Origin of the sequence: Serratia sp. M24T3, assembly GCF_000257645.1 — a bacterium.
Taxonomy (GTDB): domain Bacteria; phylum Pseudomonadota; class Gammaproteobacteria; order Enterobacterales; family Enterobacteriaceae; genus Rouxiella.
This window is the reverse complement of the sequence record NZ_AJHJ01000002.1, coordinates 229,715-344,740: the sequence shown is the minus strand read 5'-3', so window position 1 is coordinate 344,740 and position 115,026 is coordinate 229,715. Positions and strand designations below refer to the sequence as shown.

Here is a 115,026-nt window from a genome sequence, read left to right as displayed (position 1 = left end):
TTTCGAAAAAGGCGATAAGCTTTTTGCCGCGATAGTCATCCTCCAGCGCAATAACTACGGCTTCAATCATGCCCGGCAGAGACTTCAGTGCGGATTCAATTTCTGACAGATAAATATTATTGCCGCCGCTCACGATCATATCGCCACTGCGCCCAATGACCACCAGACACCCTAGCTCATTAATATATCCAATATCTCTTACGCTTGATCCAAACAATTGGCTAGTAAAGGCTTTACCATCGTCGCCCCACAGATAGCCGGAACATATTTGTTCGCTGTTGAGATAAATAGTACCTGGAGTGTTTGGCGGTAGCGCCTGGCCCTGCTCATCACGAATTGACCAACTGACCTCGGGAAAAGGCAGCCCTACGGTGGCTAATTGGTCGTCAACGTTTTCATCGTCCAGCGTCGAGACGGCAATAAAGCCCAACTCGGAAGCGCCATAATATTCCTGCACCCGAGCATTAGGGAAAATAGACCGCGCATGGCGGTAATGATTCATCTCCAGCTTGGCACCTGCTGAAAGCAAATGAGTCAGCTGATTTAAAGGTGCAAGGTCTGCAGATTGCAGCCGCGAGAAAGCAGTCAGCATGGTCGGGACTAATACCAGCCGCTGGACTTGATGCTGCGCCAGAATAGTCAAAGCCTCGGCGGCATCCCATTTTTCCATACAGAAAAAAGGAGTTCCGGCGTCAAGTGCTTCATTTAAACAGTATAGGCCGATACCGTGAAATAACGGTCCGGGGAACAGGGTCGAATTAGCATGGGCCAAATCGAAAATCTGGTAGCCGTTTTTAAAACTAACTCGCCATGAATGACGCGAGCGCATAAAAGCTTTTGGCGTACTGGTGGTACCCGAGGTGAAGTTGATCAGAAACGGCGTTGGCGCATCGACGCCTCGCTTCACGGCTTGAACATCATGATTGGCTATTTTGCTGCAAGTGTCTTCAACCAAAAGAGTGCTGAGTTTTAGCTCGTGTGCCAAATCCTGCAACTGGTTCTGCGACTGTTTAAGCAACAGTAAATCAGGCTGCAAACGCGTCAAAACGTCGCGCAACTGCTCCAGCGGCAACATGGGGTCGATCACCGCACAAATATTCTGATTTGCAGTAGCAGCAAGCCAGGCAGGAGGAAACTGTAAATCATTGCCCAGAGCTACCGCAATAACCGGCCCTGAGGCGATTGACGAATTGTGGCGTTGATTGCCCACTTTTTCGGCTATCACGCTATATAGCGACAATGTCCGTTGCCAAAGTTGCCGCCAGCTCAGGGATTTACCGGCAATATTAATTGCCGTTTCTTCACCTTTAGCGGCGGCATGGGCGCAGACTTTATCGTGAACCGGCATAACTAATGATTACCTTGCGCAATAGTAGTTTCAATAAACGAAAAATGGCTGAGGAGCAGATCGCGCGTTTCTTGTGGAATAGGACGAGGTTTATTGTCTTCAATATTTACACAAACCCATACTAATTTTCCCTCGGCACAAATAACCGCTTTATCTTTAATTTCAAGTTTGATGTTAAAGATTAAACTGCTATTTCCCAGCTTTTCAATATAAACCGCAGGAGTGACGATGTCGTCTACGGTTAGGGGATGGAGGAATATTGCCTCGCATTTTTTCACATGATAGGATACGCCCGATGTAGCGGGGCGGAAATATTGTATCATCTCATTGGCGCGTAATTGGTTAACCACGGCATCTTCGAAGTAATCTAAATATACTGAATTATGCACGTGGCCGTTAAGATCTATATCGCGCATTGACACTCGAAACGAGTCGATCTCATTATGACTATTCATTTATACGACCCATTGCTATATTCATCCATTATACGTTTTTCTCTGAAGAAAATTTTACATGAAAAATAAAGCGCTCACCAGAGCAATAGTCAGAGAGTTCGGCCTGATTCAAGACGTGGTGCAGCTCGAAAATATGCCCTTGCCTGAGCTGGCAGAAGGTGATGCACGCGTCAAAATGGTGTATGCCACTATTAATCCTTCCGATATCATCACCATTTCAGGGGCTTATCGTTCGCGCATCTCGGTGCCTTTTGTGCCTGGTTTCGAAGGGGTTGGCGTGATTGAACAGGCTCCGGCGAACAGCCATCTGCCCGTGGGCCAGCGCGTTTTGCCGATTGGCAGCATGGGTAACTGGCAGACTTTTAAGGATACCAAGCCTGAATGGTGTTTCACCTTGCCTGATTTCGTCAGCGATCGGCAGGCGGTGAACAGTTATGTGAACCCGATGACTGCGCTGCTGATGCTTACCGAGGCGCTGGATGCTAAACCAGGTCAACGGATCTTGGTCAATGCAGCCAATTCTGCGATTGGCAAGATGCTGATCCGCATAGCGAATCAGTTAGGTATGACGCCAATAGCCGTGGTGCGCAAGCGTGAAAACATCGATATTTTCGAGGGCTACCAGCTTGAAACCGTATTGAATTCCAGCGACGCTGCTTACCTGCAAGAATTGCAAAGAATTAAACGTAGTGGCGGAGTGCATGCGATTTTCGACTGTATTGGTGGTGACGAATCGTTGACTTTCGCCGAAATTTTGATCCCCGGCGGCCAGTTTATTCACTATGGTTTGCTTTCCGGCAAGCCGGTGCCGCCGCAGTTTTGGCGCTCACGCCCGGATATTCGCTTTATGAATTTCCATCTACGTCAGTGGATCCACAGCCAGGAAAAGCCAGTGGTGCAAAAGCGTATTGATCAGGTAATGGAATTAATACGCGATGGCGTGGTGCATACTGAAATAGCCACGGCCTTTAGTCTGAATAATATTTCTGACGCCATTGAGGCAGCCGTTTTCGGTGAATTAAAAGGCAAGATCCTGATCGAGATATAATTAATATCATTTTTGTTCTTTAAAAATAAAAAGCTGCGAAAATTATTACGCAGCTTTTTATTTACATCGAAAGAGATTAACGACTTTCCAATGTGGGATAAGCTTTTCGCACTGGCCTGACGATCAGTACGGTTAAAATAACCTTGATAATATCGCCGGGAATAAATCCCATGGCGCCGATAAATGCCTGGCCCAGGCTTATTTTGGCAAAGGTTGAAATCCATGGAATGCCAGAAGAATAAATAATGACAATTCCACCCAGCGTGATAAAGATAGCTTCCTTCAGCACTGACAGCGAGCGGCTATTTTTCTCATACAGATAACCAATAACCAATGCGGCAATTGGCCACGCTAGAATAAAACCTCCGCTTGGCCCCATAAATATTCCCAGACCGCCACGTCCACCGGCTAATAGCGGTAATCCTACCATCACTAATAAGTCGAATAATACCATTGCCAACGCGCCGCGTTTGGCTCCGGCAATCGCACCTGCCAGCATTGGCCCCATAGATTGCGCGGTGATTGGCACGGCAATAATCGGTAGGGTGAATGCCGGAAATAATCCCATGGCGGCAGTAATTGCGGCAAACAGGGCAATATAAACAATATCTTTAGTCGACATCCGAGGTCTCTTTTTTAACTGCTTTATTTTTCCGATAAGGCGATTGCGGATCATAAGCTCGCGCCTCCAAGGCTGCTGCGATGTTATCCGCCATTTTTAGGGTACGAACAATAACTGGAATAGCGACGGCAATCACGCTGTTATTTAAACCTCGGGCTTTCTGCGCCTCGCGGACTTCCTGGGTTATCGACGCCAGCACTGGAATAAATCGCAACGCCAGTGAGAGCGCAAGGCTAATTTTTGCCGGATTAATGCCGACGAAATATAACCAAGTCAGCCTTTTTTCCAAAGCATCGATCATGTCCGAGCTGCGGGTGGTCAGGGTTACCAAGGAAGCGGTCAGCATCAGGGCACTTAAACGCAACACTACTAATAGGCCCGACTGCCAGTTAACCATCACCAGTTGCACGATAAACAGCAGTATCAGAATGGCGAAAATAGGTTTTATCTGCGCCAGCATAACTTTAGGCTTAATACCTGCCAGCGGGTAAAACACCCCCACCAAGGCAAGAGCTGCAGCGGCAAAAATCATATTGGGATATACGAACAGCAGCGTTCCCAACACGGCTAGCATTAAGATTTTTAGACCCGGCGGAGTGCGATGAATAAAAGAATTGCCGGGCATATACTCACTGATGGTCATGACATCATCCTGATATAAGCAGGGAGCGCCACGGAGGGAATATCATCCACGACGATTTTCCCTTGATCGAATACTAGAACGCGGTCAAATTCTTGCAAGAACTCCAGATCATGAGAAACCACGATCGTTTTCTGCTCCATCTCGTCAATTGCCTGAGCAATACGTTTCTTATTGCGCAGGTCTAACAAGGTAGTCGGTTCGTCGAAAACAATATAATCAGGCTGCATCACCAGCACGCCGGAAATAGCCATCAGCTGTTTTTGACCGCCGCTCAATAAATGCGAAGGATGCTGGCGGAACGATTCCATATCATAACGGGCGAGGGTGGCGTCAATTCGCTCGCGAATGACTTCTTTAGGCAGGCGTAGATTTTTCATGCCAAAGGCCAAATCCTCTTCCACAATAGGAAAGACAATCTGGTTGTCAGGATTTTGAAATACAAAACCGACTTTGCGACGTACCGCTTTGCCCTCATTGCGAGTATTAAGGCCATCAACAATGACATCACCCTGTTGCGGGATAAGCAAGCCATTGAGCAATCGGGCAAAAGTACTTTTTCCGCAGCCGTTGCTGCCTACCACGCCAACGCGTTTTTCATCGAGTTGCAGGTTGATATTATTCAGCACCTGAAGATCGCCAAAAGCGTGCGAAACCTGTTTTAATTCCAGCATTTACTGATTACTCATTCTTATTACCGCCTGAATTCAGTTCCCACGGGCGTGAGGGCGTTTAAAGCCTGCGAATTATATCGATATCACCGGCGTTATAGCTTGTGATTTTGCCGTTTTGATCTCTTAGGCAAATATGGCCTTCGCGAGTTACACCGGTACAAATTCCTGACGCCCATTCAGTGCGGTCGCGGTCGAGGGAAATTCGTAATGGCGCATTACGACCGTATAAATGAGCGTTATATTGCTCACAAATCGGAGTGAAACCGAATTCAAGCCATTGATTCAGGTGCATATTCCAGCATTGAGTCAGCGCCTGCGCCAGCTCTTCGAGACTAATTTTAACCTTATCGGCCAGTGAAAAAGTCTCATAGGGAACATTCTCTGGGCGACTTACCAGATTAACACCAATGCCAATGTAAAGAACCTTACCCACCAGTTCAATCAGCGTGCCCGAGACTTTATGCCCATTAACCAGCATATCGTTAGGCCACTTGATTTGCACTTTGGCACTGTCTTGCATAAGTGACTGCAGGATATCGTGCAACGCCAGACCGGTCATCAGTGCTAACGTCGGTAAATCAGCACGAGAAAGCGGGGCAGGGATGGCAAAAGTCAGCGCCAGATTGCCTGCGGGGGTCTGCCAAACGCGGTCAAATCGCCCACGACCGGCAGTTTGCCGCTCGGCAGCAATGGCAAAACCCGGTGCTTTGCCAGCATCGACCAGACGTTTTGCCTCGCTGTTAGTGCTGTCGATCTCTTTATAAAAGGTAATTTCCATTATTTTCTCATCCGACCAATAGTCAGTTGTTCAACCATTGCTGCGGGTGATAACGACATAATAAAGTCTATAGCCCGGCAAATATCGGCAGTTTCAAGCATTTCATGCGCCGCCAGACCGGATCCCTGCGCCATTTCGGTATCGACCACGTCCGGGCACAATACCGTGACTTTTATCCCTTGCGATGCCAATTCACGGCCCAATGACAGGCTGTAGCCCACTAATGCGTGCTTGCTGGCGGCGTAACCTGCGATACCGCCAAAGGCCTGAACGCCACTTACCGAGGAAAGATTGAAAATTCGCCCCTGTTTTGAGCGGGCAAGTGCAGGAATGCACAGCTGGCAAAGATGGTGGACAGCCGCGACGTTGGTGTCCAGCATGGCGCTAAAATCGCCTAACGTGGCCTGACTGGAGCCCGGTCGAAAAATACCGGCGGCATTGACCAGCACGTTGAGCTGCGGGAAGGCGGCCAGCGCGGTATTGACCTTTCGCTCAACCTCGTTCGCGGCGCAAAGGTCGGTGGCAATAATTTGCACTTGCTGTCCGGCCCCGACCGGCAGCGAAGCGGCGACGGCATTGAGCAGATTTTCGTCGCGAGCCAGAAGGATCAGGCTGTAGCCCTGTTCGGCAAAATATTGGGCGACCTGTCGCCCAATGCCCCGGCTGGCCCCGGTAATCAGCGCTACTTGTTGAGTCACGTAAGGCCTTATAATGCTAACTAATTGATAAGTAATGGATGATTTTTTTAATCGCGCTACATTATTCCGCTTTTAAACGTTAAATACAATTTAGCTTTGTGCGCTTTCTGCGAACAGCTGGTTCAGCGAAGTCGCCTCTATTTCGGCATAGAGAGAAAATTCGTCAATTACCTCGCGACCAAGAGCGGTTTCAAACGCCGACCGATTGGGATTGCCGCTGCTGACATGGCTTTTTTCGCTGCCAAGATTTGACTGGAAGATGCCCGCCGCGCTGACCGGTAAAAAGTCTTCATAGATGATGGGCGTCACCAGCACTAACCCCTGTTTAATCAGTGAGTCGAGATGTGCGGGGATGTTTTGATCGGCTGGCAGCTTAGCGCCGTTTTTTAACGTATAGCGGAAATAGCCGAGTTTTTGCTGCCTTAGAGACTCGATATCATCAGGAAACGCGGCAAAGGCGTGGGCGAAATGCTGCTGATGCTGGTCGTTATTGTTTGAGGTATCCGAGGCCGAGGCTCTCAACAACAGCTGATCGTAAAGCGCGCGCCCTTCGGGCGTTAGTGCCAGCCCGCGCTGTTCGATTTCGCCAAAGCGCGCGGTGTGTTTACCTTCTTCAGAGTCTGTAAAGGTAATACGCTCACTCAGCGCTTTGAAGCTGGTTTGACGCAACAGAATCGGTACGTGGCGCAACGGCGGCCCTTCAATCACCTCTTTCGGGGTGATGCCAAACTGCGGCATGATCCTTTGTACCTGATCAATATCCAGCGTTCTCGGCGTCAGGTGATTGATATGCGGACCTTTAAAACTCACAACATCGGCTATCAGACGGTGATGTTCCAGCAGCGCATTGTAGCTATCGAGGCTGACCAGTGCATCACTGTGCCAGCGGAAAGTTTTCAGAGCCTCACTGACAAATTCGTCGGCTTGCCCGTCAGTAAGCCCGTTTTGCTGCTCGCTCAATGCAATCAGTTCGCGAACGCGAGGAGAAAAAATATCCCGCGCCTCGAGTATTTTGCGTGCCTTTTCTCTCAGGTCTGAGTTATCAATCAATTCAAGCCGCAACAGCGAGGTAAATACTCGGAAGGGATTAATGAGCAAGGCTTGTTCAGTTATTGGACGAAAGGCAGTGGAATGGACCGGAACACCTGCGGCAGATAAATCGTAATAACCTACCGGCGACATACCCATGACTGCAAACAGGTCTTTCATGGTAGCGAGCTCACTGGCGGTGCCAAGACGGATCGCACCATGGCGTTCAACGTCGAGCCGATTTAATTCTGAGCCCTGCTGGTGTTCAGCAAAAGTATCAGGATGCTTGCTCAGATAATCTGTATTAGTTTCTTTAACGATTTGCAGCAGCGTGCCGTATTGCGGCACCTCTTGCTGATACATTTGTGACATGGCTTTAGAAAAACGGTCACGGATTACGTCCTGCGAAATAGTTTGTTTATCCATCTCTGTCACCTTATCTATTGCTCGGTATTGACTGTGCCAGATTCAAAGATACACTGAAATCACCCATCAATCAGAGACTAATAAGGAGGAACCCCCATGCTGTTATGTGATTTGATTGATTACTCACATTTCTTTGGTAATCACCCTTGCTCAAGCGTTTCCGGCCTCGTGCTGCGATAACCCCTGCTTGAGCGAAGACAATTAAAGCGTTAATGAAGAGTTAACCCCGCACTTCACTTCAGCTTTCCGGGTTGTCGTCAGCTTTTATTGACGACGGGCATGCCAATGCCTGCAATTCTGGAATAAGCAATGAGCACATTACTTTCTGCACAATCTGTCTCTTATGAGACGCCTAACGGTCCCTTGCTGTCCGAGGTTTCATTCAACCTTAAAAAAGGCGATCGCGTGGGTCTGATCGGCCACAACGGCAGTGGAAAAAGTACTTTTTTAAATATTCTCAATGGTAACCTCGCCCCGACTTCTGGCAGCGTGATACGTGCCGGACAATGCCTGATGGCGACCATAGAACAGCATTTGCCTGAGGCATTAAGTTCTGGCTCACTATTGGATGTGATTCTGGAAAAGCTACCTGAAAATCAACGTATTTCAGAGAGTTGGCGCGCCGAGCGGCTATTGGCAATCCTGGGTTTTGACTCAGCTAGCGGGTCACAGACTGTTGCCACCCTGAGCGGTGGTCAGCACACGCGTTTGATGCTGGCGCGAGCGCTGATACTGGAACCCAATTTGTTGCTGCTCGATGAGCCTGGCAACCATTTGGATCTGCCCACTTTGCTATGGCTCGATGAGTTTCTAAAGCATTGGAATGGCAGCTTTATTCTGGTATCGCACGACGAAGTGCTGCTCGACAGTGTTACCAACAGCACCTGGATACTGCGTGATAAAACGCTGCACTATTTCGGCTTACGCTGTAGCGAGGCTCGAGTAGCTTTAGCGCATCGGGATAAAACCGATGCCGAACGCCGCCATGCCGAGCAGCGTGAAATTGAGCGGGTTGAAAAGAGCGCGACTCGTCTGGCGCTGTGGGGCAAGGTTTACGATAACGAAGGTTTGGCCCGTAAAGCGAAACAGATGGAAAAGCACATCGATCGTCTTAAAGATGAGCAAACTCAGCTGGCCGCCGCCAATGTCTGGCGTTTAAATTTACAGGGCGAAAGGCTGGACGCCGATCGCGTGTTGGCATTTTCATTCGTGGATGTCAGTCCGGCGGCGGGTGCTGAGACTCTGTTTTCACTTGAAAATCTTCAGCTCAAAAGCGGCGACCGAGTGGCGTTGATGGGCCGCAACGGCTGCGGGAAATCGTCGCTGTTGCGCCTGCTTTGGCGTTCTATCGGGCAAAGTTCAGCGGGTATCGTTTGGCATCCGCGAGTTGCAGTCGGTTACTACGACCAGAGCCTGCAACAGCTGAATGACTGCGACAGTTTGAGTGATGCGCTAGGTCATTTTGTCGCTTTAACTGAAGAGCAGTGCAAGATGGCATTGATTGGCGCCGGTTTTCCCTATCTTCGCCATCAGCAAAAGGTTGCATCGTTAAGCGGAGGTGAACGATCGCGATTATTGTTTGTGGGATTATCCTTGGCACGCTATTCACTGCTGCTGCTTGATGAGCCAACCAACCATCTCGATATGGAAGGCAAAGAAGAGCTGGCTGAGACGCTGCGCACTTTTCCCGGCGCGGTGCTGCTGGTTAGTCACGATCGGGCGCTAATCGAAAACAGCTGTAACCGTTTCTGGCTGGTAAACGACAACCGACTGGAAGAATGGCATCAGCTTGAAACGGTTTATGAGCGTTTAGGCGGTAGAGTAAGTGCGACTTCTGCTAGTGATCTGCCCTCTGCGTTGCCAGTAACGCTCGAGAATCTAACGGATGAAGACAGCCTGCTGGAGCAGCTTTGTCAACTGGAACAAAGGCTTGAGGAAGAGCTTGTGCGCAAGGTCCGCCATCAAAAACCGCTGGTGCAACAGCAATTGCGTGCTGATATCGAAAAGGTCATGCAGAAACTAGGCATGGTTTAAAAGTGCGTTAATGGCTAAATGAAAGTCTAAGGTAGCGACCTCTGCTCAATTTATCAGGGCAGGGGTCATAACTTGATGTTTAATAATTAAAACCTTCTATTTCAACAGACATCGTTTCCCGCAAGTCTTTTTGAGAACGTTCATGTAAACACGGCCTGACCGGTTTTTTGAGCGAAATATTCTTGATATGAAAATAAAACTGATTATCATTTTCAATATTAATTGGGCGTAATTGGCATCAAGTATGTTGAAAAGCAGTCAAATAACGGCGCATGCCTCGTTTCAGTCCGCGAGTGAATCTATAGCGCCATACATTTCCCTATAAGAAGGGTACGCCGGTAAAAAACACTGTTACCGAGGAGCATAACGTTTTACTCGGTAGCAGGTTGAAGAGGCGGGCTGCCAAACTGATTTTTGTTCAGGCTTTACTTTGCCTTACGTCGACGGTAACCGTTTCTGTTAAAATAAATACCTTCATGAGGGCGTTAAAGCCCAGATCAGGCTGGAGACCTTGCTCCGCCAGATATTCTTTTATATTGATAAATTTTCTCATAATTGTTTTGTCTTGTTCAGATAAGCACGGTGTAAATTACAGAGAGGTAACGTGTCAGAAAACACTTTTCGCAGACCAAAAATCGTGGCTGCAGCTTTATCAGGGTTCTTTAATTCCCCCATTTCAGGCGGTATCGTTCTTATTATCGCGTCTATTGCGGCAATCATTGTGGCCAACTCTCCGCTTAGCGAAAGTTATGAATTACTGCTTCACTACACAGCTGCCGGATTGTCCACTGAACACTGGGTCAATGATGGCCTAATGGCGATTTTCTTTTTGCTGGTTGGTCTTGAGATCAAACGCGAACTGCTCGTTGGTGAACTTTCAACGTGGAGCCAGCGTGCGTTACCGGGTTTTGCAGCATTGGGGGGAATGGCTGTTCCTGCGCTTATTTATACTGGATTCAACGTAGGGGACAGCAAAACCCTGGCAGGATGGGCCATCCCGGCCGCTACCGATATTGCTTTTGCACTTGGCGTACTCGCCCTGATTGGCAGCCGCGTACCCGCTTCGCTGAAAATATTTCTGTCGGCGTTGGCAATTCTCGATGACATGGGTGCGGTGATCATTATTGCTCTTTTCTATACCAGCAGCATCTCCATGACCATGCTCATGGCTGCCGCAGGCGTGGTGGTGTTGCTGTTTATTATGAATCGCGCTGGCGTAACGCGCCTTCTGCCTTATTTATTGGCGGGCGGCGTGCTGTGGTTTTGCATGCTGCAGTCGGGCGTGCACGCAACTATTGCCGGGATCGTTTTGGCATTTTTCATTCCAATACGTGGAAAAACGGTTGATGAAATAGCTCCGCTTGAACGTCTGGAGCATGCGCTAGGTTCCTGGGTGACTTTTCTGGTATTGCCGATATTTGGATTTGCCAACGCTGGCGTGTCGCTGTCGGGCATGAGTTTGGGTAATTTGACGTCCCCGGTTCCCATCGGCGTGGCGCTGGGCCTATTTCTTGGCAAGCAGGTGGGTGTTTTCAGCCTGTCACTTTTGGCCATTAAACTTAGGTTGGCAAGAAGACCCTATAACAGCTCGTGGATGCAGTTATACGGCGTATCGGTGCTCTGTGGTATCGGTTTTACCATGAGCCTGTTTATCGGCAATCTGGCGTTTGCCCAATCACCTCTTCTGGTCGATGAGGTTAAGGTCGGGGTGCTGGCAGGCTCAATTATTGCCGCGCTGGCCGGCGTTCTGATACTGCGCTTCGCATCGCCGTCAAGGCCTGCAGTCTAAAATTTGTTAATGAATATCGTGCGGTGAAAGTTATTGCTCAGTCCGGTTGTGGTTTGAGAAATAGCGATTGGCAAAATCGCTAAACCGGACTGAGTTTCCTTCAAGTGACCTAATATTTGGTAAACTTGTTTTTTAGCTAAGAGTTATTGGCTAAAAGTTATTAGCCAAAAGTTATTAGCCAAATAGTACTGAACCGAAAGTTATTTAGCCGAAAGTTCTTTTCGAACAATGTGTGCGCCTAGACTTAAAGCATTTAGCTTGCCTCTTGCTACTCGGCGAGGTAAAGGGATCATGCCACAGTTGGTGCTAGGGTAAAGTTTGTCGGCATCTACAAACTGAAGTGCTTTTCGCAGCGTTTCGGCAACTTCCTCTGGTGTCTCAATGTTATTGGTTGCCACATCAATGGCACCAACCATGACTTTTTTCCCACGGATCAGTTCAATAAGATCCATTGGAACATGAGAGTTTTGACACTCCAGCGAGATTATATCAATGCTGGATTTTTGCAGCTTAGGGAAAATTTCTTCATATTGTCGCCACTCTGTGCCCAGAGTCTTTTTCCAATCCGTATTGGCTTTAATGCCGTAGCCATAGCAAATATGCACAGCAGTTTCGCATTTAAGTCCTTCAACGGCTCTTTCTAAAGCGGCAATGCCCCAATCATTTACCTCATCAAAAAACACGTTAAATGCAGGCTCGTCAAATTGGATAATATCGACACCCGCAGCCTCTAATTCCTTGGCTTCTTCATTGAGAATTTTAGCAAACTCCCAGGCGAGTTTTTCGCGGCTTTTATAGTGATTATCATAAAGCGTATCTATCATAGTCATTGGACCTGGCAGAGCCCATTTAATAGGCTGCTTGGTTTGCTGACGTAAAAACTTGGCATCTTCAACAAAAACGGACTTTTGACGGCTCACTGCACCCACAACTGTCGGCACACTTGCATCATAGCGATTACGAATTCTTACCGTCTCACGTTTCTCAAAATCAACACCGCTGAGGTGCTCAATAAACGTGGTGACAAAATGTTGGCGCGTTTGCTCGCCGTCACTGACAATATCAATTCCTGCCTGTAATTGATCTTGCAGGCACAGACGCAGCGCATCTTGTTTGCCGTCAATTAATTCTTGATCCTGCAATTTCCAAGGTGACCAAAGTGTCTCGGGTTGTGCAAGCCAGGAAGGTTTAGGCAAACTGCCCGCAGTCGAAGTGGGTAATAAAATTTTCATAATAGATGACCTTGTATTTTTGGTTAATCAAAGAACGGAATCAGCAGACCATTGCTCAAGAATAGTTTGGTAGGGCTTAATGAAGTGCTCCTCAGTAAACTTCCCTTGCTCAACGGCCAGTTGGCTACGTTCTTCTCGATCATAAACAATCAGAGTTAACGAATAATCCTGGTGATTCAAGCTTGGTTGGTAGCATTTTGCTGCTGCAGAATTAGCATTGTAAATTTCAGGTCGGTAAATTCGTTGGAATGTCTCCATCGTACTGATGGTGCTAATAAGTTCCAGATTAGTGTAATCGCTGAGCAAATCGCCAACAAAATAAAATGCCAAAGGCGCAACGCTATTTGCAGGCATGAAGTAGCGCGCACGCAATCCCATTTTTGCAAAATATTCATCAGTCAAGGAAAACTCGTCTTGCTGATATTCAATGCCTAATACAGGATGCTCATTGCCCGTCCGATAATAAGTGTTTTTACTTGAAACACTCAGGCAAATCACAGGCGTTTTATTGAAATTATCTTTGTAGGTATCAGAATTGATAAACCGTTTAAATATATTCCCATGTAAACTGCCAAAATTATCTGGAAGGCTAAATTCAGTTTTATTTTTATTATGTTCTGACAGTAATATACTAAAATCATAATCTCGCACGTATGAAGAAAAGTTATTCCCTAAAATACCTTCAATACGTGAGTCGGTTGTTTTATCAATAATATTTGTTTTCAATATTTCAATCACTGGGAAGGTATCACCCTTGCCCTCAATTCCAATATTCAACTCAACAGAAATGATTTCAAGTTCAACAGAATAGCGATCGCCCTTGGGATTATCCCAATGCGCCAAGGAATTGAAACGATTGTCAATCATTACCAAGGCGTTGCGCAAGTTATCTTGGCGTTTCTCACCGCGAGCCAAGTTCGCAAAGTTGGTGGTAATACGCGTACTTTCCGAGGGGTTATAATTCTCGTCGAAACGAATGCTCTTAATAGCAAATGTACATTCTTTATTCATTGCAAGCTGGTATCCTAATTTTTATATAAAACCTGAATTTATTTCTTGCTTTTTCAGAGTTTTTAAATTTATTTTCTGGTTTTGTTACCCAGTAATCATCGTAATGTATATAGCTAATAATAATGTGTATTTTATGCCAGACTCACTGATTGAGTAAAAGTGATTTAATTTCATTGAAGCATGAGTCATCTTCATGATCTGCAGCGGGGTTGGATTCGGCGATACTGCGAAGGTGGTTTTTTGCTGATATTCTACAATAAATTCATTGAGTTATGGTTTTAAAAAGAAAGAGATTCATGGCAGGCTGTACGTCAAAAACGGTCATTTCGGCGAGTTCCTTAGCGGGAATGGCGATTTGATTAAGGTTTTTTGCTCATAAAGACGGTTATTCCACCTTTGAACGGTTCACGACTGTCGATTTTGTATCCGAGAGCCTTTCAATCCAAAGATAATCAGCATGCGGCCATGTTTCAATTAGGCCAACAATCTCCGACCCATGAATCGCGAGATCAATGTTATGAGCACGGACAGACTTGTTAAAATCAGCCGTCATGGGAGTGGGTTCTCGACCAATCACCGAAATCCATTTGCAATAGGCTGCGCGCACTATCTCCCGCACTGATTCTGCTTCGTTTTCTTCGGCGCGGCGGATAATGATATTACAGCTCATTGACCTATCCACATTGCCATGCCAATAGATACGGGTGCGGTTTCTTTAAACCCATATTTTTTATAAAGGAAAGATGCATCGCCATCGGCGATAAGGCTAATATAAACCTCAGTGGTGGCAATTTCCTTTAATTCATCCATTAGCGTTGACATGATTTCTTTACCCAAACCTCGCCCTTGATGTTCGGGTAATACAGCAATATCAACTATCTGGTAGCAGAGACCGTCACCTATCACTCTTCCCATTGCGACGACATTTTCCCCATTTCTTATTAACGCGGATACCACCGTGTTCGGTAATCCTCGTTTGGCCGCCTCGTGGGATCGAGGAGTCAGGCCTGCTGCTTTACGAAGATGCAGATAGTCAGTAATAGAAGGAATCTCAACGAAAGTTTTATAACTGGCCGCCATGTTTAGGGTTCCTTTATTCTCGAACATTTTCGAGTTACGACTGTTGGCGTTTGTATTATGTCCGCTTACCATTATGGCCGTTCAGCGTTATTCCTGAAGACACTAAGTGCTGGAAGCGGACAATAAAAATACGATTTAACCTATCAGCGATTCGGGCAGAATACTCTCACCACTCAACCGCGGTTAAATCGCTATATTTGATGACTAACGCGGCGTGCTGCGAATAGAAGCAGGCCCGGCGGTTAATTCAACGGTATCCGGTAATTTGATAAGCTTCTTATCTTTAATTTGATAAACGACCAGCTGTTTTTCAACGTTGAACTGGGCAATGATATGCTGACTGTCTTTGGTAAATATTACGCCTTGGCCAGCCGTTGCTGCCGGAACTTCATTGACTTGTCGGGCTTTACCCTTATCAATTGCAAACAGGGTTAATTTTCCCTGCATGTGCTGACCCGTACTCCCTTTGGGCAGGTTTGAACCATCCATTGACAATACGGCTATCCATTTTCCATCTGGCGAAATAGCGACGCCTTCAGGTGTGGAAGGGACGGTAAGGTATTGTACAGTTTTAAACGGGTACACAGAGGTGTCAATCAAACTCACGCTGTCGCTGTCGGCGATTTTTTGCGTGTGATCGTCTGCCAAACCTGCGAGTCCAACATTGCTTACAACAGCCCAATGGCCATCACTTGAGATATCAATGGTATAGGGAGCCACACCGCTGCTGAGGCGCACTCGGCTATCAGACACTTTACCGTCGTTAATATTCACCACGGCAATGCCCTGTTGATCACGCATTGCGACCAGGGCGTGTTTGCCATCGTGGGTGAAACTGATACCGGCTAATCGTCCATTACTGAGCTGTATCGAATTGGATAATGTGACTGCGTTGCCTGCGATGTTTAAAACGTAAAGCTTACCGTCAACGCCAGCCGCCAGAGCCAGAGTGCCTTCAGGATTTACGGCAATGCCCTGTGGGCTGGTAGGTAAGGCCAGTTTTTCAATTTCCGGTTTGGCACCATCTAGCGCAATAACCTGCAGATATTTCTCGGCAATTAACGTATGGTTTTGATAATCATATCGCGTTGGAGCACTAACAAATGCAGTTTTGCCATCAGGAGTAATCGCGACAGCCTGAGGCGGCCCCTGGATACCAAAACTTACCGGCACGGTGTGCAATAATTTCATCGGAAATTTGCTGGCATCAAAAACGGTCAATGTATCCGGTGAAGCGGGGGCTGGAAAGGTATCATGCCCGTTTACGCGTTGATATTTGCCATCATTGGCTGAAACAATAAGGTCTGCCGACCATGCTACTCCTGTGGATAATGCCATGAGAAGAGCAGTGCATAATACTTTCCGCTTAAGGCCATGCGCTTTTAAAATCATAGTACCTTCTTTAAACCAGAAAATTGTGAATCACTTTGAAGAGATTCAGGGCGTTCACTTAAATATCATTAATCTGCTCAACTCGCAGACTGTCAATTCTGAAACATGTGAGCAGGTATGCTATGACCAAACCTTTAGGCTGTGCCTGGATGGCCTTGCCAAAAATGGTCATTCAACTCAATTAGTTGAATCGATTTTTTGATAAAGATAAAGCACATCTAATGCTAAATGGTGATCTTTGTGAACATAGTGTTTATTTTAGGTTAAAGTGCTAGGCGCGTTAGCCTTTGCTGAAACTTATCAATCTCAAACTATAAAATGTTCATCTGCGGCAACTAGGTACAGCCTAAAAAATTACGGGTATAATCTCTCCTATGATTCCACGACTTTAGAAACGAAAATGACCAAACTTACCTTACAAGAACAGATGCTAAAAGCTGGTTTAGTGACCAGCACGAAAATGGCCAAGGTCCAGAGAACGGCTAAAAAGTCACGAGCTCAGGTTCGTGAGGCCAGAGAGGCCGTTGAAGAGAGTAAAAAGGCACAGCTTGAGCGTGATAAACAGCTAAGCGAACAACAAAAACAGGCTGCACTGGCAAAAGAATATAAAGCTCAGGTGAAACAGCTTATAGAAATGAATAGAATTGATATTTCAAAAGGGGATATTAATTTTAACTTTACAGATAATAATTTAATTAAAAAAATTGTTGTCGATAAAACGACTCAAGCACAGCTGATTAATGGCCGTCTCGCCATCGCTCGTTTAGTTGTTAATAGTAATGGCGAGAGTCAATACGCCATTATTCCCGCCAGCGTCGCCGATAAAATTACGCAACGAGATGCCAGCAGCATTGTATTAAATAGTGTGCTTAGTCAGGAAGAACAGGATGAAGAAGATCCGTATGCTGATTTTAAAGTGCCCGATGATTTGATGTGGTAATTAATCTTTGCAGATGCCTGTATATAAAAAGTACTCCCAGGCTTTTTATTAAGATATAATGGCCAGCCAATCCTGATGAAAGCCCCGGGGGAGTCGCCAAGTTGGGCTGGCACTGCAATTTGTGCTCAAAATCTGTGCGCCTTATCAATACTGTCAGGTTCCAAACGGGCTGGCATTGCTGGCTTTGATCGATTCTCCGCTGACTGGATGGGTGAAATGCAATTCGCTGGCATGGAGCATGAGTCGCGGAGTATGTTCAGTGCCTGGTGATATCAGGCCGCCGTACAGGTCACAGCCCAGAATAGGGTGGCCCAACAGCTGGCAGTGAATGCGAAGTTGATGAGTGCGACCGGTTTGCGGGGTCAAGTGTACTCGCGTTAGTGGCAGTAACGACCCGTTTTCCAATTCGTGATAAAAGCGCTCAACGACACGATAGTCCGAGCGGGCAGGCTTGCCGTGGATTTCACAAATCGACATCAGCGGGAACAGCGCCGGGTCTTTGGCAATCGCCGCGTCTATCACTCCCTCATTGTCGTGCAAATGCCCGCATAGCAGGGCGCTGTAAACCTTGGTTACCGTGCGCTGGCTGAACTGTTGGCAGAGGGCGGCATTAATAGCCTTATTACGCGCAATCACCATCAACCCAGAGGTGCCAAAATCGAGTCGGTGGACCAGTGTGCAGCCGGGAAATATCTGTACCAGCCGATGATGCACCGAATCAATATTTTGTGGATTTTTCCCTGAAAGGCTGAGCAAACCTGTGGGTTTATTAATAAGTACCAGGTGCTCATCCTGATAAAGAATCTCTACCTTGTCATGGCACGGCGGGGCAATAAAAGTATCGATTATCTTGGACATCAGGCTACCGGGATGAAGAGTGGGGGCGGATGATAACGAATTTCAAGCCGACTGGCGAGTCTGGCTATTTGTCTCATGCAGCGGCGGCTGGCGAGTCGAATTTATATGTGAATTCATGCTTGTTGATACAAAGCCCGTTTAAGTTAATTTAAACGGGCTTTTCTATAAATTAATGTGCTTTTTTCATCATCAGGGCAGTGGCGGCAGAAAGCAGGCAACCAGCCAGCAGATAGACAGCTACGCTACGCCAGTCGCCGCCAGAAAACGTGACCAGCGAGGCAGCAATCAATGGCGTAAATCCACCGCCAACCACGCTAGCCACTTGATAACCTACACCCGCGCCACTGTAGCGATAACTCGCACCAAACATCTCTGTAAACATCGGTTGCTGCACGCAGACCACCATGTCATGAGCCACATTCGCCAGCATAATGGCGAAGAATATGATCCAGAATAGAGAGTGAGCTTCCAGCGCCATAAAGAACGGAAAGGCGCTGAGTGTGCCGACCAACGCACCGGTAATGTAAATGCGCCGCCGTCCAAAGCGGTCGGCCAGCCAGGCAAAGCTTGGAATGGTCAGGCAACTTAGGCCGCCAACCAACAAACCAATATTAAGAAACAGTTCGCGTGGTAAACCAAGGTTTTGGGTGGAGTAGCTGAGGGCAAAAGTGGTGACAATATACATTGTCAGCAGCTCGCACAGTCGCAGGGCAATAATTTTTAGAAACGCGCTGGGATGGCGTATCAACGCTTCCATAACCGGCAGGCGTCGTTTAGCCTGTACTTCAGGTTCATGCTGACTCTGCTGCTCAAATTCGGCAGACTCGACTATGCCATTGCGGACCCAAAGCGCCGCCAGTACCAATAGGGTGCTGAACAGGAATGGAATACGCCAGCCCCAGCTCAGGAACTGTTCATCGGTGGTAAAATGGCTGATAAGCGAGACCAGGCCGGTCGACAGCAGCAGCCCGACACCGTAGCCTATTTGCACGCCACTGCTGTAGAACGCTTTTTTCTTCTCAGGTGCGCTCTCCACTGAAAGCACCGCCGCGCCTCCCCATTCACCGCCAACCGCGAAACCTTGTATTGCTCGCAGTGACACCAGCAGCACCGGAGCCCACCAGCCAATCATGCTAAAGCTTGGCAATAGGCCGATTAGCGCGGTTGCCAAACCCATTATCCAGACGGTCATCATCAGCATGCGTTTACGGCCAAGACGATCGCCAAAATGGCCGAAGATTACCCCGCCTAATGGCCGGAACAGAAAGCCGACGCCAAAGGTCGCCAAAGCAGCAATGGTCCCCATGGCCGGACTTATCTGCGGGAAAAATTCGCGGTTAAACACCAAGGCCGCGGTGATGCCATAAAGTAGAAAGTCATACCAGTCTACTACTGCGCCAGCGAAGCTACCCCATGCAGCGCGACGGGCACGATTAAGTGAAAACGTCTCCTTGCCGGGGGAAGTCGAAATGAGGGTGGAGTCCATACTTGTCCTGTTTACACCGTTTTTTATGACTACGATTGGTCGAGGTTTACTCACATTACGGCCGACATTTTTTAGCGGCACATGAGACTACCCCGACAACAGGTGAGAGGAAACATAAATTTAAGAAAACAATGACAAGGGGACTTATGGACGTCTGAGGATGCAGGAGTCTGACACGCTGAGTTAAAGCAGAGAATAAGGGCCGGCAGTCACCCATTTTATTACTGCCTCCCCAGGACAAAAGCATTCAATTATAGTTGTTAAACGCCAAATACCGCTTCAATTTCAATGTTCAGTTCAGGCGAGAAAAGACGAGATACCTCTACCAAAGTACTGGCCGGTAAATTACCGTTGTAATGTTGAGTTAACACGTTACGCAGTTCTTTAGCCTGTGCGAAATCAGTGATGAAGGTGGTTACTTTGATCAAAGCACTCATATCAACGCCTTCAGCATCAGCTACTGCTTTGATTTGCTCAAAGATAGCGTGTGCCTGCTCTTCCATGCTCTTACCTTGAGCCGGAGTATTAAATGCAGTGAAGCCAGAAAGGTAAAGAGTATTGCCATTTTTAACAGCATGAGAATACGGACCAACCGCAGCAGGCAGGACTGCATAATTTTTACGTTCAACAGCGACTTTAGACATAATGTTTCTCTCTGTGATTGAAATGATTAGCCAGCGGATTTGTAAATGAATCTGATGAGGTTAATTATAGGGATAACTCACTTCAGTGAAAATTAACGTTCCTCTACGATTTGTGCCTAATTCTCTACAAACCAATGTTTAAACATGACTTAACCCATGAAATACAATGCATTAAATGAGAGGGATGGTCTGAAAATATCTTAATAAAAAAATATGCTTGATTTATATAAACCCTGTAGTGATTATATTAAGCCGAACTTACTGTGGGTTTGTATGAAAGAGACTGCGCGATTTTATTTTGAAAAAAATTTGCATTTACTACAACGGATGCTGGCGAAATATTTAACCGAGCCGGGTGATATAATTACGCCGGTAGAGGGATTGAAATTACATCGTTTTAACCATACCGATATGGCGAAGCCACACTTCTATAATCCGCTATTGATTATTGCAGTCCAGGGGAAAAAATGGGTACGTATCGGTACGCAGGATTATGCCTTTGGTGAACATAATTGCTTTATTTCCGGAGTGAATATGCCGGTCTCAAGCTGCCTGCTGGAAGCTACGGAAAACGAACCTTATCTTTCAATGTCATTAGAACTGGACAGCCGGTTGATTGCTACCCTGGCACAAAGTGTTCCCGCTCCTGTCAACCAGAGTACCGCCACCGCCACCGCGGTCGGGGCGATGGTGCAGCCGATCAGCCCAGATTTACTCGAAGCTTTTTTACGTATGATGGAGCTTATTGATAAACCTGAGGATGCAAAAATACTGGGGCCACTCATATATCAGGAGATCCACTTTCGGTTGATGGCAACTCCCTTTGGCAATCAGTTACGCCTTTTTAACACCGCCGGTTCAAAAAGCAATCTCATAAGGCAGTCTATAAATTGGCTTGTTGTACATTACAAAGAATCTCTTTCCATGGAAGATTTAGCCGCCAAAATTAATATGGCACCATCAACGTTCCACAAACATTTTAAGGAAGTTACTGCCCTTAGCCCGTTGCAATATCAGAAGCATTTGCGGCTGTCTGAGGCTCAGCGCTTAATGCTGGCCAATAACTACACAGCCAGTCAGGCCGCATTTGAGGTGGGCTATGAAAGTACCAACCAGTTCAGCCGAGAATACAAAAGGTTGTTTGGCGAATCCCCCAAAAAGAACATTACTGGTATGACGACAGGCTAACGGGTTCTGTCGCATTAAGGCCTCGCCAGGTAAAATGTTTTTTTTTATATTTTTCACCGATACTTCCGACCCCAAATTACTGTATTCTCTCTTCGTTATTAGCGAGAGAGTGCGCAATGCCGACAAGCCTAAAAAATATCAGATGAGCCTACTTATACAAAAAAATCAAGGATGATACGGTGCATCGCTTTCGTAACTGATATGACCATTTGGCCACATGATAATTTCATCCCCGTCAATGAGAACTTTAGTGGCGTTTGATGTTCCAACAATACAAGGTATATTATACTCTCTTGATATTATACAGGCATGCGACAATACACCGCCCTCATTGGTAATAATGCCTTTGCATTTTCTAAATAATGCCACCATATTAGGTTGTGTCATTTCAGTGACAACTATTTTCCCCATATAGCTTTGAATATCTATTTTTGTTTCATAGTTGATTATTTTAACCACCCCATGTACTTTCCGCTTAAGAGAAGGTATTCCGTGAAGGTTATTATTTGATGGCAATATTTTCGCCTCAACATCCTCATGAAAAAAATTGCCAAAAGAAATTCTTGGCGTTAATGCTTTGTCTTTATTTCTTTTCATTAAAATACCATGACACCTTTTCTCTTTCTCTTGAGTTGTTAGTTTGATATCGTTTTTTATTAAATTAACAATATCATCTGACATATAACTCTGATAAAGATCATTCTGAGATTCGTTATGGTTTTTAGAAATCCACTCCATCAAAATCATCATGTGAAAATAAACCCCGGCCCATCCGTTTTTTACATGCATCCGTTCCGTTGACAGTAACTTTAAATGCTTTAGATCCTCGCTCATATCTGATAATGATTGCATTTTTCTATTTTCTGTTGATTTATCGTCGCATTTTATTTCTTTTGCAAGGTGAAGTGATTTTATACCCTCAATCATGTCATTCCTATTCCTATAATTAATGGAAAGGTAGGGGTATTTCCTTACATGATTTGTTATGCTGTCATTACTACTAATATCTAAATTTGAAAAATCATTTTGCTCGCGAAACATCAAGTCATTATTACCAATCGATAATAAATCCGCAATCTCATCACGGGAATATTTTAACGATAGCTTTCTTTCAATGATATTGGTCACAATGGATGCTGAGCGCATATAATAACGTATGTATTTACAGTACAATGAAGATAAAGTTCTAAAATAATCAACAGCAGTGTCTTTTGAAACGAACTCTGGAGGTTCAATAAGTGGATAATAGTCGACGGGTTTGAATGGGCTGTTTAGTACTTTCATGGTATATGCCAATGCAGAAATGTGATCCTTCAACCCGATGTAACAATGAAAGGTTTTATCTAGATCTCTGCTATAGATGATCTCCTCATGCAGATAAATATCTTTTTTCTGATTCTCTCCATCATTACATCGTGTTTTGAAAGCCTGTTCCATTGCCCAAAGTGGTTCACGTGTTGACCAAGCATATCTAAAGCAATCTGACGGAATTACTGTAATAGGTCTGCATTGCAATATCCATACATTCCCGTCGTAGTCTATACACCATTCAATATCCACAGGTACATTAAAGATCATTTCAAGCTGAATGATAAACTCAAAGAGTTTTAACGGAATATTATCATTTTCATGATAAGTATGTTTTTTTAAAACTAAATGTCGTGGGATAATATTTCCAGAAACAATGTTTTCACACCGCCCTTCATAATATTCAATATAAATATCATTATCTCCATTTATTGGGTTAATTGAAAAAGCAACTCCAGACGTTTTAGCTTCAATCTGTTTTTGCACAATCACTGGGATCATTCTGCTTTTTTTAGAATGTCTCCTGACAGCTTGAAAAGCTAACTCTATCTCATCGGAAGAAACATCAAGTATTGTTTTATAAATACCAGCGGCAGATTTTTTATCGCCATCCTCTTTATCAGAACTAGATCTAACAGAAACTCTCCCATGAGAAATATATTTATTATATAATTTGATGCAATCTTTATTGGAGGGTGATTCCGCATTATTAATAACAAACCCAGGTGGAACAGGGATCCCCACTTCAGCTACTCTCATTAAATTAAATGCTTTGTTCCCTACGCGTTTTATGTTTGTTGCTTCATAAAGGTTAGTTGACATATTAAGCCTCGCTAATATTAGTTAAAGGAAGATTCATAAGTAAATCTTTATAAATCAACTTAAGCAGCTCGATGCTTTATATATAATGTAGCAGGTTTTGAAAGTTATTTACTTTAAATCGAAGTATTATGCTATTAATTGTTGCTTGGGATTAATCGTAAGATTTTCGCAAGTAATTAAAATTTTGTACTAAGCGTTTTGTCTTATCTCAGCGTACCTAGGAGTGAATAATCCAAATAAGACGCTTTTTCTGTCTCATTTTAACTATTTTGTGCCAGTTGTTCGCGGAAGCTTTGAAGGGTTTTTTGGATAGTTATAATGTAATGATTTTATGGATTTTAAGAGACATTTGGGGGTCACTCCGTCACCTAACCAGCATGACCCCCTTTCTGACCCCCAATTTATCCCGATTCAGAGGGGTAATTGAAGATAGGCCGAGAAGAGTGAATAACCGACGAAGGCGCGTGCAGCAAGGGTAAAAGCTCGAAAAGCAAAAAGCCCGCGCAAGTTTCCTTGTGCGGGCTTTTCTAAATATGGCTCCTCTGACTGGACTCGAACCAGTGACATACGGATTAACAGTCCGCCGTTCTACCGACTGAACTACAGAGGAATCGTGTGAACGGGGCGAATACTAACGGGGGTAGCTCGGCTTGTCAAAGGCCTTTCTTCATAAAGCTGTCTGAGTGTTGAAGAAATCGGCAAATGCCCCCGTTTTAACGGAATTTTGTGCAAAATTCTATCGTAAGCGCTTATCCCAGAATGCGTTTTGCCCAGGAAGAAATTTCATCGCCGCTGCCGATATCAGCCTGTACCAATCCATTAATCATAAAAGTCGGTGAAACATGGATGCCATTTTGGCGCGAGTATTTGCAGTGCCACTTAATGACATTTTGCAAGTCGGGACGAGCAAATGCTTCGCGCGCGTCAACGCCGCTGTACTGTTCCAGACGATTAATAATGTCGTTTGGTGTCGCGTCCATGTTGGGCCCGGAGCAATGGTCTTTAAACTCAAATTCTTCGCGGTGATCGGCCACTGCCTGCAATACCGCCCTGGCGGCTTTTTTCCCGTCGGGCAGGGTAGATGCCGCGAGGATATAACGTACAATCACGCCGGAATACATGTGCCACGGCTGTGATTGCAGGTGAATTTTCAGCGTGATGTTGTCTTCACCGACCTCCTCCAACAGCGCATCAAATTTGTTAAAAGCGCGCACCGAGAACGGGCAGGTAGGTTCGAGAAAGACTTCGAAGACGTTTTTTCCGTGGCCCCAAACCAGCGGGTCGGCGTGCAGCGGGGTGTTGGCAGTCATAATCAATTCCCTTCAGTGAAAATTATTAACTAAAACATCTTGGCAAAACCCAAAGCATAGGGCCAGTCAGGGCGGGTAAATTACCCGCTGTTTTAAGTTAACAAAGATTACCGTCTCCCGCTGCTCGTCAGATTTTTTGCAGTGCTCTCTGGGCTAACTCGGTGAAATAGGCCACCGCAGGTTCGATAATCTCTTCATTGGGTTCGAAAGAAGGATGATGTAAACCGAACTTGCTGGCGCTGCCAATGCTGACAAACGCGCCGGGAACGTGTTGCAGGTAGAAAGCAAAGTCTTCACCACCCATCTGTGGTGTAGCAATTTCAGTGTCATAGCCACGTTCTTTGGCGACTAAAAGCGCAAATTCTGCCCACTCTGGCGTATTAATCAACGCAGGTGGCCCCGGCTGCCAGTCGAGGGTAGCCGTTGCACCAAAGCCGCTGGCAATGCCGTTAATCAACGATCGGATACGGTCAGGGATTTCTTTGCGAATCAAATCGTTATGCGTGCGTACTGTGCCTTCCAGTTCCACTGTTTGCGGAAGAACATTCCAGGTATTGCCTGCGGTAAAGCGCGTCACGCTGACGACTACCGATTCCTGAGAGCTATAAATCCGGCTCGCCAGCGTTTGCAGCGTCGTGACGATTTGGCTCCCGATTACCACCGAGTCAATGCCTTCATGCGGGCGTGCAGCATGTGCCCCTTTGCCATTGATATTAATAGTAAAACGATCGACATTGGCATAAAACGCACCACCACGGGTGATCAATTTCCCCAGCGGCAGATTAGGCGCGTTATGCATGCCGAAAATAGCCTTAACTCCTTCCAGTGCTCCCGCGTCGATCAACTGCTGAGCGCCGTTAAAGGTCTCTTCTGCCGGCTGAAACAGAATGCGCACCCGACCTTTGAGCGTTTTCTCCTTTTCTTTCAAACGATAAGCTACGCCGAGCATTACGGAGGTGTGAACGTCGTGACCGCAGGCGTGCATCACACCGCTGTTTTTGGATGAAAACGCCACGGAGGTAGCCTCTTCAATCGGCAGCGCATCAATATCAGCTCGCAGCGCAATTAAAGGTTCACCATGACCCAGTTCGACCACGACACCGGTTTTTAGCCTAAGAGGAAGAATGCGGATATCAGCCTGTTTCAACCAGGCAGTGATGCGTTCGGTAGTGGCAAATTCGTGATTGGACAGTTCTGGGTGCTGATGAAGTTCGCGCCGCCAGGCCACCAACTGGTTGATTAATGTATCCGTCATGACATCCTCGTCTATTAGGGCTAAATACAGCATCATCCAAAGATGTCGATGGCGCGTGAACCAACGATTTGCGATAAGCTTTGCCATAAAATAGCTATGTCTATTGCCAGATTTATCATTCTCTTGCGCAAAATTGTTGTTTTACTCCCGCCCAATGTCCGTTCAATATCGCTAATCAAGAAATGGAGAACCTTGCTTCGTTCTATTGCCAGATTCTGGAGGAAACGCATGAGCAACAATTTTTCTGCGCAGCTAATTAACTGGCGCAGAACTCTGCACACCTGGCCTGAGCTGTCGAATCAGGAACAGGCCACTACCGCACGTATTCGCGGATGGCTTGAAAATGCCGGGATCCGCATTCTGGATTATCCTGTTCAAACCGGCGTGATTGCCGAAATCGGCCACGGCGAATCGCTGATTGCCCTGCGCGCTGATATCGATGCGCTGCCTATTCATGAACAAACCCGACTTCCTTTCGCCTCGCAACATGCCGGAGTCATGCACGCCTGCGGTCACGACGTTCACACCTCGGTAATCCTTGGTGCGGCAATGCAGCTTAAGGCGCGTGAAGACCGGTTACCGGGCAGAGTACGTTTATTCTTTCAGCCGGGTGAAGAAAACTGCACCGGCGCGAAACAGTTTATTAAAGCCGGGGCGCTGGAAGGCGTGCAGGCAATTTTTGGTATGCACAATGAACCCGGTTTGCCAGTAGGAACCTTTGCCACTCGCGGCGGCGCATTCTATGCCAATGCCGATCGTTTTATTATCAATATTCACGGTAAAGGGGCGCATGCGGCGCATCCCGAGCAAGGTATCGATACCATTGTACTGACCAGTCAGGTGATTCAGGCTTTGCAGGCCCTCACCAGCCGCAGCTTTAATACTCTCGACAGTCTTGTGCTGTCCGTGACCCGTATTGATGCAGGGAAAACCTGGAACGTATTGCCTGAAAACGTGATGTTTGGCGGAACCTTGCGCACTCATGATGTAAAAGTGCGTGAGCAAGTGCAGCAGCGCGTCAATCATCTGGTCAAGAGCCTGGTCGAGGCCAGTGGCGGCAGCGCTGACGTGAGCTGGACGGCGGGCCCACCAGTGTTAATCAATGATAAAAACTGGGCGCGTGTGGCATCTGAAGTGGCAAAAGACGCGGGATATGAGGTTCGCACCGCAGATTTGCACCTTGGTGGCGAAGATTTTGCCATTTATTTGCAAAATGTCCCCGGTGCCTTTGTCAGCATTGGCAGCGACAGTGAGTTTGGTTTGCACCATGAAGGTTTTAATCCAGATGAAACTCTGCTTGCTCCGGCAGCAGAATATTTTAGTCACCTCGCCGAGCAAGCCTTAACCCTGCTGAACGAAAAAACTCTTGAAATAAATCCTGCCTGATATTGTCTCCTTTAATAAAAACTCTCTGGCGAACGAGCCGGAGGGTTTGCACCTGTTTTGTGAGTGGTTGCTTATTTTACGTGCATATCGTTTAGCCCTATGACTCGCCAAATCCTCGAAATTTCTGAAAGTCCACGCCTTTAAGCTGATTAATTCCTGATTTTTTGCTGATTTAAAACAGATTTTCTCCCTATTTTTTGTGCGCCTATAAAATTGGCATAGCTGTTGCTTTGTTACCTCACTAACAAGAATTGTTAAGTTGATAACAAAGCAACAGGGGCTTATGGCAGATAATCTGGACGTGATCGCACAAATTCAAGGCTCGTTTGCCGGACAGACGCCGACGGGTAAACGAATTGCCGGTTATCTGCTGGCGAATCTCGCGCAGATCCCCTTTGAAACTGCTGACAGCATTGCTCGCAGCGCTGCCACCAGCGGAATTTCCGTTGGCCGCTATCTGCGCAGTCTGGGTTATCGCAACCTTGATGACTTCAAGCAAACCCTGCGCCAGCAAAGTAGTGGGGCGCTTTATCAGCCGTGGGTGGTGACCGATCGCCTCGGCGCTTATCGCCAACGCAGTAAACAGCCGCGGCAGGAAAAGCTCCAGCAAGGTCTGACGCTGGAACTGGAAGCTATCCAGCACGTATATCAGTTGGCGCAAAGTGACAGTTTTGCCAATGTCAGCCGAGGTCTGGCCGAGGCCGATGCGGTGTTTATCCTTGGTATTCAGTCGCTGCGCGGGATTGCCAACACGTTTTACAGCAATCTGGAATATTTGCGGCCTCAGGTTTATTTCGCTGACGGCCAGTCGGGCACCTACGTTGAGTCGCTGAACTCGGAGTTCGCCTCACCGTACCTTATCGTCAGCGATACCCGTGCCTATTCGGTGATCGCACAGAAATACTGCAAGGCCGCTTGCGATCGCGGTCTGCGGGTGGGGTTAATCACCGATATTTACTGCCCGTGGGCGCACGATTATCCGGTGGATTTGCTGCAAATAAAGACCGATACCGGCCAATTCTGGGATTCGATGGCCCCGCTGAGTTGCCTGTTTAACCTGCTGTGCTCGTCAGTGCTTGAGCTGCGCGGCGACGAGGTAGAGCAGAGGCTGGCGACCAATCGGGTACTGCAAAAAGAGTTCGGACAGTTTGAGTCCTGAAGGGTAAAAACCTCCCGGCAACAATATTATTTTTCAACAGGGGCAGTAGAAAATCATTATGAAAGAACAAGATATCACGCTAGTTGATGTGGTCACGCTTTTACCTGAAGCGGTTATTGATATGAAGTATGCCACCGACGATAACCTTACCGGCCACGTTGTTTACTGTGAAAACCGCTGCCTGCTGCATCCTGATGCCGCTAAAGCATTAGTGCGCTGTTTTGACGTTGCAAAATTGGCTGGTTTCAATCTCAAAATTTTCGATGCTTATCGACCGAAACAGGCGCAAAAGGTGTTTTGGGCCGTCTTGCCAAATCCTGATTATGTGGCCGATATCAGCATTGGTTCACACCACAGCCGTGGCGTTGCCATAGATTTGACATTAATTGACGAGCAGGGCCACGAGCTGGATATGGGCGCGGGTTTCGATGAAATGACCGAGCGATCGCATCCGTTTTATCCGCACCTGCCTGCCGAAATCCAGCGCAACCGTTTGCTACTTAACGCAGTGATGGCGGCAGGTGGCTTTATCGGGATGCCCACCGAATGGTGGCACTTCGAGCTGCCAGATTCTATTTCCTATCCGCTTTTGGAAGATATATTTGACTGCTATCCGTCAAAACACCTTGCCTGATCCTTGGCATTTTTCATCGTTGCTACCTTAGATACCAGGAGTTTGCAGATGTCGACTATTACAGCAAAGACCGCAGCAAAATCATTATTTAATAAAGCGTTAATCAAAAAAACAACGCTGGCAGGTGCCGTGATACTAGCACTATCGGGGATAAGTTTGCAGGCGCAGGCTGCCGTCCCGAAAGATATGCTGGTGATTGGTAAAGCGGCTGATCCGCAGACCTTGGACCCGGCCGTAACCATTGATAACAATGACTGGACGGTGACTTATCCGGCGTATCAGCGTCTGGTGGGGTATAAAACCGAAGGCGGTAAAGGATCGACTCAAGTCGAGGGCGATCTTGCCGCTAGCTGGACCGCTTCGCCGGATCAATTGGTATGGACCTTCAAACTCAAACCGGGCGCTAAATTTGATGACGGGTCCGAGGTGAATGCCGATGCGGTGAAATGGTCGTTCGATCGTCTGATGAAAATCGCTCAGGGACCTTCCGAGGCTTTCCCGAAAGACATGCAGGTCTCGGTGGTTGACCCGATGACTGTGCGTTTTACCCTGAAAACTCCATTCGCGCCGTTCCTTTACACATTGGCTAACGATGGTGCAGGAATTGTTAACCCGGCGATTGCCAGAGGGAATCCAGCCGATGGCGGTAAAGCCTGGATGTCGAACCACACGGCTGGCTCCGGCCCTTACAAGCTGGATCGCTGGGAGAAAGGTCAGCAGTTGGTTCTGGTGCCGAATCCTTATTACAACGGACCAAAGCCGGCTTTCAAACGTGTGACGGTGAAAATTATCGGTGAAAGCTCCAGCCGTCGTTTGCAGCTGTCTCGCGGCGACTTGGATATTGCCGATTCGCTGCCTATCGACCAGCTAGCAGCACTGAAGCAGGAAAATAAAGTCGCGGTAAATGAGTATCCGTCGTTGCGCGTGACTTACCTGTATCTCAACAATGCCAAAGGTGCGATGAGCAATGTCGACCTGCGCCGCGCGGTGTCTTACGCGGTGGATTATCAAGGCATGGTGAAGGGTATTCTCGGCGGCAACGCCAAACAGATGCGCGGCCCGATCCCCGATGGTATGTGGGGTTATGATCCGAAAGCCATGCAGTACAGCAACGATATGACCAAGGCCAAAGCCGATCTCGCCAAGGTGAAACCGCAGCCGGATACATTAGATTTTCTCTATTCCGACAGTGATCCGAACTGGGAACCGATCGCGCTTTCCGTTCAGGCTAGCCTGGCAACCGCCGGGGTGAAAGTGAAGCTCGAAAAACTGGCAAACGCCACCATGCGTGACCGCATCGGGCAAGGCGATTACGACATATCTATCGGTAACTGGAGTCCGGATTTTGCCGACCCGTACATGTTTATGAACTACTGGTTCGAGTCTGACAAGAAGGGGCTGCCGGGTAACCGCTCGTTCTATTCCAATCCGCAGGTTGATGATCTGTTGAAGAAAGCAGTATCAGTCACCGATCAGAAACAGCGTACTGATTATTACCAGCAGGCGCAGAAAATTGTTATCGACCAGGCGGCCTACGTTTACCTGTTCCAGAAAAACTATCAGGTAGCGATGAACAAAGACGTGAAAGGCTTTGTTTTCAATCCGATGCTGGAGCAGGTGTTCAACGTGGCGCAGATGAGCAAGCAGTAAGTTTGAATGAATTGCCGACACTGGCTGAAATTTGCCATGACACCGGGGCAGTAGCTCCGGTGCTTTGTTCAGGGGAACGTTATGACTTTTTGGACCATTATTCGCCAGCGCTGCTGGGGGCTGGTTTTAGTAATGGCCGGTGTGTGTGTCATTACTTTTATTATTTCACACATGATCCCCGGTGACCCGGCGAGATTGCTGGCCGGCGATCGTGCAAGTAATGAAATGGTGCTGCACATGCGTCAGCAGTTGGGGCTGGATCAGCCGCTGTACGTGCAGTTTTATCGCTACGTAATTGATCTGCTGCACGGCAATCTTGGCACCTCGATTCGTACCGGCAGGCCGGTGCTGGAAGACCTGCGGACCTTTTTCCCCGCGACGTTAGAACTGGCACTGAGCGCTCTGGTGCTGGCGATTATCCTTGGTATTCCACTCGGCGTGCTCTCGGCGGTCTATCGTAACAAACTGCCGGACCACCTGGTGCGCATGATGTCGGTAATCGGGATTTCGACGCCTGCGTTTTGGCTTGGCCTGGGGGTGATTATTTTGTTCTACGGCCATCTGAATATGCTGCCGGGCGGCGGACGCCTTGATGACTGGATGGACCCGCCGACCCACATCACCGGCTTTTATGTTATCGATTCCATCTTGACGGGCAATCGCGATGCGCTTCTTAACAGCCTGCAACATTTGCTGATGCCCGCGCTGACGCTGGCCTTTGTGCATATGGGGATCGTGGCGCGACAGATTCGCTCGGCAATGCTTGAGCAGATGGGCGAAGACTATATCCGCACCGCGCGGGCCAACGGGCTGTCGCATTGGCGGGTAATTATCTGCCATGCGTTGCCGAATGCGTTAATTCCGTCGGTGACCGTTCTCGGGCTGGCCATGGGCGATTTGTTGTACGGCGCAGTATTAACCGAGACGGTTTTTGCCTGGCCAGGCATGGGCGCTTATGTCGTCAGTTCGATTCAGGCGCTTGATTTCCCTGCGGTGATGGGCTTTGCAGTGGTGGTGTCTTTTGCCTATGTGCTGGTGAACCTGTTGGTAGATTTACTTTACGTGTGGATTGACCCGCGTATTGGCAGAGTGGGGTAGACGATGTCTTTGATTGAACCAGGTGTCGACAGCAGTCGCGCCGATATTGTACCGCCGGAGGTCAAGCCGCGCTTTGCCTCGTGGCGTAAGACTGCCCACCAGTTGGGGCGCAGTCCGCTGACGGTATTAGGTTTGGCGATCATGCTGATTGTGGTTTTTCTTATGATCTTTTCGCCGTGGCTGGTGCCGCACGACCCCAACGCGATAGACCTGACGGCGCGTTTGCAGGCTCCCTCGGCGGCGCACTGGTTTGGCACCGATGAAGTCGGGCGAGATTTGTTTAGCCGCGTATTAATCGGTAGTCAGCAGTCGGTCACTGCCGGGCTGGCAGTGGTTATCCTCGCGGGCAGCATTGGCTCGCTGCTTGGCTGTTTCTCCGGCGTGATGGGCGGTCTGGTGGATGCGCTTATCATGCGCTGCATGGACATTATGCTGTCTGTGCCCTCGCTGGTGCTGACGATGGCGTTGGCCGCCGCGCTGGGTCCGAGCCTGTTTAACGCCATGCTGGCGATAGCCATTGTGCGCATTCCGTTTTATGTCCGCCTGGCGCGGGGGCAAACGCTGATGCTGCGTCATCAGGCTTATATGCAGGCCACTCGCACCTTTGGCGCGTCGCGCTGGCATCTGATTACTTGGCACGTACTGCGTAATGTCCTGCCGCCGCTGGTGGTGCAGGCCTCTCTCGATATCGGCACGTCAATTCTGATGGCTGCGACTCTGGGATTCATTGGTCTTGGCGCGCAGCAGCCGACCGCGGAGTGGGGTGCGATGGTCTCCAACGGTCGCAACTATATTCTCGATCAATGGTGGTATTCCGCCTTCCCGGGCATGGCGATTTTGATCACCGCCACCGGTTTTAACTTGTTCGGCGACGGTCTGCGCGACCTGCTCGATCCGAAAAGCAGAGGGCGTTGATGATGGCAGAAATTCTAGCAGGATCTCCCCAGCAGCCGGTGCTGGAGATAAATAGTCTGAAACTGGTTTTTCCAGTGTACGGAGCAGAAATCAGCGCGCTGAATAATGTCTCTTTAAAAGTGAATGCTGGTGAAATTGTTGGCGTGGTGGGCGAATCCGGTTCTGGAAAGTCTGTGACTGCAATGATGTCGATGCGACTGTTGCCACAGGACAGCTTTAGCATTAAATCGGGCGAACTGAAGCTGCTGGGAACCGATGTGATTACCGCCAGCGATAAACAGATGCGCCAACTGCGCGGAGCTCGCGTGGCAATGATTTTTCAGGAGCCAATGAACGCCCTGAATCCGACGCGAAAAATCGGCAGGCAGATGTGTGAGGTTATCTGTCTGCATCAAAAAATCAGTCGTCAGGCCGCTTTCAAAAAGGCCATCGGACTGTTGCAGGAGATGCAAATTGGCGACGCCGAGCAGGTCATGGGGCGCTATCCGTTTGAGCTTTCCGGCGGTATGCGCCAACGCGTGTTGATTGCGATGGCGTTTTCCTGCGAGCCGGAATTGATCATTGCCGATGAGCCGACAACCGCACTGGACGTCACCGTGCAGCGTCAGGTTCTAAGGCTGTTGCGACGTAAAGCCAAATCTAGCGGCACGGCAGTGCTGTTTATTACTCACGATATGGCGGTGGTGTCCCAGCTTTGCGACCGGGTGTATGTAATGTACGCCGGTCACGTTATCGAAAGCGGTAATACGGCGGAGGTTATTGAAAGCCCGGCGCATCCTTATTCCATCGGGTTACTACAGGCTGCGCCTGAAAACGGCGAGCCTCGCAGCTTGCTGAAGGCTATCCCCGGCACGGTGCCGAATCTGGCGAAACTTCCCGGCGGCTGTGCCTTTCGCGGGCGCTGTAGTCACGGCGATAGCCAGTGCGCACAGTCACCCAAACTTGCCGCGCTGGACGGCCGCTCGCAGCAACAGGTCGCGTGTTGGCATCCGCAACGAATAGAATCGATTACCCTTCAGGAGCCAATCTGATGAATCAAGATGCATTGATTGAACTACAGGATATTCGCGTTCGTTTTGCCGCGAAATTTAACTGGCTCGGTAAGCCGAAGGGTTACGTGCATGCGCTGAACGGGTTGGATTTAAATATCATGCGTGGCGAAACGCTGGGCATCGTTGGCGAATCGGGCTGCGGCAAAAGCACGTTGGCACAGCTGTTGATGGGGCTGCAAAAACCCAGCAGCGGGCAGCTCTTGCGCGCTCGTTCCGACGGTTCCTGGTTTGGTTCCGGCATGCAAATGGTGTTTCAGGATCCGCAGTCATCGCTGGACCCGCGTTTGCCGGTGTGGCGCATTATCACCGAGCCGGTGTACGTGCAGAAACACAATCCAGCCAGCGAACGTCGTAAATTGGCTGAGGAACTGGCGGAGCAGGTGGGGATCCGGAAAGAGTATCTCGATCGTCTGCCGCATGAGTTTTCCGGTGGTCAGCGCCAGCGTATTTCTATCGCGCGTGCGCTGTCTTCCGAGCCGGATATTATTGTGCTGGATGAGCCGACCTCAGCGCTGGATATCTCGGTGCAGGCGCAAATTCTTAACCTTCTGGTGGAGTTACAGCGCCAGCGGAATCTCACTTTTGTGCTGATTTCGCACAATGTTTCCGTGGTGCGCCATATGAGCGACCGCGTGGCGGTGATGTATCTGGGGCAAATCGTCGAGCTGGGACCGGCGGAAAAAGTGCTGACTCGTCCGCAGCATCCGTACACCAAACTGCTGCTCGACTCTGTACCGCAGGCGGGGCGCTCGCTGGATGATGGGCAGGAAGACAGAAAAGGGGAATTACCCAGCAATCGCAACTTGCCGCAGGGCTGTTATTTCCGTGAGCGCTGCCCTTATGCTGGCAATGGATGCCAGATGCCGCAGGATTTACGCGTTAATCTTTCGGGCCTGGCAGTTCGGTGTCATCGGGTAACCTGAAACGATAACTCATCGAAGTGAAAATTATGTGAGGAGTCTTCATAAGAGAGGCTCTCCCTATAACAGAGAGAGCCAGAGGGTTGACTTATTTTAGAGTTATCGACGATTTTCGGTGGGCTCTTTCCCTTGCCACAGGCTGCCGGGGATGGCTACGCGGCCTTCAAACAGCAACCGCGCAGTGCGCAACAGGCCGCATCCGGCTAGCCTTTCGGCCCCTTTAGCCGCGATATTTACGTGCAACTCAACGCTGAATTCACCGCTTGGATGTTCGACGCTAATGCGTGGGCGATCGCCCGCTGGTGTGTTGGCCAATCCTTCAGTAACAGAACCGGGCAGCAGGCAGGCGCTAGCCACGCTAACGGCCCCGAGTACGCCAATTGACGCGTGGCAGCGGTGTGGAATAAAGGTGCGGCTGGAGATGGAACCGCCGTCACGAGCTTCCGCAACCAATGTCATTTTTGGCACTGTGCGCTGCGAGACATCACCGAGATTCATCTTCGGACCCGCCTGTAAACGTATTGATTCCAGTCTGGCCTTGAGTTCGGAATCATCGTCGAGCTGCTGTCGCGTTTCATACCCGCTGCGCCCCACATCGGCGGCGCGTAACAGCACCACCGGCATGCCGTTATCAATGCAGGTCACTTCAATGCCGTCAAACGTGTCGATCACTTTGCCCGTCGGCAGCAGCGAGCCACAGCTTGATCCGGCAATATCAGCGAACTCGATCATGATTTCGCTTGCGCTGCCCGGCACGCCGTCTATCTTCAGGCTGCCTTCATACTCAACCTGGCCCTGCGGCGTCGGCACGTGAGCAATGGCTATCTGCCCGGTATTTTCCATAAAAATTCGTACCGGAGTCAGGCCATCTGCCGCGCTAATCAAACCTTGCTCGATAGCAAAAGGGCCGACGGCTGCCAGAATATTGCCGCAGTTTTGCCCGTAATCCACCACGGCTTTATCGACATTCACCTGCGCAAAAAGATAATCGACATCAGCGTCATTGCGAGCAGAGGGGCGGATAATCGCGACTTTGCTGGTCAGCGGATCTGCGCCACCCACGCCGTCTATCTGCCGCGGATCTGGCGAGCCCATTACCGCCAGCAGCACACGATCGCGAAGCTCGTTGTCTTCAGGTAAATCATCGGCTAAAAAGAACGCGCCCTTTGAGGTTCCACCGCGCATCAGCACGCAGGGAATTCGGGTTTGCAGCATAGAACCTCCTCAACGCTTAAGCGAATTTTCCTGTCCTACAGCGTCGGCAAGTTCTTCGACGTCGGTATAATAAGTCAGGCCTTTCTTCTCGAGGGTTGGACGCATGTTATAGATATCGAGGCCTAATTCGCCGTCGGCCATGCGTGCGCGTTTACTCTCTTCCAACGCCTCGCGTTGACGGCTGGCTTCGGCAACTTGCGCCACTTCTTCACGTCGAACCACCACTACGCCATCATCATCAGCGACGATCGCATCGCCCGGATAAACAATCTGCCCGGCGCAGAGCACGGGAATATTCACCGAACCCAGCGTTTCTTTTACCGTGCCCTGTGCGTACACCGCGTGTGACCACACCGCGAAACCCATCTCGCGTAAAGTGCGAGTATCACGGACGCCAACGTCAGCGACCAGGCCAATTACGCCGCGCGCTTTTAACGATGTCGCCAACAGATCGCCAAAATAACCGTCGCCGCACGGGGAGGTTGGCGCAACCACCAGAATATCGCCCGGTTTACACTGTTCCACCGCAACGTGGAACATCCAGTTATCGCCCGGTGCCACCAGCACGGTTACCGCGCTGCCGGAAATCGCCACATCTTTTTGGATAGGGCGAATAGCCGGAGAAAGCAGCCCTTTACGACCCTGAGCTTCATGCACGGTTGCCACGCCAAAGGCGGCCAACGCCGCGACCTGTTGTTGCTCGGCGCGAGGAATATTACGCACCACCACGCCTTTTTTGCCGAGGATCAGACCTTGGTAGTTGCTCATGCCAGCTCTCCTGTCACCCGTGGGAAGATGCTCTGATAACCTTCGCCGTAAACGATATTTTTGCTGGTTGTGATACCCACGTTTCTTTTCGCCTGCACGCCACGCTGCTGGGCAACGCGAGTGTAGTATTCCCACAAGTGTTCCTGACCGGCCATGCATTGGATTGCGGCGTATTTCTTGTCCCACACGTCGGTGATATCCAGCAGCACGTCGGGTTTCCACTCGCATTGTTCTGGTTGGTGCGGCTCAAAGCAGTAAACCGGCGGTGCAGCAACGATTGGCTCGCCCGGCTTGTAGCCCTCGGCCTGAGCAATAATACGTGCCTCCTGCGCCAGATTGGTCGCCATCGGATGATCGTAGTTATAAGGATCTTTTAGGGAATGGGTCAGCACGAAGTGTGGCTGAATACGGCGGTAAACGTCAGCCAGGCGGAACAGATCGTCTTTGGTGGCGCGCAGCGGGTAATCGCCCATATCAAAGAACTCAACGCTGGCGCCAAGGATTTCAGCTGCCGCCATGGCTTCTTCACGACGCGAAGCTTTAACTCTTTCTTCGGTCATCTCACCCTTGCGCCAAAGTTTGGCAGACTCACCGCGCTCACCGAATGACAGGCAAACAATGTGAACCTTATAGCCTAACTGAGTGTGCTGCGCGATGGCACCGCCCGCACGCCATACAAAGTCGGCCGAGTGGGCGCTAACAACCAGCGCAGTTTTGGCAGGATTTGCTGCATTGTTATTGGCATTGCTCATCTGCATATTCCTCATAGATTTTTCATTTGAAAGTGCCTGACGCTTCCGCGTGGTCTGATTTCTATGCTGTCAGTCGGCGTGGGTCACAGGTAATTCATTTGATTGCAGCAGGTATGCGTTTTATTTATATTGCTGAGTAAAGTCACAAAAAAAACACAATCGGGAGAAGGGGATGAACGACGAGAAGGGGTTATGTAACCTGATGCAAATTCGGGCTTTTTGTCAGGTTGTCGATCAGGGAAGTGTCTCGCGCGCTGCGGATGAGCTATTCCGTACTCAGTCGGCCATCACCCGCTCGATACGCGATCTCGAAGAACATTTATCGGTGCCGCTGTTTGAACGTCACGCCAACGGCATGCTGTTGACCGACTACGGTAAGTGCATTCTGCCGCGTGCGCGAAGGGCTATTGCCGACCTGCATGAAACCGCTGAGCTGCTGGCGCGATTGCAGGGGAAAATCGCGCACAATCGAGCACTCACCGAACCTCTTTATTTGTTTAACGTGCGGCGATTGCAGATTTTTATCGCTTTGTGCAAGACCCGCCATATGCAAACGGTGGCCACGCTGCTCGGCTTGAGCCAACCTGCCGTTTCTGCCGCTCTCAAAGTGCTGGAAAACGGTGCCGATCTCGCTTTGCTCGAGCGCACGCCACAGGGAATGATCCCCAGCCTCGCGGGTCAGGAAATTGTGCCAAACATCCGCCGCGCGCTTAATGAATTGCGGCACATTCCGGCGGACATTGCCGCCAGACAAGGGGTGCTGGTGGGGACGGTACAAATTGGCGCTTTGCCGCTGAGCCGGACGAAGCTGTTACCGCAGGCGATTTTGGCCGTTACCGCCAAATACGCTGGCATCAAGATTATTACCAACGAGAGCGCATTTGTGACACTGGCCTCAGAGCTGAGATCCGGGGAGGTAGATTTTATCGTCGGTGCGCTGCGAACCAGTGATTACGCCGCCGATATGGTCAGTGAGACTCTGTTTACAGAAAAAATGGTAATTGTTGCCCGTCGCGGTCATCCGTTGAGCGATACGGTGATTTCTCCGCAAGATTTACGCAGCGCGCGATGGGTGTTACCGCGTTCGGAAACTCCGGCCAGAAAGTTGCTGGAAAGCAGCTTTGAATCAGTGAATATTCCGCCTCCCGACCCGGTAGTCGAAAGCGGTGATTTGGCGATTGTGCGCGGATTATTACTGGACTCCGACATGCTGGCGGCAGTATCCGCCAGGCAGTTGCAGCATGAGTTGGACAACGGCGAGTTGGTCAGCCTTAACGTAGATTTGGCCGATACCCAACGCCCGATTGGTATCACTTTCCGCGCTGGCAGTCTGCTGTCGCCTGCTGCCAGCGCGCTCATTGAGGCCATACGAGCTCAAGGAACAATAAGTTAGAAAATTTCGCTCATATTTAGCTGACTCATCAACAACGCGTTGTCACTGTAATCTACCGGAATGGCCACCACGGCGGGTCCCTGAACGTCCATCGCCGCGTGCAGGGTCTGCTCCAGCGTATCAGCAGATGTCACGGCGAAACCTTTAGCACCAAAGGCGTCAGCGTAGGCTTTAAAATCAATCGGGCCAAACTGGATGCCTGACGTGCGCCGATACTTTTTCTCCTCCTGAATCGCCACCATGTTATAAGCCTGGTCGACCCAAATAATATGCAGCATATTAATGCCCAACCGCACCGCGGTTTCCAGCTCCATGCTTGATTGCATAAAACCGCCATCACCCGAGACAGAAACCACTTTCCGACCCGGCTCGACCAGCGCCGCGCCGATAGCCCACGGCAGAGCAACACCCATGGTCTGCTGGCCGTTGGAAATCAGCACTTGACGCGCGCGAAAGCTATACAAATAGCGGGCAATCCAGATATGGAAACTGCCCATATCCACGCACAGGGTGACATCGCTGTTAACAATGTCCTGCATCGCGCGAACCAAACGCAGGGGATGAATCGCAAACTGATTCAGGCTGCGGCCCTTTTGGTCCAGCAGTTGGCGCTGCAGGCGACGTTCTTCGAGAATATCAATCGCTGCCGGGCTGAGCACAATCTGCTGCGCGACACGATCGCCGAGCAAATCAATCGTGTCGGCAATATCGCCCACCAGCTCGATCTCTGGCTGGTATTCGCTATCGGTTTCAGCGGGGGTGACATCAATATGCACCAGTTCGGCAGTACCGTTACTCCACTGCGCAGGTTCGTATTCCACCGGGCTGTAGCCGATAGTAATGACGAGATCCGCGTTACGCAGCAGGCGATCTCCGGCCTGATTATTGAATAAACCAACGCGACCGGCGAAGCGGTGGAAAGCATCCTGATCGATAACGCCTGCCGCCTGATAGGTGCTGGTAACCGGCAGGTTGCTCTTTTTCAGCAGTCGACGAATGGCCTCGGCATTGCGCGGTTGACTGGCCATCAGGCCGAGCAGCAACACCGGATTTTTCGCCTTTTGCAGCATCCGGGCGACTTGCACAATAGCGTCCTGTGGCGCACTTCCGAGTGTCGGCGAGTAGGAGGTTAGCAGTTTGCCCCGGGTCGGCTTATTGATGAGGTCCATTGGCAGGCTGATAAATGCTGCACCGGGGCGACCAAATTCGGCGGCACGAAAGCCGTTGGCAACCACCTCTGCCAGCGCCGAAGACGAAATGGCTTCAGCCGAATACTTGGTCACCGGCCTGAACATGGCAACAGTGTCCATAGTCTGGTGAACCTGTTTTAAATGATCGGCCCGTTTTACCGCACCGCCGAGTGCCACCATGGGATCACCTTCAGAGTTGGCGGTGGCGACGCCGGTTATCAGGTTGGAACAGCCGGGTCCCGAGGTCACCAGCGCGACGCCGGCTTTTCCGGTAAGGCGACCCACTGCTCCAGCCATAAAGGCGGCATTGGCTTCGTGGCGGACAACCACGGTTTCTATGGTTGAATCGACCAGCGAGTCGAAAACACGGTCAATCTTGGCACCGGGAATGCCGAATACGTGTTTAACGCCCTGTGCTTGGAGTTGAGCCACTACCAGGTCCGCACCACATTTCCATTCATTTTTATCATTACTGTTTTCTGAATTATGCATTTTATCGCTCCATTAACCGGCGGCTGTTAGCTTTCTACGGCACGAATCGCTTCCCGCAAATTCTCGGGAGACAGATTGGCATTGAGGAAATCTTGGTCGTGAGGAAAATCAATAGCCAGTTTATCAACCGTGCCAAAGGTCAACGTTCCGCGCTCGACCTGATAATCCAGCACGTGTCCGCCACTATGGCGTGCCTGATCGATAAAATGCTCGTGGAAACCGGCAACATTAATGCCTTGCATATATTCTGGCGTAAGAAAGCCTATCAAGACTCCAACACTGTTTTTGATATGGAAAGTTGGCTGCTGTTTTACCGCTTCCATCATCGGCTTATAAGGGCGCTGCTGTTCTGGCACTGTGCGCGTATCCACGCGGCTAAACTCACCGTTGATTCGCAGTGCGCAAAAGGCATTCTGGCTAATGACCTGGTCGATCAGCGTATGGATCTCTTCACGGGTATGCGGACTGTCGATGTGATATTCATTAGTCGGATTAAAGAATGTCATGGTGGCGAACGGTGTTTTCTGCTCGGGGCTTGCTCGACGAGCTGTGCCATCACCGCGCAACTGGAAAATATTGCCGTCAAAAGCAATCAACTCGCCATCAAGTTTGTTGAAAGTTCCTAGCCCAAAATCACCGTGTTCACGCAGCTGCGCCATGGTGGTTTCCCCTTCATATACCCCGCTGAGCAAGGCGCTCATCAGCGAAGTTTGATAAAGCGTATTGGCATTGGAAACGGAAAGCTCTTTCATTTGGCTGCTCCAGAAAATCAATTAATAAGACTAACTAAAGGTTGACGCGATTCCTTCTACAGTTCCAATATTAAGAGATGTTCACTTTGAGACGTTTTTAATATGGAACTCCGTCATCTGCGCTACTTTGTCGCTGTAGCAGAGACTGCTAATTTTACGCGTGCTGCCGAAAGGCTGGGTATTTCACAGCCCCCTTTAAGTCAACAGATACAGCGGCTTGAGCATGAAGTTGGTACATCGTTGCTCAAGCGATTAACAAGGGGGGTTGAACTGACTGAAGCCGGAAAAGTGCTGTATGAGGATGCGCTGATCATACTAAAACTGTCTGATGCCGCTCTTGAACGTACCCGAAGTGTTGCAAGAGGGATGAACGGATTTCTACGTATTGGTTTTGCCAGCTCCTCGGCTTTCAATCCGCAGGTATTTGCCCTGTTACACCGTTATCGGGACAAATATCCTGGCGTCACGCTGGAGCCACAGGAAAAGGACATGTCCGGGCTAATGACTGCCTTGAGTGAAGGGGTTATTGATTTGGCGTTCGTTCGACTGCCCTGTGAGCGCAGCAAAGATTTTAACGTGCGCGTTATCGATGATGAAGAAATGGTGGTTGCATTACCCAAGAGACATCCGCTAAGCCGGGGAGAGAGTGTTTCGTTAACTGAATTGCGCAATGAAACGCTGATTACTTTTCCCCGCGAGCTGTCACCAGGGCTTTATGACGAGGTCATTGCAGCCTGTGAAGAGGCAGGATTTACACCAAACCTGGGGCAGCAGTGCCCGCAAATTGCCTCGTCGCTGAGCATGGTCGCGACCGGATTTGGCTATGCACTCGTTCCTGCTTCGTTAGGACGTATTGACGTCGCCAATGTTTGCTGTCTACCGATTGCCAATCAGCGAATTACGACACAGGTCGGGCTGGCATGGCGGCGGACTTCGCAAGGAAAATCCGCGCAGCATTTGCTAAACCTGATGACATCGGCGCTGGTGGAATAGGGTGTAGAAGACTATTGCATTGATATTATGCAGGTTGGTCACTGGCGAATAATGACAGTAACCAACCTTGAGAAAGAACGGCTTGATTTTGTTTTTATAATCTAGCGTATCTTGCCAAATCTGTTCTTTTTATAATCGCGATAGCCTTTAAACAGGTAACGCAGCTTTAATAGCTTTTGTTTTTCAAAGAAAATTACGCCAAATATTAGACGCATATTTTCACGCTTATAGTCTTCCGTAAATTGTGGAAAACGGTCCTGAATCAATAGACGGTTTCTGATGATGTAGTATTTGCGGATTGCAGCATGGTGCATAACCCACATATGGCGAGTGAAAAGGTACGGATGCAGCTTGGTGTTGCCAAGTTTGTGCTCCATATGCACTTCGCCAAAGGTATAAATTTTAAAGTTATTCTGAGTCAGCTTGTAACACAGATCGTGGTCAACCTCGTCAATGAATAAAGTATCATCGAAGCCGCCAATCTTAGTGTATGCCGCAAGATTTAAAAGATTCCCCGAGGTAATTACTCGCTGAGCATAACCTTGCGGCTGATCCTGATAAGTCATCGGGGTGAAGACGGCAATGCTTGGATCTTCCAGTTTCTTGGCCTCAAAGGCGTTTAGAAACTTGGTCATCTCCTGAGAATCAAAACAAGAATCCTGATCCATCGTGACTATCCACTCATAACCTTGTTCTATCGCGCGTCGGCATCCTTTATTTAATGCGGTGGCGATGCCCAGGTTATCGAGATTTGGTATGTATTCTACGTTATCAGTGCCCTCGCCAATAATGCTTAACAAGGCTCTATTATCGCCCGCCGAGTTATCTACCACGTAAAGCTGGCTTAAAAAACCGAGGTAGGTTTTGATGTTTTCGACTTCTTTTTCTGAAGGATTAAACCAAACCACAACGCCTGCCAATGGTGTGCTATTGGCGTTATCTAGTTCATCGGACATTTAAGCACGTCTCCATATGGATTTGGTTTTGTAGACAATCAAAAGGGCGACAACGGCTTCGGTTACCAATACAGAAAGTGCAGCACCATCTGCGCCGGCCAGCCATATCAAAGGGAAGATAGCGACAGTATTTAATACTGCACCAAACCAGAGTATCTGACTAAATTCTTTCTTCATACCGATGATCAACATCCCTTGCACGCCTAATACAGTGCTCACGCTGATAAAGAACACCATAGGAGCAAGAATCACAAGGACTGAGACGGAGGCTAAATAGGTATCGCCATAGAATACGGTAATTATCTGGTGTGCAAAGACCATCAACAGCAGAGAAATGACTAAGACGATAGCGTTTTGCCCGTATAACAAGGTGCGGATCATCTTTAACCCTTTGGCTTTATCATTTGCCATCAGTGAGCTAATACGCGGATAAAACACCTGAGTAATAGGGCCCATTAAGCCCTGAATTGCCATGCGGATTTTGTCGGCAGCAACGTAAAAACCGACGGTAACAGGGCCAGCGGCAAAACCGAGGAACACTGGAATACTGTTTACATAAACGCTGCCGGCAATATTTGACAAGAAAATATATCGGCCATCATGGATTTGCTCTTTTATTTGTGCATAGCTTGGCAGGCTCCATTCAATCCATTTCTCACGATAAATCATATAAAAACTGAACAATGAACCGAGGATAAATCCGGCACCGGTAATTAATGCCACAATCCAGGTATCGGCAGGAGACTTAACGCAAATGAATATTAATGGCAGTGTGATTATTTTTTCAGCAATATTGGAAATTGCCATCCAACCCATTTTTTCTTTGCCCTGAAATAGCCATGAGGGCAGGAAGGCTGCGCCAATTACTGAGGTATAAGAGACGATGATAACCGTCGCGTATTCTTTAATGCTGGGAATAAAGGCCACAATGACAAACATGAACAACGCGCTGAGAATAACCAGGATAGTTTTACAGAACAGGACGCCCCAAAAAACCTGACTTACTAGCGTCTTATCGTCTTTGTGTATGGCAATTTTGTTGGTAGCAGAAAGGTCAAACCCATACTGAACAATGAGTGTGAAATATTGAACAAATGCAAATGAAAAGCCTAGTATTCCGTATTCACTCGGTCCGAGAACGCGGACCAGATAGGGGAGAGTGATTAAGGGTAAAATATATCCAGCTCCCTGTATCATAAAGAGCGACAATATATTTTTTACCATGTTTTTGTTCACTAAAATGATACTCCCAAAAATAAAATGTAATTATGTTGTCATGTTAGGGTTATAGCCAATTTTTCTTGGCAACCTCGGTAGCCCTGCAAAATAAATCAGAATTGACTGAAAACATCACGGAAAACCTCATCCGGACATGGCAATTCATTAACATCGTCGCGAGTAATAACCGATCCCCGTCACAAAATTTACCCTGGCAGTGTAGCCCCTTTAGGCTTAGTTTTTCAAGGTTCAACACTTTTAATCAGACAGCAGGAAAAAAGCTTATTTAGCGATTACTGATTTTTCAATTTTTAGCTTGGCATAGAAGATGTCGAGCCCATGATTTGCAGGCAGCAGAAAAGCTGTATGCCCGTTAAGGTATACAGCTTTTCTTATTCGTATTCAGATACGGAGTATCAGTTAAAGACCATACCGCCATCGATAAGGAGTGACTGGCCTGTCATGTAATCAGAATCTGGTCCGGCGAGATAGGACACACAACCTGCGACATCTTCCGGTTCGGAGAGGCGTTTAAGCGTGATATTTTTGGCGAATTCCTGCGTGCCATAACCCACGGGTTTGCCTGCTGCTGCGGAAACCTGGCGGTCGATTTCTTCCCACATTGGCGTTTTAACAATTCCTGGGCAGTAAGCATTTACAGTAATGCCATAATGCGCGAGATCGCGGGCGGCGGTTTGCGTTAAACCACGAACTGCAAATTTGCTGGAGCTGTAGATGGCTAATTCTGGGTTGCCGACATGACCGGCCTGAGAGCAGGCGTTAATGATTTTCCCGCCGTGTCCCAAAGATTTAAAAGCTTTAACCGCGGCCTGAATGCCCCAGATTACGCCTTTGACGTTAATATTATAAACTTTATCAACGACTTCTGGAGTAATGTCTTCAATCAGTGTCGTCGGGGCGATACCAGCATTATTGACGATGACATCAAATCCGCCGAGCTGTTGCCTGGCGGCTTCAACCGCAGAAAAAACCTGTTCGCGGTCAGAGACATCGGCAAACTGTGCGATGGCTCGGCCACCCGCGTGGTTAATCTCTTCTGCCACTTTTTTTGCCGTTTCGGCATTAAAGTCCACCACCGCAACGGCGAAGCCATCTTGGGCCAGACGAAGAGCAATCGCACGGCCAATTCCCTGGCCTGCGCCCGTTACTAAAGCCACTTTTCCATTATTAGACATACAGCTTATCCTCATTGATGTATTGAGTATCTTGTCCAGATGGCTGCGCGTAGAACAAAGGGCTGGTGAGCCCTGTGCCGTTACGTGAGCTTGAACGAGTATTACGCCAATGAGGAGTGATGTTCAATTAATGTAAACGAAGATGAACCTTTCCTTGATCTTGGCCAACATTAAGCCAGTTTTGCTGCCTTTCTAATTGCATATTCGTAACCTTGAATACCAAAGCCACAAATCACGCCTACCGAAATATCGGAAAGGAAAGAGTGATGACGGAAAGCATCACGTTTGTGAACATTGGTAATATGTACTTCAAACAGTGGCACACTGATAGCGGTGACGGCATCGCGGATCGCCACTGAAGTGTGGGTCCAGGCTGCTGCATTCAGTACCAGTGCACTGGCTTTGCCACGGCAAGACTGAATCTTCTCAATCATCTCGCCTTCATAATTGGTCTGGAAGAACTCAATTTCAACTTCACACTCTTTACCGGTCTGCACGCAAAGGGCTTCAATATCAGCCAGAGTGTCATAGCCATAGGTTTCTGGCTCGCGGGTGCCGAGCAGGTTGAGATTACATCCGTTGAGTACCACGATTTTTCGCTGCATTATTTCTTAATCCTCAAATCCAAACAGTTGTTTTGGTGTTTCCCACATGATTTTTTTCTGAATATTTTCATCCGGGAATAAATCGTTAAACAGCATCAGTAGCGTGCCAAGATCCATGCGATGCTCGGCGCGCAGGAACGGCCAGTCAGATCCCCACATGCAGCGGTCGGCACTAAATGCCTCGAGCAGCGCGAGTTGATAATCGTGCCCATCACGATAAGGGAAGGGCTGGTGGCTAAATTTAGACAGTCCCGACAGTTTGACCCAGCATCTTTCCGTTGCTGCCAGTGAAAGCAGCGCCTGAAAAGCGGGCTGTTGTAAACCGGCGCTAACATCAGGTCGTCCTGAATGATCAAACAGCAGTTTTGTTTTCGTGCGCGCCAACATCGGCATCAAAGCCAGCAGTTGATCGTCTTGCACCTGGATCGCGGCAAACAGGTCAAGTTCGGCCAGTTTGCCCATCATGTTATCGAAATTGATAAAAGGCTCGACGCCAAGCATCGCCACGTTAAGGGCAATGCCGACCACGCCAGCCTGCTTTAACTCAGCCAGTCGATCGAGGCCGCTATCAAAGGGCACAACGGCAATTCCTCTGAAGCGACCGTTGCCTTTTTCAAGCGCGTCCAACAAACAGCGGCTGTCAGTGTTGTAACCCGAAGTTGGGCCGACAATCAGCGAATGGCGAATGTTATACGCCTGCATTACCGCCTGATAATATTCCACGGTGCCGATTTCATGTCCGGCAGGCCGATAGGCGGTGTCCGCAATATATGGAAAATTAACCGGATCAAAAACGTGATGGTGGGTGTCTATTTTCGGCTGGTCAAAAATGCTCATGCTTTGCCTTTCCCCGCAACGGAATAAATAACCTGCTGGTTACGCGTTTTCTGGAACTCTTCCAGCGTTTGACCGCGCATCGCCGAATAGATGTGCAGGTTGGAAACGCCGACGACGGCACCCAGTTTCTCCAGCAGGAAGAAGCTGACACCGTACTGAATCATTGAACGCCAGTCGAGATCGCGCAGCATCGTTTGTTCATCGGCAGTCAGTTTGTTTTCATCAAACATCGCCTGTGGTTCGACAAGAAAACGCTCGCGCCATGCAGGTTGGATCATCCGATGCAGGAAACGGTTAATGCGCAAAGCCTTGAGACTGCGCGCCTGAGTAAACGGATAGGTTCCTTCAAGCTTTTCGACTCCGGCCATCTGCTGGGCAATTTTGTCGCGCTGGCGCTGCTGAACATCAACGGGGGCTTCCCGCGATTTATTCTCAAGCACTAAAGTTGCGATACCGGTCATCGACGGCAGGTAATAGGCATGATGCAGTTTCTCGACATTGGCCGACAGCGCGCCACGCATCACCAGCCACATGATTTCTTCAGATCCCTCCATGCCGCTAAGAGTGGCATATTCGGCGATGGTCATCTCAGTCAGGCGTTCGGGATCGTTAACCAGCATGTCGACAAACTGTTCGTCCCATTCTGGATTGTTAAATCCGCAGCGTTCGCCGTGCACCTGGTGCGAAACCCCACCAGTGGCAACAATTGCGACGCTCAGATCTTCCGGGAAACTCTCCACCGCACGGCGCAGTGCCTGGCCCAGCCTGTAACAGCGGCGGGCGGTCGGAATAGGGAACTGCAAAACACCAATCTGCAGCGGAACAATTTGCGTTGGCCAACCGCTTTCCGTATGTGGCATCAGTGCCGAAAGCGGGGAAAACAGACCGTGATCCAGCGGCTTGTCCATAAAGAAAGACATATCGAATTCATCAGCCATCAGACTGGCTCCGATGTGCTGAGACAGTGCTGCGTGACCTTTAACCGCAGGAATATCACGCGGACCGCCGCCCTCATCCGCCACTTCATAGTGATCATCGATGCCTAGCGTGAAGGCAGAATAGTGATCAAAGAAGAACGAAGTGACGTGATCGTTGAAGACATAGAGCAATACGTCCGGCTTTTTCTCATCCAGCCACTTTTGCATCGGGGCAAAGCTTTCAAAAATCGGCGACCAGGCGCTTTCATTTTGTTTGTTGTGGTCCACAGCAAATCCAATTGTCGGGGTATGTGATACCGCCAATCCGCCGATAATTCTAGCCATCCTAAATACCTCTATTCCTTAGTTAGTGAGGATCGCAAGGGGCGAATCCTTATAAATTTGTGATGATTTCCTGATTATTTGCATCAGCGAACATTCATCGTACGTGACAGCTCCGGGATATCTTTCAGTTCGACACCTTTGATCATTTCAACCGGATGTGCCGCGCGGTGCAGCAAAATACTCAGGCCAGCCAGCAATGCCGGAATGGCCAGCACCAGGAAAATAACGTTTTGTCCGCTGAACAGACCGAGCAAGATCCCGCCCATAGATGAGCTAATGATTGCGCCGGTGCGACCAATCCCGTGCATCCAGCAAACGCCGGTTGCGCGCATTTCTGTTGGATAAAAGGCCGGTGAAAACGCCTGCAGGCCGGTTTGCGCGCCGTTAATGCAAACGCCGCTCAGGAAAACCAATACCGCGAGTGTTGTCGCTCCGAAATTGCCGATTCCCTGCGTCAGCAGGCAGCCCATGCCCACCAGATAGAACAGGGCAATCACGCGGCGAGCTTTATATTTATCCATCAGACCGCCCACCATCAGGCCGCCGAAGGTTCCGCCAAGCTGGAATAAACCGGCAACAATCGCCGCTCGTTCCAGTGAAAAACCACTGTTGCGCATAATGGTCGGCAGCCAACCGTTGAGCAAATAAATCACAAACAGGCCCATAAAATAGGTTAGCCACAGCACCAGAGTGCCTTTTGCATAACCCTTGGTGAACAGCTGGAATACTTTAGCGGTTTTCTGAATGACTGGCGCTTTAAGCACAAATTTAGTGTCACTGGCAAAGACTCCGCCAGCCCGACGCAACACTTTTGCGATTTTCTGTTGTGCGACGTTTCGAACCACCATGTACATCGCTGACTCTGGCAGGACCCACATCAGCAAAGGCAGCATCAGTAACGGCACAATACCGCCTGCAAACAGCACAGACTTCCAGCCAAAATGTGGCAGCAGGCCAGCCGCAATAAAACCACCCAGGCCGGAGCCAATGTTAAAGCCGCTATACATCACCGTAATCAATAGGCTGCGGCGGCGCTCAGGCATATATTCGGAAACCAGCGTGACAGTATTTGGCATTACTGCGCCGAGCCCGAGGCCAGTCAGAAAACGCAGGCCCGCCATCTCCATTGGCGTGTGAGCGAAGGTGCTGAGCAGGCTAAAAATACCAAAGCACAGGATTGAAATCAGCAGCACGCGTTTACGACCAAAACGGTCAGCATAAGGACCGGCAACTAATGCGCCTATAGCCACGCCAAACATCGCTGCGCCTAAAATCGGGCCCATCTGTCCGCGTCCCATGCCCCAGTCTTCCATTAAAGCCGGGGCAATGAATCCCATAATTGCCGCATCGTAACCGTCAAACATGATGATGATGAAACACAGCGATAAAATCAGCCATTGATAGCCCGAAATAGGACGGGAATCTATCCAGGCTTTTACATCGACAATACCGTTCTGACTCATAGGGTGCGCTCTCTATTTTTTTTATTAATGTGTGATCGGATTAAAACTTTCTAAAAAAATTATTGTTTTTTTATCGATGCATCCATGCAGAGAGTGAAGGGGTATAAAAATAATTTTATCTATTAAACAATATGTTGTGTTGTATTTGTTTGCTTCCCGTTCAACCACGTTAGGGGCTGAAAAGGCGAATGTCTGCCATAAAATCGTTATGGAGATATGATTTTTATTTATAACCTCCATTTTTTGTATATTGAAATGACATTCAGTTTTGTTGCTTAAATTGTGGGTTTAAAAGTGACAGGATTTGTTGAAAGTGCCGCGATCTACCTCTCGTAAAAACGGTGGTGTATTCTCTGTCATTAGTTAATAACAACACTCACCAGCGGCAGGGCAGATTATGGATTCCTTTCTTTTTCATCGTTACCATGGTTTAGGCAATGACTATCTTGTTTGCCATCAAAGCGTGGCAGCGCAATTCTCATTGGAGCAAATCAGCCGCATTTGCGACCGCAACTACGGAATTGGTTCTGATGGGTTACTGATTGATATTGATGACGAAGAAGTACCGCGCGTGCGCATCATCAATCCTGATGGTTCAGAGGCCGAAAAAAGCGGCAATGGGTTACGCATTTACGCACGTTATCTTTTTGATATTAAAAGGGTTGGTCATGAGACTTTTCTTGTTAATACGCTGGGTGGGCAGGTAAGTTGCGAGGTGACCGAGGGCGCGCATCAGGTGATTGTTGATATGGGGCAGGCGAAATTTAACCCATCGGCACTGCCAGCCACTATTGAAGGTGATGACATGCTCGACCAACCGCTAGTGGTGGGTGGGCACCATCTGGATGCGACTTTGGTGTCCATGGGCAATCCGCACTGTGTCATCCGTGTAGAAAAACTGGATCTGCCGCTGGTTCATCAGCTGGGCCCTGAAATCGAAACGCTGGCGATTTTCCCCAAACGCACCAACGTGCAGTTTGTCGAAGTCATCGACCGCGAGAATATCAGTATCGGGATTTGGGAACGCGGGGCGGGTTATACGCTGGCTTCCGGCAGCAGCAGTTGCGCCGCGGCCAGTGCAATGCGCAAGTTGGGACTCGTTGGCGACAGCGTGACGGTGACTATGCCTGGCGGCCAACTGGCTATCTCCTTCTCGGGCGACTTTATGGTCAATATGCGCGGTCCAGTGCAGAAAATCGCCGAAATAATGCTAGATGCCGACTGTTTTTACGATTTGAAGTAACGGCCTTGTAGTTATTTTTTGGTCGCTCCCTCAGGTGAGGGAGCCTTACAAACTACTTAAACTTTACTGGTTTTCGGTCGCAGGATTTTTTCGGCGATGAGCAGCAGGCGGCGGCGAGTGACGAATCGTTGCAGCTGGCCAAGCAGCCAATTGTTGCAGCCGGTGATCAGATAGTTGCGCTGTTCGTCGAGCGCCTTAAGTGCCAGATTCACCACAGTATCGGCCTTCATTCTCTTTCCTACAGAGGCCTCTTCTGCATTGACTACGTCAAAAAAAGCCGTATCGGTTGCTCCGGGGCACAGTGCCAGCACACGCACGCCGCGCTGGCGATTTTCGGCCCAAAGCGCCTCGGAGAATGACAGCAGAAAGGCTTTGGTCGCGCCGTAAATTGCCATGTAAGGGTCAGGCTGCATGGCGGCAGTAGAGGCTACGTTGATCACCGCGCCGTCGCCGCGCTTTATCATCGCCGGCAGCAGGGCATGCGTAAGTTCCACCGGCGACAGGCAGTTAATTTGAATTTCTTCTCGCTGGCGGTCCAGCAACAGCTGATCAAACACACCGTAGGTGGCAAAACCGGCGTTATTAATGAGAATGTCCGGTGAAAGTTTGGCTTCATTGAGCTGACCCAGAATTGAGGGCGTGGCGTCGCTGGCACTGAGGTCCTGGGTAATCACCAGAGTGGCGATGCCATGCTGCTTTGCCAGTTTGTTCGCTAACGCCTGTAATTTGCTCTGATTGCGCGCGACCAACACCAGACTCACGCCTTTTGCGGCTAACTGTTCAGCAAATACCTGCCCGATGCCCGACGATGCCCCGGTGATTAGCGCCGTTTTTCCTGAATAATTGAAAGATTCCATGCCCATTTTCCTGTTTGAGGTTATGCTGCAAACAGGGTAAACCGTGGAGTCTAGTCTACGGTCAAGCAAGTTTTAAGCAGAATGAAGGGTGATAAAATGCGGATTGGAGAGTTGTGTGCCAAAGCGGGTTTACCAAAAGATACAGTGCGTTACTACGAGCGTCAGGGGCTGTTGGAGAAAATACCGCAGCCCAATGGCAGTAATAACTATAAAGTTTATTCAGCGATAGATTTGCAACGTTTGAAAATGATCAAACACGCCAAGATGCTGGGTTTTACCCTTGGCGAAATCTCGGACGTGTTGGCAGTCTGGATTGAAGATCGGTTCAGCGTTGAGCAAAAGACGGCTAGCCTGCGACGCAAACTGGTACAAATTGAAGAAAAAGAGCAGGCACTGATTGCGCTGCGGGCCGGTATCCTCAATGCGCTTGACAAAGTTGGGCAACCTTGCGATGACGCCTTTTGACCCACAGCGTATGAATCCGTGTTGCCAGCCTGGGGTTAACTCAGATTTCCATGGTTGAGCGCCTAACCCGCCTAGCGCTGGCGGCCCAGTACTGATGCGCCGACCAAACCGCCCTGACTGACAAATTTACCCGGTACAACCAGCGGTTGCGGATACGAGTGCAACGTTGATTGCCTCACCCTTTCATCGAGGGCAGCAATCAGTCGCGGTACGGTTGCAAGACCGCCGCCGACCACCACTTTTGTCGCGCCAATGATATTGACCAACAAAGTCAGAGGCTCGCCGACCAACTGTAGCCATGCCTCAATAGTGAGCACTGACTGAGCATCTTCATCCTGCCAGCCGCTGATAATTTGCTGGCTGGTCAAGCTTTGCTGGTGGAGTTCGTGATGCAGTCTTTCCATCCCGCGCGCGCCGCCGAGCATATCAAGACAGCCAGTCTGGCCGCAGCCGCACGGCAGGCGCGGGATGCGAACCAGATTATTATCAAGCACCAGCTCGGTACGAGTAATCGCCCCATGGCCCCACTCTCCGGCAACGCCGCCGTGACCGCGCACCAGCTGACCGTTGAATACGATGCCGCCGCCCACTCCGGTGCCGAGAATAATGCCGACCACAATGGGCAAACCCATACCTTCGCCAACGTGGGCCTCAGCTAGCGCAAAGCAGTCGGCGTCATTGGCCACGCTAACGCGGCGTTTGAGAACCTGCGTAAGTTCGGCAGCCAGATTATGTCCGGCAAATCCGGGAATATTAGTCGCCATCACTTCACCGCTTTGCGGCGAAACCAGGCCAGCGGTCGAAATTGCCAGCGGAGTATCCTCCGGATGCCCGTCGCCGTGCTCGGTGAGTAAGGCTTGCAAAGCCAGCACAAACTCATCCCATGACTGGGCCGGAGTCGCCACGCGCGCCAGTTCGGTGACTTCACCCTGCTGCCGCGAGAGGCCAAATTTAATAAAAGAACCGCCGATATCGGCACAAAACACTACCGTGCCTGTATTTACCATCATGAACGCTTGTCCAGTAAGTCGCGCAGCCCGTCGCCCAGTACGTTAAAACCAAGCACTGTCAGCATAATTGCCAGTCCGGGAAACAGCGAGAGATAGATATTAATGCCGAGAAAGTTTCGACCATCACTCATCATTGTACCCCATTCGGGCATGGGCGGCTGTACGCCGAGACCAAGAAATGACAGGCTTGCCGCCGCGAGGATAACTGTCCCGGCGGTCAGTGTAGATTGCACGATGATCGGACCAATGGCATTGCGCAAAATATAATGCACGACAATGCGATACCACGAGAGTCCCAGCGCCTGCGCGGCCTCGACATACTCCATGCGTTTCAGGCCAAGAGTCAGGTTACGGCTGAGGCGCGCATACACAGGAATGGCAAACAGCGAGATGGCAATCAGCAGATTAGCCAGCCCGCCGCCAAGTATGCTGACCACTAAAATTGCCAGCACGATACCGGGGAAGGCGAACAGCATGTCCATCACCCACATAATCACCATATCTATATAACGGCCAGCCATTCCTGAAAGTACGCCGAGGGGAATGCCAACCAGCATTGCGAGACCGACACTGAGCACCACCTCGATAATCGATATCCGCGCACCGTAAATCACTCGCGCGAAAATATCTCGGCCATAGTCGTCGGTGCCAAAGAAATGATCGGCGGAAGGGGGAAGCAACGTGTTAAGCAGATCCTGATTATAAGGGTCTTGAGCAGAAACCCAGGGGGCAAACAGGCCGAGTAAAACTATTGCGGCAATCATCACCCCGCCAAAAGTAATGCCGGGATGTCGCCAAAGCCAGCGGAACAGCAGCGCAGTGCGGCTTTTTTTACGCGCATGAACAGCGGTGAGGATGCTCATCATTCAAACCTTATTTTCGGATTGAGCAGGGCAATCAGCAGTTCGCCCAGCAGGTTCATCACCACCACGCCACACACGGCGACCAGCGCCACGCCCTGAATCACCGGATAGTCGCGATAGCGCACTGAATCTACCAGCAGCCGACCAATTCCCGGCCAGTTAAATACCGACTCGGTAACCACCGCGCCGCCAACCAGGCTGCCAAAATTCAATGCTACGATGGTCACAATCGGGATCAGCGCATTGCGAAACGCGTGGCTGCAATAAATGCTCATAGCCGACAAACCCTTGGCCCGCGCGGTGCGAATATAATCTTCCGACAGCACGTCCAGCATGCTTGAACGCGTCATTCTGGCCATCACTGCCATTGGCAACACGGCTAAGGTGACCGACGGCAGAATATAACTTTTCCACGACGACGCGCCGAGCAGCGGCAGCCAGCCCAGCTCGACTGAAAAAGTGTTCATCGCCATCAGTCCGAGCCAGAAGTTGGCGATTGAAGCTCCGGCAATCGCCAACAGCATCACGCCGTAATCCGGCCAACGGTTTCGGTAAATTGCTCCTAGCATGCCTGCAGGCACGCCAATGGCGATCGCCAGAAAATAGGCAAACACCGCCAGCGCCAGCGTATAAGGCAGCCGTTCGCCAATCTCCTGCGTGACCGGCTGCTGTGACTGAAGCGAAAGCCCGAGATTGCCGTGCATCACATCGCGGGCAAAATGTGCATACTGCGTAACGATGGGCAGGTCCAGACCCAATCGGGTTCGCATGTGATCCACCGCTTCCTGCGTTGCTTCAGGACCGGCCATCATGCGCGCCGGATCGCCAGGCAGTGCGCGGATCGACACGAAAATCAGCATCGACACGCCAATCAGGATCACCGGAAAGGCCAGCAGTTTTTTGGCTAAATAGGCTTTCATGCCGCGTCCTACCCTTTGTGCGCGTCTTTAACAATCACGTTACCGCCGGGGATCATCCACACGCCGGAGATGTTGGATCCGGTGGCGTACAAGTCATTTTGATAATAAAGCAGCACCTGCGGGGCCTGAACGTTGATCTCCTGCTGTGCTTGAACGTATAGCTGGTTGCGTGCGTTGACGTCTTGCGTCGAGGCGGCGTCATCCAGCAGTTTGTCGAGCCTGGCATCGCTAAAGAACCCAAGATTGGCGCCACCCGGTGCGAAGCTGCCTGAGTAGTACAGCGGCCTTAACTGCAAGTCTGCGCCGTTGACGCCGGAGGACCACGAGGCCAGTACTGCGCCGGTGCCGTCAGCCTGTTTCCCCGCCGCATCGGCAAATGCCGCTTTGGTCCATACGCCGCTTTCCATCTGGCGCACGTCGAGTTTGACGCCGATCTTCGCCCACATACTTTGCAGCACCTGGCCAATACGCGCATCTGCGCCCTGAACCGCTATAGACATGCTGAAACCGTTGGCGTAACCGGCTTCTTTCAGCAATGCTTTGGCTTTTTCGATATTCAGCGGGTAAGGATTTAACGTTTTGTCATAGCCGGGGGTGATAGGTGCCAGCGGCGAGTTGGCCGGCGTTGCGAAGCCGGACATGATTGCCCGCACCAGACCATCCCGGTCGGTGGCAAAGTTCAGCGCCTGACGCACGCGCACGTCGTTCAGCGGTTTAAGCTGGGTATTCAGAGCAACCCAAAATACCGAGGCGCCCGGGCTTTCGTGCAGCTGGAATTTAGGATTGTTTTTCAGCACGCGGGCAAACTGCGGTGGCACCGGATTGATGACGTCGGCCTCACCGGCCTGTAGCGCCATGTTCATCACCGATGACTCGGAACTCCAGGTCCATTTGATATCTTCTGGTCCATCTGACTTGCCCCAGTAACCCGGATTTTTTTCTTCCAACACGAATTCGCCGGTCTTGTACTGCACCATTTTGTATGGACCGGTTCCGACAGCTTTGCTGTCCAGCGTTCCGGCTTTATCCGCCGTCGGGCTGACCATCAAACACGCGCCGGTAGTCAACAGATTCAGAAACGCCGGATAGGGTTTTTTCAGCTTGAACACCACGGTGTTGTCATCAACTTTGCTTACGCTGTCGATAAAAGTGCGCAGGCGACCGCTGGCGGCCAGGCCGCGTTTCACATCGAGATGGCGGGCGAAGTTGGCGACTACGGCGTCTGCATTGAAAGGCGTGCCGTCGTGAAACTTGACTCCGCTGCGCAGTTTGAAGGTCCACACCAGTCCGCTGGTGTCGCTGCTCCACGAGGTGGCAAGCGCCGGTTCAAGCTTGAGTTCGGGCGACATTTTCAGCAGGCCTTCGTACATCGGGTCCAATACCGTGGCGGTAAACGTCGCGGTCTGGTTACCCGGGTCCATGCTGCGCGGAGCCTCATTTTGCATTACCGTCAGTGTCGCGGCATGAAGAGGGGCGGCGATTGCGGCGAGCATTGCGACGCCGAGAAGAGTCAAACGTCCCGGACAGCCGATAGTTCTGAAACCTTTCATAAATCTTCCTCTGCCAATAAACGGTGAATGCAAAAATAGCCGACCTTTATTCTCTACAATTCGCGGCTGATTATTTCATACGAAATGCTTATATCTGATTATTTAGTTAAATTTGTGAACTAATTGGCATTGATATATTCATTTTATAAGTTTAATGTCAAGGCGGAATAACCAAAAATGAGAGCGCTGAAACGGAATGTTAAATTCATTACAACGGCAAATATTAGGGGCGATAAATTCCGCCGCAGGCCTGAGCCGTACTGAATTGGCGCAGTTTTGTCGCATGAGTAAGGCCGCTATCAGCAGTCCAGTGAGAGAAATGCTGGAGGCGGGCTATTTATTTGAAGCAGATTCGATAAATGGGCCGGGACAGGGAAGGCCGTCGGTAAAACTGATGATCCGTCCCCAGGGCGCATATTTTATCGGGGTCTCGTTATTGCAAGAACCCGCGCAGATGGCGCTAATTAATTTAAATGGTGAAATAATTGCGCGAGCCTGTTTCGCGCTTAATCGTGATCCCACTCTTTTAGCCGAAAATATTGCCCACGCGCTGCCTGAATTGCTCGACGGGCAGGCCGAGGCCGCCGAAAGACTAATGGGTATGGGCGTCACTCTTTCGGGGTTTATTGATGAAACTCAGTCTATCTGTGTGCAATCGGCGCTGCTCGGCTGGCGCAACGTGGCGCTGGCAACACTGATTACTCAGGCGACCGGCCTTGAGGTATTCATCGAAAACGACGCCAAGGCTTTGGCGGTGAGCGAGAAACGATTTGGACAGGCGCGGGATCTCGAAACTTTTACGCTGGTCAGCCACGGTGCAGGCATTGGCAGCGCGCATTTTATTGCCGGTAAGCTGCATCGCGGCCTGCATGGCGGCGCGGGGGAAATTGCCCATTGCACCATGGAGTTGAACGGGACGCCTTGCCGCTGCGGCAAACGCGGCTGCCTCGATACCATCGCTTCCGTTAATGCGATTATGGAAATGGCACGCGAGGAAAATCTCACCATCGCTAGCCTGCCAGAGCTGGAACGACTGGCGGCCAACGGACAGGCGGCGGCAATTCGAATTCTGCATCGCGCGGGTTCTGCGCTGGGCCTTGGCATCGCTCACCTGATCCAGATAATCGATCCGAGCCTGATTTTAATCGCCTGGCAGGAAGAAACCATCGACGGACTGCTTGGCACCGTGGTGCAGCAATCCATAGAAACCAACGTCTTACCGGGTTTTGCCGGACTTACGCCGGTCAGGACCTTTGCTATCAATCAGGACACCTGGGTTCGGGCCGCAGCCAGTATTGCCGCCCATCGCTTTCTTGATGGCCCTGAATCAATCAATGACGGTGCAAAATCAGCGAGGTAAAAATGCGTATCGCAGTCAGCGGCATTCATATTGAATGCAGTACTTATAATCCTGTTCTTAATGAAGAAAAAGATTTTCGCATCGTGCGTAATGCCGAACTGCTGGCCGCGCCGTATTTTGCCTTTTTGCAGGACTATCCGGCAACGTTTTTGCCGACGGTTCACGCTCGCGCCATTGCAGGTGGGCCAGTTTCTCGCGCCACCTACTATCAATTCAAGGCGGAAATGATTGCCGGACTGCAAGCGCATAAACCTTATGACGGGGTTTATCTGGCAATGCACGGCGCGATGTATGTCGAAGGTATGGAAGATGCCGAGGGGGACTGGATTGCCTCCGCGCGTGAAGTCGTTGGGCCGGATTGCCCGATCAGCGTTTCTTACGATTTACACGGCAACGTTTCGCAAAAAATCATTGATGCCATCGATATGTTCTCGACCTATCGCACCGCGCCGCATATTGACGTTGAAGAAACTTTGCGTCGCTCGGTTTCCATGCTGGTGAAAAGTTTGCAAACCGGCGTAAAACCGACCTTGCTTTGGGTGCCGATCCCAGTCGTTTTACCCGGTGAACGCACCAGCACTGAGGATGAACCGGCCAGGAGTCTATACGCGCGATTACCGGCAATTGATGAAATTAAAGGTATTTGGGACAGCTCGCTGATGGTTGGATACGTTTGGGCCGACGAACCTCGAGCTACCGCGGCAGCGATTTTCACCGGTACCGATCGCGCCATTCTTGAGCAGCAGGCCTTGAAGCTGGCACAGGCCTATTGGGATGCGCGAGAAGATTTTGTTTTTGGCTGTAAAACCGATACGCCTCAGGCCTGTGTGCAAGAGGCGATTGCCAGCAAAACGCACCCGGTGGTGCTCGCCGACTCGGGCGATAATCCAACGGGCGGTGGCGTAGGCGATCGTGCTGATCTATTGGCCGAACTTATTACTCAGGGAGCCAAAGGCGTGATCGTCGCGGGGATCACCGATTTACCCGCTACGCAAGCTGCCTTTGCGGCTGGTATCAACACTCAGCTTACACTGACTCTTGGCGGGTCTCTGGACCCTTCAAGCCCACAGGTTACTGCTGAATTCACCGTGCTGCGCCTGCTAGATTCGCCAAATGCGGCGGACCGTCAGGCAGTATTACATCACCACGGTATAGATGTGGTGGTTTCTGCTCGTCGCAGGCCTTACCACAATATTGCCGATTTTACGCTGTTGGGGCTTGATCCTTTAAAGGCCAAAATCGTGGTGGTGAAATCCGGTTATCTGTCTCCGGAACTGGCACCGATTGCGCGACCGAATCTGATGGCGCTATCCAACGGCGTGGTGGATCAGTTTGTCGAACGTTTGCCGCGCCTGAGAAAGACGGTCGCCACTTTCCCGTTTGACCAAGACTTTGATTTTGAACCACAGGTGCGCCTCTCGGCTCGTTCGGCCTCTTAATGGAAAAGGATACAAATCATGCTCGCTGCTCAGCCGGTTTTAAAGGTAGAGAATCTGACCACCTCGTTTCTCGGCGATGACGACTGGCTGCCGGTGGTGCGCAATCTGAACTTTGAGGTGTTTGCCGGTGAAACGCTGGCAATCGTTGGCGAGTCTGGTTCGGGCAAAAGCGTGACCTCGCTGTCAGTAATGCGTTTGTTGAAAGCGCGCAGCAGCAAAATTGAAGGCGCTGTCACGTTAAACCAGCGATCGCTGCTGGGGCTTTCTGAAAAGCAGATGCGCGAAGTGCGCGGCAATGAGATAGCGATGATCTTTCAGGAGCCGATGACGTCGCTGAATCCAACGTTTACTGTCGGTCGCCAGATCGCCGAAACGCTGAAGGCTCATCGTGGCATGGGCGGTAAAGCTGCGCGGGAAGAGACTATTCGGCTGCTGGAAAAGGTGCGTATTCCCAACGCCCGTGCGCGATTCGATGAATATCCTCATCAGTTTTCTGGCGGTATGCGCCAAAGGGTGATGATAGCCATGGCGCTGGCGCTGAAACCCAAACTGTTAATTGCCGACGAACCGACCACCGCGCTCGACGTCACTATTCAGGGGCAAATCCTGGATTTAATCAAGACATTGCAAGAAGAAGAGGGCATGGCGGTGCTGTTTATCACCCACGACATGGGCGTGGTAGCGGAAATCGCCGACCGGACTCTGGTGATGTATCGCGGTGAGGTGGTGGAAAGCGGCGAAACTGCCGAGCTGTTTTCACGTCCGCAGCATCCTTACACCCGTGCTCTGCTGGCGGCAGTGCCGCGCCTGGGGTCGATGCGCGGGCGTTCGCATCCGCTGCGTTTTCCTGCGATTGATATGCAAACCGGGCTGGCCAGCGATCCGCTTGAAAGCCTGGTCAAGGTGCGAAGCAATGAAACGCCGCTGCTGTCGGTGAAAAATCTCTCGGCGCGTTTCCCGGTGCTGGGCGGGATCTTTGGGCGCCCGGTTGGGGCGGTGCATGCGGTGGAAAATATCAGTTTCGATCTGTTTGCGGGCGAGACGCTGTCGCTGGTGGGGGAGTCCGGCTGTGGAAAATCAACCACCGGTCGCGCGGTCACTCGTTTGCTGAAGCCTCACGAAGGGCAGATAGATTTCGACGGTTTTGACGTAATGAATCTGAATTCAGGACAACTGCGCACGATGCGGCAGCGGATCCAGATGATTTTTCAAGATCCCTTTGCCAGCCTGAATCCACGAATGAAAATTGGCGATGCTTTGATTGAACCAATCTTGCAGCATCGATTGGCCAATAAGGCCGATGCGCTGGAAAAAGCGGCGGCATTAATGAATAAGGTCGGACTGTCGCCCGATATGATGCGCCGTTATCCGCATGAGTTTTCCGGTGGCCAGCGGCAGCGAATTTGTATTGCTCGCGCTTTGACGCTGGATCCGAAAGTGATTGTAGCCGACGAATCTGTTTCGGCGCTTGATGTTTCCGTGAAAGCACAGGTGGTAAATTTGCTGCTCGATTTACAGGAAAGTATGAATCTTTCATACCTGTTTATCTCGCATGACATGGCGGTTGTGGAGCGTGTGAGCCACCGGGTGGCGGTAATGTATTTAGGCGAAATTGTAGAAATTGGCCCGCGCGCGGCGATTTTCGATAATCCCTGCCACGAGTATACCCGTAAACTTATTGCCTCGGTGCCAGTGCCCGATCCGGCCAGGCGCGGTATCAAAAGGCATCTGCAGGTTGAAGAGTTAAAAAGTCCGGTGCGCCCGCTGGGTTATCAGCCGCCAATCCGTGATTATCGGCAAATAAGTGAAGGCCATTGGGTATTAAGCTAATTAATACTCCAATTGCTAAAAAAGTTGCTACGGAAAGATAAAGATTTTACTCCAGATAGGTATAAAATATTGCCAATTCTTATTTGACTCTCTAGACGCGAGGTTAAGTTTCGCGTTCTTTAGTGCCAATAAATTGATGTATTTTGATTTTCAGAACAACTGTTGCTCGTAATATCACAGTCAGTTAAATATTGCTTTTTGCTGGAGTAGTCATGTCAAATCAGTATCCAAACTTACGTCCTCGTCGTCTAAGACAGTCTGATTCTTTGCGCGCTCTGTTTCAGGAAACCGAGTTCAGTGTTAACGATCTCGTATTGCCGATCTTTGTAGAAGAAGAGACTTCCGAATACGCGGTAATCGAAACCATGCCCGGCGTACTGCGTATTCCTGAGTCAAAACTGGCTTATGAAATTGAACGTTATGCAAAGGCGGGTATCCGCTCGGTCATGACTTTCGGTATTTCGCATCATATGGATGCCACCGGAAGTGATACCTGGAACGAAAATGGTCTGGTGGCGCGAATGGCGCGTATCTGTAAAGACACGGTGCCGGAAATGATTGTGATGTCTGACACCTGTTTCTGCGAATATACTTCGCACGGCCACTGCGGCGTGTTGCATGACCACGGCGTAGACAATGACGCGACCCTGAAAAACCTGGGCCGTCAGGCGGTCGTTGCTGCCGCAGCCGGTGCCGATTTCATCGCGCCTTCTGCCGCAATGGATGGTCAGGTGCAGGCCATTCGCAGCGCGCTCGACGAAGCCGGTTTTATCGATACCTCAATCATGGCGTACTCGACCAAATTTGCCTCTTCATTGTACGGACCGTTCCGTGAAGCGGGCGGCAGCGTATTACAGGGCAACCGTAAAAACTATCAAATGAACCCGATGAACCGCCGTGAAGCGATCCGCGAGTCTTTGATGGATGAGCACGAAGGTGCCGATGCGCTGATGGTGAAACCGGCCGGTGCTTATCTGGACGTGATCAGCGATATTCGCGCAGCTTCTACACTGCCACTGGCGGCTTATCAGGTTAGCGGTGAATACGCGATGATCAAATTTGCCGCGCAGGCCGGTGCGATTGACGAGCACCGAGTCGTGCGTGAAACGCTGGGCGCGATTAAACGTGCCGGTGCTGATATCATTCTGTCTTACTTCGCGATGGACATTGCAGAAAATGGCGTCGATTACAATTAATCGAACTTTCGTTTACTGCTGATAAGAGCCTGACTTCGTGTCAGGCTTTTTTATGCCTGATTCTGCAAAACCAATCTGGGCAACAAACTCTCTGGCCTGCTGGTGTGAGCGAATTCTGACAAACTTTACTCGCTGGCCAGTGGGTGAGGCCATCAGCTGCTGATAATTCTTTCTGTTTTTGTAGAAAGTTTTCAGCGTCCACAGAATGATCGATTCGCGGCTAAAAAAGCTCCGACGGAAGGTTTCACGATTACCGGTTCCGACCCAGAGCTCCTGCCCGCTGGAGGCGCGCATTATTGCACGCTTGACTGCCTGATAAAGTGTGCGACCAAAACTGTAATCCACCCAGACGATGAGATCGATGTCGCGCCATTTGATCGGCTGCGAGCGTCGATAGTTACCGTCAAGTACCCACGCGGGCTGGGCAATGGCCTGTTCCAGTTTCTCAAACAGCTGTTCATCGGTGCTGCCTTGCCAGTTGGTTTGCCAGAAAAGAGCATCCATTTCGATATAGGGAATTGCCAATTTTTGCGCCAGTTGGCGTGCAAAAGTAGATTTTCCGCTGCCACTGGTGCCGATTACGTTAATTTTCACGAGGTACTCCGCAAAAAATGGCTTTCTAAAGAGGAATGATTGAAATCTTATAGTTTCAAAGCCGTGAATCAGACTATTGTACGTACCTGATTATATTAAATAAAAAGGACGAGGTCATGCCCAATGGATTAACTGGCGCGATAAGTACAGTGACTCACCCGCCACAACTGCAAAGTTTGCCGGAAACCACACCGGCCCTTAACACGACCACCATTACTCGGGCCGAGAATTCTCCCGAACAACCTACCAGCTTAAGGCAAATAAAACGGCATTGTCCGCATGCCATGGTGAGTCTGCCTAGACCAATACAGCAGAAAAATCAGCCGCTGGATCTGTCGTTTAAACCATTAACCGCTAATGCCTTATGCTCTAACGTTCCAGAATCAGTGCCTTCGACATCGGGTTCTGGGCGACCGCAGACTGCCCCTTACGTTATTGAAAGTTTAAGTATTCCAAACGAGCATCCTAAAATTATCGAGTTTCTTAATATCCCCGAGCATGAACGAACGGCGATATATAACAAGATGGTAATGGAGGCCATGCTATTGAGAATTCCTCGCGACGACACTGGGGAGAATATTTCACTGGAAATGCGCACGCTAGGGCAGGCGCATTTGATGGGTATACCCGTGTTCAATGCATTAGTTATCAAGGACATTACAGAAAAAACGCTGCTCCAACTGGAGAGCTTACAATCTGCGGCGCTTCATTTTTTATCAACATATGCCGCTCGGCAACGCGCTCATCATTCTTCGAGGCCTTAACTGAGTATTACGAACGAGGAAGGGGATCGGCCCGCTGCGCAGTACTCTCAGGCAGTTTAACATGCCCCGGTTGGTCCACTTTTACCAACAGCGTTAACACGGCAGCCACCAGATACAGCGCGGTATAAACCCAGACCACGCCGACAATATCGAAGAACGGCAGCACAATCGAGGCAATAGCGGGTGCGACAAAATTGCTTAAACCAGCAGAGAGATTATAAATCGAGATTGCTGCACCTTTATGTTTTGGCTCCAGCACCGGAAATACTGCGGTCATCGGCACAAACGCGGCTACGGTAATCCCAAGCATGACGGCTGGCACCAGCGCCATCCAGAAATTATGGCCGTAATACATCGGAATATAGTAGAACGCCAGGCTGGAAATCGCGCAACCGATACAACCAAACCAGCGCACCTGACGCAGCCAGCCGATTTTTTCGCCAAGAATGCCCCACATAATATTGGTGAAGATGGTAACAAAGAAGAACACCGCCCAAATTTGTAGCCATTCCGACATGCTGAACCCTAGGCGGCCAACGAAAAGTATCGGCATGATCACCGCAAAGCCGAATAGCGAAATGGTGTTGATGATGCGGATCAGGCACGACATAAAAATGTGCTTGTTGGTAAATAGGATTGTGACGGCGCGTGACAGTTCGGTCATTTTTTCACGAGTAGAAAGATTGGCTTTTTCGCTGACGCTGCCGACTTTTCTGAGCAAAGTCAGTGCCATCATGCCACCGACTCCCACCCAGGCGATGGCAAACCACAGGGTGCCGGTCTCACCGAATAATGGGATCGTGAAGCTGGGTAAATAGCTGCCGATGCAGCCGATGCCGATCGAATACATTGCCCAGAACCAGCCCATTGCCGATGAAAGCTGCTGTTTTGGCACAGTTTGCACCACCAGCATCACAAAGGAATAAATAAACAGCGGATAAGCCAGCCCGCGAATCCCGTAAAATAGCAGCATCAGCGGGTAGTTTCTCATGCCCAATCCAAACAGCATAAACAGCGTATGCATTACCACCCACAGAATAAAGCCGATGCGCATGGCTTTTTGTGGAGTGATGATTTCAGCGACTACGCCGGAGCTCCAGGCCGCTACCGCCGCCGCAAGGCCGTAAACGGTAAACACCAATGCTGATTCGGCAGGGGAGAAGCCCATATCGGTGATGTGTTTAGACAGAAAAGCCATTTCAAAGCCGTCGCCGCTCATAAATACCGCAATGGCAATGTATCCCCACAGCAGATTAAGCGGTAAGCCAAACCAGTGATCCTGTTTTTTTTGCATAGCTTGCTCCTCTGAGGGAGCGCGGCTACCTCAGTTGCAGGTTGATAAAGTTGGGGTTGGGGTTAGGAAGCCCCAGGTTTTTATAATATTTTCATGAGGTTATTTTCGTAATTCAACCTGTTGCCGATAGAGACGCCGCCAGGTTGCCAGCCGTGATTGCAACATCTGATGGCGGGTAGCGTCAGGGGTAAAGGTTTGTTTGATTTCCGGCTTGCGGCAGACCTCACGACGGTCTCCTCCATCTGCCAGCCAGCCAAGGCGAGCGGCGCCTAAAGCACCACCTGCCTCACCGCCGTGATGGGTTGTAATCGTCAGATTTAGTGCATCGGCCATCAGTTGCGCCCATTCATTACTGCGCGCGCCGCCGCCGACCAGAGCACATTTATCAAGTACAGTGCCAGACTGTTGCAATACGGCAAGGCCATCAGCCATGCCAAAGGCTACGCCTTCAAGTACCGCGTAGCCGAGCGAGGCGCGCTGAGTACGGTGAGTCATGCCATGAAAAGCGCCGACGGCTTCGGGGTCATTGTGTGGCGTGCGCTCACCTGAGAGATAAGGTAAAAACAGCGGTGCCTGGCGTTTGTCGGCCTGTGAAAGTTGAGCAATTTCAGCTAATAAGGTAGTTTCATTGCTGCCCACTAACTGGCAATACCAACGCAGGGCGCTGGCGGCGGTCAACATCACGCTCATCTGGTGCCAACGGTCGGGCAGGGCGTGGCAGAAAGCGTGTAGCGCCGATGCTGGGTTCGGGCTAAATTTTTCGTTAACCGCGAACAGCACGCCGGATGTTCCCAGCGAGATAAACGCATCGCCTGGCTCAACGGCGCCGATACCTACGGCGCTGGCGGCGTTATCGCCTCCGCCACCGGCAATAATCACCTGATCGTTTAATCCCCATGACCGCGCAATATCGCGGTTGAGATAGCCCGAAGATTCGCTGCCCTCAATCAGCCGCGGCATTTGATCTCGCGTCAGTCCGCAGGCATCAAGCAGCGTGTCTGACCAATCGCGTTTTGCGACATCTAGCCATAGCGTGCCCGCCGCGTCCGACATATCCGAGACTTTATCGCCGCTCATTTTCCAGCGCAGATAATCTTTAGGCAGCAGTACTGTGGCAATCTCGCTAAAAATTTTAGGTTCGTGGCGCGCCACCCACAGCAGTTTTGGTGCAGTAAAACCCGGCATGGCAAGGTTCCCTGCTATCTGATGCAGCTGCACAGCGGTATCGGTCAACTGTTGACATTCTTTGGCGCTGCGAGTGTCGTTCCACAAAATCGCCGGACGTAGCACCTCGCCTTCATGGCCCAGTAACACCGCGCCGTGCATCTGACCAGACAGGCCAATAGCGCGAATCTGCCCCCAATCCTGTGGCAATTTTTCGCGCAACTGTGCCACCACATTTTGTGTCGCTTGCCACCAGTCGGCGGGGTTTTGCTCTGACCAGTGCGCGTGCGGGCGCTGAACCTCCAGCGATTCTCCCGCGCTGGCCAGCACTTGGCCCTGTTTGTTGAGCACCAGCGCCTTGATCTCTGAGGTCCCTAAATCCAGTCCTAGATACATGCGTTACTCCTGTTCGCTTACTTTTACAGACGCCAGCCACTGGTTGACATCATCAATTGACTGGCGCAGCAATTTTTCAAATTCTGGCTTATCGGCGAGAGTGGCAAATAGCTTGCTGTCGCGGGCGTACAGGGCGACAGGGTCTTTCGCCGCAAACAGCTGTTGTACTGCCTGAGCATCCAAAATGCCATCTTGATAAGTATAGGGCAGCTGATTAGCTACCCAGCGTTGCATAAACACGAAGAATAGTGCAGGTAACATACTGGTGGCTTTCGGTACTTCGCCACGCTGATAGCATTCAATCAGTGTCGGGGTGATAAACTCTGGGATCTTGGAGAATCCATCGGCAGCAACTCGTTGATTGGTATCTTGAATGTAAGGGTTGCCAAAGCGTTCAAGCACGACATCGCGATAGGCATTTAAATCCAGTGGGCTGGGTGTCAGGCTTGGAATTACGTCTTCAGTCACATAGCGATAAGCCATTTGACAGATAGCCTCGGTCTGCGTGCTCTCGTGAATATACTGCTGGCCAATCAACGTTCCGGCCCAGGCAATACAGCTGTGGCTCGCATTGAGAATGCGGATTTTCGCCTCTTCATACGGCAGCACTGACTCCACCATCTGCACCTCGACCTGCTCCAAATCAGGGCGACCGGCGATGAAATGGTCCTCAATCACCCATTGAATAAAGCTTTCTGCCATTACTGCGGCCTGATCCTCTATTCCAGTCTGCTGTTTAACTCGCACGGCGACTTCTGAAGAGGGGCGTGGAGTAATACGGTCGACCATGGTATTCGGGCAGCGGGTGTTTTTAGCTATCCAATGTAATAGCTCGGGTTTATTACGCAGCGTGAGGAATTGCGTCAGGCCATGATGGAAGCGGTCACCGTTGTGACGTAAGTTATCGCAGTTGAGTAGGGTAACCGGGCCACCGTTATTGTGTTGGCGATGCTGCAAAATATGGCTAATTGCGCCATAAATAGTCCGGCATTCACCCTGCGAATCGGCGCGGATATCACTATTGTTCTGGTCCAGATTGAACTGGTGATCGAGGTAATATCCGCTCTCGGTCACGGTAAAAGAAATTACTTTGGTCTCAGCTTTTTCACCCTGAGCAATCAGTTGCGACAGCTCGGCATCCCACGGCAAGATTTTCTTAATCGAGGTAATGGTTTCATAGGCTCGCTTACCGGCAGGCGTGACGGTCTCCAGAACATACTCGCCATTTTGCGCGGCTAAATGATTGAGCAAAGGGGTGGCGTCGTCGCGAATATTTCCCAAAGCAATTGACCAGCGGGTGTCACCGGCCTGAATCAGCCGGTGAAGATATACGGCCTGATGGGCTCGATGAAACGAACCTGCGCCGATGTGCATCCAAACCGCTGCTTGCTGCGAATTATTCATAATTTGCTCCGACATTTTCTGCTGAATGGGCTTAAGCTCTACTAAAGGGCTTTTGCTCTGATGGGTGACAGCTTAATTAAACTTTTGCCCGTTAAATGGGCTTTGGCTCACATTCTTGTTATCTTTCTTTTAAACTCGATCACGCTAAACAGTGAATATCGATAAAATACCCAGCATAAACAGCCATGATCAGAGGCCAGCAATGAACAAGAATGATAAAAAAATGGATCAGGCCGCACGGGCTGCGTGGATGTATTACGTTGCCGGGCAGACTCAGCATGAGATAGCCGAAGCATTGGGGATTTCACGTCAGGTGGCGCAGCGCCTAGTGGCTAGCGCTATTGAAAGCGGATTGGTCTCGGTGCACATTTCCCATTCGGTGGGTAACTGTATGGCACTCGAATCGCAGTTGCGGCAAGTGTACGGGCTGAGTGTTTGTCAGGTGGTTCCGTCGCAGGGGATGAGTCAATCCGCAATGTTGCACGCCATTGCGGTAGCGGGGGCCGAGGTGATGACGCAGTTTATACGCCGCGAACAGGCCACCATTATAGGCGTCGGATCAGGCAGAACGCTCAAAGCGGCGATTGACGAGCTCGACGACGTTGAACGCCCGCAGCACAGTTGCGTATCGCTGATTGGCGCGATTGCTTCTGACGGTTCCTGTACTCGTTACGATGTCCCGCTGCTGATGGCCGAAAAAACGCAGGGGCGTTATTTCATTCTGCCCGCGCCTTTATTTGCCGATAGCGAACAGGACAGGGAAGGCTGGTGCAATCATCGTATTTATCGCACCGTCAGCGAAAAAGCGCGGCAGGCGGACGTCACCTTTACCGGCATTGGGACTATCGGCCCAGACTGCCCGCTGCATTTGGACGGATTTATATCGTTGGATAAGGTCAAAAAACTTAACGCTGCGGGGGCGATTGGCGAAATGGTCGGGCATTTTATCGGCGCTGACGGCCAGCGAATTGACAGCGAACTGAATCCTCGACTGACCAGCGTCGGATTGCATCCGCAACCCGATAGACCGGTGATTGCCATGGCGGGAGGAGAGGACAAATATTTGGCGATTCGCGCCGCGCTCAAAGGCGGTTGGATCAACGGATTAGTCACGGATGAGTTAAGCGCGATGGCATTACTGGGCTAACTGCCAAGCAAGTCCCGTGTATCTCTGCCCTAAACATCAAGAGCTTAAGATGAAATACACGGGAAGCGTTTAGTGCAACACGCTGCCTTCGGTCATTGAAGATTCGGCAAATTTTTTGCCATAACGTCGCAGAGTGTAAATCGCCACACCCAACGCAATGACTCCGAAGCCACCGCCGACAAAGCCGACATCCGCCATGTTCAGATAAATACTGACTTGGCTGCCAATTAGCGCGCCGCCACCAATCGCGATATTAATAATCCCCGAGAGCAGCGACATTGCCACGTCAGTCGCATCCTGAGCCATCGACAGCACTTTGACTTGCAGACTCAGGCCGATCATCGTCATTGCCATGCCCCAGAACAGTGACAATATCACCAGACTGGTTGTGTTATGTGACAGCGGCAACAGCAACATCATGCTTAGCATCAGCACCGTCAGACAGGTAATCATCACGCCGGACGGGAAGCTGTGGTTCAGTCGGGTGAAGATATAGCTGCCGACAATACCCGCCAGCCCGAACAGTAGCAGCAGTAAAGTCGTGAAGTTTTCATTGTAACCGGCGACGCGTTGCAGGAACGGTTCGATGTAGCTGTAAGCAGTATAATGTGCCGCAAAAACAATCACCGTCACCAAGTAAATCAGCACCAGCGCAGGCCGTTTAAACAGTTCCGGCACACTTTTCAGAGAGCCTGAGTTGTTGCTTGGTAGCAGAGGCAACAGCTTAATCAGCAAGATCATGGTGATCAACGCCCCACCGCCGATAATCAGGAAGGTTGCACGCCAGCCGAGCAGCTGACCGATAACCCGGCCTAATGGCAGGCCCAACACCATAGCCAATGCCGTGCCGGTGGTGAGTAGGCCAAGGGCTTGCGCTTTTTTACCCGGAGGAGCAACGCGCAGCGCCAGCGAGGCAGTAATCGACCAGAAAATTGCGTGCGACAGGGCGATACCGACTCGAGAAATCATCAGCACCATAAAGTTCCAGGCAAATCCGGAGAGAATATGGCTGGCGATGAACATCACGAAGACGCCGATCAGCAGCTTGCGACGTTCCATCTTGCCGGTCAGCAACATCAGCGGCAGTGAGAACAGGGCGACCACCCACGCATAAACCGTGAGCATGATACCGACTTGAGCGGCAGTCATTGAAAAGCTTTGTCCGATATCCGTCAACAGACCGACAGGCACAAACTCAGTGGTATTAAAAATGAACGCTGCCAGAGTCAAACTCAATACTCTGAACCAGCCCTCTGAGCGAGAAGACATCGTAGTTTGCATAAATTAAAACCAGGAAAAATGAGTGATCAGTATTCTGAACTCAGGCCAAATGGCTAAGCTCTGCGATGATTTTAATGGAAAATCAAGCCGTTTCCGTTTCTGGATAAGCAAGTTAAAGAAAGAGCGTAGCAGATAAAGTGTGATCTAACGCACAAGAAAGGCATTCTACTCTTTGAGTAAGTGATTTGTCGTTCGTTTTATGGCTTAAACCGACAATTTTCTTGATGAATTTGCCTCATATCATCATATTTTAACGACAAGTTTTAATAATGCTGCATATGTAAATTGATTGTAAAAGATAAGTTTTTTTATTTTGGAAGACATCTTCCTGATTTAGTTAATCCCCTTTGCTCACATTTATGAACTCTGACATTTTCAATGCTGAAAGGGGATTACTCCGGCGTTTTTTATAGCAACCAGATTGAATTTAATCGTTTGTCGTTAAAACTAATGCGACTTAGACTTAACGCCACGAGTATTTCTGAAACTCAGGCAGGCTCTCCATACGCTGAGTGACCTGTTCGATTGCACTAAATTGACGTTCTGCTAATAGCTGCGGGATCATATGCTGAATAAAGCTCCAAACCACCGCCGTGGTGATACTGACCTGGTCAATAGCGCCGGATAAATTGTTTCTCTCTTTCAAAGCAAGATTCCAACCCTCGCAGGCGGCCAGCAATTGTCCCGTTACGCGCTCGACCCAAGGCTGATGCTGCTTTTCATTGGGACGGAGCTTGTGTTCATAAACAAATTGCACCGCTTTTTCACTGGCCGCCAGTGCCAGTCCCAATATTGATAAATCCTCTGCCAACGTCTTGGTTTCCTTTGGCAACAGCTGATGTTCGGCGGGTGCCAGAGTTTCGAAAAAGCCGATAATCAGCGTCGAATCCATTAGTAGCTGGCCATTGTCCAACGTTAGAGTAGGTGCCTTTACTACCGGATTAACTTTAGTGAACTCCTCGAAATGGCTAAACACAGAAAAAGGAACGTGTTCAAACTTGATACCATAAAGCTCGAGGGAAATAGCCACGCGCCTAACGTAAGGAGAATCCAGCATGCCAAAAAGTTTCATTGTTTTTCCTGTCTGTAAGTGGGTTGCTGCCCTAAATAACTAACTCTTCCTGAAGAATATTAGTCAAAAACGCCTCAATTTTGGCCTCTATTTGACTATCGATCGTTCTTAATCGCAGCAGACCAATCTGGCATTCGTTGAGAATCGCATCTTTTAACGCATCACGCTCGCGTTGCTCAGTGCTTTCATGAGAATTGCCATCTACCTCAATGACGGCCAATGGCTGTTTTCCAACGCGGTAATATAAAACAAAATCGCAGCTGGCCCCCTGAGCAATAAATTCTAATTGGCGGGAAGTAAAACGGCTATCGCTGCTAGCTACGATTTGTCTGAGAGAGACTTGAGCATGCATAACCAATGAATGATAGGCCGGATAACTAAGAGATTCATTAATCAATTGCCTGGTAATTTTTTCGGAGAGGTATCCGGGATCATTATGATTGAGGCGCGCTTTGAGCTTTTCCAAGGAGCGGTCGTACTCCTCATAAAGCAAATCAAATGCGCTGACCACTGGGCTGTAATGCAGGTGGCCTTCATTTGCATAGTAAGTCATGTAGCGGATAAGTGCCGCAATATGCTGATTATTTTTGGCAAATACATTATCCCCAGTGACCAATGTAAAATTACTTTTCGCCCTTGAGACTGCTACATTAATTAATTGAGGGCTATCAACAAAAGAGATTTCCTTATCATTAGCTTTCTTGTCTAGTACTGTAGAAAAAATAACCTCCTCACATTCTCTACCCTGAAATTTATGAACAGTTGAACTAATAAATTCATTTTGCAGGGTTTCACTGGAGAGATTAACCTGCGCATTGTAAGGTGCTAGAAAAACTCTACTGCCGGACTCTTCCCACTCCAGCGTATTTAATGACTCTAGCTCACGCAGATTTTTGTTATTACGCGCATGATTACCTTTAGCCGTTACCACTAGCGACAAAGCTGATTCGCCATTATCATGCGTCATAGCAATCAGTTTATTATTATAAAACTGTAAATTACAGAATTGAATAATTTTGGGGTGGCAGCGGTAATGTTCTTTCAACAGTGTTAACGGCAATGTGTCATTATATAGGGAAATAAGAGAGTCCAGCAAACTATGGCTGTGACAGTCATAATACACGGCTGGAGGGGGAAGGTTATTATCTTCGGGGACGTGAGACAACTGTTTGCGATCTCCAACCACTATGATATTTTTGGCGCACCCCAAAGCAAGTATCCCTGGAATAATATCTTGTTGTGATGCTTCATCAATAATAACATAATCAAGCAAGGTTCCTGGCGCCAAACTGTTAATAATTGAGTGCGTACTACTTCCAATCACGGGATAACGTTTTAAGAAGTTTCCAAAGTCGTGCTGATAATTACTTTCTTCAAATTTTATTTTTAATTGAATTGATTGCCTGAGATGGGCTCGAAGATAAGCCATAGAGTTTTGCCTAACGTTCTGCTGTAAAGTCTCGACATCATTGTCTTTAAATATCCTTTCGATATCAGCCAGCGCCTCACGAGTCTTTTTAATGCGAGTTACATAATAATGGCGCTGTAAGGAATAGAATGTTGACTGTCTTTTTCCCAATGTGTTCAATGGCTTTGTTTTAACAATCGTATATTTTAAAAACAACGAGAACCTATTGCGAAGGCTGAGCCGGTTTATTTTAAATGATTGCAGCAAGGCCATCAGATCGGTGATTTTGTGTTGATTCAGCCGATAACGTTTAACGTTGGGAAGGTGAGTAATACCTTCACTTTCCAGCCATCGGTCGAGATATTTTTCTTCAATGACTAACTCGTCTATCTCAGCACGAAGAGCAGCAACTTTATTCTGCGCAAGAAGGTGTTTTTTCAAACGTGATATTTGTTTTGCAATGACATCAATTTCAGGGGCCTTTGCTAAAGGGGCTGCTGGAATCATGGGTTGATTGCAAAAAAAATGACCGCGATTCGAACTACTGCCTAATCGTGCAACCACATAATCCAGTTCCTCTTTTTTCAGTTTATCGTATACATTATCAACGGCTGTATTATTGTTGGAAACAATAGCAACGCTACGATTTTGAATCAGAATGTTAGAGATAATATTGAGGATTGTCTGTGTCTTGCCTGTTCCTGGCGGCCCTTCGATCACGGATATTTGGGCGCTAAATGCTTGCTCGACGGCTTTCATTTGGCTTTCGTTCAAACCGAAAGGGTAAATGTAATTATTGGGAGCAGTGCGTGGGATGTTTTTGCCGTTGCAATAGGCTTCCAATGCCGTATCGGGATGCGCGACGATTTTATCCAGCTGACGTTCTATATTTTCAGCAATTTTTTTTTATCGTATTCAGCGCTTTTAGTACGCAGTTTGGCAATTTCACGAAAATAGCGGTAAATCATCCCATTTTTCAATGCAGTGGAAGGCAAAACCTGCACATCATCTTTTTTCATAAGATAAGGTTTTTTAGTGTTCGGATAATAAATGCAGGCATACTTTTCACCGATTATTTCAGCGTAGTCAATAATTTTTATATTTGGCTTGTTCTTTTGTACAAGCAAAGTACCTTTTAAGCGAGTCGTGGGTACAACGCGGCAATATTCTAATGGACGGGAATAGCTTTTACCCGAAAGATAGTGGCAGGTGAGCTTTATGCACTCTTCTTTTTTATTGTAACTTAAGGTCCAGTCCTTGATTTGTGATGTTTTATCTTGATTATCCATGTACACCCTGACCATTTTCTCTTCTCCATGAGTTTGTTATTATTTACCACTATACTCGCCAGTTTCCTCAAGGTGAAGCTACCTCAGTTGAATCTATGAAATTAAAAAATCCATAAATATCTTCACATCTGGTCTTCATGTTATTAATTATTTAATCTTGACGAGCTAAGCTAAATTAAAAAATTTATTACAAACAAGCATAATCGGCATGCTCATAATTGCGTTTTAATAATCTGACTATCAATTAGGTAGAGTTATACAGCCGCGACTGAAACAGTTCACAGTATTTGGCTAAAAACATTGCATGATTATATTGAGGTCTTGTACATTACACGCCGAAAAATTACATTGACCACAGCCTGTTTTTAATTATTTCAGCATTGTCCCTAACCTTGCCACCCTAGTTACAATTACTGAACAGGATCCAAATATCTCTGTAAGGTTTGAGACACGTCTTGTAGTTATCCGCAGAGATCAGATTTCGTCTGTGATTGCTTCGAAAACCATGTCTTAGCAATATGTTAGATAATGCTTTTAAGTCAAATTAAGGATCGGTTAGTGTTGCTGATATTTTAACCATGCAAATGACAAGGAAAAAGGAATGAACTGTCAATCTACCAATGAACTGACCCTGAAACTGCTGGCAACAATAGGTCAATCCCCGTTTACGGCGGAACAACTGGACGGGATGAATAATGAAGCGCGTGCGCTCATCGCTGGACAGCAGCAGTATTGCCGCCAGCATCCTGTTAATGCCATATACCGTTTTGCCGTAGAGAGTGGCCATACCAGAAAGGGCGGCACAGTTCGTGCAGCATACAACGGAAACGAAATCGAACTTCCAGATGGTAAAAAGGTGAATGTTGCGCTGGAAGGTGATGAAGTTGTTTACCCTGATGGCAGAACGGCGAAAATTGTAGCAGATGCGGGTAAAAGGAGTGAGGTCAACAGTCGCAGTGTAGCACTCGTCGGCAGCCATCTGGATAACGGTGATGAGATTATCTGCACACTCTGCAATGGAGCAATGATTGTCGGACGTGAAGGAGAGGCAATGCCTGATGATTTCCTGTCATCTGCTGAGGTGGCGTAATGGGAAATCGATCTGACTGTTATGGGCGGGGAACCGCACTGGAGGGGGATAAAACAACCACGGGTGCAGAATGTATCCCCTCAATGTCCAATGATTCTGAGCATGGACGGAGGGTTGTCCGTGTTGGTGATAAAACAACCCCATGTCCCAAATGCGGCAAAGTGGGCGTTGTCGTCTCGGGTGAACCTCGTGACACCAACGACGGCAAAATAGCTGCGGTAGATGGTTCAATCGTGCACTGTAATTGCCCCTCTGGATCAAACCGGGTTATTGCGCCTGCAGGGCAATGGGTTGGAAGAGGTCCAGATCCTTCGATTGCTGCCCTGGCAAAATTGGTTGCTGAACGTAAGGCCGCAGAAGAAGAAAAAACTAAACAACTGGCAGAGGAACGTGACCGCAATCGGGTATTTGCCAAATCCTGCCTTCGTGGTGATGGCTGTAACGATGCAGGGGAAGAACGTGAACCCCACACCAATTTTGCCACAATGGCATTTTATCAGGCTGTCCCTTCTTCCGATCCTGCATCTGATAATGAAGTGATCCAACACGCTCAGACCGCCAAGAAAAAGAAACCTGCAGAAGATATTCCTGAGCCGAAAAAACGAAGCGCCCTGTACAAATGGTGGTTTGGTAATCATAAGGAAGTCAAATACCAGCGGGCAACAGCCACAGCAGCGAGTGCAGCCAATGCACAGGTGGCGGTAGAAGGAGCCAGTGTCCTTGGTCTGGTGGGTGGAAGTGCCATTACATCAGGCACATGGGCGGTAACCACGGCTACAAGGATCGGTGAAATTGCTGCCAGTGGTCCCGGAGCACCCTTAGCTGCATTATTGGTAGGAATGTATCCCGGTAAGCTGAATGACGGTGAACAGGATTTTATTGACCGGATGCGGCTCGAACAGATGCGTGAAGCGCCAAGTCGTGTGCGTTATACGTGGGAGCAAGACGATAAAGGTAATCCGATTCCTCACGGCTGGCATACACCACCGGGTAAGGATATGGTGCGTGTGCGCAAAATGGCGTGGGACAATGCCCGTAAGGCGTATACTTTCACTACCGAGGAACAAGCACGCATTACCATCATCTGGACGCCAGACAGTTCAGGTGTCAATGTTCCTTCAAATACAGGCAACCAGAACCCGGTACGGATACCTAATCCGGTAGTTGTTGATCCGTTGCCGGAAGATACCAGTATTGAGGCTACAACCACTCCGGCACCGGAAGAAAAGAATTTTGCGGATTACATTTTTATCTTACCGTTGCCTAATATTCCGCCGATTTATATTTATATAAACACGGGTCATAAATACTACACTCCGCCGAAAGAAAATCCTCCACTACCTGCGTATCCTGATGCCAAAAAAGCGCAAGCTAAAACACCTGTTAAGGGAGGTGGGAAACTACGTAATCGTTGGAAAGATTCAAAAGGAAAAATCTATGAGTGGGATTCTCAACATGGCACGGTAGAAGTTTATGATCGTTCAGGTCGCAATCATTTAGGTGAATTTAATCATATCACTGGTGAGCAAACAAAACCCGCGGACCCAACAAGAAAGGTGGAAAAATGACGATAGCGTATACTATTGATGTATATAGTAAAGTGGATGAGGCGTTGCTTCTTGAAATTGAAATCCCAGAGAATAAACTGTCAGATGTAGCTGAAATTATGGGGTGGAGTGAAGAGGATAAAAAGGAATTTTCACTAGGAATTGGTGTTTATAATATTAATGAAAGCCAAGCGATTAAATTAGAGAGCTTGCTATGTAAAAAATTCTATTCCTCTGATAACTCTCTACAGATGTCAGGCGGCAGTGTCTAATACATTACAAATATCTCTGAAGCAGCACGAAATACCTTGGGTGCTGCTTCATTCCTTATCCTTTCGAACAGATGCGTGAAGCGCCAAGTCGTGTGCGTTATACGTGGGAGCAAGACGATAAAGGTAATCCGATTCCTCACGGCTGGCATACACCACCGGGTAAGGATATGGTGCGTGTGCGCAAAAGGCGTGGGACAATGCCCGTAAGGCGTATACTTTCACTACCGAGGAAGAACCACGCATTACCATCATCTGGACGCCAGACAGTTCAGGTGTCAATGTTCCTTCACATACAGGCAACCAGAACCCGGTACGGATACCTAATCCGGTAGTTGTTGATCCGTTGCCGGAAGATACCAGTATTGAGGCTACAAGCACTCCGGCACCGGAAGAGAAAGGTTTTGCGGATTACATTCTTGTTCTGCCTATATCGGATATTCCGCCGATTTATATTTATCTGAATGAAAGAAAAGGAATGCCTGAAAAAGGTCACTCCTACCATTCTGCACCAGAAACAGAAGAAATTATGGGTGTAGCTGACCTTATTGAAGTAAAAGGTCAAACACCTAAGCAAGGTGGAGGGGGAGCCCGAGAACGTTGGATGGACAAGAAGAAACGACGAGTTTATGAATGGGATTCACAGCACGGAGAGTTGGAAGTATATCGCGCAAGTGATGGGGAGCATATTGGCTCTGTTGTCCATCAGACCGGAGTTGAATTGAAACCTGCTGTGAAAGGCAGAAATATTAAACGTTATTTGTGAGGCTAATATGTCTTATAAAATGAGATTGCAGTGGTTTAATAAAGAAAATTTTGATGGTGAAGGGAAAGAGTTTTCTGCTATTTTGGATGATAATGTGTATCTTCTGGATAAATTGGGGCTTTCGACTGAGCCACGAATTTATGATGGTGCGTATAATATAAGTAATGAGTGGTTGTATTATATACAGCCATACTTTCAGCATCAGATTAATTTACAACAGTATGATTATCAGTTAGCATTCCGACATGTTTAATTGATTAAAATACCTGCCAGTAATGGTAGGGGGAAAATTAAATTTTAATGCACCGGAAGAAAAGAATTTTGCGGATTACATTCTTATCTTACCGTTGCCTAATATTCCGCCGATTTATATTTATCTTAGTGAAAATAAAACATCGTTTGCACATGGATACAAGCACCATCCTCCGAAGAATAAATCATGGAAAGAGATTATTGATAGCACAAAGACAGGGCCGGCAAAATTTAAGCAAGGTGTTGATATTACAAGTATTGATCATGAGGTGTGGGATACTGGAACATCTACTACGAATGGTCAAAACTGGAAGGTGAAAGAGTTCGGCATTGTTCAGGGTGCTTACAAGGGCAAAGAAACAACATGGGTTGTGACAAAGGAGTCGCAAGGCACCATACACTCTCATCCAATTGATGCTGACATAGCAAGGAAACTATTGAAATGAAAAAAAATTATATTATTTTAGGAACAGATTTTGAGCTTGATCTTTCCAACATCTTTGATGAGTTATCGTCTATTGATTTTTCACGAGGAATAGATGAACAAATAATGATTTTAGATGAAGATTTATTACAGCTTTCATTAACATCAGGGTATGTTGTTGATGTTGGTTGGTATCCAGCATTTGAAAGAGATGGTAATTTTGTTATCAATCGCATCACAAATGGGTGCTGGGATACACCAGAATATCAAAATAAAGCAGGATGGAATAAAAATGACTTAATAAATAAAATCAGAGAGGCTATTGGGTAAAAACTATTTCTTAATAACTCTTTTCAAGAGATATGTATCCCTGATATTAAAAGAAGCCTTCGACAAGTACTTTTTCTGTGAAAACAAAAGATGGTGTTCCGAAAACGATGTTTAAACCTAAAAGTAGGATGGAATATTGGGAGAAAAAAAATGATTAGCGCTATTAATTTATGTCCTTGCTGTAAAAAGCATGAGTTTTAGAAGAAGGAAGCTATGAAATATGCCCAGTTTGTAATTGGGAGGATGATCCCATTCAATCAGAAGATCCAAACTATGCAGGAGGAGCCAATGTAATGAGTTTAAATGAATCCCGCAAAGCTTATCAAGAAGGACGAGAAGTTGAATAATACTTTTCTGACTCAGAAATTGGGTAGATAACTGTTGTTTTTTCCTCATGGCAGCACATCTATTTTGGCGTGTTGCTTCATTTCTGAACTTCTCAAACATCTACCTAAAACACACATACTGTGGTGGTTCATTGCACACTGCCATCGGCATTCAATTGATTTAAAAGATCAATATATTAACATCGATAGTTTATGACGATTAATAATGATTTATTGATCGGTTATTGAATTGCTTATAACGATCGATTGTTGTTATTTGATAAATTAAAACTATTAAATGTTTTCTATTGATCGATATAAACGATATGACGAACAGCTAAAATAATTCAATTCTATCAATTGGTTAAACAGACTGCTTGTGGTTCTGGCGGAATGTGGTGAAAAAGGCGATTTTGAGAAAGCAATTAACACAAAAATCGGTCAAACCAAATCTTGTTATTCTCTCGATGACAACAATGTCACTTTTCCTGTGCGCCTAACTAAGCACCTGACCGGTCAAATTGTGATGCCAGCTTAGCGCCACGGTCTTAAAGACCTTTTCCGGAGAGCTGACTGCTTTTTCGTTGATACGTTGTTGTAGAGGGTTAATGTTCTGCACCAACTGCCTGCGAATGTCGTCACGCTTTTGACGAGCATTAGTGAGAGAGATAAGTGGATAGGGACCTAAGCCAAGGCGAGATTCTTTATTATTGATGCGATATTTGAGATATCAGAGACGTGAACCGCCTGGATTGACTGAATGATACAGACCTTGGGAATCGGAAACTTTGAAGGGTTTGTTAGATGGTTCTAACTTTCTGATTTTTTTGGCATTAAGAGATATTTGGGGGTCACTCCGTCATCGAACCAACATGACCCCAAATCTGACCCCCAATTTATCCCGATGCAGAGGGGTAATTGAGGATAGGCCGAGAAGAGTGAATAACCGACGAAGGCGCGTGCAGCAAGGGTAAAGCTCGAAAAGCAAAAAGCCCGCGCAAGTTTCCTTGTGCGGGCTTTTCTAAATATGGCTCCTCTGACTGGGATCGCCTTTGCCATTAACTGGCTAATATTTAAGCTAAATCAAAAATAACTTCCTGTCAAGACCACCAAAATGACCACCATTCGACATGGGTTGCAAAAAACTAGTTAGAGCTCTTTGATATAGGTGGTGATCGCTAGTATGGTGTCCACCGCAAGGGAAGCGTAGCCAAAGCGAGCATCGAAGAGTCTGCCCTGGAATTATGTACAAAGAGATCCGACAGTCTGCTCAGTGCCAGTATAAGTATTCCGCTAAACCGAACCATTCACTTTTAGAGTTCTTCCGACATACTGATTATTCCCATTTAGTCAGTCGTCGTGCATAAAGCATGATAAATACTCCAGTGGGTTGATTTTTATGAATTAAATTAATATAAAAATTTTTAACGCAATAGAGTACGTGTTGCTAGTTGGGCAACACGTTTGAAATCATCCAACTCTTGAAAATGGGAAAGAGTTCTTTATGTTAGCATTGAAGAACTGCCCCTTAGAGGCGGCACCGGAGAACTGCTCATATAGGTGGGCATTCACGTTGTAGTATTGATAGACAGTACCACCTTTAAACTCTATCTCTAGGGTTTCATTGTCAGGGTCATATCCCGCAGACATTATATTTGATGAAGATACAAGATCACGCTCCATTCTCAGCCCTCCTCAGGGTCATCTTCAATTGGTGAACGAGTAATATCAAGTTCTTGGATTACAGCGGTTGTTTCTTGACTACGCCAAGATGCTACTACTCGATCATATCCTTCTGCCACGCGTCGCCTCGACCAAGCCTCAGTTACTTTGGGGTCGTTGCTTCGGGGTAGATGTTCACGGCGAGGCAAGGCAACTCTACAGCGCACAGGAAGCCTAGCTGCCTCCCCAGTGATAATTGCTTCACCAGTTCGTAGCACCGGTAGAAGATCCATCAGCCCAGCGAGGTTATCTGGCAGAGTTCCTTTGACACGTGCACGGTCTGCGGGGTTCGACAACCGCAGCGCAATGATTGTTCCGCACTGGGACAATACTGTCTCGTCAACTTCTGCCGGGCGCTGGGAGACTATCATAGCACCGACACCATACTTTCGGCCTTCTTTGGCGATACGTTTCACGACCTCAGAGGCCACGGTTCCCGCATCGGGGCTCAAATAGCGATGAGCTTCTTCCATTACAATTAGCAATGGGCGTTCAACCCCACCTTCTGATTTTTCTCTACTCCAAAATAATGCTTCATAAACGATCCTGAGGATAGATCCAATGAGGCGCGTGAGGACAGTACTTGGTACTCCAGAAAGGTCCAAAATTGTAATTTGCTTATCGTGCCCAAGCCACCCTTGTAAGAGTATGTCAAGATCATTATCAACTCCGCCATCAAGGCGAGGTTCCCAATTTCCTGGATGTAAAAGAAAGTCATATCGTCGATCAAGCAAACGAGAACGAAGCAAATTTAAGGGCCGCCGTATACCTTTGGCTCTATTATTTATGAAGGGAGGCGCAGAGCCATTGCCGTGTGGCTGGTATTTTGGTGCAATGAGTGTCTCAGCATCACCTGCCTCTTCTAATGCAGGTTCATCTCTATTTTTTCCGACATAAGTTGTGGTTTCGATATCAATTAATTCATACCAAAGCGTCTTCAGGCTAAAAGGAACCGGACTATCGACAGTTAGAGTTTTTGCATCAACTCCTGCCTTAGGATAATTTGCAATACTTTTTTCTTTTAATTCTGATATTTTATCAGTAAATGCGATCTCGTTTGCTTCTGAAAGCCCTCCCGCGATAAAGTCGAGTAGTTCTCCTGCCTCTAAGGCCCAATAAGGAACAAATAAGGATTCTTGCCCAGGCCCAGGTGTTGCGCTATAAACTTTTGCTACATCTGCTAGCGCTTTAGTATATTCCCCATGGATATCTAGCATGAGAATACGTGCGCCAGGAGAACCAGGATTTTCATCTTTTCGAATAATAGATCTTAAGAGGCTTGCAACAGTAGTAGATTTACCGGACCCTGTTGATCCAAGAATTGCGGAGTGGCGAGTGACTAGTGCGTCTAGCGATAGTCGTACCTCTATATTTTCAGCACTTGCTAGATGTCCTATGACGACTTGGTCATCGCCTATTGATCCATATATACGCCGAAGATCAGATTCAGTGACTAAATGTACAGCGTCATTGATATTGGGATGCTGGCTCAGACCTCGCTCAAATTGACCACCAATGGTTTCACCCGCAAGCTGCACTTTCATCCATCTTCCAGAGTCGATGCCGGAAACATCTGATGGTACTGGTGCTGCTGTTGCTCCAACATCGGACACAATTCCAAATAAATCTTGATATCCCTGAGGAATCCGAACAAAACTTCCAACTTGACCAACACGGTATGTATGCCCGCTAATTAAAGCAAAGCCAGAATCTAAGGACTCAGCTAGTTTCACCGTAAGTGTTGCTCCCGATACGGCACTAACAATACCTAAATAAGTTGGGTCATTGCTGTTCATTCCTTAGTTTCCTCAGTTTCATTACCATGACTTGTGTTGTCATCGCTTTTATCAGCAGTGGTATCTGGTTCATCTCTTTTGAGTGATTGCAGAATCAGATCATTTGCTTGGGCTAAAGCGCAAAAACGGGAAAAAGCGGCAAAGTCTCCCAAAAGAAACACCGGAGGGGTCTTTGGCCAACGAGCAGCCCAAAAGCTTTCACGAATGCTTCCCCAGTTTTTAGGTAATTCTCCAGGGCGCCAATTTCCTGGAATACCTCCAATTACTGCACCATCCGCTGCATAGACACTTAGATTAGGACGATCGCTCGCTAATTTTACAGCCGCATCTTCTTTTTCTAATAACTGATATTGGAATGCCAATACAGCAGTATTAGCATTCATAGCCAGACTTTCATCTAGAATTGCGCAAATATGAGCATCTCGAAACGAAAATCCAATTGCCAACAAAAGCGAGTCTGGAGTAAGTAAAAATCGCTTCAATCTTTCGAAAAGTGCTGAATACGGCTGCTTTTGAGTAAGGTCATACTTCAAATGGTCAGGGTAGACGAGTTCGGTGGCTTCTTTTCCATGTCCTCTAACCACCGCTCCTTCTTCTAGTGCCCAGCCCAGAGAACCATGCATTTTCCATAATTTGGCCCAACGTGCAGGTAAGTCATCACCGGCTACGGATACAGGATCGAAGAAGGGTTTGCTACCTCCTGAAAACCCATCAAAATAAGGACTTCTTACTCTCTCGAATGCTTCTTCAAAAAGAAAATCATAATTTGTTGTAAATATTTCAACAGAATTTGAACGGACTGTTCCCGTGATCCAAGCTATCAGCTCAGAATAGGGGGTACGCTCTTTTGGCAAACTGACACCAACAATTTCACCAATTCTTTTGCATATTTCCTTTCCTAGCTCTTTATAACCATCCGAATCTAGCCCTTGAACTTCTGTATCGCCTAATGCCTGCTGCAATAAACGAATGCGTGAGAGGATAGATTCAATATTTGCTTTATCACCCAAGCTTTTTTTAATTGCATCAACTGCAGCAGCTTGGTTGCCAGAAAGGCCAGAAATTGCCCGGATGGTCAGCTCCTCAACACCTGGGATTAAGGAACTGCCCTGCGGGTCGATTTGATTATTTTCATTTACACGTACAGCAAGTGGTGCTCCTGCACCGATGAGCAAACCTATCCTTTTACGACCCTGCGAAAGAACCTGTCGTAGGTCGGACATGAACCGATCTGGATTGTGAAAAGTTTCCATCATTTCCCCTATATGGTCTAGTCGTAGCCATCAAGTTGTTGCGACTTCAGCCTTTTGCTTACCATCCTTGTAAAATGTTGTCACGGTGATTCTACGATAACCCCATATTTGGAACTGGATTGATTAAACCTCTATTCCTCCATCGATTTCCATTGACTAACGATTCGAACTCAATGCCGTTGGATAGTATGAGGTCATCTGCATGGTCAGTGACAATTATTTGAGGTGCGAAACCAGTAGAAATCTTAATTTCATCACAATATGAAGATAATTGGCTGAATAAATTTTCTACAGCTTTGATGTCATCATCAAGATCTCGTTCATTTTTACCTCTGTCGCTTCTTTCTGCTACTTTAGCATCATTGAATGTTACCGATTCATCTCTTCTAAAGTTAGGAAAATATACTTGAGTTGGTTGGTCTAAAAATAATATGGAGGGTATTGAACATTTTTTTCCTAGCTCTGCGAAATAGCGATGCAAGGCCAGGAATAGGCTAATATGACTATAAAGCCAATTGGCGCCACTACCCATGGACCTTAAATAAATTTTTTCTTTTTTATCAGTCAAATGGTAGAGATCGAATGTTTCGAAGGAGAAATGCAAATTAATTGGCCTGTAGCTTTCCTCAAACTCAAAGTGTTTTCCTATATCAGCCATATATGCATTTATTTTTAAGTTGGCATTTTCAATGCCTTTTTTAATATCATATTCTGCTAGTTTTTTATCAATTTTATAAATATCATTTTTTATAAATTCAATGTTCTTATCCAGTTCAATATCATCCCCTAAACTAATTCCTTCCAATAACATAAATAATCTTGCTTTTACTACAAGTATCGTCTCATATAAGCTTTTTTGTTCAGATATTTGTTTTTCTGATGTTTCTATTACTAAGATTTGTTCATTTAGAGGTGTAATTTCATTTTTTAATTCTCCGATTTTACGCTTTACATCAATCAGTGATGATTCAAATTTTGCTTTCATGGGTTTAATGTGTGAAAGATTATGAACCACTTTAGTAATAGCATATTGTAATCTTTTTGCACTGTGTAATAATTCATTATTTTGGGTATGGCAGAATGGACATACAGAAGAAGCTATTTGTATTTTCTCTTCCCATTTCATTTTGCTACCATTAGTAAATAAACGTCTTTCTTCTTCAATGTTTTTACTAATGGATGAAGCTTGTCTTTGGAGTTTTCTTAATGCTGAAACTTTTAAGTTGAGTTGTGTTTTTAGGTGGTTATAATATTCAACTGTTGCATTAGAGTTGTAGTTTATTTTTTCAGGAATGATTATTTTGTCCAATCTTTCTTTGGCATCGCGGGGATTTATTAGAATTATATTTAGCGGAATAGGTTCGTTTTTGAAACCCATCATGGCATACAATTGATTGAGCACAGGAGCAAGTCTCTGTTTTTGTTTGGAAGCGACACGTGCATTGTTTTCTTTTTCCCGATGCAATTTATTAAACTCTAGGGATAACCTCTCTTTTTCTTGCGATAGAATAAAAAATTCTTGATCGACTAAACCGAGAAATATTTTTGTATGTTCTATGACCTGATCTCTTTTTTCTTTTTCATCAAACCGATAGAACAATGCATGTTTGTTTGCTACAAGGTTTTGATGTTGCAGCATAAATGAGGTAAAACTTCGAATAGATGGAGTAGGTGCCTTACTATTAAATTTCCGGTTAGACTTAGCCGATAAGGAGACATCAACATCATCCATATCCAAAAAAAATCCAGTGATAAATTTTTTATAACTTTCTATGTCGATATAAAGATTCTTGTCAAAGTAATTAGCATTAATTGTATCGGCGGAGTACGATTCTTCCCTGCGAAAAAATGCTTTATTGTTAATGTCAGGGCGCCTAGCTATCACCATATTTTGCCCATCTATTTTTATAAACAAGTAGTATAGTGCTGCACTATCCGTAATCACCCCTTTAGGAACGGTATATTCATCGCTACCGAAGCAATAATCGAAAATCTCTATTAATGCACTTTTCCCTGTAGATGATTTACCTGTTACGACATTAAGCCCTTCTTTGAAATAAACAGGGTGCTTATTGCCTATTTTATCAATAACGCCCATTTCATAGATAAATGTCTTCATTGTGGTTTTACTCCAAAGAAATCAAATATTTCAATTACTGAATGATTACTAAATAATTTTGCTAAGCTTATTGCACTTTTATGCGATATAATTGATTTTTTTGAACTATCTTCGCTGTATAATGTAAGGCTCTCGGTATCAATTATTAGCCAGTCGTTAATTAAGCAATGCTGAATACTTTGTGCTGTAATATGTTTAAACTCTTCCAGTCGTTCTTGTAGATCATAGAATTTAGCTCTGTCATTGAATATTGACCACATAGTACTTTTTTTGCTATCTCCAAAAACAGCACCTTGAAGTTTAGTTTGAAAAATTGAATGAGTACAAAGTGGAATGACCAATGGTGCTAGGATTAAATTATTTTCCACTTTATTTAGAGATGAGTAAAACGAAACAAAATACTCACTAAATTTGAAGGGATTGTACTTTAATTGGTATAATGAATCGATAATTCCGCTCATGGTTCAACCTTCCATTTTATATTTTTTTCGTCATCGTCCATAGCATCATGAATGAGTCCGTTTTTGTATTCAATTGGTGGAATGTCATTTCCCATGTTGAATGGCATCTCGTTAATTGTATTGTTATACAAGATTTTTGAATCTTTCAATGGATCATTTACAGTTAATTGTGCTGAAGAGTAATTAATGATAAAACGTTTTATAATCTGTTTTTGATATGCTTTTGTTTTTTTTGCATATAAAGGATATTCATCTAGCTCTTCAATTAATGAGTTTTGTAACTCTACCCAATTACCTATAGCATCAGAAATCATTGCGTGATGATCGATATCTATGATTTTTTTAACGAAGAGCTTATCCTGATATTTTTCTATCTCCACATTGGTTGGATCATAACCATTAAATGGCGGAAAAGTAAATTCTCTTTTATGAAAAAATGCAGTGAGCTCTTCACATTTGGCACTAAATAACTTTCTGCTAATCTCCCACGTGCAATTACTAGCTTGCTCATAAACAAATCCAACCAGGCCTTCGAGGTAGCGTTCTAAATTATATTTAGGTATACCAATAGGCTTCATTAAGATTTTTTCTCTTAAAGCTTCCAGATCGTCAGCCTCAGTAAAAAGTGTCACCTTTGTGATTATATCTAGCAATTTTTCATTCTGAGACGCCATTACTTTTTTTTGTAATTTGACAATATTTTTAGGATTCTCCGCTTCTAATTCTTCCTTAGATCTCTCAGCAAATATATCTTTAAGGATTTGAAGACGGCCTTCAGGCGGTAAAGAATTCCATTTCTCTAGTCGAGTTGTTGAGCCGAAAGCTTGAGTAGTATGTAGGATCAAAACACTATAATTTTCATGCTTGAAATTAACATCAAGCCAGTTCTTCAATGTATTCCATAGGTTTTCATGATGATCGGTCAGAGTGGCAGCGTAGTTCTTCACCTCTGTTTGTGAAGATTTATCAATCTTATTGCTAACAAGACTGACATCGCCATCTTTTTCAAACCAAATGGATTGCTCATCTTTTAGAGAAAAACATTTGTCAAGTCCTATTAAAACTTGGTAATGAAATGCTAAAGCGGTTGTAAGTGCTGCGTTTTTGGTTTGCTTATCACTCATACACCCTCCCTAGAGTTCTTTTGAAGATAAGCATATTTTGCCAAAAATGTCTTGTGGTTACGAGAACGATTGAAGCGTGCTTAACAAAAAACCATAAGATTTGGATGAAATAGAGGAATCTCAATAGATAGAATCATTGAAAACTTCATTTCCCCCCGCTGAGTAAAGGGCTCTACGTTCGGCTATGCAGGGTCAGATTTTTTCTCCTGTGCGCTTTTCGTTCCCGTATCTGCTTCCGGTAAATCGTTTCCTAACACAACCCGTCCCGCAAGGATAAATGGCACGCATTCTGCGCCCTTGCAGGCCGGAACGATATCGGGAACGCGAACCGTCAGGCGATACGAAGACGAAAATCACACCACTGACGGAGAAAAAATCATGACTATTTCCCTGCATACCCAGGCTGGTGCCCCTAACACCGCAGCGGCGACCAGCGTATCCCCGCTGGACCCGTCAGGCTCCTCAAAAACGAAATTTTCCAAAACCAAAACTGATATTTATCAGACCGTCACTGACAGCATCATTGCGGCACTGGAAACTGGTGTTAAACCCTGGGCGTGTCCGTGGCAGCGTACCCCCGGTATGTCTGGTTTACCGTCCAATTACGCAACTGGCATGGCATACAGTGGAATGAATATCATGTTGTTGTGGTGCAGTGCGTCAGAACAGGGATTCAATGATTCGCGGTGGATGACCTACAAACAGGCAAAAGCGGAAGGCGGTCAGGTACGTAAGGGAGAACACGGCACTACCGCCATTTTCTATACCACACTGGAAAAGGAAAATGACGACGGAGAAACTGACTATATCCCGATGCTGAAGACGTTCACCGTGTTTAATGTTGAGCAAATTGATGGGTTGCCCCTGAGTGACGAAGCAGTTTTCCCGGCAGAGACCTTTGAGCCGATACCGCAGGCGGAAGCGCTTTTCCGTAACAGTGGTGCAACCATCATTGAGAAGGGACAGAACGCCTTTTTCGCACCATCAACCGATGAAATCCGTTTACCTGAACGTTGTCTTTTTACTGATGCGGCCAATTTCTACGCCACCGGACTGCATGAGCTGGTTCACTGGAGCGGGGCAAAAAGCCGGCTGAACCGTGAAATGAAAGGGAAGTTTGGTAGTGAAGGTTATGCGTTTGAGGAGTTGATCGCCGAACTGGGAAGCGCATTCCTGATGGCGGACCTGGGGATTGTCGGGGAGGTTCAGCATGAAAGCTATATTGCTTCCTGGCTGAAAGCACTGAAGAACGACAAACGCTACATTTTCAAGGCCGCCAGCGCGGCATCGAAAGCGCATCGTTATTTGATGGATAAAATCTGAGCAGGAAGTGGCCGCAACGGAATGTGGCTTTGCGTGTAGGGATAGGCTTAACCAGTAACGCTGTAGAGACATGAGTGAGGCGGAGCACAGCCGGGGCGAGCACCGAACAGTCATGTCCCTACAGCGGAATAAAAAATTCACATGGAAAGGGCTGATTGGACAGCTATTCCCGGTTACCGGCAACTGTCTGAAGCGCAAGTAGCCGCAGTTCCAGATTATCCAATCTTTCTTCGAGGCCATGACTTTGCTGCTCAATATCTTCCAGCGTTTCTGACAGAAGATCACGTAGCAGCACAAAATTTGCCTGCAGGGCATAGACAAAATCGTTGCCGCGAGTCAGTAATGCTTCGCGCGGTATGTCCTGTAATGCGGAATGCGTCATCCATGTCACCAGCGCTTTTGCGCTCATTTCAGTCAGTACGTCAGCAAGTCGGTCAATTTCTCTGTTCATTCTGGAGTCCTGTCTATTCTGATGGTGGGGGAGTATTTCGGTAGGGCATTACTTCCGGTCGTTGCGCTGCTGGTGGGTGGGTTGGGGCAGTGGGTGATACAGAACAACTATATGCAGTTGCCTAAATCGAGCCGTCGCAGCTCGTCGAGCGTGTAGATGCGGAAGACATTTCGGTGGCGGGTTTCCAGCGGGATGTGCTGATGGTTAACGATAACGTGCCGGATGCTGTCAAACAACCGTTCAAGACCACGCTTTTTCTGCGGGTCCGGCACGATATAAAAAACATATATCCAGTCTTTACGGGTTCGGGCAAGCAAATGACTGACCATGATCGACTGGTAACGGGCTCTGGTTTTCAGACGGCGCTCGGTCTCAATGGCGATCACGGTGCCGCCGGGGAGGGTAATCAGTCCGTCTGGGCGGTGACTGACCTGATACCGGCTGAGGAAGGTCGTGCGATCGCCGTTTATCCACCCGGTTGCGCCTTTTTGCTCAAGGATGATCCGCGCCGCCTGATTATCAAGGTGATGTTCCAGCGTCCAGCCGGTGATTTTTGTAGGCTCAAACCGCGCCGGGAAAAGCGCATCGTCGGGTGTTAATACAACGGCCAGTCCGTCACTGGTAATGCCCCACAATGAAATTTTCATCGTGCGCGATACCAGGACGTGCTTTTGTATTAAGCCCATGCCCTCGACTTTTGAAAGCAGGGAATACAGCGATTTATGATCCCTGAAGCCAAACAGCAGCATCAGTGTTTTAAAGTCACTGTACGTTTCTTCCTTCAGAAAATTCAGCAGTCGTTGTATTTTATCACGGTGCCGCGTCTGGCGTTCGCTGTATGCGGTGATAAGCATCATTCCCCCTTTAAAAATCCAGCAATGACGGGTTTTCCTCTTAATCGGCATTCGGTATTGTCGCGTCTTTTTCGCCCCCCTCATCAAAAAAAAGATCGGGCCGCGTTGTGGTCATATCCGGTGTTGATGCGGGTCCGGGGGAAGTCTCCTCCTCGCTAAAATCCAATACGATGTTTATTGTTGCTGCGGTGGCGGCAATTGCGGGTGACACGGCACAGATCTCCAGTTCGCGTTTTTTCACCCTGATGGGCGAAATCAGCGAAGCAGAGGGGAGTGCTTTTGTCGTAAAGATGAAGCTGACAAAATCGGGTAGGTTCAGGATCATATTGCTGTCGGTAAAGAAACGCTCGGCCTGCCTGATGGTGCGTTCACTGTCGATAGTCTCTGTCAGCACTGCATCGGTTTTGGCTTTGCGGACCTCATCATCGACTAATATAGTGCCTGACATCCGGGCCACCCATTCAGCGGTATCCGGGTCCATGACACGATAAACCAGTTTGAATTTAGCGTTCTCAACGACAGCGCCGACAACGGCGTCGCCTTTCAAATCTGCCGGGCAGTCTTTTAAATCGGCAATCGACTGATGGTCCATAATAATATGCACGCCTTTATCGCGTGCCGCGCCCAAACCTTCCAGCGCTGGCCTGGATAAATGGTATTTCAGTTCAGAAAGATAAATAGCAATGGGGCGGGGCACGTTTTTCACTCGCTCGCGCTTTTCCGCCAGCTGATACAGGCGAACCAGCAGCATGCGCTGAGTGGTAATGATTTTGCTGTTGCGCATCGAGCCAATCACATAACAGCAACCGCCTTCCTCAAATATCCTATTAAGCGAAAATCCTGTCGGCGCATTGATGGCATTGAGCAAGGCCAGCTCTTCAATTTTCCCGAAAAAGGCTTTTATCTTATCTGCAATACCCTGAACGTAGTCTCCGTTATAAACATCTCGAATGGTTGAGGAAGTATTACGGGTGACAAATTGTGCGGCTATCCGGGCCGCCTTCCGGTCGTCAATGCGATAAAAATCTGACTCCTGACCTTTCTCTGCCAGACTGAAACCGGCAACAAAAAGCTCTTCCAGTTCATCGGCGTTAATCTCTTCAATCAGGTTTAACTGGTATGCCTGTTTCCTTAGGTCAATTAAGGCAAAGGGTTTGCCTGCATCCTCGCAAGCTTTTCGGTAAAGGTGTGGTGCCCATTCATCATCCTTGGGGTCCATAACAAATACGCCTTCACCGGCCAGGATACTTTGATAAAGTAATATCCCGGTGGCAACGCCCTTACCAGCTCCTGTGGTGCCGATAATATCCGCGTGTTGTTTTTGCCAGTCTTTTAACGGCAGATACATCGGCTGAACATCGCGGTCCATGCCGATAAATAACCCTTTGTTCAGGTCGATATAATCCAGCGGGTCATAATGCAATGTTTCCGGCAGCAGTGATTTCACCGTACGGACATCGGTGCGTAATTCCCGTTCAAGCGTGGTTTTTCTGACGAGGCGTTTCTTTATTTTGTCTAATTCAGGGGTTAATACCCTGCGCAGCAGAATATGCAAAATAAAACCCGTTACGGTAAAAGTAATCAACACCGGCCATGCCAGAACGGGAATGCTGGCGACTACCCAGCCTTTATAAAGCCACTGGAAAATCCAGATAACAACCGGGGCCATGGTACCGGAAAGAAAACACAGCAGGGAAAAAGCGATAATCAGCTTTTGCCACAACGGGGCTTTTTGCCGTTCATCGCTTTTCATCAACGCGAAAAACGGCATCGTCAGCCCCGATAACAGCGCCAGCATCAGCTGGTGCTGTTGCATAAAAGCAATGAAACTCAGCGCGCCATTCACTATCGGCGACAGTGAAACGGCCAGCTTATTCAAAATCACGATGCCTCCTTCGTCAGCAGTTCGCCCCATGACATCGCCCCACGGTGTCGGGCGAAAAGGCGGGGCGAACGTCAGGGACGAAGAAGGTGGCCGCGTTGCGGCCATATGCAGGAAAGCATGCTTCCCTGCCTTAAACGGCGTGCGCCAGTTCATGCGGGCTGGACGCCCTTATGATATGTCACATGGGGGTAATGTCGTGGCTGGACGCCGCGCCAAAACACCCAGGGTCAAAAGCGGCACACCGTCGCCCGCTACGCCCGACCACCCCCTTTAAGACGGTCGCTTTCGCCTTTTTCTTCCCTTTGCTCGTTCCTCGCAGCGGGAATAAAAGGGAAGCTGACCTTTAAAGAGGGTGGTCGCGCCACGCTACCGGCTTTTGGCCGGAGACTTAGCCACGACGGTGTGCGGGGCGATGCCCCCCAAATAAATCGCTGTCGTGGGCGACAGCTTTTCGCTCGCTGGGGCAGCGAAATTTATTCGGCTCCCCCCGGCCGGCAAAATCCGCGTGGGCGCGGCTGTTTGCCGGTGAGGCGCGGTGCCTGAACTATTTTCGCTCCTTAACCCGCGAAAATAGTTCTGTCCGCTGCCTCATTTTTACGGCCCGCATTTCTTCACTCCTTAATTCGCGAAAAATGTGCCGGGCCGTAAAAACCTGAAAACCGGCAAGCCTTAAGCCTGATTCGGCTGAAATATTTTGGCGCTATAGGGGACCTGCCAATAAAACTAAGGCAGGGATTAATAGTGGCTCTCACGGATTTCCCTGATGATGTCGGAATAACACTGACGACTTTCTTTAATGCTGGTTTCATCGAGAGTAAAGCCACGCCGGTTAGCTTCCTCTGTCAGCGTTATTCTGTCGGTAACGTTCAGTGTTTGCAGCAACTGCAATAACCGGCAGATAACCCGGTGGTGATAAATTTCATAATAAAGGCCGCATCCACGTATCGCCTCATTTTCAATGTGCTCAATAACACAGGCTGCGCTCATGGAATCTCCGCGCTGACGTGTCCAGGGATGCTGAATAAAACCCGGTTTTTTCATGATGACTACCTCCGTTAATTAACCACGCATGCGGCCAAATTTATTGATAATCTGGCTGATAATTGCCGGGTCTGCCGAATCACACTCAAGTAAGAACGATTTTCTGGCATCGGCAGTATGGTCCGGAAGAAAACCGTGCCTGTTCTTTTTCACGATATTAAAGAATGCACGTTCAGCCGAATGACATTCATTGCCGCCGCCGTTACCGGTGGCTTTACCGTACATGCATAACACCACTTCACAGGCGTCAGCGGCCATGACGGAGGTTGAATATGACGCCATAATGCAGAGTAATAATGCGGAGAATATTGCTTTTTTCATTTCGGTCACCTTCATATTCAAACGAGTGCTGCGTAATTCGATAAGTTATTTATTGAAGTCCTTTGCTGAATACATCTCTCATGCCATTAAGATGAAGGGGTTTAAAATAAACATCACTCATCCGGCGTATGTCACCGTGAATATCAATGCTGACTATCACATCAATGCTCTTAAGCACCTTGCGTAACAGCACGTCGAAAGGCATGTTCCGGCAGTCAGGGTTTTCATAGCAGCGGTCAATTAACCCTTCAATACATTCTTCCGGGCTGCCTGCATGCAGGGAAGTCATTAATCCCTCATGCCCGGAACCGACGATTTTCAGTGCATCCCAGGCTTCCCGACCGCGAATTTCAGCCAGTAATATCCGGTCAGGGTTCATACGATAATTGGCGCGTATCAGTCTGCCGGGCGTGACAATGGCATTATCCCCGGCATCCACCGGATAAAAGAGATGAACATAGTTGGTGTGGTGATAGAACCGGATTTCGGGATTATCCTCGATGGTGGTCAACCTGAGGTGCCGGGGAATAGAATGCAGCAGCGTTTTCATATAGGTGGTTTTACCGGATCCGGTTTCACCGACGATAAAAATCGTCTTGCCGTATTCCACCGCTTTTTCCATAAAACGGGGCATATCCCCACCTTGATAATAGCGGGTCAGTTCAACATCTTTGCCTTCCGTTCGCTCCTGACCGCTTACCCGGTTATAAAATCCCGCATCAATCCATGACTGATGTGTTTTCTGCCCGAATGAGGGTTTGCGCAGCGTAATAGACACGGTATTACGCTCACAGGCCGGGGGAATAATGGCCTGAATGCGCTCGCCCGATTCAAGCGTGGCGGAAAGGATCGGCGAGGTGTCGTCGATATTATCGTCCTGCCAGGACGCCAGCGCTCTGGCAAAGGCGTAACACTGGCGCAGCGTAATCGGGGCTTCATGTCTTCGCCATTTCCCCCGGATTTTGGTATGCAGTTCACCCGGCCGGTTAACGGCAATTTCCGTCAGGCCGTCCTGCGCAATAAAATCACCAAACAGCTGGTTTTTCATGAAATCCAGCGACAGGTTTTCAGCGTTCATACCACCTCTTTTTCAGTCGCAGCTGCCAGACGGATGAGAAATCAATGTCGGTGCCGGTCATGATCCCGATGACATCACCCTGATTCAGGTACAGGGTGGGCGGGATATTGATGCTGTTGTCCAGCGTCGTTTTCGCCATTTCCGCCGTGGCTGCGCGGGTGTTTTCGGTGTAGTCGGTATTGCGGTCTTTCCCCGGGGCAGCATCCGACGCCGCCGCAGCCACGTCCTGCACGGTACTGAGCATCAGGGCATTGCCGAAGCGCTCCCAGAAATTGTTGTCGATCCAACCTGAGATCCCCGCCTCGCCGAGCGGGCCGCTGGCCTGCGTATCAGTTAGCGGGATTTGCAGGCTGCCGGGCTCAGGCGTACGCAGCTCCGTCCACAGCACAAACATCCGGCTGCGTCCGTGTTGCAGCGCCCCGGTGCGGTAGATGCCACGGGCGACCGTTCCTGCCGGGATCAGCGTCACATGGTTGCTGGCGCTGTAAACATCTTCACTGACCAGGCAGGAAATATGCCCCCCGACATCGGACACGAAGCGCCACATCATCGAACACGGGATATAGCGGTCCACCGGGATATAGAGATCAGGATCGAGGCCCAGCCGTCTGACGCCGGTGACACGGGCGACGCCCGGATTGTCGTTGTTACCCGTTTCCGGCACGGCAGTATCCGGGCAGCGCAGGCGGCCATCTTTACCTCTGGTCAGTACTGACGGACAGGATGTGTACGTCGTGGATGATGACGGACTGTCGGACGTTTCTGCGTTGCTGCGCGTTTCACCCGGGGACGTGCGTACATTATTGCCCTGCATTGTTCGGGCGTTGTTCAGCCCGTCTGCCAACGCAACTGCCTTGTTCAGGGCGGGTGGTGCCGGTGGCTGCGTTGGTGCGGGAGTGACGGCCTGGCTGACAGGGGCTGTTCCGTCCTGTGTGTGCGGCCCGAACAGGCCAAACGGATTACTGTCCATCCCCAGATTTTGACGCTCATGCAGCGTCTTCCCGGCAGAGGGCGGCGGCGCGGTGCCGGCTTCTTTCTCATTACCCCCTTTCAATGCACTGAAAAGACGATCGCCGCCGGATGCCAGGGCGATCACCAGCGCCAGACTCAGCAGGCTGACGATCAGCGTGCGGCGACCGGATGCCTTACGAAAACGGGTCACTTCCGGCTGGCCGGGCGGTGTTCTTTGCTCCGGCTCCTGATACGCCATTGCCGCACGGGCGCGTTCGCGGGCTTCCGCTTCCCGCTCTGCGGTGGTTTTTTCCGGCTCGTCCGGGACAGGTTTATCGGTCATCTGGCCTCCAGCGTAACGGACGGTGAAACGGTGTCGCTGCGGGTTATCGCGATGCGCCCGAACCCGTCGTTTTCGATCCCTACCACCGAGGTGCCGTAACGCAACACCAGTTGTGGCGCTGCCGGCACCACCATCACAATGTAATTACCCTGCTTAACTGTCCGGGGCGTGAGCGCCTGCTCCCGTCCGTTAACCACCCGGAAAACAGACGGCAGGGTTTTGATGGGGGAAAAACCGATATAAGCAAAACGACCATCATCCCAGGCAAAATCCGGTGCGATGGAGGCCGAACCGGCGGCGACCCGTTTGGTGTAGCGCCAGTTGCGTGGCGTGCTGGCCTGTCCGAATGCTGCCGCTATCTGCTGCTTCTCCTGTCTTTCACGCTGCTGCGTCTGACGCTCGGCGCTGGCGGCGGCGGATTGCTGGCGAACCTCGGCCGGATAGTGGTAACGGATAACGAACGCCTGCGCGGGGGAATCGTGGTTCAGCACGTTCAGCTCCAGGCTGTAATCACGCTTTGAGGTCACCACGAAGAGGTTGGTCTTCCAGTCCTTTGCCGTGGGCAGGAACACCTGGCTGATGTTGTTGCCGCTGGCGTCCGTCACCGGCTGGGTGATGGGGTTCGGGCTGACGCCGACCCGGTTATCACTTTTCGTGACCGTCCAGCCTTTTGGAAAACCCGCTTGCGCATCAATCACAGTTTCATCGTCGTCAAACAGCAGCGTGGTGACGTAGCCGGGGCGGGTGTCCACCACGGTGGCGTTCTGGCTGTTATACGATACGTTCTGCATCCGGCTGTCATAGCCGCTGCCGCGCGGGGTGGCGGCGCTCCATGTCGCGCATGACGCCAGTAAGCCCGTCAGGAGCAAGATGTTTTTCAGCATCATTCGCTCCTCAGTTCTTTATCGCGCTGGTAGCTGGTGACGATAAAGCCCAGCGGATTCACTTCCCGCTGACTGTCCGTCAGTTGCTGATGCGGGATATAGTGGTAAGTGAGGCGGATATTCCAGAAGTCCGTTTTCACTGAATTATCAGAAACACGGCGGAGGGTGCGCTTAATACGCAGTGTTGCCAGGCTATCCGGCCCGGTGGCAGGCGCATGCACATTAGAAATAATGTCGATATAGACGACATATTCGGCTTTGTTAAAAATAACGTCCGGAGCCTGGTCGCCGTTAAACCCGTCCAGATAATCCCGGTTCACGCTGTCGCTGTTAAATAACTGTATGTCGTCATAATCACGCTGGAGGGCGAAATAATTATACCCTTCGCGGAGTCTGACATAGTGTGCCGCCAGTGAATGGGCCAGCGCTTTTTCAGACGCAATATCCCGCTCTTTAATGCGGGTCATATACTCATAACGACCGGTTTGTTTATCCACCGACCACAATTCAATGTCAGTGGTTTTCAGCGGCAGCAGAATAAGAATGGCCGTAATTGCCAGTGCAGCCAGAATCAGCCCGGCAGCGGCCACACGCCAGGCAGTTTTGCGGGAATGCTCTTCCTTTTCCAGCAGGATGGATTCAAAAGAACGCGAGACATTAATGATGCGCTGAATATCAGACATGGTGAGTCAGTTCCTGGATCATGGCGGGGGAATTCACCGGCTGGGGATCGCCGGACACCGGCGGGAGGTCGCCCTGATGCTGCGCGCAGCCCGTAAGCGCGCACAGCACCAGAAGCAAGATGCTGAATTTCATGGAAGCCTCTTATCGGATAAATGCAGGAAGGCCGCACCGCTGGCAGAGGCCACGGCGTGACGGAGAAAAGAAATTAGCGGTCGGGAGGATTAACGGTGACGCTGCTGATTCTGGCGTTTCATGCTCTCAATGGCGGTGGCACGTTTCTGCCAGGCGTTCACGGCTTTGCCCGCCCCTGCGGCAATGAACCTGCCTGTTGTCGCTGCTGCGGCCATGCCACCTTTGGCGGTCAGTCGGCCCCCGGCCTTTATGCCGGGTCTGGCGACGTCGGCAGATTTGCTCGCCAGCCCGTTCAGTCCGCTCATGACTGCACCCTGTAACACGGCCTGTACGGCGGCACCGCTCAGCGCAGTGGCTATTTTCGCTGAAAAATACACCACGACGCCTGCGGCAATCCCGGCCAGCAAACATTGCGCCGCCAGGGTCACCATATTGCTTTCAGCAGACGTTGCTGTGGCGGTATCCAGTATTTTATTCAGGTAGTTGATGGCAATCCGGACAGACAGGGCAGAGGACATGATCGTTAAGATTGCGGTAAATATTGTTTTCAGCCAGTTATCAAACATGGGTTTAAGAAAACCGTACAGCAGGCAGAAAATAAAGAGTGGGGCGGTGGTGGTCATTAACAAAATGGTGATTTCGGCGAGCAGGTTGACAAAGGTTGCAGCCAGTAACAGAACGATTGCACCGGCCCAGACCAGCACCTCGGCAAAGCCGCCATTCACTTTAACGTAGGTAGAAGTGTCCAAATTGAACAGCGTTTGCCCCAGCGCTTGTGCCTTTTCCCACACCGTATCGAGCAGCGCCCAGACATTATCATCGCCGCTGATGCCGTCCTTAAGCCATTCAATGGCCGCAATGATGGCATCCAGCCAGCCATCGCGGTTTAAAACAAAAGTGGTGATCAGCAACATGCGTCCCACATCCCAGACAACATCTTCAACCGGTGTCTGGAGTTTGCCGCCAAGCGTCTGATACCCGCGATACGTAATAAATAGGGTGAAGGAACTGACGATAATCACACTGATTAGGGTGCCGTAGGTAGAAGACTGACCTTCTAACACGGCATTGAGTCCATCCATGATGTTTTTGTCCATACCAACAAAAATACCACCAGACATGGTGCCTCTCATTAGTCAGGAACAGACAGGGGATAAAAACAGGGAGGGACCCTTGTTTTTGTTGGTGGGAATATTACTGAGTGACGGATTTTCTTTTTTGGGCTTCCTGCTGAAACAGTGTCTCGAATTTTTCCCTGATGCCGGGTTTGCCTGTCTGGGCAAACATGAGTGCTGCCCGGTGCGCAAACTCGCAGTTGTCGCTTGCCTCGCCATCCCTGAGGCATTGCGTATAGACCCTATAGGTTTTATCGGGATGTTCTTTATACCAGGCTTCTGATTTCGTCTCTTTACAACCGGATAAGACGAGAATGCCTGACATGACGCATAAGGTTAATACAGGTTTTAACATGTTAACCTCCCTATAGAGAGTTCAGATCAGCAACGGGCGCAGTTAATTGCTGTTGCTCAAAGGCTTTCTGTTTTTGCTGCTCCAGCAGCGTTGCTCGCTGTTCAGTCTGTTTGACTGACATTTCCCACTGGCTGGTCAGCGCATTCAATTGTACGCTTTTGGCCGCGATGGCGTTAGCCAGGTCCTGTGACTCTTTCGAATCCTGCGCATTAGCAATACGGTCTGATAAATCTGATATATCGCCGAGCGTGCCCGTGATCTTGTTTTCAACCTCGGACGTATTTTCTATTGCTACAGCCTGATTCAGGATCATCTGTTTGCAGCTGTCCAGATAGCGTTGTGAAGCGCTGGACGGGTTACAGGTATCGAACGTTTTATATTTGTTATACAAGCTATTCAGTTCAGACGAATATGACCCGCTTTGGTTGCTCAGCAGGTCATCCAGTGAAATACCGTTCTGACGGAGATTATCAATATCGGTTTTCAGACTTTTTGCCTCGCGGAGAAATGCCTGAACGTCCCGCACGCCCGTTGCCGTGGCTAATTGCTGCTTGTAGGCATCAAGTTCACTTCTGTAATGGGTGACGGTTTCCTGCCATTGCTGGAGTTTCTGGATCCACTGATTCATGGATTCGGTATTCTGTACGGCGTCGAATACCGGTATTCCGGCGCTCATCGCCTGGGTGGACATCAACAGCGAGAATGCCAGTATGAGTTTTCTGAACCGCATTTTCATTACCTCCGTCATGAATATTACAGGGCTTGTTCAAGGAAGGCGGCTTTCCAGTCATCAGGCTGCATACCTTCCTGATACAGGGTGTCGAACAGTTTCAGGTTGTCTTCGCTCCCGCTCAGCATTTTGGTGAGTTTCCCGAGGCCCGATAAATCCATTTTCGCCACAGCCACAAAAGGCCGGGTTTCACCTGCGCGTAATGGCGTTTTCAGGACCACCATAGAGCGCTCACCCGGATCGAGGTTTCTGACGATGTCATACACGCTTTCCGGCACTTTCATCTTTTCCACGTAATCCGCCCGGCTGGCCTTCGGGTTGGCGAGAAAAATCTGCGTGCCGCACTGTTCGATAATCGCCGGAGCAATAGGGTGTTTGACGATTTCGTCGGGCGACTGCGTGGCGGGGACGAAGATGCCGTTCAGCTTGCGGATCACCTTCAGCATATTGAGCGAGAAGCGGGAAAATTCGACATCGGCCAGCCATTTCCAGAACTCGTCCATGAACATCACCAGCCGGCGACCGTCCAGCAGGCTGGTGACGCGGTACAGCAGATAAAACGTGATGGGGCCGCGAATATCGTCATCATCGAGAAATTCCGTACCGTCGATACCCACGTTATCAATGTTGCTGATGTTGAAGGTGTCCTCCTCATTGTCAAATACCCAGCCGAACTCGCCGCCCTGCGCCCACTGTTTAAGGCGAATACGTATCCCGTTGGTGCGGGCGTCGGTGGTGGGCGGCTCCGGCAGGACTTCCAGCAGCCGGGTGATCCCGAACTTGCGGTATTCCGTCGGGTAGTCGAGCATAATGGTATCTACGGCGGCACTGATGCGCTCCTCATCGCGCGGCTCGAGCGGCTTGCCGTTGCGGCGGCACAGCATGCGCACCAGTCGTTTGATAAAGCTGATATTCCGCCGGGTCGGCGCAAGCTTAAACGGGTTAAATCCGGTGGGCGTGCCGGTACGGATACGGAAGTAGCGTCCGCCCATCTGACGTATCGCCATCTCCGCCGCCCGGTCCTTGTCGAAATACACGGTAGTCAGTTGCTTAAGAGGAGCTGATTCAGAGAACGTCGCCGGATTGCGGTACTTCTGCATCAGTTGCTGCATCATGGTCATCAGCATCGTTTTCCCTGAGCCGGTTTTACCGATAATCGCCGTATTACCCGGCGTTTTTTCGTTGAAGTCATCCCGTCCGCTCTGGCTGTCGTGCAGGTTCAGGTAATACCCGCCACCGCCAGGGGATTTGAGGATGGCGATGGCATCGCCCCAGGGATTGCCGTTTCGTTTATGAGGATGAAAATTGTGCAGGCTCGCCAGGTCGGCAAAGTTCTGGCTGCTGACGGCCACCAGACGGGGGCGCAGCGTATAGATACCCGGCAGTTGCGCCAGGTACGCAGCGGGCAGCGACAGCGTGGACAGCGTCGTCATGATGCCGAGGTCGGCGAAGGGCTGCGCCAGCGCGTTGGTGTCTTTGACCACCTGGTCGGCGCTGTCTGAAGATACCAGCAGGGAAAAGTGGTATTTTCCGCAGGAGACATGCCCGGACTGGAGCAGGTCACGCAACACAATCAGCTCTTCGCGCTGCGAAATGGCGTCGTCATCCGCCGAAGTCAGGCGCTTTTCCGCCAGACGAATATGCTTCTGCGCCTCATCGCGGGCCATGCAGGTGAAGGACTGCGTCAGCACATACTCGCTTTCGGCATACAGCAGCGCGTCCAGCAGGCCGGTCGCGGTTTCAGGCGAGTAATCTTTGATTTCCAGACTGCGAAAAAAGCGGGAGCCGCCGACCGTCTGGCACTCGGCAGTGTCGGCGGTAAAAAAGACATCCGGCGTGCTTAACGTTTCATAAAACGGTGCACGCGTGACCGCGACCTTTTGCCACTGGCCGGTGAGCAGGCGGTGATACAAGGACAGCTGGGCGGAATACACCCGCCGGTTTTCTTCATACATCCCCAGGGGCGTCGCCGTATAGCGGGACAGCGCGGAAGCCAGCGCATCCCGGTGCTCCAGCATCATTTTCAGAGCATCATCCAGCGCCGCTTTGCGTTTACCGGACGGCTGCGCCTTCATGGCCTTTTTCTCCAGCGGAGAGAGGGGCGCGTAGCAGAGGGTGAAAAACAACCGGTGCCGCCAGAACGGTTTTTCGCTGATCGGCTGGTAATACAGCCGGGTCACTTCATCAGAAAAGGGAATACCTGAATTCGCGTCAAAGGCATCGTGGTACTTTTCCCGGATACGGTGAAGATAAAAGGTAATCGGCAGACCTTCATACGCACGAATAACGTTATTGAGATGCGTCGCCATTAACGTCAGGTGATGTTCATCCTCGCATTCAAAAACGGTGCCCTCCAGTTCCCAGCTGGCAACCAAATCACCCTGGCGGTTTCTGATGACGTGCGGGTGAATATGGGAGGAATACGGAATGTATTTCTCCAGCGTAACGCGCTCGTTTAACTTCATTTTTTCAATAAACTCCGAGACGTCGACGGCGTCATAGCGGTTTGCCAGCAGGGCATTGGCACCAAAATGTTTATTGATGCCAAACCGGCCACGGGTTTTAAAGGCCAGCCAGAGCAGCCCGAAATAGTGAATATCGGTTCTGGCCTTTGCCTTCATCTCCAGCCAGGCAGGGATAAGCAGTAATATCAGGTAATAGCTGACATAGACCGCCAGCAGGACGATGGCCCCGCTGACCATCACGAACGGCACGAGGGGAATGCCGGCTATGGCGGCAGGCCGCGTCAGCGCTTTGTTCAGCGTAGCCATCGTTACCTCCCTTATGATGCCCAGTAGGCACCGAAACCTGACGCGCCGACGATGAGGATGGCGCCAATGATGACGTTGCGCATGTCATGCAGGCTCTTGCCGTCAAACAAGACTTTGTATCCCACCCACATGGTGGCGAGCGTGATGGTGACGGCGGCCAGTCCGAGCAGTCCTGTGGAGGTGTTGCTCAGCGTCTCATTGGCTTTATTAAATCCGCTGTCTGCTGCCAGCACCGGGCTTGCTATTAACAAGGAAGAGAGGACGGGCCAGTCAGTTTGTTTTAGTTTCATCATTGTTCCTCCTGGGGCCGGGAAAGGGTATCGCGCCGCGTATCACGGCGTTGGGGTAGCGCAGGGATGTCAGAACTGACGTGGCGTTATCGGTAAGCTCGCCACGCATGACGGCGGTGGGGTAACGGATTTCAGGCACGAGCTTTTCGGCGGCTGGTCGCTGCCGGTCTTCCCGCGTTGACGGTACGGCGTAGCCGATGCGCTGGATGTAGCTGGTCTGGTTAAACGCGGATTCCGGCTGTTGGCCGGTCTTGAAATTTCCTGAGTAGTAGCAACTGAGCGCACGCTTCAGGGAACGGCCACGGCGGTAGCAGTCGGTGAGGATGCGCTCAAACACGGACAGGTTGGTACAAGGGTCAAGAAGGTCACGGGCGGTCACGTCGTAATGACGGAAGTTGGTGCTGGTGATTTGCATCAGCCCGACCGAATAGCGTCGGCCCTGTGCTGCCAGCCATCCGGTGAGGCTGATGGCCTCATCCCTGCTCGTGGGGAAATGTGAAATCACGCCTTTGCCACTGGGCAGAATTTCAGCGATGGCATACGGATTCAAACCGGATTCGACCCGCGCCACATCAAGCGCCGTGGACGGGTGAATGCTGGGGGCGCACTGCATAGCCGCCGCCAGAAATACGGTGGTGGAAAGCATGATGGCCTCGGAATGGTAAACCGGGCAACGCGTACCGCCATCAGACGGCACAGGGCCGGGAAAAGGGGGGAAGGGCGGTTAAATGGACTGAGTATCCTGTGTCGTGCCGCCGTCATCCCTGGGCTCAAGGAGCACTAACTTGCCGGAGATAGCAATACCGGGTGTCAGCATGATATTCAGGCCAGACTTACCGTTATGAGCGAACGCCACGCCAACCCTGGTCCAATACGTGTTTATTTCGCCCTGTGCATCGGGTTGACTTTCCTGAGTGACAAATACGTGGTAAATGGGTTTTCGCATGACGCCTCCTCTAATAAAAACAACAATGAGTTAAATGAATGTCACATCCCAATTCTGCATTCCGGTTTTAACGGGGCAGCGAGAACATTCAGCGGCACCCTGAATTGTGGTTTCGTGACAGCCCGAACCTTATTTTTAAAGAACAATACCCTTTCCAAGAGAATTAACGTCAATACGGGTAACCATTATGTAATGACGTTTTCATGATCAGATATCCGGGGCGGTATATAAACGATAAATTCAAAGTTAAAATGAGAGAGATAAATTAGCGGTGGAAGGGGATAAGCTTTGGGGTAAATAAAAGGAAGTGAAATATATAATAAAGACGACTGTGGATTTATAGTTAATGATAGAGACATGCAGGAGAAATATTCCTGCATGTCTCTGTGACCATTATTAACGTCTTCGGCGTTCAAGTTTTTCCTGACATTCCGTGCAGGTGGTTATGCCCGGAAGTGCCTGCCGTCGCTTTTCAGGAATGGGCTTACCGCATACACGACAATGGAATAATGATGGCGTAGACCCTGGCTTAAAACGACTCTGTTCAATCATATCCTCCAGTCGTTGCTCATTAAATTCCTGATCGCGGTCAATCTCATCTGGCATGGGCGGCCCTCCGGCCTGACGCCTCCTGTTCGCAAAGTGCGATACGCTTCCAGACTATGGTCAGTGACAGCCCTTCGACTTTCGGCAGCAGGGTTTGCGTTACCTGCATCATGGCGGCCAGCGCATCGGTCGATTCCAGGTTGGCCACCCGGCATTGTTGCCATTGCCGCCAGATGGCCGCATCCGTATCTTCGTCCGGCTCTGGCGTCCGGCCATAAGGCACACGGACGCCCAGTAACCGGCGGCGAAGGCAAACTTCGTTGGAGGTGAGGCCAAAATACTTATTGAGTAGCGCAATTGACCCACCCAGCCGAATGGCATGATTGATACGTTGTTGCTGCAGAACCTCCTCACGTGATTTCGCCAGAAGCAGGCGTAACGCGTCGTGATGAACCGTCACAGCCAAAAATGGTGCAGACTCACGACTGAGGATAAACAGCTCGTCTAGTGATAATTGGTTGAGGGCATTCATTTCATCGAAAGTGAATCCCAGCGATTCACAGTAACGAATGTTGCCGTCCTTCAATGCATGCAGGGCATCGGTTAATACGGCGTAATTCAGTGATGGGATAATCATGGTATTTTCTCCCTTCAGCCTATTGAGCGGCGAACTAATTTAATATTGATCCATTCGTCAATTTCCGATTCGAGCCAGGCGACACTGGCCGGGCCAATCTTGATTGAGCGGGGGAAGGTACCGTCTTTCATATACAGATAGATTTGAGAGCGCTTCAGGCCCGTTTTTTCTTCAACCTGTTTCAGACGTAATAACTGATGAGATGTCACGGTATTCTCCTGTGGCAGATATAGCGCTAGCCGGGAGATAACACGACAACACAAAGTCGTGGTGTGGCGAAAGTTGATGAGCCCGTATTACGGAAAATACAATCCTTAATACGGACCTTCATAGCTAAGGGACATCATCTTACTTTTGTGTTGGTATGGAAGGGGGCGAGCCGCGCTCAAGCGCAGCCTTCAGCGTGTCGCCACTGAATCGATCGGTAATGCCTTCCTCAGATGCCCATTGTTCAAAAATGGACAATAGTTTATACGGTTGCATGATTAACGGACTGATAGTTTCATTATTTTTGCAGGCAAGCCAGAAGAGGCGTGATAGAGGGGTGGATATCCGAGTTGGAGACGGTTGAAGTATTTCTTTTTCGATCGGTTTGTTGATCAACTTATCAAGTTCACTTTTTCTGAGGACAAAGCAGGCATCACTCGGTAATTCATGCATAGGAAAATAATATTTATGCGAATCTTTCTTTGTAGCGTTTAGTATTATATCTTCGTAATCATCTGATGAAATATTTTTAGGTAGCCTTTTTACGTGCCGTTCGATTCTTTCATGCCATGTCATCTTTTCGAAAAGTTGAAACGTTTCCCCCAATAAACAAACGGTAATGCCATAATTATTCGACTTTGCTCCTGTTACAGGTGATGGTATCTTTAATGAATGTGCAAGTAAACGCTGTATTAGGACATATTCATAGCCGAGCAATGTTGTGTCAATGACTCTTTGTACAGGGTGGATATATCTTCCTTCAGTACTGAAAGTTAAATTGTTTTCGCTGACAAAGGAACTTTCGGCAAGCGTGAATGATTTCATCGTTGACGAACTTTTTATTGGTCTTAGCTTTAATTTATGATTTTGTGATTTAATTTTCCTCAATATTACTGGGGATTGAAAATATATTGAAAACAGAATTTTCCCTTGCAGAGCAAATCGATAAAAATCACTTTTTCTTATTTTACACCCATTCAATCCATTGAGAAGTCTTACCGCCTCCCTGATAGTTATCCAGTCTGGAATTCCATCTCTAATGTTTAGGCAAGTTGGATTGTCTGACATAATACATCTCCTTTCACACAATGATATTGCTGATGAATTTCGCTGTGTTTTTGAAAGATGTTTAAAATTCTGATTGATATGAAATAGAACAGAATGATTTAGGCTGATTTTATAAAATAAAAAATAACCTGTGTTTGGTTGTGACATTTTTCAAAGAGGTAAAATAAAATGGCTCAGTGATTTGGTGTTCACTGAGCCATTTTAAATGCTATGTGTACTATCAGGAGTAATCGGAGGTGGTGCGTCTTTTATTCGAATTTATTTGTAATAACATCCACAAAATACCAACGATTACAATTCCGCCTCCAACCCAGGTAGGGCTTGTAAGACCAGTAGAATCTAGTGCTACACCCCCCAATAGCGACCCTAATGCAATCCCTCCGTTAAAACCGGCAATATTCAGTCCTGCTGCCACAGCTGGAGCTTCAGGTGCATGTATGTGAGATAGCCCTATCACTCTTGCTTGCATTGAGGGGACCGCTGCGTATGTCAATGCTCCAAGCAACCCAATAAACAGTGCCATTAACATTAAGGATGAGACAGAGAACCACATAGCAAAGAGGACGATCGCCAGACCAATAAGAATTGTCATCACGGCACGGTCTGCACCTTGCTTGTCAGTCAGGCGACCACCCCAGACATTCCCGATAGCGGCCATCACGCCGTAGACCAACATAAGCAAACTACTCGTACGCTCGTCTACATGCGTTACATGAAGTAGAATCGGAGAAATATACGTATACAGGGCAAAAGATCCTGCATAAGCCAAAACTGTAATTCCTGCTCCCGCAAGCAGTAGCGGGTTGAACATGGCTTTTAAACCGTCCATGGCATTTGCTTGCAAGGAGGGATCATTTTGATCCGTGGGCATCAGCATTGCCAATCCAATGAAACCGATCGCTCCACTTGCCGTTACTGCCATGAATATAGACTGCCAACTCAACAAACTACCTATGTAGGTACCAAGTGGTACGCCTAATGCCAACGCAATTGTAAGACCGCCAAAAACGACCGAAACAGCGGCGCCAGCACGATGTCGCCCAGCCAGTTGGGTTGCCACACTTGAAGCAACAGCAAGAAACACTCCGTGCCCTAAACCGGAAGCAAATCGTGCAATCAACATAGGCGTTAGGGACTCGGACGCACTGACGATACCATTGCCAACTGTAAACAGGCCCATAGCAACAAGTAACAATCTTTTACGAGGCCATCGTGTTGCCAACGCAGTTAATCCCGGAGCACCAATTACGGCACCGAGGGCGTAGGCTGTCACCGCTGTACCTACATGACTGACACTGACGTTTAGAACAGCTGATATCCTGGAAACTAAGCCGATCGTGACAAATTCAGTGAATCCCAAAGCAAAAGCGCAGAGTGCAAAGACATATATAACAAAAGGCATGCGTTCTTTCATAACTCAGGCTCTTCTATTTTCAATAGAAGCCAACAAAGGCAGCATTGCCTCAGCGACTCCTTTTGCGGAAGCGGGATTCTGTCCGGTCACTAATCTCTCGCTGACAATCACCTGTGGCTGAAAATTTGCGGCTGCAAGATGCTCAGCACCTCTTTGCTTCAGCGTGTCTTCAAGTAAGAATGGAACAATGTCGTACAACCCTACAGCACGTTCTTCATCGTTGGTAAAAGCTGACACCTTTTTGCCCGCAACCAGATATTCATTATCGGAAAGCCGGATATTCACCAATCCGGCGGGGCCGTGACAAACCGCAGCGACAACGCCACCCTTTTCATAAATTCGTGATGAAACACCCGCCAACTCTATATTGTCAGGGAGATCCCACATCGTCGCATGCCCTCCTGCATAGAAGACGGCGTCATAGACGTCAGGATCAATCTGCGAGGGTTTTAATGTGGTTTTAGTTGCCTCGCGTAAGGAATCATTATTCCAAAAGGAGGCGTTAACCGGATCGCTGAGGTCTAAACCGTCAACATGTGTCTTGCCCCCCTTGGGACTCACAAAATCAATTTCATATCCTTCTTTTTTGAGTACATAGTAGGGGTGAGACACCTCAGAAAGATAGAAACCACTGGGTGCGGCATCTTTACTCTCGGCTTGACCTTTACGGTCATGGCTGGTCAATACAAACAGGATGCGTTTAGGCATTTTAACTTCCTCTATATTGGGGGACTTAAAGCTAAATTCTTCTGATTGCATGCTACATAACAGACTTGTCATATTGAGTCTTATTGTGGAACAATCCATTTATCCTTTAAATAGACCTAAACGGACAAACACTTACCCCAAAATGAACAAAATAAACTTGAGAAATGACGACCTTGAAGTGTTTTTACACGTCGTCGACAGAAACAATTTCTCTGCCGCAGCACGAGACCTACAGATACTCCCCAAGATGGTGAGCAAGCAGATAGCCAGGCTGGAAACTGCACTTGGCACTACACTTTTTGAAAGAAACACCCGTAATCTACGTATTACAGACGAGGGCAGAGCTATAGCTGAGAGGGCTCGCGTAGCGTTGGCCGTTCTGGATGAGATGAAGGAACTTTCTCGAGGGGATAGTGAGGAGTTAAGCGGAAATATTCGTTTGACTGCGCCCGCACCGTTTGGCCGAAAATATGTTGCTCCTGCGATCGCTGCATTCTGCCAAGTACATCCGAGGGTGGGCTTTGATTTAAGGTTATCTGACCAAATCCAGGATCTTTACAGTGGTGATTTCGATCTGGCTATTCGTATGGGGGATCTGGCTGATTCTCGTCTTTTGGCCAGAAAAATAGCAAATAATAGACGTATTCTCATCGCATCGTCCGAATATCTGAAGAATCATCTACCCATTGAGCGACCAGAAGATCTTTTAAATCACAACTGCTTAGTGTTCGCTTACCCGGGTTTTTTACACAATTCATGGACGTTACGTAAAGCCGGTCATGAAAGAAGCATCAGCGTTACTGGCAACCTTATCAGTGACAACGGAGACGTATTGCATGCATGGAGTTTGGCGGGGCTTGGCATATCTCTTCGAGAAACTTGGGATATTCATGATGAATTGAGAGCTGGGAAACTTTGCCGAGTTCTGCCTGATTGGGAAGCAAACACATCTCAGATCAGTGTTGTCCGGGCGCGGCGAGAACCAATACCCCGTAGGCTAAGTGTATTTATCGATTTCATGACTGAAAAATGGAAACGGGCACCATGGGATGATGATTAATTTTCCGGAAAGTAGTCCGAACCAGCCTGTCAGAAGCTAACCGCTCCCTTGACCAACGGAATTTGTGATAACTCTATTTGAGTTTAGGTTGTCAACGTTAATAGATAAAAATATAATAATTGTTTAGCCGACTTAAAGGTTGAGCTAAAGGTTGAGCAACTATACCCAACCCCTGAGTAAGAAATAGGAGATAATGCGCCAATCCAAAGCTCATTTTATGCTTGAACCCTTAATGCAAACTAGATATAACACACATAAAAGATAAATATATCAATGTGTTATTCTGTCATATGCTATCCTTTCCTTATAAGATTCTATAATTGTTAAAATAAGTTAATATATGTAGAATCATTAACGTAACATGTTTATAACATAATACTGTGCAGGCTTTCGATTTTTTGTCGTAATCGGTGAGCTTAAAGCTCTTAAGGGTCGCAGTATGAGCTATCTGGTTCAGTTACGAAGTTTTGTTGAAGTATACAAAGCTGGTTCGATTTCAAAAGCGGCAGTGCGGTTGGGCATAAGCCAGCCTGCAATATCTGCCCACATTCATTCAATTGAGGCCTTTACCGGGTGTATTCTATTTACTCGTCGCTCACATGGTGTGGTGGCGACAGTGGATGGGGAAGAATTGGCGAGATTGGTGGCTTCTGATTTAGAAATGATTGAACTGAAGTTGTCGACGCTTAGATCACGCAAAAGAAAGTCCTCGGGGACAGTATCTTTCATCGGGCCAGCAGAATTAATGTGGTCAAAATTACCGTACTTGGTGAAAACACTATTCAATGAAGGTATTAAATTTAAAGTATTGACCGGGAATAGGAAGCGCATATACAGCTGTCTTCTGGACGGAAGTTGTCAACTGGGTTTCACAACTTCTATGCCAGATAAACAAAAATTTGGATATGCTGAAATTGGAATGGAAAAGTTAATAGTTGTGGTAGCGTCACTCATAGCAGACAACTTCAAAGAAAATGAGGACGTGATTGACGTGCTGTCGAAGCTACCTCTAATAGCTTACGATGAACAGTTGCCACTGATAAGAGAGGTTTTCCAGGATTCTTCGCGATTTCTTGCACTGCTTCGTCCGTCTATTACTGTACCGGATTTGCGGATTTTAGAAAAAATGATCCGAGAAAATATTGGTTGGACTGTGATGCCTGAGTATTTATGCGCCCAAAGTATAGCAGGAGGTCAGATCGTTGAAGTCAATGTCCACGAGAGACTTCCCGTAAATTCAATCTATCTGGTATGGGTTGATAGCTCATTACGTAACCCGCTCGTTTCAGGGATAAGAGATAGAATTCTTGACCTGTCAAAGAATAGTGGATTTATGGTTTGAGATACATAAAAAAGGCAGCCTTATCGGCTGCCGTGTCATTATTTTATCCGTGGGGATCGTTTGGCAAAGTCATCTGCAATGTCATTCAATTTAAGGAATTTCACCCCTGGATGACCAAGCATATGAGTTAAGAGGCGTTCGAGCATCATTAATACGTGCGGGCGACCAGATACGTCTGGGTGAATCGTAAAAGTAAAGATCGCATATTCATGCTCACGGTAGACCCAATCGAATTGATCCCTCCACAACTGTTCGATGTCCCTGGGATTCATGAAACCTTGGCTGTTGGATTTTGTTTTCATGAACATGAAAGGAGGAATATCGTCGATTGTCCAACTAGCGGGTAATTCAATGAGGTCCGTCTCTTCTCCGCGTACCAGCGGTTTCATCCATTCGGTAGGTGTTTTGGAATAATCTATCTTGGTCCAAGAATCACCTTTCCTGACATAATAAGGCTGATGATCATGATGCATTAACGAATGGTCATATTTGATGCCATTTTCTAATAGAAGATCTGTTGTTAGAGGAGAAAATTCCCACCATGGAGCGACATAACCAGTTGGTCTCTTCCCTGTTAATTTTGTGACCATGTCAATGCCTTTTAGAAGAACTTCTCTTTCTTGGTCAGGCGACATAGATATTGGGTTTTCATGACTGTAATTATGAACCCCTACCTCATGTCCAGCATTGACAACTGCTTCCATTTGCCGAGGAAAGGTCTCAATGGAATGACCAGGCATAAACCAGGTTGTGGGGATATCAAACTGGTCAAATAGATTCAGAAGACGTGGAGTGCCGACTTCGCCAGCGAACATACCGCGAGATATATCGCTTGGAGAATCCTCTCCCCCATAAGAGGATAGCCAGCCTGCGACGGCATCTACACCCACTCCAAAACCACATAGTATTTCTTTCGCCATGAGTTATTACTCCTCATACAGAAAAAATTGAAATAATATCGCGTTAAGAGGGTTTCTTGACTAATTTCAAGAGATCCTCGGTATCTAATTCATTAACTCCTTTTTGAAGGGCCATTAATTTATGCTCAGGGATGTTGTATCCCCAATTAGCCCAAAATGATTGAATGCCATGATCTAATGCATCAATAACATTTTGGATATTGTCATCAATAAATATAATCTCCTCGTTTTTATCGAAGGCTATTGATTTTAGCAAGGTGAGAGTCTTGTTTTTGTCGGTCATCCTCCCATAAATTTTATTCGCGGGTATGTTTAAACCATATTTACTTAGAATGAATGATATAGACTCCTCATCCTTTCCTGACACAATATAGATATCATTAGTTGTTTCAAATAAATTTGAAACAACTAATAGCGGACGGTGTAGTTCAGCCCAAAAACTAGGGTAGATACTTCTTGCCAGCTTCCTATACTGGATGAACTTATCCCTGAATATTTCCTTATCTTCAGTTGGAATTGATTCATATATGGCAGTGAATTTGTCATTATCTATAGCTTCATTACCAAATTCATTGAATGAGGCAATAAAATGACCGTCATGACGTACAAAATTCCTTAATTTCCTGAACTGTTTAGCCATCAGGCTTGGTATTTTTTGAAGTACATCTTGGTTAAAATCACTGAGAGGTCTGTCATGTAATACATTCCATGTAATTAGCATGCATTCGTCTACTCCATCAACCACGACCCCGTCGAAATCCATTGCTATTAACATCGAATTATACCACCAGCGGTTCTTTAAGAGTTTCGCCGCGCTTCCATCTATCTATTGCATCGAATGTCTGACGCATAAATTTTCCACATTCGGCATAATAGGAGCAAGTTATGATATTCCCGTCGACAACTACATCTGCTTCAATTACATTGGCGCCGGAATTAATCATATCGTCTTTCAGACCAACATAAGCGCAGGTGAGTTTGTCTCTTAGAATACCGGCAGAAATCATAATCCAGGGGCCATGGCAGAGCCCAGCCACAACTTTCCCCTGTGTTACCATCTGCTTTAGAAAATTTTTAACTCTCTGATCTTGACGAACTCTATCAGGCGCTTCATGACCGCCAGTGAGAATAACAGCATCAAAATCAGTTGCGTTGAGTTGATCGAAATTAATATTGTCTTTGGATCTTTTATCCATAGGAACAGTAATACCATATTTCCCCGTCACTGCGCCTCCATCTTTTGTTGCTATAGATATATCGTATCCTTCTTCTTTAGAACGATAGTACGTATAAACTACATCGTGATCCTGAAAACCCGGACCAGTGATTATCACTACTCGTGTCGGATTAGACATGTTATTTTCCTTCTTATTGCGTTACGGGACATTAATTAAAAATACATTCTGACCACAGTACATTTCTGAAATGGCATCTTTAGCTCGTAGGATATGAATCTTTCCCATTAGATGGCTCTTTACATCTAATGAAATAAAAATAAAATCATCCTCGTCATTCAACATTTTCCTATCAAGGTTTTTGACGGAAAAGTATGCTAATTTGTGCAGATCATGTTCTCTGATCAATGTGCCTGCAGCTATCTGCTGCAAAGGAGATAAAAGATCATGTTCCTGTGATTTCTTTTCATATGCCATATTTTGCCGGCCATAATTATCTTTAAGTCTGAGTAAGTCGAATTTGTTTCTTGGATTTTCAACTTCAACTAATTCGATGCCTGATTTTCCCGAAATAGTCTGATGGAATACACCTTTTGCAATATATATACTGTCGCCAGATTTTAATGCCTGATGTGTACCATCAAGAAATCTGGTCTCGCCATCACCATGAAGGCATATAAGGACGGTGTCTTTCAGTATATGACAATGCATTGAAGTGGATTGATTCTTTGATATATGAAGGCGCCATACGTCAAAAATAGAATCACAATAAACTCTATACTCATATCCCCATGGTTTTTCTATGAATCCATTGAGATGTAAGTCTTTCTCAAATGACTCACCATTATTTGAAGTTGAAAGTAGGATTTTGTTTATTTCAAGCAAGTCATATACATTTGGAGTCCGGTTGTGGATTTCCATATGGTCGCTCCCCCGCTAATCGAATTGCTGAATGTTGATTTCACTTCGCTCAATCGTTCTGTGATTTCAGTCTATATCGATTATTTAGTGCGAGAGAAATAACTTTTATGATGATTACCTATATTGTTTCTTTTGATCAGTCCTTTTTGCTCAATAATTAATGAAAAATATGCTTCTTTACTTGGGTACTGTTGAAGATGCTAAATAACTGCTCCTAATACCGCTACACTTTAGCCAGCCCATGTTTCCCACCGGGGAATGGGCTCACGGTATCCATAAAGTGACGAACCTTTTTCAACAGTTGCCACATTGAACGGCACTGGTGATTTCGGGTTATTGTCTCATGAAGCGCCTGCCACAACCGTTCGGCATGATTGACCCACGGCGAGTAAACCGGCTGATAAATTACCCTGAACTTCGGGTTTGCTTTCAGCCAGCGTAACGTTTCACGGCTTTTGTGGATGATGTAGTTATCCACAATGAGCGTAATCGTTTTTGCCCGCCGGTATGTCGCCTTCAGATTTTTTAACAGTCTGATAAATAAGGACGAACCTTTACTGTTTCCACCAACGTAGCTGACTTTTCCTGTACCGCTGTGCAGCGCACCGGCAAGATAGTACTTTTCATTCTGGCCCGGCGTGACAACGCGCCTTTGCTGCCCACGTAGCTGCCAGTCTGCGCCAATTTTGGGATTGAGGTGAATATCCACTTCATCTTCGTAAAACACGGGATTTTCCGCACTGCATTTCGCCAGTGCTTCATGGATAGCGACCATTTTTTCTTCTTTGTGTGGGTCACGGATACGCAGTGTCGGTGCGGCTCTCCGCCATACCAGTCCGGCAGCAGGCAACCATCGCCGGATGGTTGAAGCATGTA

General features: G+C 48.4%; 112 protein-coding genes, 1 tRNA gene and 1 pseudogene (2 of these 114 only partly in view). 34 read left to right on the top strand and 80 right to left on the bottom strand.

Annotation, left to right across the window (positions count from 1 at the left end; translation table 11 throughout):
• Both SPM24T3_RS03290 and SPM24T3_RS03285 read right to left on the bottom strand, forming a co-directional pair.
• Positions 1-1,348, bottom strand: partial view of a class I adenylate-forming enzyme family protein gene (locus tag SPM24T3_RS03290; protein WP_009635273.1) — the 5' portion only. 164 nt of this gene lie to the left of the window's left edge; 1,348 of the gene's 1,512 nt are visible here — the first part of the coding sequence; it begins with the start codon at positions 1,346-1,348; its stop codon lies beyond the left edge, outside the window.
• A gap of 2 nt (positions 1,349-1,350) precedes the next feature.
• Positions 1,351-1,803, bottom strand: coding sequence for a thioesterase family protein (locus SPM24T3_RS03285; protein ID WP_037377377.1), 453 nt, complete (start codon positions 1,801-1,803; stop codon positions 1,351-1,353).
• 58 nt (positions 1,804-1,861) lie between these two features.
• Here SPM24T3_RS03285 and SPM24T3_RS03280 point away from each other — a divergent pair, with 58 nt between their 5' ends.
• On the top strand, positions 1,862-2,851 hold the full coding sequence (locus SPM24T3_RS03280) for a zinc-dependent alcohol dehydrogenase family protein (protein WP_009635271.1): 990 nt from the start codon (positions 1,862-1,864) through the stop codon (positions 2,849-2,851).
• Positions 2,852-2,927: 76 nt separating this feature from the next.
• On the opposite strand, the gene SPM24T3_RS03275 is transcribed toward SPM24T3_RS03280, so the two are convergent.
• The 6 genes from SPM24T3_RS03275 to SPM24T3_RS03250 all read right to left on the bottom strand — a co-directional run bounded on the left by SPM24T3_RS03275 (position 2,928) and on the right by SPM24T3_RS03250 (position 7,718).
• Positions 2,928-3,473: a biotin transporter BioY gene (locus SPM24T3_RS03275; protein ID WP_009635270.1), complete on the bottom strand. Its 546-nt coding sequence runs from the start codon at positions 3,471-3,473 to the stop codon at positions 2,928-2,930.
• Positions 3,463-4,116: an energy-coupling factor transporter transmembrane protein EcfT gene (locus tag SPM24T3_RS03270; protein WP_009635269.1), complete on the bottom strand. Its 654-nt coding sequence runs from the start codon at positions 4,114-4,116 to the stop codon at positions 3,463-3,465. Before SPM24T3_RS03270 ends, SPM24T3_RS03275 begins: the two co-directional genes overlap by 11 nt.
• Positions 4,113-4,787 (bottom strand): energy-coupling factor ABC transporter ATP-binding protein, encoded by a 675-nt coding sequence (locus SPM24T3_RS03265; protein WP_009635268.1) that lies wholly within the window; start codon positions 4,785-4,787, stop codon positions 4,113-4,115. The genes SPM24T3_RS03270 and SPM24T3_RS03265 overlap by 4 nt, the downstream gene beginning before the upstream one ends.
• A gap of 58 nt (positions 4,788-4,845) precedes the next feature.
• Positions 4,846-5,565, bottom strand: coding sequence for a biotin--[acetyl-CoA-carboxylase] ligase (locus tag SPM24T3_RS03260; protein WP_009635267.1), 720 nt, complete (start codon positions 5,563-5,565; stop codon positions 4,846-4,848).
• Positions 5,565-6,263 (bottom strand): SDR family oxidoreductase, encoded by a 699-nt coding sequence (locus SPM24T3_RS03255; RefSeq protein ID WP_009635266.1) that lies wholly within the window; start codon positions 6,261-6,263, stop codon positions 5,565-5,567. Before SPM24T3_RS03255 ends, SPM24T3_RS03260 begins: the two co-directional genes overlap by 1 nt.
• A 90-nt stretch (positions 6,264-6,353) precedes the next feature.
• On the bottom strand, positions 6,354-7,718 hold the full coding sequence (locus SPM24T3_RS03250) for a VOC family protein (protein ID WP_009635265.1): 1,365 nt from the start codon (positions 7,716-7,718) through the stop codon (positions 6,354-6,356).
• A gap of 309 nt (positions 7,719-8,027) precedes the next feature.
• Here SPM24T3_RS03250 and SPM24T3_RS03245 point away from each other — a divergent pair, with 309 nt between their 5' ends.
• Positions 8,028-9,752: an ABC-F family ATP-binding cassette domain-containing protein gene (locus SPM24T3_RS03245; protein ID WP_009635264.1), complete on the top strand. Its 1,725-nt coding sequence runs from the start codon at positions 8,028-8,030 to the stop codon at positions 9,750-9,752.
• Positions 9,753-10,356: 604 nt separating this feature from the next.
• Positions 10,357-11,541 carry a Na+/H+ antiporter NhaA gene (nhaA, locus tag SPM24T3_RS03240; protein WP_009635263.1) on the top strand — a complete coding sequence of 395 codons (1,185 nt, stop codon included), beginning with the start codon at positions 10,357-10,359 and terminating at the stop codon, positions 11,539-11,541.
• Positions 11,542-11,741: 200 nt separating this feature from the next.
• Here nhaA and SPM24T3_RS03235 read toward each other — a convergent pair whose 3' ends face one another.
• The 5 genes from SPM24T3_RS03235 to SPM24T3_RS03215 all read right to left on the bottom strand — a co-directional run bounded on the left by SPM24T3_RS03235 (position 11,742) and on the right by SPM24T3_RS03215 (position 16,202).
• A complete protein-coding gene (locus tag SPM24T3_RS03235; RefSeq protein WP_009635262.1) occupies positions 11,742-12,773 on the bottom strand; it encodes a methionine synthase in 1,032 nt (343 codons plus the stop codon).
• A gap of 27 nt (positions 12,774-12,800) precedes the next feature.
• A complete protein-coding gene (locus tag SPM24T3_RS03230; RefSeq protein WP_009635261.1) occupies positions 12,801-13,784 on the bottom strand; it encodes a DUF1852 domain-containing protein in 984 nt (327 codons plus the stop codon).
• A 385-nt stretch (positions 13,785-14,169) separates the two neighbouring features.
• Entirely contained in the window at positions 14,170-14,454 is a 285-nt protein-coding gene (locus tag SPM24T3_RS03225) for a hypothetical protein (protein ID WP_009635260.1), read from the bottom strand.
• Positions 14,451-14,864 carry an N-acetyltransferase gene (locus SPM24T3_RS03220; RefSeq protein WP_009635259.1) on the bottom strand — a complete coding sequence of 138 codons (414 nt, stop codon included), beginning with the start codon at positions 14,862-14,864 and terminating at the stop codon, positions 14,451-14,453. Before SPM24T3_RS03220 ends, SPM24T3_RS03225 begins: the two co-directional genes overlap by 4 nt.
• A gap of 204 nt (positions 14,865-15,068) precedes the next feature.
• Positions 15,069-16,202: a WD40 repeat domain-containing protein gene (locus SPM24T3_RS03215; RefSeq protein ID WP_202799581.1), complete on the bottom strand. Its 1,134-nt coding sequence runs from the start codon at positions 16,200-16,202 to the stop codon at positions 15,069-15,071.
• Between the two features lie 454 nt (positions 16,203-16,656).
• Between SPM24T3_RS03215 and SPM24T3_RS03210 the strand changes: the two genes are divergently transcribed.
• Positions 16,657-17,196 carry a DUF2058 domain-containing protein gene (locus tag SPM24T3_RS03210; RefSeq protein WP_009635257.1) on the top strand — a complete coding sequence of 180 codons (540 nt, stop codon included), beginning with the start codon at positions 16,657-16,659 and terminating at the stop codon, positions 17,194-17,196.
• A gap of 153 nt (positions 17,197-17,349) precedes the next feature.
• On the opposite strand, the gene SPM24T3_RS03205 is transcribed toward SPM24T3_RS03210, so the two are convergent.
• From SPM24T3_RS03205 to SPM24T3_RS03195, 3 genes are all read right to left on the bottom strand, one after another.
• Positions 17,350-18,054, bottom strand: a complete 705-nt coding sequence (locus SPM24T3_RS03205) for an RluA family pseudouridine synthase (RefSeq protein ID WP_009635256.1) — start codon at positions 18,052-18,054, stop codon at positions 17,350-17,352.
• A gap of 169 nt (positions 18,055-18,223) precedes the next feature.
• A complete protein-coding gene (shiA, locus tag SPM24T3_RS03200) occupies positions 18,224-19,540 on the bottom strand; it encodes a shikimate transporter (RefSeq protein WP_009635255.1) in 1,317 nt (438 codons plus the stop codon).
• 260 nt (positions 19,541-19,800) lie between these two features.
• A complete protein-coding gene (locus SPM24T3_RS03195; RefSeq protein ID WP_009635254.1) occupies positions 19,801-20,184 on the bottom strand; it encodes a RidA family protein in 384 nt (127 codons plus the stop codon).
• Between the two features lie 273 nt (positions 20,185-20,457).
• On the opposite strand from SPM24T3_RS03195, the gene SPM24T3_RS03190 reads away from it, so the two are divergent.
• A complete protein-coding gene (locus tag SPM24T3_RS03190) occupies positions 20,458-21,372 on the top strand; it encodes an AraC family transcriptional regulator (RefSeq protein ID WP_009635253.1) in 915 nt (304 codons plus the stop codon).
• Between the two features lie 165 nt (positions 21,373-21,537).
• Here SPM24T3_RS03190 and SPM24T3_RS03185 read toward each other — a convergent pair whose 3' ends face one another.
• The 4 genes from SPM24T3_RS03185 to SPM24T3_RS03170 all read right to left on the bottom strand — a co-directional run bounded on the left by SPM24T3_RS03185 (position 21,538) and on the right by SPM24T3_RS03170 (position 26,067).
• Positions 21,538-23,502 (bottom strand): PEP/pyruvate-binding domain-containing protein, encoded by a 1,965-nt coding sequence (locus SPM24T3_RS03185; RefSeq protein ID WP_009635252.1) that lies wholly within the window; start codon positions 23,500-23,502, stop codon positions 21,538-21,540.
• A gap of 534 nt (positions 23,503-24,036) precedes the next feature.
• Positions 24,037-24,112 (bottom strand) — tRNA-Asn (locus tag SPM24T3_RS03180).
• A 139-nt stretch (positions 24,113-24,251) separates the two neighbouring features.
• Positions 24,252-24,812 (bottom strand): thioredoxin domain-containing protein, encoded by a 561-nt coding sequence (locus SPM24T3_RS03175; RefSeq protein WP_009635251.1) that lies wholly within the window; start codon positions 24,810-24,812, stop codon positions 24,252-24,254.
• Positions 24,813-24,939: 127 nt separating this feature from the next.
• Positions 24,940-26,067 (bottom strand): amidohydrolase, encoded by a 1,128-nt coding sequence (locus SPM24T3_RS03170; RefSeq protein ID WP_009635250.1) that lies wholly within the window; start codon positions 26,065-26,067, stop codon positions 24,940-24,942.
• A gap of 228 nt (positions 26,068-26,295) precedes the next feature.
• Between SPM24T3_RS03170 and SPM24T3_RS03160 the strand changes: the two genes are divergently transcribed.
• From SPM24T3_RS03160 to SPM24T3_RS03125, 8 genes are all read left to right on the top strand, one after another.
• Positions 26,296-27,453, top strand: coding sequence for an amidohydrolase (locus SPM24T3_RS03160; RefSeq protein ID WP_009635248.1), 1,158 nt, complete (start codon positions 26,296-26,298; stop codon positions 27,451-27,453).
• A gap of 283 nt (positions 27,454-27,736) precedes the next feature.
• Positions 27,737-28,612, top strand: a complete 876-nt coding sequence (locus SPM24T3_RS03155; RefSeq protein WP_009635247.1) for a MurR/RpiR family transcriptional regulator — start codon at positions 27,737-27,739, stop codon at positions 28,610-28,612.
• Between the two features lie 58 nt (positions 28,613-28,670).
• The gene (ddpX, locus tag SPM24T3_RS03150) at positions 28,671-29,246 is read left to right on the top strand and encodes a D-alanyl-D-alanine dipeptidase (RefSeq protein WP_009635246.1); all 576 of its coding nucleotides are present in this window, start codon (positions 28,671-28,673) and stop codon (positions 29,244-29,246) included.
• A gap of 48 nt (positions 29,247-29,294) precedes the next feature.
• Positions 29,295-30,896 carry an ABC transporter substrate-binding protein gene (locus SPM24T3_RS03145; protein WP_009635245.1) on the top strand — a complete coding sequence of 534 codons (1,602 nt, stop codon included), beginning with the start codon at positions 29,295-29,297 and terminating at the stop codon, positions 30,894-30,896.
• An 81-nt stretch (positions 30,897-30,977) separates the two neighbouring features.
• Positions 30,978-31,994: an ABC transporter permease gene (locus SPM24T3_RS03140; RefSeq protein ID WP_009635244.1), complete on the top strand. Its 1,017-nt coding sequence runs from the start codon at positions 30,978-30,980 to the stop codon at positions 31,992-31,994.
• 3 nt (positions 31,995-31,997) lie between these two features.
• Entirely contained in the window at positions 31,998-32,909 is a 912-nt protein-coding gene (gene ddpC / locus SPM24T3_RS03135) for a D,D-dipeptide ABC transporter permease (RefSeq protein WP_009635243.1), read from the top strand.
• A complete protein-coding gene (locus SPM24T3_RS03130; RefSeq protein WP_009635242.1) occupies positions 32,909-33,940 on the top strand; it encodes an ABC transporter ATP-binding protein in 1,032 nt (343 codons plus the stop codon). The genes ddpC and SPM24T3_RS03130 overlap by 1 nt, the downstream gene beginning before the upstream one ends.
• Entirely contained in the window at positions 33,940-34,884 is a 945-nt protein-coding gene (locus SPM24T3_RS03125) for an ABC transporter ATP-binding protein (protein WP_009635241.1), read from the top strand. Before SPM24T3_RS03130 ends, SPM24T3_RS03125 begins: the two co-directional genes overlap by 1 nt.
• A 96-nt stretch (positions 34,885-34,980) precedes the next feature.
• Here the strand turns inward: SPM24T3_RS03125 and SPM24T3_RS03120 are convergent, their stop codons facing one another.
• Genes SPM24T3_RS03120 through galB form a run of 3 tightly spaced genes read right to left on the bottom strand, consistent with a single transcriptional unit; the run spans position 34,981 to position 37,616 of the window.
• A complete protein-coding gene (locus SPM24T3_RS03120) occupies positions 34,981-36,096 on the bottom strand; it encodes a 4-oxalomesaconate tautomerase (protein ID WP_009635240.1) in 1,116 nt (371 codons plus the stop codon).
• A gap of 9 nt (positions 36,097-36,105) precedes the next feature.
• On the bottom strand, positions 36,106-36,864 hold the full coding sequence (locus SPM24T3_RS03115; RefSeq protein WP_009635239.1) for a 4-carboxy-4-hydroxy-2-oxoadipate aldolase/oxaloacetate decarboxylase: 759 nt from the start codon (positions 36,862-36,864) through the stop codon (positions 36,106-36,108).
• Positions 36,861-37,616: a 4-oxalmesaconate hydratase gene (gene galB, locus SPM24T3_RS03110; RefSeq protein WP_009635238.1), complete on the bottom strand. Its 756-nt coding sequence runs from the start codon at positions 37,614-37,616 to the stop codon at positions 36,861-36,863. Before galB ends, SPM24T3_RS03115 begins: the two co-directional genes overlap by 4 nt.
• A 172-nt stretch (positions 37,617-37,788) precedes the next feature.
• On the opposite strand from galB, the gene SPM24T3_RS03105 reads away from it, so the two are divergent.
• Positions 37,789-39,009, top strand: coding sequence for a LysR family transcriptional regulator (locus SPM24T3_RS03105; RefSeq protein ID WP_009635237.1), 1,221 nt, complete (start codon positions 37,789-37,791; stop codon positions 39,007-39,009).
• Here SPM24T3_RS03105 and alsS read toward each other — a convergent pair.
• Both alsS and budA read right to left on the bottom strand, forming a co-directional pair.
• Positions 39,006-40,691, bottom strand: coding sequence for an acetolactate synthase AlsS (alsS, locus tag SPM24T3_RS03100; protein ID WP_009635236.1), 1,686 nt, complete (start codon positions 40,689-40,691; stop codon positions 39,006-39,008). The two genes, SPM24T3_RS03105 and alsS, sit on opposite strands and share 4 nt — an antisense overlap.
• 26 nt (positions 40,692-40,717) lie before the next feature.
• Positions 40,718-41,443: an acetolactate decarboxylase gene (gene budA / locus SPM24T3_RS03095; protein WP_009635235.1), complete on the bottom strand. Its 726-nt coding sequence runs from the start codon at positions 41,441-41,443 to the stop codon at positions 40,718-40,720.
• 102 nt (positions 41,444-41,545) lie between these two features.
• Between budA and SPM24T3_RS03090 the strand changes: the two genes are divergently transcribed.
• Positions 41,546-42,436 carry a LysR family transcriptional regulator gene (locus SPM24T3_RS03090; RefSeq protein ID WP_009635234.1) on the top strand — a complete coding sequence of 297 codons (891 nt, stop codon included), beginning with the start codon at positions 41,546-41,548 and terminating at the stop codon, positions 42,434-42,436.
• 101 nt (positions 42,437-42,537) lie between these two features.
• On the opposite strand, the gene SPM24T3_RS03085 is transcribed toward SPM24T3_RS03090, so the two are convergent.
• From SPM24T3_RS03085 to SPM24T3_RS03055, 7 genes are all read right to left on the bottom strand, one after another.
• Complete coding sequence (locus SPM24T3_RS03085) at positions 42,538-43,392, bottom strand: glycosyltransferase (RefSeq protein WP_009635233.1); 855 nt, start codon at positions 43,390-43,392, stop codon at positions 42,538-42,540.
• The gene (locus SPM24T3_RS03080) at positions 43,393-44,628 is read right to left on the bottom strand and encodes a flippase (RefSeq protein ID WP_009635232.1); all 1,236 of its coding nucleotides are present in this window, start codon (positions 44,626-44,628) and stop codon (positions 43,393-43,395) included.
• Positions 44,629-45,026: 398 nt separating this feature from the next.
• Positions 45,027-45,806 carry a (S)-acetoin forming diacetyl reductase gene (locus tag SPM24T3_RS03075; RefSeq protein WP_009635231.1) on the bottom strand — a complete coding sequence of 260 codons (780 nt, stop codon included), beginning with the start codon at positions 45,804-45,806 and terminating at the stop codon, positions 45,027-45,029.
• A gap of 170 nt (positions 45,807-45,976) precedes the next feature.
• Positions 45,977-46,411, bottom strand: coding sequence for a type II 3-dehydroquinate dehydratase (gene aroQ, locus SPM24T3_RS03070; RefSeq protein ID WP_009635230.1), 435 nt, complete (start codon positions 46,409-46,411; stop codon positions 45,977-45,979).
• A gap of 6 nt (positions 46,412-46,417) precedes the next feature.
• Positions 46,418-47,248 (bottom strand): amidohydrolase, encoded by an 831-nt coding sequence (locus SPM24T3_RS03065; protein WP_009635229.1) that lies wholly within the window; start codon positions 47,246-47,248, stop codon positions 46,418-46,420.
• The gene (locus SPM24T3_RS03060; protein ID WP_009635228.1) at positions 47,245-48,510 is read right to left on the bottom strand and encodes a gallate dioxygenase; all 1,266 of its coding nucleotides are present in this window, start codon (positions 48,508-48,510) and stop codon (positions 47,245-47,247) included. Before SPM24T3_RS03060 ends, SPM24T3_RS03065 begins: the two co-directional genes overlap by 4 nt.
• Before the next feature lie 83 nt (positions 48,511-48,593).
• The gene (locus SPM24T3_RS03055; protein WP_009635227.1) at positions 48,594-49,973 is read right to left on the bottom strand and encodes an aromatic acid/H+ symport family MFS transporter; all 1,380 of its coding nucleotides are present in this window, start codon (positions 49,971-49,973) and stop codon (positions 48,594-48,596) included.
• A 397-nt stretch (positions 49,974-50,370) separates the two neighbouring features.
• On the opposite strand from SPM24T3_RS03055, the gene dapF reads away from it, so the two are divergent.
• The gene (dapF, locus tag SPM24T3_RS03050; protein WP_009635226.1) at positions 50,371-51,216 is read left to right on the top strand and encodes a diaminopimelate epimerase; all 846 of its coding nucleotides are present in this window, start codon (positions 50,371-50,373) and stop codon (positions 51,214-51,216) included.
• Positions 51,217-51,272: 56 nt separating this feature from the next.
• Here the strand turns inward: dapF and SPM24T3_RS03045 are convergent, their stop codons facing one another.
• Entirely contained in the window at positions 51,273-52,073 is an 801-nt protein-coding gene (locus SPM24T3_RS03045; RefSeq protein WP_009635225.1) for an SDR family oxidoreductase, read from the bottom strand.
• A 96-nt stretch (positions 52,074-52,169) separates the two neighbouring features.
• Here SPM24T3_RS03045 and SPM24T3_RS03040 point away from each other — a divergent pair, with 96 nt between their 5' ends.
• Positions 52,170-52,538 (top strand): MerR family transcriptional regulator, encoded by a 369-nt coding sequence (locus tag SPM24T3_RS03040; protein ID WP_037377441.1) that lies wholly within the window; start codon positions 52,170-52,172, stop codon positions 52,536-52,538.
• A gap of 71 nt (positions 52,539-52,609) precedes the next feature.
• Here SPM24T3_RS03040 and SPM24T3_RS03035 read toward each other — a convergent pair whose 3' ends face one another.
• Genes SPM24T3_RS03035 through SPM24T3_RS03020 form a run of 4 tightly spaced genes read right to left on the bottom strand, consistent with a single transcriptional unit; the run spans position 52,610 to position 56,881 of the window.
• Positions 52,610-53,548 (bottom strand): ROK family protein, encoded by a 939-nt coding sequence (locus SPM24T3_RS03035; protein ID WP_009635223.1) that lies wholly within the window; start codon positions 53,546-53,548, stop codon positions 52,610-52,612.
• On the bottom strand, positions 53,545-54,411 hold the full coding sequence (locus tag SPM24T3_RS03030) for an ABC transporter permease (RefSeq protein WP_009635222.1): 867 nt from the start codon (positions 54,409-54,411) through the stop codon (positions 53,545-53,547). The genes SPM24T3_RS03035 and SPM24T3_RS03030 overlap by 4 nt, the downstream gene beginning before the upstream one ends.
• Positions 54,411-55,331 (bottom strand): ABC transporter permease, encoded by a 921-nt coding sequence (locus SPM24T3_RS03025; RefSeq protein WP_009635221.1) that lies wholly within the window; start codon positions 55,329-55,331, stop codon positions 54,411-54,413. Before SPM24T3_RS03025 ends, SPM24T3_RS03030 begins: the two co-directional genes overlap by 1 nt.
• 8 nt (positions 55,332-55,339) lie before the next feature.
• On the bottom strand, positions 55,340-56,881 hold the full coding sequence (locus SPM24T3_RS03020; RefSeq protein WP_009635220.1) for an ABC transporter substrate-binding protein: 1,542 nt from the start codon (positions 56,879-56,881) through the stop codon (positions 55,340-55,342).
• Between the two features lie 196 nt (positions 56,882-57,077).
• Between SPM24T3_RS03020 and SPM24T3_RS03015 the strand changes: the two genes are divergently transcribed.
• The 4 genes from SPM24T3_RS03015 (at position 57,078) to hemB (ending at position 62,706) form a co-directional block, all read left to right on the top strand.
• Entirely contained in the window at positions 57,078-58,241 is a 1,164-nt protein-coding gene (locus SPM24T3_RS03015) for an ROK family transcriptional regulator (protein ID WP_009635219.1), read from the top strand.
• Positions 58,242-58,243: 2 nt separating this feature from the next.
• A complete protein-coding gene (locus tag SPM24T3_RS03010) occupies positions 58,244-59,680 on the top strand; it encodes a M81 family metallopeptidase (protein WP_009635218.1) in 1,437 nt (478 codons plus the stop codon).
• Positions 59,681-59,698: 18 nt separating this feature from the next.
• Positions 59,699-61,510 carry an ABC transporter ATP-binding protein gene (locus SPM24T3_RS03005; RefSeq protein WP_009635217.1) on the top strand — a complete coding sequence of 604 codons (1,812 nt, stop codon included), beginning with the start codon at positions 59,699-59,701 and terminating at the stop codon, positions 61,508-61,510.
• A gap of 212 nt (positions 61,511-61,722) precedes the next feature.
• Positions 61,723-62,706 (top strand): porphobilinogen synthase, encoded by a 984-nt coding sequence (hemB, locus tag SPM24T3_RS03000; RefSeq protein WP_009635216.1) that lies wholly within the window; start codon positions 61,723-61,725, stop codon positions 62,704-62,706.
• A gap of 12 nt (positions 62,707-62,718) precedes the next feature.
• Here the strand turns inward: hemB and SPM24T3_RS02995 are convergent, their stop codons facing one another.
• Positions 62,719-63,300, bottom strand: coding sequence for a shikimate kinase (locus SPM24T3_RS02995; RefSeq protein ID WP_009635215.1), 582 nt, complete (start codon positions 63,298-63,300; stop codon positions 62,719-62,721).
• Positions 63,301-63,416: 116 nt separating this feature from the next.
• Here SPM24T3_RS02995 and SPM24T3_RS02990 point away from each other — a divergent pair, with 116 nt between their 5' ends.
• The gene (locus SPM24T3_RS02990; protein ID WP_009635214.1) at positions 63,417-64,064 is read left to right on the top strand and encodes a hypothetical protein; all 648 of its coding nucleotides are present in this window, start codon (positions 63,417-63,419) and stop codon (positions 64,062-64,064) included.
• Positions 64,065-64,071: 7 nt separating this feature from the next.
• Here the strand turns inward: SPM24T3_RS02990 and SPM24T3_RS02985 are convergent, their stop codons facing one another.
• The 3 genes from SPM24T3_RS02985 to dalD all read right to left on the bottom strand — a co-directional run bounded on the left by SPM24T3_RS02985 (position 64,072) and on the right by dalD (position 68,322).
• Positions 64,072-65,358 (bottom strand): MFS transporter, encoded by a 1,287-nt coding sequence (locus SPM24T3_RS02985; protein ID WP_009635213.1) that lies wholly within the window; start codon positions 65,356-65,358, stop codon positions 64,072-64,074.
• 99 nt (positions 65,359-65,457) lie between these two features.
• Positions 65,458-66,918: a xylulokinase gene (gene xylB / locus SPM24T3_RS02980; protein WP_009635212.1), complete on the bottom strand. Its 1,461-nt coding sequence runs from the start codon at positions 66,916-66,918 to the stop codon at positions 65,458-65,460.
• Positions 66,919-66,921: 3 nt separating this feature from the next.
• The gene (gene dalD / locus SPM24T3_RS02975) at positions 66,922-68,322 is read right to left on the bottom strand and encodes a D-arabinitol 4-dehydrogenase (protein ID WP_009635211.1); all 1,401 of its coding nucleotides are present in this window, start codon (positions 68,320-68,322) and stop codon (positions 66,922-66,924) included.
• 202 nt (positions 68,323-68,524) lie between these two features.
• Between dalD and SPM24T3_RS02970 the strand changes: the two genes are divergently transcribed.
• Entirely contained in the window at positions 68,525-69,469 is a 945-nt protein-coding gene (locus SPM24T3_RS02970; RefSeq protein WP_009635210.1) for a sugar-binding transcriptional regulator, read from the top strand.
• Positions 69,470-69,538: 69 nt separating this feature from the next.
• Here SPM24T3_RS02970 and SPM24T3_RS02965 read toward each other — a convergent pair whose 3' ends face one another.
• The 4 genes from SPM24T3_RS02965 to SPM24T3_RS26080 all read right to left on the bottom strand — a co-directional run bounded on the left by SPM24T3_RS02965 (position 69,539) and on the right by SPM24T3_RS26080 (position 74,519).
• Positions 69,539-70,750, bottom strand: a complete 1,212-nt coding sequence (locus SPM24T3_RS02965; RefSeq protein WP_192807926.1) for a sugar transporter — start codon at positions 70,748-70,750, stop codon at positions 69,539-69,541.
• Between the two features lie 463 nt (positions 70,751-71,213).
• The gene (locus SPM24T3_RS02960) at positions 71,214-71,822 is read right to left on the bottom strand and encodes a glutathione S-transferase family protein (protein WP_009635208.1); all 609 of its coding nucleotides are present in this window, start codon (positions 71,820-71,822) and stop codon (positions 71,214-71,216) included.
• 31 nt (positions 71,823-71,853) lie between these two features.
• Positions 71,854-73,989, bottom strand: coding sequence for an AAA domain-containing protein (locus SPM24T3_RS02955; RefSeq protein WP_369699978.1), 2,136 nt, complete (start codon positions 73,987-73,989; stop codon positions 71,854-71,856).
• Between the two features lie 125 nt (positions 73,990-74,114).
• Complete coding sequence (locus SPM24T3_RS26080; RefSeq protein WP_037377364.1) at positions 74,115-74,519, bottom strand: hypothetical protein; 405 nt, start codon at positions 74,517-74,519, stop codon at positions 74,115-74,117.
• A gap of 601 nt (positions 74,520-75,120) precedes the next feature.
• Between SPM24T3_RS26080 and SPM24T3_RS02945 the strand changes: the two genes are divergently transcribed.
• From SPM24T3_RS02945 to SPM24T3_RS24485, 8 genes are all read left to right on the top strand, one after another.
• Positions 75,121-75,609, top strand: a complete 489-nt coding sequence (locus tag SPM24T3_RS02945) for a hypothetical protein (RefSeq protein ID WP_009635207.1) — start codon at positions 75,121-75,123, stop codon at positions 75,607-75,609.
• A complete protein-coding gene (locus SPM24T3_RS02940; protein WP_037377362.1) occupies positions 75,609-77,177 on the top strand; it encodes a colicin E3/pyocin S6 family cytotoxin in 1,569 nt (522 codons plus the stop codon). The genes SPM24T3_RS02945 and SPM24T3_RS02940 overlap by 1 nt, the downstream gene beginning before the upstream one ends.
• Positions 77,174-77,428, top strand: a complete 255-nt coding sequence (locus SPM24T3_RS02935; protein ID WP_009635205.1) for a hypothetical protein — start codon at positions 77,174-77,176, stop codon at positions 77,426-77,428. Before SPM24T3_RS02940 ends, SPM24T3_RS02935 begins: the two co-directional genes overlap by 4 nt.
• Before the next feature lie 241 nt (positions 77,429-77,669).
• Positions 77,670-78,191, top strand: a complete 522-nt coding sequence (locus SPM24T3_RS25805) for a colicin E3/pyocin S6 family cytotoxin (RefSeq protein WP_369699979.1) — start codon at positions 77,670-77,672, stop codon at positions 78,189-78,191.
• Between the two features lie 7 nt (positions 78,192-78,198).
• Positions 78,199-78,444 carry a colicin E3-like toxin immunity protein gene (locus tag SPM24T3_RS02925; protein WP_009635203.1) on the top strand — a complete coding sequence of 82 codons (246 nt, stop codon included), beginning with the start codon at positions 78,199-78,201 and terminating at the stop codon, positions 78,442-78,444.
• Between the two features lie 22 nt (positions 78,445-78,466).
• Entirely contained in the window at positions 78,467-78,889 is a 423-nt protein-coding gene (locus SPM24T3_RS02920) for a hypothetical protein (protein WP_009635202.1), read from the top strand.
• On the top strand, positions 78,886-79,197 hold the full coding sequence (locus SPM24T3_RS02915; RefSeq protein WP_009635201.1) for a hypothetical protein: 312 nt from the start codon (positions 78,886-78,888) through the stop codon (positions 79,195-79,197). Before SPM24T3_RS02920 ends, SPM24T3_RS02915 begins: the two co-directional genes overlap by 4 nt.
• 218 nt (positions 79,198-79,415) lie before the next feature.
• On the top strand, positions 79,416-79,544 hold the full coding sequence (locus tag SPM24T3_RS24485; protein WP_083836172.1) for a CPCC family cysteine-rich protein: 129 nt from the start codon (positions 79,416-79,418) through the stop codon (positions 79,542-79,544).
• 505 nt (positions 79,545-80,049) lie between these two features.
• Here the strand turns inward: SPM24T3_RS24485 and SPM24T3_RS24480 are convergent.
• The 7 genes and pseudogenes from SPM24T3_RS24480 to SPM24T3_RS02885 all read right to left on the bottom strand — a co-directional run.
• Positions 80,050-80,367 (bottom strand): annotated as a pseudogene (locus SPM24T3_RS24480) (Arm DNA-binding domain-containing protein); the annotation flags it as partial.
• 626 nt (positions 80,368-80,993) lie between these two features.
• The gene (locus SPM24T3_RS02910; RefSeq protein ID WP_009635198.1) at positions 80,994-81,206 is read right to left on the bottom strand and encodes a KTSC domain-containing protein; all 213 of its coding nucleotides are present in this window, start codon (positions 81,204-81,206) and stop codon (positions 80,994-80,996) included.
• Between the two features lie 2 nt (positions 81,207-81,208).
• Positions 81,209-83,041, bottom strand: a complete 1,833-nt coding sequence (locus SPM24T3_RS02905; protein ID WP_009635197.1) for an ATP-binding protein — start codon at positions 83,039-83,041, stop codon at positions 81,209-81,211.
• Positions 83,038-84,264, bottom strand: coding sequence for an SIR2 family protein (locus SPM24T3_RS02900; protein WP_099461809.1), 1,227 nt, complete (start codon positions 84,262-84,264; stop codon positions 83,038-83,040). Before SPM24T3_RS02900 ends, SPM24T3_RS02905 begins: the two co-directional genes overlap by 4 nt.
• A gap of 121 nt (positions 84,265-84,385) precedes the next feature.
• Positions 84,386-86,413: a DUF3732 domain-containing protein gene (locus tag SPM24T3_RS02895; RefSeq protein WP_009635195.1), complete on the bottom strand. Its 2,028-nt coding sequence runs from the start codon at positions 86,411-86,413 to the stop codon at positions 84,386-84,388.
• Entirely contained in the window at positions 86,410-86,874 is a 465-nt protein-coding gene (locus SPM24T3_RS02890; protein ID WP_009635194.1) for a three component ABC system middle component, read from the bottom strand. The genes SPM24T3_RS02895 and SPM24T3_RS02890 overlap by 4 nt, the downstream gene beginning before the upstream one ends.
• On the bottom strand, positions 86,871-87,998 hold the full coding sequence (locus SPM24T3_RS02885; RefSeq protein ID WP_009635193.1) for a hypothetical protein: 1,128 nt from the start codon (positions 87,996-87,998) through the stop codon (positions 86,871-86,873). Before SPM24T3_RS02885 ends, SPM24T3_RS02890 begins: the two co-directional genes overlap by 4 nt.
• Before the next feature lie 378 nt (positions 87,999-88,376).
• On the opposite strand from SPM24T3_RS02885, the gene SPM24T3_RS02880 reads away from it, so the two are divergent.
• Positions 88,377-89,321, top strand: a complete 945-nt coding sequence (locus SPM24T3_RS02880) for an ArdC family protein (RefSeq protein WP_009635192.1) — start codon at positions 88,377-88,379, stop codon at positions 89,319-89,321.
• Between the two features lie 163 nt (positions 89,322-89,484).
• On the opposite strand, the gene SPM24T3_RS02875 is transcribed toward SPM24T3_RS02880, so the two are convergent.
• The 23 genes from SPM24T3_RS02875 to SPM24T3_RS02765 form a co-directional block, all read right to left on the bottom strand.
• The gene (locus SPM24T3_RS02875; protein ID WP_009635191.1) at positions 89,485-89,772 is read right to left on the bottom strand and encodes a hypothetical protein; all 288 of its coding nucleotides are present in this window, start codon (positions 89,770-89,772) and stop codon (positions 89,485-89,487) included.
• A gap of 107 nt (positions 89,773-89,879) precedes the next feature.
• On the bottom strand, positions 89,880-90,626 hold the full coding sequence (gene mobC, locus SPM24T3_RS02870; RefSeq protein ID WP_009635190.1) for a MobC family replication-relaxation protein: 747 nt from the start codon (positions 90,624-90,626) through the stop codon (positions 89,880-89,882).
• Positions 90,627-90,666: 40 nt separating this feature from the next.
• The gene (locus SPM24T3_RS02865; protein WP_037377435.1) at positions 90,667-92,511 is read right to left on the bottom strand and encodes a type IV secretory system conjugative DNA transfer family protein; all 1,845 of its coding nucleotides are present in this window, start codon (positions 92,509-92,511) and stop codon (positions 90,667-90,669) included.
• 735 nt (positions 92,512-93,246) lie between these two features.
• On the bottom strand, positions 93,247-93,552 hold the full coding sequence (locus SPM24T3_RS02860) for a hypothetical protein (RefSeq protein ID WP_009635188.1): 306 nt from the start codon (positions 93,550-93,552) through the stop codon (positions 93,247-93,249).
• 18 nt (positions 93,553-93,570) lie between these two features.
• Complete coding sequence (locus tag SPM24T3_RS02855; protein WP_009635187.1) at positions 93,571-93,873, bottom strand: TrbM/KikA/MpfK family conjugal transfer protein; 303 nt, start codon at positions 93,871-93,873, stop codon at positions 93,571-93,573.
• Positions 93,874-93,922: 49 nt separating this feature from the next.
• Positions 93,923-94,951, bottom strand: a complete 1,029-nt coding sequence (gene virB11 / locus SPM24T3_RS02850; protein ID WP_009635186.1) for a P-type DNA transfer ATPase VirB11 — start codon at positions 94,949-94,951, stop codon at positions 93,923-93,925.
• A complete protein-coding gene (gene virB10, locus SPM24T3_RS02845) occupies positions 94,941-96,245 on the bottom strand; it encodes a VirB10/TraB/TrbI family type IV secretion system protein (protein WP_009635185.1) in 1,305 nt (434 codons plus the stop codon). Before virB10 ends, virB11 begins: the two co-directional genes overlap by 11 nt.
• Positions 96,242-97,129, bottom strand: coding sequence for a P-type conjugative transfer protein VirB9 (gene virB9 / locus SPM24T3_RS02840; RefSeq protein ID WP_009635184.1), 888 nt, complete (start codon positions 97,127-97,129; stop codon positions 96,242-96,244). Before virB9 ends, virB10 begins: the two co-directional genes overlap by 4 nt.
• Positions 97,129-97,812, bottom strand: a complete 684-nt coding sequence (locus tag SPM24T3_RS02835; protein ID WP_009635183.1) for a virB8 family protein — start codon at positions 97,810-97,812, stop codon at positions 97,129-97,131. The genes virB9 and SPM24T3_RS02835 overlap by 1 nt, the downstream gene beginning before the upstream one ends.
• Positions 97,805-97,945 carry a hypothetical protein gene (locus SPM24T3_RS25695; protein ID WP_009635182.1) on the bottom strand — a complete coding sequence of 47 codons (141 nt, stop codon included), beginning with the start codon at positions 97,943-97,945 and terminating at the stop codon, positions 97,805-97,807. Before SPM24T3_RS25695 ends, SPM24T3_RS02835 begins: the two co-directional genes overlap by 8 nt.
• 89 nt (positions 97,946-98,034) lie before the next feature.
• Positions 98,035-99,066 (bottom strand): type IV secretion system protein, encoded by a 1,032-nt coding sequence (locus SPM24T3_RS02825; RefSeq protein ID WP_009635181.1) that lies wholly within the window; start codon positions 99,064-99,066, stop codon positions 98,035-98,037.
• Positions 99,067-99,139: 73 nt separating this feature from the next.
• Entirely contained in the window at positions 99,140-99,415 is a 276-nt protein-coding gene (locus SPM24T3_RS02820) for an EexN family lipoprotein (protein ID WP_009635180.1), read from the bottom strand.
• A 10-nt stretch (positions 99,416-99,425) separates the two neighbouring features.
• Positions 99,426-100,145 (bottom strand): type IV secretion system protein, encoded by a 720-nt coding sequence (locus SPM24T3_RS02815; RefSeq protein WP_009635179.1) that lies wholly within the window; start codon positions 100,143-100,145, stop codon positions 99,426-99,428.
• A gap of 23 nt (positions 100,146-100,168) precedes the next feature.
• A complete protein-coding gene (locus SPM24T3_RS02810; protein ID WP_009635178.1) occupies positions 100,169-102,916 on the bottom strand; it encodes a VirB3 family type IV secretion system protein in 2,748 nt (915 codons plus the stop codon).
• Between the two features lie 11 nt (positions 102,917-102,927).
• Positions 102,928-103,206 carry a TrbC/VirB2 family protein gene (locus SPM24T3_RS02805; protein WP_009635177.1) on the bottom strand — a complete coding sequence of 93 codons (279 nt, stop codon included), beginning with the start codon at positions 103,204-103,206 and terminating at the stop codon, positions 102,928-102,930.
• Positions 103,187-103,852 carry a lytic transglycosylase domain-containing protein gene (locus SPM24T3_RS02800; protein ID WP_009635176.1) on the bottom strand — a complete coding sequence of 222 codons (666 nt, stop codon included), beginning with the start codon at positions 103,850-103,852 and terminating at the stop codon, positions 103,187-103,189. Before SPM24T3_RS02800 ends, SPM24T3_RS02805 begins: the two co-directional genes overlap by 20 nt.
• A gap of 78 nt (positions 103,853-103,930) precedes the next feature.
• The gene (locus SPM24T3_RS02795) at positions 103,931-104,152 is read right to left on the bottom strand and encodes a hypothetical protein (RefSeq protein ID WP_009635175.1); all 222 of its coding nucleotides are present in this window, start codon (positions 104,150-104,152) and stop codon (positions 103,931-103,933) included.
• Between the two features lie 396 nt (positions 104,153-104,548).
• The gene (locus SPM24T3_RS24475) at positions 104,549-104,758 is read right to left on the bottom strand and encodes a TraR/DksA family transcriptional regulator (protein WP_009635174.1); all 210 of its coding nucleotides are present in this window, start codon (positions 104,756-104,758) and stop codon (positions 104,549-104,551) included.
• Positions 104,748-105,335, bottom strand: a complete 588-nt coding sequence (locus SPM24T3_RS02785; RefSeq protein WP_009635173.1) for a DUF2857 domain-containing protein — start codon at positions 105,333-105,335, stop codon at positions 104,748-104,750. Before SPM24T3_RS02785 ends, SPM24T3_RS24475 begins: the two co-directional genes overlap by 11 nt.
• 14 nt (positions 105,336-105,349) lie before the next feature.
• Positions 105,350-105,544, bottom strand: coding sequence for an AlpA family transcriptional regulator (locus SPM24T3_RS02780; RefSeq protein ID WP_009635172.1), 195 nt, complete (start codon positions 105,542-105,544; stop codon positions 105,350-105,352).
• Positions 105,545-105,683: 139 nt separating this feature from the next.
• Complete coding sequence (locus SPM24T3_RS02775) at positions 105,684-106,610, bottom strand: hypothetical protein (RefSeq protein ID WP_009635171.1); 927 nt, start codon at positions 106,608-106,610, stop codon at positions 105,684-105,686.
• Positions 106,611-106,830: 220 nt separating this feature from the next.
• Complete coding sequence (locus SPM24T3_RS02770) at positions 106,831-108,024, bottom strand: MFS transporter (RefSeq protein ID WP_009635170.1); 1,194 nt, start codon at positions 108,022-108,024, stop codon at positions 106,831-106,833.
• 3 nt (positions 108,025-108,027) lie between these two features.
• Entirely contained in the window at positions 108,028-108,732 is a 705-nt protein-coding gene (locus SPM24T3_RS02765) for a type 1 glutamine amidotransferase domain-containing protein (protein WP_009635169.1), read from the bottom strand.
• 142 nt (positions 108,733-108,874) lie between these two features.
• Between SPM24T3_RS02765 and SPM24T3_RS02760 the strand changes: the two genes are divergently transcribed.
• Both SPM24T3_RS02760 and SPM24T3_RS02755 read left to right on the top strand, forming a co-directional pair.
• Positions 108,875-109,792, top strand: coding sequence for a LysR family transcriptional regulator (locus tag SPM24T3_RS02760; RefSeq protein ID WP_009635168.1), 918 nt, complete (start codon positions 108,875-108,877; stop codon positions 109,790-109,792).
• A 439-nt stretch (positions 109,793-110,231) separates the two neighbouring features.
• Positions 110,232-111,134, top strand: coding sequence for a LysR family transcriptional regulator (locus tag SPM24T3_RS02755; protein ID WP_009635167.1), 903 nt, complete (start codon positions 110,232-110,234; stop codon positions 111,132-111,134).
• A 38-nt stretch (positions 111,135-111,172) separates the two neighbouring features.
• On the opposite strand, the gene SPM24T3_RS02750 is transcribed toward SPM24T3_RS02755, so the two are convergent.
• The 5 genes from SPM24T3_RS02750 to SPM24T3_RS02730 form a co-directional block, all read right to left on the bottom strand.
• Positions 111,173-112,054 carry a polysaccharide deacetylase gene (locus SPM24T3_RS02750; RefSeq protein ID WP_009635166.1) on the bottom strand — a complete coding sequence of 294 codons (882 nt, stop codon included), beginning with the start codon at positions 112,052-112,054 and terminating at the stop codon, positions 111,173-111,175.
• A gap of 43 nt (positions 112,055-112,097) precedes the next feature.
• Entirely contained in the window at positions 112,098-112,829 is a 732-nt protein-coding gene (locus SPM24T3_RS02745; RefSeq protein WP_009635165.1) for a hypothetical protein, read from the bottom strand.
• A 4-nt stretch (positions 112,830-112,833) separates the two neighbouring features.
• Positions 112,834-113,409, bottom strand: a complete 576-nt coding sequence (locus tag SPM24T3_RS02740) for a DJ-1/PfpI family protein (RefSeq protein ID WP_009635164.1) — start codon at positions 113,407-113,409, stop codon at positions 112,834-112,836.
• 21 nt (positions 113,410-113,430) lie between these two features.
• Positions 113,431-114,150: a cupin domain-containing protein gene (locus SPM24T3_RS02735; RefSeq protein ID WP_009635163.1), complete on the bottom strand. Its 720-nt coding sequence runs from the start codon at positions 114,148-114,150 to the stop codon at positions 113,431-113,433.
• Positions 114,151-114,373: 223 nt separating this feature from the next.
• Positions 114,374-115,026, bottom strand: partial view of an IS630 family transposase gene (locus SPM24T3_RS02730; protein ID WP_009635162.1) — the 3' portion only. Its footprint extends 379 nt past the window's final position; the window shows 653 of its 1,032 coding nt (coding positions 380-1,032); the start codon falls outside the window, past its right edge; its stop codon occupies positions 114,374-114,376.

Coding starts and splice junctions, on each gene's coding strand:
- SPM24T3_RS03285 (WP_037377377.1), bottom strand. CDS start 1,803: ATGAATAGTCATAATGAGATCGACTCGTTTCGAGTGTCAATGCGCGAT.
- SPM24T3_RS03280 (WP_009635271.1), top strand. CDS start 1,862: ATGAAAAATAAAGCGCTCACCAGAGCAATAGTCAGAGAGTTCGGCCTG.
- SPM24T3_RS03275 (WP_009635270.1), bottom strand. CDS start 3,473: ATGTCGACTAAAGATATTGTTTATATTGCCCTGTTTGCCGCAATTACT.
- SPM24T3_RS03270 (WP_009635269.1), bottom strand. CDS start 4,116: ATGACCATCAGTGAGTATATGCCCGGCAATTCTTTTATTCATCGCACT.
- SPM24T3_RS03265 (WP_009635268.1), bottom strand. CDS start 4,787: ATGCTGGAATTAAAACAGGTTTCGCACGCTTTTGGCGATCTTCAGGTG.
- SPM24T3_RS03260 (WP_009635267.1), bottom strand. CDS start 5,565: ATGGAAATTACCTTTTATAAAGAGATCGACAGCACTAACAGCGAGGCA.
- SPM24T3_RS03250 (WP_009635265.1), bottom strand. CDS start 7,718: ATGGATAAACAAACTATTTCGCAGGACGTAATCCGTGACCGTTTTTCT.
- SPM24T3_RS03245 (WP_009635264.1), top strand. CDS start 8,028: ATGAGCACATTACTTTCTGCACAATCTGTCTCTTATGAGACGCCTAAC.
- SPM24T3_RS03235 (WP_009635262.1), bottom strand. CDS start 12,773: ATGAAAATTTTATTACCCACTTCGACTGCGGGCAGTTTGCCTAAACCT.
- SPM24T3_RS03230 (WP_009635261.1), bottom strand. CDS start 13,784: ATGAATAAAGAATGTACATTTGCTATTAAGAGCATTCGTTTCGACGAG.
- SPM24T3_RS03225 (WP_009635260.1), bottom strand. CDS start 14,454: ATGAGCTGTAATATCATTATCCGCCGCGCCGAAGAAAACGAAGCAGAA.
- SPM24T3_RS03220 (WP_009635259.1), bottom strand. CDS start 14,864: ATGGCGGCCAGTTATAAAACTTTCGTTGAGATTCCTTCTATTACTGAC.
- SPM24T3_RS03215 (WP_202799581.1), bottom strand. CDS start 16,202: ATGGCATTATCCACAGGAGTAGCATGGTCGGCAGACCTTATTGTTTCA.
- SPM24T3_RS03210 (WP_009635257.1), top strand. CDS start 16,657: ATGACCAAACTTACCTTACAAGAACAGATGCTAAAAGCTGGTTTAGTG.
- SPM24T3_RS03205 (WP_009635256.1), bottom strand. CDS start 18,054: ATGTCCAAGATAATCGATACTTTTATTGCCCCGCCGTGCCATGACAAG.
- shiA (WP_009635255.1), bottom strand. CDS start 19,540: ATGGACTCCACCCTCATTTCGACTTCCCCCGGCAAGGAGACGTTTTCA.
- SPM24T3_RS03195 (WP_009635254.1), bottom strand. CDS start 20,184: ATGTCTAAAGTCGCTGTTGAACGTAAAAATTATGCAGTCCTGCCTGCT.
- SPM24T3_RS03190 (WP_009635253.1), top strand. CDS start 20,458: ATGAAAGAGACTGCGCGATTTTATTTTGAAAAAAATTTGCATTTACTA.
- SPM24T3_RS03185 (WP_009635252.1), bottom strand. CDS start 23,502: ATGTCAACTAACCTTTATGAAGCAACAAACATAAAACGCGTAGGGAAC.
- SPM24T3_RS03175 (WP_009635251.1), bottom strand. CDS start 24,812: ATGACTGCCAACACCCCGCTGCACGCCGACCCGCTGGTTTGGGGCCAC.
- SPM24T3_RS03170 (WP_009635250.1), bottom strand. CDS start 26,067: ATGACGGATACATTAATCAACCAGTTGGTGGCCTGGCGGCGCGAACTT.
- SPM24T3_RS03160 (WP_009635248.1), top strand. CDS start 26,296: ATGAGCAACAATTTTTCTGCGCAGCTAATTAACTGGCGCAGAACTCTG.
- SPM24T3_RS03155 (WP_009635247.1), top strand. CDS start 27,737: ATGGCAGATAATCTGGACGTGATCGCACAAATTCAAGGCTCGTTTGCC.
- ddpX (WP_009635246.1), top strand. CDS start 28,671: ATGAAAGAACAAGATATCACGCTAGTTGATGTGGTCACGCTTTTACCT.
- SPM24T3_RS03145 (WP_009635245.1), top strand. CDS start 29,295: ATGTCGACTATTACAGCAAAGACCGCAGCAAAATCATTATTTAATAAA.
- SPM24T3_RS03140 (WP_009635244.1), top strand. CDS start 30,978: ATGACTTTTTGGACCATTATTCGCCAGCGCTGCTGGGGGCTGGTTTTA.
- ddpC (WP_009635243.1), top strand. CDS start 31,998: ATGTCTTTGATTGAACCAGGTGTCGACAGCAGTCGCGCCGATATTGTA.
- SPM24T3_RS03130 (WP_009635242.1), top strand. CDS start 32,909: ATGATGGCAGAAATTCTAGCAGGATCTCCCCAGCAGCCGGTGCTGGAG.
- SPM24T3_RS03125 (WP_009635241.1), top strand. CDS start 33,940: ATGAATCAAGATGCATTGATTGAACTACAGGATATTCGCGTTCGTTTT.
- SPM24T3_RS03120 (WP_009635240.1), bottom strand. CDS start 36,096: ATGCTGCAAACCCGAATTCCCTGCGTGCTGATGCGCGGTGGAACCTCA.
- SPM24T3_RS03115 (WP_009635239.1), bottom strand. CDS start 36,864: ATGAGCAACTACCAAGGTCTGATCCTCGGCAAAAAAGGCGTGGTGGTG.
- galB (WP_009635238.1), bottom strand. CDS start 37,616: ATGAGCAATGCCAATAACAATGCAGCAAATCCTGCCAAAACTGCGCTG.
- SPM24T3_RS03105 (WP_009635237.1), top strand. CDS start 37,789: ATGAACGACGAGAAGGGGTTATGTAACCTGATGCAAATTCGGGCTTTT.
- alsS (WP_009635236.1), bottom strand. CDS start 40,691: ATGCATAATTCAGAAAACAGTAATGATAAAAATGAATGGAAATGTGGT.
- budA (WP_009635235.1), bottom strand. CDS start 41,443: ATGAAAGAGCTTTCCGTTTCCAATGCCAATACGCTTTATCAAACTTCG.
- SPM24T3_RS03090 (WP_009635234.1), top strand. CDS start 41,546: ATGGAACTCCGTCATCTGCGCTACTTTGTCGCTGTAGCAGAGACTGCT.
- SPM24T3_RS03085 (WP_009635233.1), bottom strand. CDS start 43,392: ATGTCCGATGAACTAGATAACGCCAATAGCACACCATTGGCAGGCGTT.
- SPM24T3_RS03075 (WP_009635231.1), bottom strand. CDS start 45,806: ATGTCTAATAATGGAAAAGTGGCTTTAGTAACGGGCGCAGGCCAGGGA.
- aroQ (WP_009635230.1), bottom strand. CDS start 46,411: ATGCAGCGAAAAATCGTGGTACTCAACGGATGTAATCTCAACCTGCTC.
- SPM24T3_RS03065 (WP_009635229.1), bottom strand. CDS start 47,248: ATGAGCATTTTTGACCAGCCGAAAATAGACACCCACCATCACGTTTTT.
- SPM24T3_RS03060 (WP_009635228.1), bottom strand. CDS start 48,510: ATGGCTAGAATTATCGGCGGATTGGCGGTATCACATACCCCGACAATT.
- SPM24T3_RS03055 (WP_009635227.1), bottom strand. CDS start 49,973: ATGAGTCAGAACGGTATTGTCGATGTAAAAGCCTGGATAGATTCCCGT.
- dapF (WP_009635226.1), top strand. CDS start 50,371: ATGGATTCCTTTCTTTTTCATCGTTACCATGGTTTAGGCAATGACTAT.
- SPM24T3_RS03045 (WP_009635225.1), bottom strand. CDS start 52,073: ATGGAATCTTTCAATTATTCAGGAAAAACGGCGCTAATCACCGGGGCA.
- SPM24T3_RS03040 (WP_037377441.1), top strand. CDS start 52,170: ATGCGGATTGGAGAGTTGTGTGCCAAAGCGGGTTTACCAAAAGATACA.
- SPM24T3_RS03035 (WP_009635223.1), bottom strand. CDS start 53,548: ATGATGGTAAATACAGGCACGGTAGTGTTTTGTGCCGATATCGGCGGT.
- SPM24T3_RS03030 (WP_009635222.1), bottom strand. CDS start 54,411: ATGAGCATCCTCACCGCTGTTCATGCGCGTAAAAAAAGCCGCACTGCG.
- SPM24T3_RS03025 (WP_009635221.1), bottom strand. CDS start 55,331: ATGAAAGCCTATTTAGCCAAAAAACTGCTGGCCTTTCCGGTGATCCTG.
- SPM24T3_RS03020 (WP_009635220.1), bottom strand. CDS start 56,881: ATGAAAGGTTTCAGAACTATCGGCTGTCCGGGACGTTTGACTCTTCTC.
- SPM24T3_RS03015 (WP_009635219.1), top strand. CDS start 57,078: ATGTTAAATTCATTACAACGGCAAATATTAGGGGCGATAAATTCCGCC.
- SPM24T3_RS03010 (WP_009635218.1), top strand. CDS start 58,244: ATGCGTATCGCAGTCAGCGGCATTCATATTGAATGCAGTACTTATAAT.
- SPM24T3_RS03005 (WP_009635217.1), top strand. CDS start 59,699: ATGCTCGCTGCTCAGCCGGTTTTAAAGGTAGAGAATCTGACCACCTCG.
- hemB (WP_009635216.1), top strand. CDS start 61,723: ATGTCAAATCAGTATCCAAACTTACGTCCTCGTCGTCTAAGACAGTCT.
- SPM24T3_RS02990 (WP_009635214.1), top strand. CDS start 63,417: ATGCCCAATGGATTAACTGGCGCGATAAGTACAGTGACTCACCCGCCA.
- SPM24T3_RS02985 (WP_009635213.1), bottom strand. CDS start 65,358: ATGCAAAAAAAACAGGATCACTGGTTTGGCTTACCGCTTAATCTGCTG.
- xylB (WP_009635212.1), bottom strand. CDS start 66,918: ATGTATCTAGGACTGGATTTAGGGACCTCAGAGATCAAGGCGCTGGTG.
- dalD (WP_009635211.1), bottom strand. CDS start 68,322: ATGAATAATTCGCAGCAAGCAGCGGTTTGGATGCACATCGGCGCAGGT.
- SPM24T3_RS02970 (WP_009635210.1), top strand. CDS start 68,525: ATGAACAAGAATGATAAAAAAATGGATCAGGCCGCACGGGCTGCGTGG.
- SPM24T3_RS02965 (WP_192807926.1), bottom strand. CDS start 70,750: ATGCAAACTACGATGTCTTCTCGCTCAGAGGGCTGGTTCAGAGTATTG.
- SPM24T3_RS02960 (WP_009635208.1), bottom strand. CDS start 71,822: ATGAAACTTTTTGGCATGCTGGATTCTCCTTACGTTAGGCGCGTGGCT.
- SPM24T3_RS02955 (WP_369699978.1), bottom strand. CDS start 73,989: ATGAAAGCCGTCGAGCAAGCATTTAGCGCCCAAATATCCGTGATCGAA.
- SPM24T3_RS26080 (WP_037377364.1), bottom strand. CDS start 74,519: ATGGATAATCAAGATAAAACATCACAAATCAAGGACTGGACCTTAAGT.
- SPM24T3_RS02945 (WP_009635207.1), top strand. CDS start 75,121: ATGAACTGTCAATCTACCAATGAACTGACCCTGAAACTGCTGGCAACA.
- SPM24T3_RS02940 (WP_037377362.1), top strand. CDS start 75,609: ATGGGAAATCGATCTGACTGTTATGGGCGGGGAACCGCACTGGAGGGG.
- SPM24T3_RS02935 (WP_009635205.1), top strand. CDS start 77,174: ATGACGATAGCGTATACTATTGATGTATATAGTAAAGTGGATGAGGCG.
- SPM24T3_RS02925 (WP_009635203.1), top strand. CDS start 78,199: ATGTCTTATAAAATGAGATTGCAGTGGTTTAATAAAGAAAATTTTGAT.
- SPM24T3_RS02920 (WP_009635202.1), top strand. CDS start 78,467: ATGGTAGGGGGAAAATTAAATTTTAATGCACCGGAAGAAAAGAATTTT.
- SPM24T3_RS02915 (WP_009635201.1), top strand. CDS start 78,886: ATGAAAAAAAATTATATTATTTTAGGAACAGATTTTGAGCTTGATCTT.
- SPM24T3_RS02910 (WP_009635198.1), bottom strand. CDS start 81,206: ATGGAGCGTGATCTTGTATCTTCATCAAATATAATGTCTGCGGGATAT.
- SPM24T3_RS02905 (WP_009635197.1), bottom strand. CDS start 83,041: ATGAACAGCAATGACCCAACTTATTTAGGTATTGTTAGTGCCGTATCG.
- SPM24T3_RS02900 (WP_099461809.1), bottom strand. CDS start 84,264: ATGTCCGACCTACGACAGGTTCTTTCGCAGGGTCGTAAAAGGATAGGT.
- SPM24T3_RS02895 (WP_009635195.1), bottom strand. CDS start 86,413: ATGAAGACATTTATCTATGAAATGGGCGTTATTGATAAAATAGGCAAT.
- SPM24T3_RS02890 (WP_009635194.1), bottom strand. CDS start 86,874: ATGAGCGGAATTATCGATTCATTATACCAATTAAAGTACAATCCCTTC.
- SPM24T3_RS02885 (WP_009635193.1), bottom strand. CDS start 87,998: ATGAGTGATAAGCAAACCAAAAACGCAGCACTTACAACCGCTTTAGCA.
- SPM24T3_RS02880 (WP_009635192.1), top strand. CDS start 88,377: ATGACTATTTCCCTGCATACCCAGGCTGGTGCCCCTAACACCGCAGCG.
- SPM24T3_RS02875 (WP_009635191.1), bottom strand. CDS start 89,772: ATGAACAGAGAAATTGACCGACTTGCTGACGTACTGACTGAAATGAGC.
- mobC (WP_009635190.1), bottom strand. CDS start 90,626: ATGCTTATCACCGCATACAGCGAACGCCAGACGCGGCACCGTGATAAA.
- SPM24T3_RS02860 (WP_009635188.1), bottom strand. CDS start 93,552: ATGAAAAAACCGGGTTTTATTCAGCATCCCTGGACACGTCAGCGCGGA.
- SPM24T3_RS02855 (WP_009635187.1), bottom strand. CDS start 93,873: ATGAAAAAAGCAATATTCTCCGCATTATTACTCTGCATTATGGCGTCA.
- virB11 (WP_009635186.1), bottom strand. CDS start 94,951: ATGAACGCTGAAAACCTGTCGCTGGATTTCATGAAAAACCAGCTGTTT.
- virB10 (WP_009635185.1), bottom strand. CDS start 96,245: ATGACCGATAAACCTGTCCCGGACGAGCCGGAAAAAACCACCGCAGAG.
- virB9 (WP_009635184.1), bottom strand. CDS start 97,129: ATGCTGAAAAACATCTTGCTCCTGACGGGCTTACTGGCGTCATGCGCG.
- SPM24T3_RS02835 (WP_009635183.1), bottom strand. CDS start 97,812: ATGTCTGATATTCAGCGCATCATTAATGTCTCGCGTTCTTTTGAATCC.
- SPM24T3_RS25695 (WP_009635182.1), bottom strand. CDS start 97,945: ATGAAATTCAGCATCTTGCTTCTGGTGCTGTGCGCGCTTACGGGCTGC.
- SPM24T3_RS02825 (WP_009635181.1), bottom strand. CDS start 99,066: ATGTCTGGTGGTATTTTTGTTGGTATGGACAAAAACATCATGGATGGA.
- SPM24T3_RS02820 (WP_009635180.1), bottom strand. CDS start 99,415: ATGTTAAAACCTGTATTAACCTTATGCGTCATGTCAGGCATTCTCGTC.
- SPM24T3_RS02815 (WP_009635179.1), bottom strand. CDS start 100,145: ATGCGGTTCAGAAAACTCATACTGGCATTCTCGCTGTTGATGTCCACC.
- SPM24T3_RS02810 (WP_009635178.1), bottom strand. CDS start 102,916: ATGGCTACGCTGAACAAAGCGCTGACGCGGCCTGCCGCCATAGCCGGC.
- SPM24T3_RS02805 (WP_009635177.1), bottom strand. CDS start 103,206: ATGAAACTAAAACAAACTGACTGGCCCGTCCTCTCTTCCTTGTTAATA.
- SPM24T3_RS02800 (WP_009635176.1), bottom strand. CDS start 103,852: ATGCTTTCCACCACCGTATTTCTGGCGGCGGCTATGCAGTGCGCCCCC.
- SPM24T3_RS02795 (WP_009635175.1), bottom strand. CDS start 104,152: ATGCGAAAACCCATTTACCACGTATTTGTCACTCAGGAAAGTCAACCC.
- SPM24T3_RS24475 (WP_009635174.1), bottom strand. CDS start 104,758: ATGCCAGATGAGATTGACCGCGATCAGGAATTTAATGAGCAACGACTG.
- SPM24T3_RS02785 (WP_009635173.1), bottom strand. CDS start 105,335: ATGATTATCCCATCACTGAATTACGCCGTATTAACCGATGCCCTGCAT.
- SPM24T3_RS02775 (WP_009635171.1), bottom strand. CDS start 106,610: ATGTCAGACAATCCAACTTGCCTAAACATTAGAGATGGAATTCCAGAC.
- SPM24T3_RS02770 (WP_009635170.1), bottom strand. CDS start 108,024: ATGAAAGAACGCATGCCTTTTGTTATATATGTCTTTGCACTCTGCGCT.
- SPM24T3_RS02765 (WP_009635169.1), bottom strand. CDS start 108,732: ATGCCTAAACGCATCCTGTTTGTATTGACCAGCCATGACCGTAAAGGT.
- SPM24T3_RS02760 (WP_009635168.1), top strand. CDS start 108,875: ATGAACAAAATAAACTTGAGAAATGACGACCTTGAAGTGTTTTTACAC.
- SPM24T3_RS02755 (WP_009635167.1), top strand. CDS start 110,232: ATGAGCTATCTGGTTCAGTTACGAAGTTTTGTTGAAGTATACAAAGCT.
- SPM24T3_RS02750 (WP_009635166.1), bottom strand. CDS start 112,054: ATGGCGAAAGAAATACTATGTGGTTTTGGAGTGGGTGTAGATGCCGTC.
- SPM24T3_RS02745 (WP_009635165.1), bottom strand. CDS start 112,829: ATGTTAATAGCAATGGATTTCGACGGGGTCGTGGTTGATGGAGTAGAC.
- SPM24T3_RS02740 (WP_009635164.1), bottom strand. CDS start 113,409: ATGTCTAATCCGACACGAGTAGTGATAATCACTGGTCCGGGTTTTCAG.
- SPM24T3_RS02735 (WP_009635163.1), bottom strand. CDS start 114,150: ATGGAAATCCACAACCGGACTCCAAATGTATATGACTTGCTTGAAATA.